The following is an 81,833-nucleotide window of genomic DNA, read 5'->3' on the forward strand; positions in this document are numbered from 1 at the left end:
CTCGGCGAGGACGGGCAGGGCGCGTTGCCCGTCCCGGCGCAGCAGGGCGGCCAGCACGGTGGCCTTGGACTCGCGCAGCGGAATCTGCGCGGGGAGCCGCTCGGCCAGGTCGTCGGGAGCGTTGGCGAGCAGGGCTGCGAGGTCGTCGCGGTCCTGCGGGGAGAGCGGGGTGCGGCGCGCCAGCAGCCGGTCGAACTCGGCCGTGGCCGCGGTGAGACCGTCGTCCTCGATCAGTCGCAGCGGGCGCAGGACCTGCTCGCCGCCGAAGTCCTCGGCGGCCTTGCGGCCCGCCCGGTTGTCCTCGCCGAGGAAGGGCTCGGCGCCCAGCGGCGTGCCGCAGACCGGGCACTGGCCGCCGCGCCCGTCGGCGGCCAGGCCTTCGTGGCAGGCGGCGCAGAGCAGGTGGGCGCAGGGGGCGAGGGCGCCGATGCCCGCCTCCTCGGCGGCCTTTCCGCAGTGCGCGCACGGCTGGCGGGGCTGGTTGAGCAGGAACGCCCGGATCTGGCGGGAGTAGGCGAGGTGCGCGTGGTCGGGCACCGCGTCGGGGAACCGGCGGAACAGGGCGAGGTGGCGGCGGTCCGCACCGAGCAGGTGGTCGATCCGGGCGAGCAGCCCGTCACCCACCTCGGCGAGCCGGACGGGCGCGAGCCGTGCCAGCGCGGAACGCAGCCGGGCGGTCAGCAGGTAGCCGCGCCCGGCGAGGTCGGCGTCCAGGGCCACCAGACCCTGGACGCTCCACGGATCCGCGGCGGGGAGCTGGTCGCCGGGCGGTACGCAGACCGAGCCGCGCCGGCGGAGGAGGAAGCAGTCGAGGTCGACGTCGACGATGGCCGAGGCGACTCGGGGCATACGAAAAGGTCCCCCTGGGAGATGGAAGAAGAGGAGGGGCGGAAAGGGGACGCGCTGACATTGTCAGGGTGTGGTGGAGAAGGAAGCACGTCGCGGAGCCGCCCGCTGCGCCACCATAGCCGAGCGGATCCGTGGTGCCCACCGATTAATGCGCGGCTCTCGCGGCGGCGCAACCGCCGTACCTCCGGGGCCCGTTCACGGGCCTGGCGGCACGTCGGATCAGGCGGCGACCCGCTCGGGCCCGCGGCTGGACCGGCGGCCCAGGCCGCCCAGGCGGCGATCCGGTCGGGCCACGGCGGGTCAGGGCACGTCGGCCCGGGCGGCGGCGTGCTCGGGCCACGGCGGGTCAGGGCAGATCGGCCCGGGCGGCGGCGTGCTCAACCGCGTTGGATCAGCCGGCCAGGACCACCGTGGTCGTGGTGGGGGCCGGTGCGGCGGGCGGCGCCTCCTCGGCGAGGCGGCGGTGCTCCTGGGGGGTGAGGCCGCGGACCCGTTTGAAGGCGGCGCTGAGGGCGAAGGCGTTGCTGTAGCCGACCCGGCGGGCCACCGAGGCGACGGTGTGCCCCGGGTCGCGGAGCAGGTCGGCGGCCAGGGCCAGCCGCCAGGTGGCCAGGTAGGCCATGGGTGGTTCGCCGACCAGCGAGGTGAAGCGGCGGGCCAGTCCGGCACGGGAGACGCCGACCTCGGCGGCCAGCGCGGCCACCGTCCACGGGCGGGCCGGGTCGTCGTGCATCAGCCGCAGGACGGAGCCGACGACCGGGTCGTGCTGGGCCCGGTACCAGGCAGGTGCGCCGCTGTCCGGGGCGGCGAGCCAGCTGCGCAGCACGCCGACGACGAGGAGGTCGAGGAGGCGGTCCAGGACCAGCTCCTGGCCGGGCTCGTCGCGGGTCAGTTCGGTGGTCAGAAGGCGGACCAGGGTGTCCTCGGTGGAGGCGGCGTCCTCCCCGGCCGGGCGGATCAGCAGGGTGGGCAGGTGGTCCAACAGCCGCCGGCCGATCTCGTGTTCGGCCTGGTAGGTGCCGGAGAGCAGGACGGAGTGGTTCTCGTCGCCGGGCCGGACCTCTCCCCAGGTGCGGACGCCGAGGGCCATCGAGGCGGAGACGTCCGCGCCGTCGCGCGAGCAGGCCTGGCCCGGGCCGATCACCACCTGCACCGGGGTCTCCGGGGTGTCGGCGACGGTGTAGGGCTCCGGTCCGCGCACGATCGCCACGTCGCCGGGACGCAGCAGCACCGGGGCGCCGCCCTCCGGCAGGATCCAGGCGTCCCCGCGGACCGCGGTGACCACCGCCAGCGGCGCGCCGTCCTCGATCCGCAGGGACCACGGCGGGCTGAGGATCGAGCGGAGCAGGAACGCGCCCCGGGCCTTGGGGCCGTCGAGCAGGCCGGTGAGCGTGTCCATGGGGTAATCCTAGACGCGTGGACATGGATTGACGCCGCGTCATTTGAGAGAGTCTTGAGAAGTCGGGCGGGCAGCGCCCGGCCGTCCGGTGGATGATCGGCAGAGCAACTGCCGTCGGTGACGACGCGGGTGCGCGGCAGGACCGCCGGCAGCGACGCCGCGGCCGCAACGCCGCCGGCCGGAAAGAGGGATGAGCCCGATGGAACTGTCGCGTGTGATCGCGCTCGTGGCCGCCACGATCACCACCGGACTGAGCGCGGGGCTGTTCTACGCCTACGCGTGCTCGGTGATGCCGGGCCTGCGGGGGACGGAGGACCGGACGTTCATCGACGTGATGCAGCGCATCAACGTGGCCATTCTCAACGGCTGGTTCCTGCTGGGCTTCGTCGGGGCTCTGGTGACCACGGCGGTGGCGGTGGCGCTGCACCTGCCGGCCGACGGGCACCGGATTCTGCCGGCGGTGGTGGCGGCGCTGGTCTTCTATGCGGCCTCGCTGGTGGTGACGCGGGTGATCAACATTCCGCTGAACGACGCGCTGGCCGCCGCCGGGGAGCCGGGGCGGATCGCGGACCCGGCGGCGGTGCGCGGCCGCTTCGAGGCGCGGTGGGTGCGGTGGAACGTGGCCCGGGCGCTGCTCTGCACGGCGGCGCTCGGGTGCCTGTGCTGGGCGCTGGTGCTGCACGGCAACGCGACGGGCTGAGCCCGCCCGGGCCAGTTCTCGCCGAATTGGTCCAGACCTATTGACGTTGTGTCAGGGGCGCTCCTACGCTTCCCTGCGATCGCGGTACGCGCCCCGGGCACCCCACGCCTGTCAGGGCCGTGACATCCGCGGTCGGGCTTCCCGCCGACCACCCCCACAGTCACTCGCCATGGCCCTCCCCGCACCGGCCCCCGCACGGGCCCACCGGGCCATGGCCGGAAAGGGAGCACACGTCATGACCCGACGGACCGTACGGCTGCTGGGCGCCGCCCTGGCCCTCGCACTCGCGGCGCCGGTGAGCGCCGCCACCGCCGCACCCACCGCACCCGGCACCACCTCACCCGGCGCCACCACCCCCGGCACCACCACCCCCGCAGCGGCCGCCGGGCCCGCCGCCGCCGGCAACACCGCCGCGGGTAGCACCTGCGCGGTGAAGTCCCGCCCCACCGGCAAGGTGCTGCAGGGCTACTGGGAGAACTGGGACGGCTCGGCCAACGGCGTCCACCCGCCGCTCGGCTGGATCCCGATCACCGACAGCCGGATTCCCGCGCACGGGTACAACGTCGTCACCGCGGCCTTCCCGGTGATCCTCTCCGACGGCACCGCACTCTGGCAGGACGGCATGGACAGCACCGTCAAGGTGCCCACCCCCGCCGAGGTGTGCCAGGCCAAGGCCGCCGGGCTCACCGTCCTGATGTCCATCGGCGGCGCCGCGGCCGGCATCGACCTCGGCTCCAGCGCGGTCGCCGACCGCTTCGTGGCCACCATCGTGCCGATCCTCAAGGCCAACAACTTCGACGGAATCGACATCGACATCGAGACCGGCCTGGTCGGCAGCGGCAGCATCACCAGCCTCTCCCCCTCCCAGGCCAACCTGATCCGGATCATCGACGGCATCCTCGCCCGGATGCCGGCCGGCTTCGGCCTCACCATGGCCCCCGAGACCGCCTACGTCACCGGCGCCAGCATCGTCTACGGCTCCATCTGGGGCGCCTACCTGCCGGTCATCAAGAAGTACGCCGACAACGGCCGGCTCTGGTGGCTGAACATGCAGTACTACAACGGCAGCATGTACGGCTGCGCCGGCGACTCGTACTCCGCCGGCACCGTCCAGGGCTTCACCGCCCAGACCGACTGCCTCGACAAGGGCCTGACCGTCCAGGGCACCACCGTGAAGGTCCCGTACGACAAGCAGGTCCCGGGCCTGCCCGCCCAGCCCGGCGCCGGTGGCGGCTACATGACGACCGGTCAGGTGGCCCAGGCCTGGAACACGTACGGCAGCGGGGCCTCCGGCAAGCTCAAGGGCCTGATGACCTGGTCGCTGAACTGGGACGGCTCCAAGAACTGGACCTTCGGCAACAACGTCAAGTCGCTCCAGGGGCGTTGATCCGGCCGCACACCCCGGAGCGCGACCGGCCCGCGACCCGACCGCAGCCGGACCGCAGCCGGCGCAACACCCGGAAGAACGGCCCGAAGCCCCCGGCGGCGCTCAGCGCGTCGTCGGGGGCTTCGGGCCCTTCGGGAGCACCGCCGGAACCGGTGACTTCGGGAGCCTCGGGGGCCTCGGGGGCCTCGGGGGCTTCGGGGGCTTCGGGAGCATCGGGGGCTTGTCGCGCAGGGGGGCCAGTTCGCGGGCGAGGGTGGCCACGTCCAGCGCGATCCGCCGGGCGATCTCGCGCGACCCCGCCTCCGCGGGCAGCCCGCGGCTCCAGGAGCGAGCGTGCGCCGGACCGTCGTGCGCCATGTGGAAGTTGAGCCGCAGCGCCCCGCCCAGGTCGACCAGGCTGATCAGGAAGTGCGTGTCGGACAGGTCGATCGTCACCTCGTTGCCGATGCACGAACAGCCGACGAGATCGCCTATCTCCTCCTCCGCAAGGTACTTGGCGAGCGGGATCGCCCTGCCCTCCACTCGGAACGGTCGCAGTGCGGGATTCACGGTGGCTGCCGCCCCTTCGCCGGGTCGTCGCTGTGCCCGCCATGATTCTAGAACCCACCCCGCCCGGCCAAGTCACCGGCACCCCACCGGACTTGGGCGACAGCACGAGGGGGCGCAGAGGGAGCACGGCGACGCGCAGGGGCGCGACCCAACCCCGCCCCCGGGCGCCGGTTCAGCGCGAGGCGCGGGCGTGCAGGAGCAGGGCACGGATCAGCGCGGCCAGACCCGCCGTGCAGAGTGCGGTGCGCAGCATGTTGGTGGCCACCCAAGTGGACTCGAACCGGGCGCGCACCGCGGCGAAGTCCGCGATCTGCGACGGGTCCCCGGCCTGCGCCAGTTCGTTGTTGAGCGGGATGTTGACGGCCATCGTGACGATCAGCGCCGCAAGGTAGAGCAGGGTCGCGGCGCCGGCCCAGATCGCGGCGGTGCGGCGCCCGGCGCGGTACTGGAGGTAGGCGGCGGCTCCGGTGACCGCGAACGCACCGACGAAGACCAGGCCGAAGAGGCCGTTCTCGATCGCCTTGTTGATGTTCTGCATCGCCGTGACGTACGTCCGGTCGTCGCCCTTCGCCAGGCCCGGCATGACGGACACGTCGAAGGCGAAGAAGAGGCCGGCCATCAGGCCCATCGCCACCGTGGCGGTCGCGAGCAGCGGTCCGGCGGCCCGGGCACGGCCGTCGGCCGCCGACGGGGCGGCGGGGGTGGCGGCGGAGAAGGCGGGGGCGGTGGTCTGGTCGTGGCGCATCGGAGTTCCTTCGATCGGACGGCGGTGGGGCAGGCGGGCGGGACGGCGGGCGGGGCCGACCCGGGCGGCGGCCCGGGACGGCGGGCGGGGCCGACCCGGGCGGCGGCCCGGGACGGCGGCCCCGGGCATCGGTGAGCAGCGGTGCGGCGCCGGCGCCGGGGACCTCGTACGGTCCCCGGGCCGGGGGCAGGGGGTGGGTCAGGCGTCCCAGACGCCGGTGGCGGCCGCAGCACGGGCGAACTCGGCGAAATCCCTGGGCTCGCGACCCAGCGCCCGCCGGACACCGTCCGACAGATGGGCGTTGCGGCCGTCGAGGATCAGCGTGAACAGGTCAGCGAACTCGCCCGGTAGCCCGGCCACGGCCAGCACCGCGCGGTACTCCTCCACGGTGACGGCGGTGAACCGGATCTCCCGCCCGGTGGCAGCCGACAGCTCGGCCGCGACGTCGGCGAAGGAGAGCAGACGCGGCCCGGTCAGCTCGTACACCCGGCCGTCGTGGCCGTCCTCGGTCAGCGCCGCCACCGCGACGTCCGCGATGTCGTCCGCGTCCACGAACGGCTCGACCGCGGCTCCAGTGGGCAGGGCCAACTCCCCCGCCAGGACCGGCTCCAGGAAGAAACTCTCGTCGAAGTTCTGGTTGAACCAGGCGCACCGCACCACGGTCCAGCCCGTGCCGGCCCCGCGGACCGCCTCCTCGGCGGCGCGGGCCGCCTCCTCGCCGCGGCCCGACAGCAGGACGAGCCGCTCCACGCCGGTCTTCGCCGCCAGCCGGGAGAAGGCCCCGACCGCCTCGACCGCCCCCGGGAACGCGAGGTCCGGATAGTACGAGAGGTACACGGCCCGGACCCTCTCCAGGGCCGGCGACCAGGTGCTCTCGTCGTTCCAGTCGAACGGGACAGGGGCCGTGCGCGAGCCGATGCGCACGTCCCGCCCGCGGGCGGCCAGACGCTCGGCCACCCGTCGGCCGGTCTTCCCCGTCCCGCCCGTCACCAGGACGAGGGGGCCGGCGGGGCCCCCGGGACGGGCGGCGGGGCGCTGCTGCGCGTCCTGCGTGGTCTCCGTCGTCTGCATGGTCTGCCTGGTCTGCGCGTCATCCGTCATGGCAACCAGTCAATTCCACCGCGGGCCGGCGGACCATAGCCGCCGAGCTCAGCTCCATACGCACGCGTCTACGCGGCTCCGGCTCAACGCCGCTCCGACTCAGCACCGCTCCGACTCAACCTGGCTCCGGCTCAGCGCCGCTCCGGCGAGCCGCCCACACGCGGTGGCACCGGCCGAGCGCCGTCGAACAGGCCCTGAGCGACCTTCGACCGGCCGTTCCCCGACAGCACGCGCCCCCGGTCGGCCGCCCGGTCAGACCTGGTACTGGTAAGGGGTCATGGTGGTCAGGACGGCGAAGCCCAGGCGTTCGAGGATCGGGCGGCTCTGGTCGGAGGCGTCGACGCGGAGGTACTCGTAGCCGAGGTCGGCGGCGATCCGGGCACGGTGGGCGACCAGCGCCCGGTAGACGCCGCGCCCCCGCCAGTCGGCCAGCGTCCCGCCGCCCCAGAGGCCGGCGAATCCGGTACCGGGGTGCAGCTCCATCCTGGCCGAGCACACCGGGATCTCGCGGCCGTCCTGGTGGGCGACGGCGAGGTGGACGCGGAAGGTGTCCGGACTCTCCGCGAGCTGGGCCAGGATCCGTCGGCCCAGCCGGGTGCCGTCGGTGCCGAAGGCCTGCTCGTGGACGGCGACCACCTGCGCCACACCGGCCTCGTCGGTGACCTCGCGCAGCTCGATCCCGGCCGGCGCGTCCATGGCCGCGGTGCGGCGGAGGAGGTCGGCGATGTCGGCGACCAGCAGGGTCTCGCTCTCCTCCGGGGTGAAGCCGGCGGCCGACAGCCGGTCGGCGAGGTCGCCCGGCCGGTCGTGGGCATACAGCGTCCACTCGAAGTCCTGGCCGAGCCCGGTGTAGTGGCGCACCTGCTCGGCGATCGCGGCGTCGGCCCTCCCGGCGTCGAGGTCCGACCAGACGATGCCGTTCCAGACGCTGTCGGGCCCGGTCTGGCGCACCACGTCCGGGGTCCGCTCGATCCGGGCAGCGGGGGTCTCGGGCTGGGCGCCGCGACGCATCCGGGCGTCGAGGAGGGCGAGCAGCTTGTCATGATCCGTATTCATGCGTGCACCTCACCACCCCCGGGACCTTCGGGACAAGCGAATTCCGCAGGTAGCGGCCCGGTTGGGCCCGCCGCCCCGCCCGGGCCTCGACGGGCCGCAGGGCGGGGCGGCCGGGCGGGCGGGTCCGGTCACCGGTACAGCCTCGACGACCTCAGCGACTCCGGCCGGTTTCAGCGGCCTGCTCAGCTTCGGCAACGTCGGCGGCTCCAGCGGCCACGGCGGCCTCGGCGGCTTCAGCGGAGGGTGGCGGTCACCACGGTCGCGTCGAGGTCCTCGCACCAGGAGAGCGCCGCGTCCAGCCCTGCCGAACCGGCGACGGCGAGCGCCTCGGGGGCCTGGCGTTCGCTGGTCTCGAAGAGCAGCGACCCGCCGAGTGCCAGCCACTGCGGCGCCTCCCCGGCCACCCGGCGCAGCACGTCCAGGCCGTCCGCGCCGCCGTCCAGTGCCGGGCGCGCCTCGTGCACGCGGGCCTCCGCGGGCAGCAGCTCGATGTCGGCGGTGGGTACGTAGGGGACGTTCGCCAGCAGCACGTCCACCCGGCCGTGCAGGGAGGTGGGCAGCGGCTCGAACAGGTCGCCCTGGAACACCCGACCGCCGACGCCGGCCAGGTTCCGGCGGGCACACCCGACGGCGGCCTCGTCGACGTCCGCCGCGTACACCTCGACCGGCGTGCCGACCCCGGCCGCGAGCGCGGCGGCCAGGGCCCCGCTGCCGCAGCAGAGGTCGACCACGAGCGCGCCCTCGGGCGTCAGCCCGGCGGCCGTCCGGACCAGGAACTCGCTGCGGCGCCGGGGCACGAAGACACCCGGGTCCACCGCCACTCGCAGACCGGCGAACTCCGCCCAGCCGACCACGTGCTCCAGCGGGCGCCCCTGCGCGCGGGAGCGGACCATCACCGCCAGCTCCGCCGGCGTCGCCGCGGCGTCGAGCATAATGCGCGCCTCGTCCTCGGCGAACACGCACCCGGCCGCTCGCAGGCGGGCGGCCACGGACGAACGCAACAGCGAAGAGGAAAAAACAGACAAAGGAGAAACCCCTCAAAGACCAGGCAGAAGAAACCATCCGCCAGGGCTCCCCGAGGGACTGTCACCGAACCGGCACGGCACCGTCAGAGGTGCGGCACCACGCCGTCACGGCCGTTCCCGGGGAGCACCCGCTCCGACACACCGGTAATGGGTCTCACCTCCCCGAGTCCGCAGTCACATTCGGCGCGGCAACCCTACCGCACCCCCGGGCAGCCTCACTTCCCGGCGGCGGGCCCGGCCGGGGTGGTATCCAGGGGTGATGACGACCTCCATCGATTCCGGCAAGCCTCCCTTCGACGCCGTTCTGTGCGACATCGACGGCGTGATCCGCTTCTTCGACCACCGCGAGACCGCCCGCCTCGAACACTCGGCGGGGTTGTCCGAGGGCGACACCGCGCGTGCCGCCTTCGGCCCCGGGGTCGTGGAGCCGTTGGTCAGCGGTTCGTTCACCCGCGAGCAGTGGGCGCAGGCCGTCGCCGAGCGGCTTGCCGCAGACGGCGTGCCGGCGGGTGCGGCCACCGAACTGGCCGCCGCCTTCACACGGCCGACGGTCCGAGTGGACTCCGCCGTGGTCGACCTGCTCCGCCGGGTCCGGGAGCGCTGCACCGTCCTGCTCGTCACCAACGCCACGCTGTGGCTCGACGAGGACCTCGCCGCGCTCGGGCTCGCCGACCTCGCCGACGGGGTGGTCAACAGCGCCCGCGTGGGCGCGGCCAAGCCCGACCCGCAGATCTACCGGATCGCCGCGGACCGGGCCCGGACGACCCCCGGTCGCTGTCTCTTCATCGACGACCGGCCGGAGAACGTCGAGGCCGCCCGCCGCCTCGGCATGACCGGGCTGCTCTACCGCGAGCCCGCCGACCTTCGACGGGCGCTCACACCCCTCCTCGGGCTGGCACCCGAGGCCGACCCGCGCTGAGACCACCCCGCGCCCCTGTTCCGCGCAGCGCCGGGCGGCTCCCGTCGCAATCGCCTCGGGTCGGGGCAGCCGAGTCGGCTGCCCCGGCTGCCCCGGCTGCCCCGGCATCACGATCGTGGCGGATTCCGCGACGGTCCGGGAAAGGCGGCCATACCGGTGGGGACGGCCGTCATCGCCGCCGCGGTGGCGCGGCCGGCGCCCCGTCGTCCGGCCCGGCCGGGCCGTCGGGCCGACGCCGTTGTGGGGCGAAGCCGTCGGCGGAGCCCTCAGGCCAGGTAGTCGGCGACCAGCTCGGCGAACTCCTCCGGGGTGACGATCCGGATCCCGAGCTCCTCGGCCTTGGCCCGCTTGGATCCGGCCTTCTCACCCGCGACCAGCAGCGTGGTCCGCTTGGACACCGAGGAGGAGGCCTTGCCACCCGCCCGCTCGATCAGCTCGTTCACCGCGTTGCGGGACAACTCGGCCAGTGGCCCGGTCATCGTGCCGGTGACGACGACGCTCTGGCCGGCCAGCGGTGCCGACGCCCCGGTCTCCTCCTCCGCGCCGGACCCGTCGGCAGTGCCGACGGCGATGACGGCGGCGGCGGGCGCGGTGACGGCGGTGCCGACGCCCTGGGCCGCCAGCCGGTCCAAGAGGCCTGCCACGTCGGCCAGTTCGGCGACGATGACGGCCGCCTTCTCCACCCCGATGCCGTCCACTCCGGCCAGCGCCTCGGCGTCGGCGGCCCGGATGGCCGTCATACTGCCGAAGTGCGCCGCGAGTCGGCGGGACATCGTCCGTCCGGTGCCTCGGATCCCGAGGGCGCAGAAGACCCGGTTCAGCGGCTGGGAGCGGGCTGTCTCGATGGCGGCGATCAGGTTGTCGGCGCTGGTGTCGCCCATCCGCTCCAGGGTGAGCAGCTGCTCACGGGTGAGGGTGAACAGGTCCGCGAGGTCGGCGACCAGACCGGCCTCCACCAGCTGGACGGCACGGGTGCCGCCGAGCCCCTCGATGTCCAGCTGGTCCCGCCCGGCGGCGTAGATGATCGAGGCGACGGCCTGGCAGCCGCGGCCGCGCACGCAGCGCCACCGCTGCTCGGAGGTGTCGATGGCGTCGCCGCAGCGCGGGCAGGCCGCCGGGAAGGCGATCGGCTGCTCGGCGCCGGTCCGCTCGTCCACCAGCGGCGCCTCGACCCGCGGGATGACGTCGCCCGCGCGGTAGACGAACACCTGGTCGCCGATCATCAGGCCGCGGCGCTCGATGTCGGCCGGGTTGTGCAGGGTGGCGTAGGTGACGGTGACACCGTCGATCACCACCGGCTCCAGGACGGCCCGCGGCGCGATGATGCCCGTCCGGCCGACGTTCCACTCGACACCGAGCAGCCGGGTGACCTTGTGCTGCGCCTGGAGCTTGCGGGCGACCGCCCAGCGCGGGGCACGGGAGCCGGAACCGGCCTCCTCCTGATCGGCGACCGCGTCGGCCTTCACCACCACGCCGTCGATGCCGAACGGCAGTGCGGCGCGCAGGGCGGCGATCTCGTCGATCCGCTGGCGCACCTCGTCCAGTGTGGTGCAGCGGCGCGGGCCGGCGGCGGTGCTCGCCGCGGTGTTGGCGCCCAGCCCGGCGAGGTGGGCCAGCAGCTCGCCGTGGTCGAGCCCGGGCAGGCCGACCGCCCCGTACGCGAAGAAGGTGAGCTCGACCCGGTAGGGCCGGTCCTTGGCGCGCAGGGTACCGGCGGCCCCGCTGCGGGGGTGGGCGAACGGGGTGGCGCCGTGCTCGGTGCGGACGGCGTTGGCGTGCTCGAACTGCTCCTGGGTGAGCAGCACCTCGCCGCGCAGCTCGAGGTCGATCGGTTCGGCGAGCCGGGCGGGCAGGCCGAGGACGGAGTCGGCGGCGTGGGTGATGTCCTCCCCGGCGAGCCCGTCGCCTCGGGTCAGCACCTGGGCCAGTCGGCCGGCCCGGTAACGGGCGGCGACCGCGAGGCCGTCCAGCTTGGGCTCCACGCACCAGGCCGCGACCGGCCGGCCCAGCCGCCGCTCCAGCCCGGCCGCCCAGGACTCCAGCTCCTCGGCGGAGAAGACGTTGTCGAGCGAGAGCATCGGCACCGAGTGCGGGACGTCGCCGGCCGCCGCGCCGCCCGCGACCTTGCCGGTCGGCGACGCCGGCAGTACCTCCTGCGGGTGCTCGGCCTCGTACGCCTCGATGGCGCGCACCAGGGCGTCGTACTCGTCGTCGCCGAGCGGGGTGGAGCCGTCGGCGTAGTACGCGGCGGCGGCGCGCACGGCGGTGGCGACGGCGTCGGCGTAGGCGTCCGGAGACGCCAGGGCAGCGGGAGAGGCCATGGTGGCTGCGTCCTTCATACCGACCATCATCGCGCCGGCCACTGACAATCGAGCTGGAGTGCGAGCCCCGGACACCGGCCGGGGGGTGGACGGACCGCGCGGCCCGGACGGGCCCGGGATCGGCACCGGTCGGACGGTGGACGGGGCCGGTCGCGGCAGGAGCCCGCGCCCCGGGCACCGGGGAGGGCAGCAGCCGCCCCTCCCCCAGAAAACGGGACGAGCGGTTTGCCAGTGGAAAACCGGATGCGCTGCATGGTCCTGCGGCTCGCCGGCTGCCCCCGGACACCCTGCCCCCGATACCCGCCCCCCAACGCCCACCCCTCAGCGCTCGGCTCCGACGCCTTCCCACTCAGCGCCCGACCCCTCGGCGCCCGACCCCTCGCGCGCGCCGACGGCGGCGCGCGCGGCGGACACCTCGGCGGCCACGCGTGCACCCCGACCGGCATCCATCTCCAACGCGGCCAGCACACCCGGCACCGCCACGGTCGGCATCACGTGCTGGAACAGCCCGGCGACCCGCCGCTCCAGGTCCGCCCGGCCGGAGAGTTTCTGCGACTGGATCTGCACCCCCGTCCAGGCCGCCGTCACCAGCCAGGCGGTGTCGGCCGGGACCACCTGCGGTAGCAGCTCGCCCCGCTCCCGCGCGGCGATCAGCGCCTGTTCCAGCCGATCGATCCACCCCGGGATCGCTCCCCCGCCCAGGTCGCCGTGGTTGTCCTGCCCCAACGACAGCCGCGCACCCGCGCTCAGCAGCGGATCGCGCGGCATCAGGTACGCGACCACCATCCCGGTATCCACGAACTCCTGGAGCTTGCAAGCCCGTTCGGGAATGACATCCTGGACGAACTGCTCCTCCACCACGCCCTGCGCCAGCTCCCGCTTGGACGCGAAGTGGAAGTAGACCGCTCCCCTGGTCACGCCGGCCCGGGCCACCACCTCGCCGATGGTCGCCGCCTCGTAGCCGAACTCGTCGAAGACCGAAGCCGCTGCCTCCAGAATCAGCCGACGCGTCCGCACCGCCCGCTCCTGCCGCACCACACGACCACCCACCCGCCACAGCGATTGAACAAAACCAGACAGCCCGTATCTTAACTGCGGCGATATCCCGGACCGCGTCCGCTGTTTCGGCCCCGGCCCGTCATGACGACCTCTCCAGAAAACCAACTGTGCGGTATTGATTCACGCTTCCAGCGGGACGGTGGCCGCACGCGGGGCGGTGGCCTAGGATCCGGCGCCACATATTGGTCTGAACCACTTCGAGTGGACGCGGACGGGGGGACATCCCGATGGATGACGGTGGACGGCCGGCGGACGGGCGACTGGAGGTCCGCTTCGACGGACTCGCGCACGGCATCACCGCGGCGACCTGGGGACAGCGGACGATCTGGGCGCCGATCACCTGGTACGCGCCCGACGACCACTACTTCAACATCGCGCTGCCTTTGGAGCTGCGCCACCCGGTCGAACCGGCGGCGTTCGGCACGGCGGTGCGGGCGCTGCTGGAGCGGCACGAGTCGCTCCGCACCCTCTACCGCTCGGGCCCCGACGGCGCCCTGGAGCAGGTGCTGCGCGGGGCGGGCACGCTGCCCGTCCAGCTGGTCACGGCCCAGGACGGCGTGCCGCTGCCCGCCGCGCTGGAGCGGGTCACCGCACAGGACAAGGCCCGCCGCTTCGAGCTCCTCGCGGGTGCGCCACCTCAGGACGTGGCGCACCCGGACGCGGACGGCCCAGCGGCATGTGGAAGCCGGTGCGGGCGGCGCAGAGGCGCTCGGTGAGCCAGACACCCTGCTGCGCGGGAGACGCGGGCACGGCGGGTACGACGGATGCGGCGCGGTCGGCGCGATCGGCCACGGCCACGGCCGCGGTCGCCTTCGGTTCCAGAGTGCGGTGGGTGCGGTCAGGCATCGACGACTCGCTTCAGGGGTCGGGAGTGCCACGGAGTGGGGGACGCGAGCGGACCGCCCCGGCAGGCGGGGGCGGGCGGACGACGGCGGAGGTCGGGACGCCGGCGGCGTCCGGCCGCGCGGCGGGCGGCTCAGGCCGGAGCGGCGAGCAGCTCGCGCACGGCGCCCTTCAGCGGCTTGCCGCCCTCGTTGCGCGGCAGTGCCTCCAGGACGGTGATGCGGGTGGGGATCTCGTGGGCCGCCAGCCGGCCGGCGAGGAACGAGCGGAGGACGGCCGGGACGACGGCCGCGCCCACGCTCCTCCCGAGCACCGGGTGCGGAAGACCGACCACCGCCACCTCGGCGACCGATCGGGCGAACCAGCGGGTGCGGCACCGGCCGTCGGCGCCTAGCGTGACCCGGGGCGCCCCGCGCGCGGCACAGACCACCGGCAGCTCCGCCGACGGGCACCGGCACCGCAGACGCACCGACGCCCGTCACGGCACCCGGCGGCCCCACCCGCGCCACGGGCGCCGGACCCCAGCACCGCACCCGTCAGGAGACCCCGCAACCATGACGACCCCCCTGGCCGAGCTCACCGGCGACTACGTCCTGGACCCCGCGCACACCCGGATCGGCTTCGTGGCGCGGCACGCCATGGTGACGAAGGTGCGCGGTTCCTTCCACACCTTCAACGGCACCGCCCACCTGGACGGCACCGACCCGTCCCGCTCCACCGCCCAGGTCTCCATCGAAGCCGCGAGCATCGACACCGGCAACGAGCAACGGGACGGCCACCTGCGCACCAATGACTTCCTCGACGCACCCAACCACCCGAAGCTCACCTTCACCTCGACGGCGGTCGAGCGGCTGAGCGACACCGAGTACCGGGTGACCGGCGATCTCACCATCAAGGAGACCACCCGCGCGGTCACCATCGACTTCGAGTACACGGGCAACGCCCGGGACCCGCAGGGCAGCCTCCGGGTCGGCCTCGAGGGCTCGGTCGCCATCAGCCGCAAGGACTACGGGATCACCTGGAACGCCGCGCTGGAGGGCGGCGGCGTCCTGGTCGGCGACAAGGTGGTGCTGGAGTTCGACCTCTCCGCCGTCAAGCAGGAGTGACCAGGCCCGCACCGGGCGACGATGGGCGCACACCGCACGAAAGCCCACGCGGTGCGCGCCCCGCACCCTGCCACCGGACGACTGCGGCCCGGCCGTGGCCCCGTGCACGATCCGGCGAGCGTCTTCCTCCACCGGACGCCCCGCCCGCGCGCGTCTTCCGCGCCCGGACCGACCCCGATCTGGTCGCGCGGTGGCTCGGACCCAAGGACCTCGCCATGAAGGACGACCTCCACGCCGCCGGCTGACCGGGCTCGCCCCCGGGGGCGGGCCCGTCCTCAGGGATCAGGAGAGCACGGCGACCGCCTCGACCTCGACCAGCTGGTCGTCGTACCCGAGCACCGAGACGCCCAGCAACGTGCTCGGGACGTCATGGCTCCCCAGGTACGAGCGGTAGACCTCCCAGACCTTTACCAGGTCGCTCTGACTGGAGGAGACCACGTACACCGTCGTCCGGACCAGGTCGGTGAGCGCGGCGCCCTCGCCCTCCAGGACGGATATCAGATTCCGCATGACCTGATGGGCCTGGCCCTCGTAGTCGCCGACTGCCACCGTCCGCCCCTCGGCGTCGAGCGGGCAGGAGCCCGCCAGCCAGAGCGAGCGCACCGGGGCGTCGACGGCCGCACCGTAGGCGTAGTCGACGGCCTGCGTCAGCCGGTGGTTGCGGATCAGCCGGACGGCACTGCCCATGACGCGCTCCGATGGTAGAACGGGGGATTCCGCCTCATCGTCGATCGCTGATGACCGACCGTCAAACCATTTACCGGCGCCAGCCGTACACCTCCTGGACGGGCGGCCGCCCGGTTCACCGTTGCGGGTGATGGCGGGCCCCGCCGCCGGGCCGGGATCCTGGTACTCCACCACTACCAGGGGGTTTGCCATGGTGTTCCCACCCTCGGGCCGAAGTGTCGGCCGCCGCCGGATGCTGGGGCTGGCGCTGGGCGCGGGCGTCGCCCCGGCCCTGGCCGCCGCCGCTCCCGCCACGGCCACGCCCGGCCAGACCAACCCGACCGACCCGACCGACCCGACCAGCCGGTCCCGCCATACCGCGCCGCCCAACGACCCCACCGAGCCCGCGGACTGGGGCCGGCTGGCCGCCGCGGTGGCCGCCGCACAGCTCGGGGTGCCCTACGCCTGGGGCGGCGGCGACCGGCTGGGCGCGGGCATCGGCTTCTGCGACGAGGAGAACGGCTACCTGAACGGCCAGTGCCTCGGCGAGAGCACCGTCGGCTTCGACTGCAGCGGGCTCTCGCTGTACTGCTGGTACCGGGCCAGCGGCGGCGCGGTGGACCTCGCCCACTACACCGCCGCCCAGTACAACCGCTCCGCCCCGGTGGCGCGCACCGACCTGCTCCCCGGCGACCTGCTCTTCTTCTCCCGCCCGGACGCCCCGCTGCACCACGTCGGCGTCTACGTGGGCGGCGGCGCGATGATCCACGCCGAGCACACCGGCACCCTCGTCGCCCGTCTCCCGGGCGTGTTCGAAGACCCGCACTGGTCGGGCGAGTTCGCGGGCGCCCGCCGCCCACTCCCACTCGGCGGGCAGGCCTGACCCGGCCAGGCCGACCAAGCCGACCGGCTCGCCGGAGGCACCGGCCCTGCGGACCCGGCCCGGCCCGGCCGTCAGGGCGTACCGGGCAGCCCCTCGTGGACGCGACGCAGCAGGTCGTGCAGGACGTGACGCTCCGCCGGTTCGAGCGGCGCCAGGATCTCGTCCTGCACGGCGCGTGCCTCGGCGTCCAGTTCGGCCAGGGCGGTCCGCCCGGCCTCGGTGATGCTGACCGAGACCCGCCGGCGGTCCGCCGTGTCGCGGATCCGCTCGACGTAGCCGGCGCCGGCCAGCTGGTCGGCAACCTTGGCCATGTCGCTGGCGTCCACGCCGAGCCGGCGGACCAGGTCGCGCTGGGCGTGCGGCCCGAAGTCGGCCAGTGCGGCGAGCACCGCCATGTCCCAGAGTCGCAGGCCGCGCTGCGACAGCCGCTCGGCGAGCCGGCCGCGGGCGGTCTTGCCGGTCCGGGAGAGCAGGTAGGTGGTGAGGTCCACCAGCGTGGGCGGGGTGGACCGCTCGGTGGTCCCGGCAGTGGACCGCGCGGCCCCGTCGGTGGGCCCGGCGGTCCCGGTCCCGGCGGTCCCGGCGATCCGGGCGGTCCGGGCGGTCCGGGCGGTCCGGGCGGTCTCGGTGCTCGCGGCGCTCTCGGAGGTCATGGCAGAAGTCTAGGTGCAGCCCTATAGTGGGTGCCAACCCATCAATTCCCCCGTCATCGTGAGCTGAGCCCACCACCCCCGGAGCCCGTCGTGGACGCCCTGTACAACCGCCTGCTCGTCTCCCGCTTCGCCGAGTGCTTCGCGTTCTACGACGCGATCCTGCCGCCGCTCACCGGTGCCACCCTGGTCAAGGGCTCGCCGGAGGGCCCGTACGCCAACTGGGACGTCGCGGACCAGGCCGTACTGGCCCTGTACGACCGCGCACTGATGGCCATCACGCTCGGCACCGCCGGGCTCCCCGCCGAGCCGCCGTCCGTCCAGGACGCCGCCATGCTGGTCCTCCGGGTGGACGACGTGGACCAGGCGCTCGCCCTCTGCCTGCGCAGCGGCGGCATGCTCGCCGCCGTCGCCACGAACCGCCCCGCGTGGGGACCCAACCTGCGCAGCGCCCACCTCCGCGACCCCGAAGGCCGCCTGATCGAGCTGCAGTCCTACTGACCGCGTCCTCGGCTCCCCCGGACCGGCGGTCGAACGGGCTCCGGGGCCACGGCGGCCTGGCCATCGAAGTCCTGGCGGGCTGCCAGGATCTGCCGGGCGTGCTCCACGGACCATGCGGCGATGGCGCTGGTCAGCCGTCCGGCCTCGACCCCCAGCTCGGTGAGTCCGTATTCCACGCGAGGCGGAACGGTGGGGTAGACCGTGCGGGTCACGAGGCCGTCCCGTTCCAATGCGCGCAGGGTCTGGGTCAGCATCTTCTGTGTGATCCCGTCCAGGAGGCGCAGCAGTTCGCTGAAGCGCATCGGCCCGTCGTGCCGGCGGAGCGCCCTCAGGACGTACAGCACCCACTTGTTGGCCAACACCTCGACAACGGTGCGCGAGGGGCAATCGCGGCGGTAGGTGGCGTCCCAGTCCTCGGAGGTCTCACTCGTCATGGTTTCCATGAGGTACCTAGATATCAATCAGGTACCTTCTTCACAAGAGATACCGATGCCGTTGAGGATGGTGATCGCAGCCGGCCGGGCCGGCCAACTACCCCAGGAGAGTGTCAGTATGACCACCCGTATGCGCGCGGTCAGCCAGCGCGGCTACGGCGGCCCAGACGTTCTGGAGCTCGTCGAGACCGGACTGCCGACGCCGGGTCCGGGCGAGGCGCTGGTGCGCGTCCACGCGGCCGGAGTGAATCCGGCCGACTGGAAGATCCGTTCCGGAACGGTGCGCAGGTTCGGTGCCCCGCCGTTCACTCTGGGACTCGACCTGTGCGGAGTGGTGGAGGCAGTCGGCGAGCAGGTGACGCGGTTCCGGACCGGCGACGAGGTGTACGGCTGCGCCTTTCCGCCCCACGGCGCCTATGCCGAGTACGTCGTCGCACCGGTCGAAGCGCTCGCCGCCGTACCGGCGGGTATCGACCATGTGCACGCTGCGGCACTTCCGGTCGCGGCTCTCACCGCCTGGCAGTCGCTCGTGCGGGTGGCCGCCGTCGGCACCGGGCAGCGGGTACTCGTCCACGCGGCGGCCGGCGGGATCGGCCATCTCGCCGTCCAGATCGCCAAGGCGCACGGCGCATACGTCATCGGCACCGCCCGGGAGAGCAAGCACGCGTTCCTGCGCGACCTGGGCGCCGACGAACTCGTCGACTACACCACCACCGACTTCGCAGCGGTCGCACGCGACATCGACGTGGCCCTGGACCCCATCAGCGGCGACTACGGACCCCGGTCGCTGAACACGCTCGCGCCGGGCGGGATCCTCATCGACGTGCGCGGCTCCGGTCCCGACCGAGTCGCCGTCCGGGAGCTGGCCGGGGCACGCGGTCTGCGGTTCGTCGAGTTCGGATTCACCCCGTCCGGCGCCGATCTGGAGAGCATCACCGACCTTGTGGAACGCGGCAGCCTCCGAGTCGCCGTCGACCGGGTCCTGCGGCTGGAAGACGCGGCCGAAGCGCATGAACTCAGCGAGACTAACCGCGTGAAAGGCAAGATCGTTCTCACTCCCTAGTCCTGTGAACGCCCAGGCCCGCAGGGTTGGCCGGGCAGCGGCCACGGGCTCCCCGGAGAGTCCTCGGAGCACCCCCGGCCGAGCAGCGGGGAGCGCCCGTCGGCACCGGGGACGTGGCCGACGACCGCCGCACAGTAACGGGTCTCCGGGACGGGCAGCGGGCGCAGCGGGGGCCGCGGCGGCGGCGCCGGCCAGGGCGAGGCAGGCGGGGAGGGCGATTCGGCAGGTGAAGCGGCGGGTGAAGCGCGTGGGGTGACGTGCACGGGGGTGCCTCCGGCAGGGGTCCGAGGTGGGGACGCGGCGACCGTGGGCCGGGCCGCCGGGCCCATTCGAACGGCGGGTGTGTCGGCCCGCGGGCCGACACACCGCGCACCCCCGCTAGTCGTATGTGTACGACCTGGTTGCCCGGGCCCGTTCAGGCACGGGCGTCGGCCGCCTCCCACAGCTCGGCGCTGCACGCGTCCACCAGGGCGCCGATCCGGGCCAGCGCCTCGCCCGCGGGCATCGGGTCGAGCCGGCGCCCGTCGCGCAGCCGCAGCGCCACCCGCTCGTCCACCGCCTCCCTGGCGCCGATCACCGCCTGGTACGGGACCAGCCGGGCCTCGCGGATCCTGGCACCGAGACTGCCGTGCTCGGGCCCGGCGACCTCCGCCCGCAAGCCCCGGTCGAGGCAGCGCTGCCGGAGCCGGTCGGCCTGCGGCAGCTCGTCCTCGGAGACCGGCAGCAGGACGAGCTGGGTGGGCGCGAGCCAGGCCGGGAACGCTCCGCCGTACAGCTCGATCAGGTGGGCGACGACCCGCTCGACGCTGCCGATCACGCTGCGATGGACCATCACCGGCCGGTGCTTGGCGCCGTCCGCGCCGATGTAGTGCAGGCCGAACCGCTCCGGCTGGTGGAAGTCGATCTGTACGGTGGAGAGGGTGGACTCGCGTCCGGCGCCGTCGGCGATCTGGATGTCGATCTTCGGCCCGTAGAACGCCGCCTCGCCCTCCGCCGCCTCGAACGGCACCCCGGACCGCTCCAGGACGTCGCTCAGCAGCGCGGTGGCCCGCTCCCAGAGCGCAGGGTCGGCCACGTACTTGCCGCCTTCGCCGGGCAGCGAGAGGCGGTAGCGGACCGGGTGGATGCCGAGTGCGCGGTGCGCCTCGCGGATCAGCTCCAGCGCGGCGACCGCCTCGTCGGCGGCCTGCTCGGGGGTGCAGAAGATGTGCGCGTCGTTCAGCTGGATCGCCCGCACCCGGGTGAGGCCGCCGAGCACCCCGGACAGCTCGGCGCGGTACATGCCACCCAACTCGGCCATCCTCAGCGGGAGTTCCCGGTAGCTGCGGGCACGGGAGCGGTAGATCAGGGCATGGTGCGGACAGAGGCTGGGCCGCAGGACGACCTGCTCGGAGCCGAGGTCCATCGGCGGGAACATGTCCTCGCGGTAGTGCGACCAGTGGCCGGAGATCTCGTACAGCTCACGTTTGCCCAGCGCCGGGGAGTACACGTGGCGGTAGCCGGCGCGCTGTTCGCGCCCCCGGATGAACTCCTCCAGGGTGTGCCGGACGGCGGCGCCGTCCGGCAGCCAGTACGGCAGGCCGGCGCCCATCAGCGGGTCGGTGTCGAACAGGTCGAGTTCACGGCCGAGTCGGCGGTGGTCGTACATGGTGGCGGTCTCCACTCGGGGCGTCAGCGGAACGGCGGTTCCGCGGATCGGCGGGCGAGTGGACCGGGTACGACGAAGCCCCGGGGCACTCGCCCCGGGGCTTCGTACTGGCTCAACGGTCAGCGCGCCGGGACTCTCTCCGGCGTCGTCGTCTGGACGGCTGCAGCGCGCTTCATGTCCCCCACGGTAACAGGCCGCCGGCACGCCCGGCGATCATTTTCCGCGCCCGGGCTCTCCGTACGCCGCCGTCCCCGGGCTCTCGGTACCACGCTCCCCGGCCTCTCGTCGGGCCGCTGTTCCCGACCTCTCAGTACAGGACGACGCAGCCGCGCGCGCCCAGGGCGTCGAGCAGCCGGGGCGGCGGCGTGACGTCGTTCCAGCGCAGGTCGAGCTTCTCCAGGGCGGGCAGCGCGGCCGGCTCGGCGAGCCACTCCGGCAGGGCGGTGAGCCGGTTGCCGCGCAGGTCGAGCCGGCGCAGCTGCGGCAACCCGGCGAGCACCGCCGGGACTTCGGCGAAGGCGTTCTCGCGCAGTTCGAGTTCGCGCAGCCCGCTCAGCCGGGCGACGGATGCCGGCAGCGCGGTCAACGCGTTGCCGCGCAGCCAGAGTTCGCGCAGTGCACCCAGCCGGCCGAGCGTGTCCGGCAGGGCGGTCAGCCGGTTCTGCTGCGCCCGCAGCTCGACCAGGCCGCTCATCTCGCCGAGGGCGTCGGGGAGTTCGCTGAGCCTGTTCTCGCCGACGTTGAGATAGCGCAGTGCGGTGAGCCGGCCGAGCGTGCCCGGCAGGCGGGTCAGGGCATTGTCGTGCAGGTACAGGAAGTCGGCCAGACCGGTGAGTTCGCCGAGCTCGTCCGGGACGGCGGCGAGCGCGTTGTGCCCCAGGTCGAGCGTGCGCAGCCGGCGCAGGCGGCCGATGGCGGGCGGCAGTTCGGTCAGGCCGGTCTCGGCGAGGATGAGCACCGTCAGGTCGGTCCGGCCCCAGACGGTCTCGGGCACCACGTCGAGGCGCTGCTTCCAGAGGTTGAGGGTCACATCGGTCATCCGGACATTCTCCTGCCTGATCGACGGGTACCTCCCGCGAGAAGCAGGCGGACGAACTGGAGCAGGGCCGGGGCCTGCCGTCAACGCGCGCCGGCTGACGAGCGGGCATGCACGACGGGTTCAGGCGCCGAGCAGGTCGTGCTGGGCCCGGGTCACGGAGTTGACCGCGACGAGGAGGCAGAGCATGCCGAGCACGGTGGCGGCCAGACCGGGCAGGCCCAGATAGCGGATCAGCGGTGTGCCACCGGAGTTGGGGACGGCAGCGCCGGTGGCGAGCGCCATCACACCCGGGCCGGTCAGCAGCAGCCACAGGGCGACGAGCAGCCCGGCGGGCGCGCGGCCGGAACGGCCGGTGTACGTCGCACGCGAGATGTCGGCGACCACCAGCGGGCCGAGGACGTAGCTGCCGAGCGGGATGAATCAGGCCCCGACCGCCCAGCCGTGGGACCACTGCGGGTCGGCACCGGGCAGGATGTCGAGGTTGGCCCGGGCGCGGTGCACCCAGACCAGGAAGGTGATGGCGGACACGGGCTGGACGATCAGCAGGACGGCGATCGCGATCAGGGCACCGACGGTGGGGGGTGCACCGAGCCCGCCGTGGCCTCCCGCGAAGAGGCTCCAGATCAGAAACGCCGCCGCCGCGAGGACGAGGGCGAGTGACAGCACGATGGCCACGGATATGCCACGTGCCAGGCCGCTGACCCTGCGCGGTGTCAGGGGGCGGGCGCCGAGACCGACCGGAGCACCGCGGCGGCCGGCTGTGGGGCCCCGCAGTGGCCGCAGAACGCCGAGTGGGTAGGCGCAGGCCGGCCACAGGTCACGCAGATCATCTGATTCGTCCCCCGGTGCGCTGTCGCCCAGCGCGACGGTTGCGGAGCATACACGGTGGGCACGGCCCCGTCGGAGATCAGTGCCGCCACCGCCCGCTGGGCGGCGGCCCGGGAACGGGCCCGCCGGGCCCGTGTCCAGCGGGGTGGCCCGGCGGCGAGCGCGGCGCCGGCGGCAGTTCGGTGGGGGCTCGCCGGAAGAGGCGTGACGGCCGGCCCCGGGAGCGACCCCCGCCGAGGCGGACGGCACGACGCCGGGGCCCGCCCGCCGGACTCGGCGGCCGGGCCCCGGCATCGGCCGGAGCAGGGGAACGGTGGAGCAGCGGAACGGCGTCACATGTTGATCATGTGCCCGGCCAGGCCGTGGATCGCCTCCTTGACCGCCTCGCCCAGGGTCGGGTGGGCGTGGACGTTGCGGGCGACCTCGTGCACGGTGAGGTCCCACTGCTGGGCCAGGGTCAGCTCGGGCAGCAGCTCGGTGACCTCGGGGCCGATCAGGTGGGCGCCGAGCAGCTCGCCGTACTTGCCGTCGCTGATCACCTTGACGAAGCCGATGGGGTGGCCGAGGCCGTGCGCCTTGCCGTTGGCGGTGAACGGGAACTTGGAGACCTTGACGTCGTAGCCCAGGTCACGGGCCTGCGCCTCGGTGTAGCCGAAGCTGGCGATCTGCGGCTGGCAGTAGGTGGCGCGCGGGATCATCGCGAAGTCGAGCTCCATGGTCTCCGCCCCGCCGATGGTCTCGGCGGCGATGACGCCCATCGACTCGGCCGCGTGGGCCAGCATCAGCTTGGCCGTGACGTCGCCGATCGCGAAGATGTGCTCGACGTTGGTGCGGCCCCGGCCGTCGACCGCGATCGCGCCGCGCTCGGTGAGCTTCACGCCGGTGTTCTCCAGGCCGTAGCCGTTGACGCGCGGCGCGAAGCCGATCGCCTGGAGCACCTTGTCGGCCTCCAGCACCTCCTGCCGGCCGTTGCGGGTGACGGTGACCTGCACCTTGGCGGCCGGGTCCTTGTCGTCGATGGCGTCGACCCGGGTGGAGGTGAGCACCTCGATGCCGAGCTTGCGGTACTGCTTGGCCAGCTCGGCCGAGACCTCGGCGTCCTCCAGCGGCACCATCCGGTCGAGGAACTCGACGATGGTGACCTTCACGCCGTAGTTGTGCAGCACGTACGCGAACTCGACGCCGATCGCGCCGGCGCCCGCGATGATGATGCTCCCGGGCAGGTCCTCGGTGAGGATCTGCTCCTCGTAGGTGACCACGCGGTCGCTGAGGCCGGTGCCGGGCAGCAGCCGGGTGGTGGCACCGGCGGCGATGATGCAGTGGTCGAAGGTGACGAGCTCGAAGCCGCCGCCGGTCAGCGCGACCTGGAGGGTGCGGTCGTCGACGAAGGTGCCCCGGCCGTCGTACTCGGTGATGCCGTTCTTCTTCATCAGGTAGTGGACGCCCTTGACCCGGCCGTCGGCGACGGTGCGGCTGCGCTTGAACGCCGCGCCGAAGTCGAAACGGACCTGGCCCTCGACCTCGATGCCGAAGGTCTTGGCCTCCTTGGTGAAGATGTGCGCCAGCTCGGCGTTGCGCAGCAGCGCCTTCGACGGGATGCAGCCGACGTTCAGGCAGACCCCGCCCCAGTACTTGGCCTCGATGACGGCCGTGCGCAGGCCCAGCTGGGAAGCGCGGACGGCGGCCGTGTAGCCGCCGGGGCCCGCGCCGAGGACGACGACGTCGTAGTGCGTGCTGCTCATGGTGCTGACTCCTCCGAGGGTGTCACGGTGACGTGATCTCGGTGCCATGGTGTCAGGACCCCGCCCGGCGCACCCATCGGACCCCGGCCGAACGCCGCCGGGCCGGGTACCGGCGGCCCCGCCCCTGGGTCCGCCGGCCCGCTTGACCCCGGTTCGTCAGGCTTCGACCTCGTGTGCGTGGCCCTCCTGGAGGCCGCCGCCGCTGCCGGCCTGGCCGTCGGTGTGCTGCGGCGGCACCGGGGCGTGCAGGGAGGAGAGGTCCCAGGCGTAGGTGCCCACGGAGTCGGCGATCACGTCGATGTTGGCGTCGAAGGCCGTCATGTCCAGGTTGCCCAGGTTGTCGCAGGCCTGGTGGTAGCACTTGTCGAAGGCCACCCCGGCGGTGCCGCCGTACCGTGCCGCCTGGGCCGCGGACTTGATGCCCTCGGCACCGGTGTCGGTGCCGCCGGCCGGGATCCCGGCGTCGATGAACGGGCCGTAGTCGGAGCGGCCGGTGAAGTCGGTGCCCTCGTGCGGGAGTCCGCGCCGGTCGAGGTAGTCGGTGATGTGCCGCTCCAGCTGCGCCGAGCCGTCCGGGCCGGGGCCGGAGCCGACGTGGTCGGAGTCGTCGCCGTCGTAGACGAACTGGGCGGAGTTGGGCGAGGCGATCATGTCGAAGTTCAGGTAGAGCCTGATCTTCTTCTTCTCGGCCTCGGGCAGCGCGGTCACGTAGGCCTCGGAGCCCTTGAGGCCGAACTCCTCGGCGGACCACCAGGCGAACCGGACCTTGTTCTTGACCTGCCGCCCGGCGAGGTTCTTCGCGACCTCCAGGATGCCCGCCGAGCCGGAGCCGTTGTCGTTGATGCCCGGGCCGGCCACCACGGAGTCGAGGTGGGCGCCGACGACGACGGTGTTGTTCTCGTCGCCGTCGCGGGTCTCGGCGAGGACGTTCCAGGTCTTCCGCTTCTCCATGAAGGTGCGGATGTCCAGGCCGACGGTGACCGGTCCGGCGGCGGCCTCGGCGGCCAGGGCCTCGCCGGCGGCCTTGCCGATGCCGCCGGTCGGGACCCTGCCGGCCGCCGGGTCGCCGAGGGTGCCGTTGAGGTCGCCCTCGGTGTTGTTGTAGACGATCGCCCCGACGGCGCCGGCGTCGGCCGCCGCCGCCTGCTTGACGGCGAAGCTGCAGCCGCCGCGCCTGATCAGCGCGATCCTGCCGGTGTACGCGCCGGCCGCGTAGTCACCCGCCTCGCAGCCGGTGGTGTCGTCCACCGGGACGACGGCGAGCTGGGCGGTCAGCCCGGCGGCCGGGCCGCCGGCCGAGTACGTCATGGCCTTCACCGGCACGTCCTCGGCCTGCGGTGACACCACGGACAGCCGCTCCGACAGGGCCTGGAAGAACGTGTACTCGAACTCCTGCTTCGACACCTTCAGCCCGGCCCGGCGGGCCTGGTCGTAGACGTAGCGGGCCGACTCCTCGTGGCCGCGCGCGCCGGCCACCCGATTGCCACCGTTGCGGTCGGCGATCCGCTGGAGCGCCCGGAGGGTGTCGTAGGCGTCGTCGGCGCTGCTGTCCTCGACGAGCTTCGCGGCCAGCTTCGCGCCCTTGCGCGCCGGGTCCGGGTCGGCCGCCGCGCTCCCGGCGCCGACCAGGAGCAGCGGCGTCACCAGGCCAGCGACCGCCAGTGCGGCGCCGGCCGCCCGCCGGGCGGCGGCGGGCGTGGGGAGGGAGGAGGCGGTCAGGCGACGGGTCCGAGCGTTCAAGGCAGGTCCTTCCGACAGTCCGTGGGACTCTCGATTTGACATGCTCGGGGCCACCTTGCCAACCCCGCCGCGCAAGCTGACCGGATGCGGACATCCGGTGGCGCGGTGATGCTGGAGGGGTGGGGCCGTCTCATCCAGGAGTGTGACCGTATGTCCATGATGGAGAAGCTCAAGCACATGCTGAAGGGCCACGAGGACCAGGCCGACAAGGCCGTCGACAAGGCGGGCGACGCCGTCGACGAACGGACTCAGGACAAGTACAGCGGCCAGGTCGACGCGGGGCAGGAGAAGCTCAAGGACCAGTTCCGCGACCAGCCTCCCCAGTAGGCCCGCCGGCCCGGACCTGCCACCCCCCGCGAGCCCGCGGAGGGCCGGCACTGCTCCCCCTCGGTACCCCGGTGCCGTACGTGCGATCGCGCGTACGGCACCGGGGTACCGCACGTTCGGGAGCGCTCCGGCGCCTTCACGGGAGGGCCCGACAGGCCTCGGAGCAGCGGGACTCTACACAGTCATTACCATTGACACGCCCGCGGAAAGCCCTGACGAGAGGGCAGCCGCCGTGTCGATCCCCCGTGTCCGGACCACTCCTCCGCCCGGCGTCGGCGTCCGGTACGACCTGACCACCCGAGAACAACGGCACCTGTCGGTCATCGCCCACCGGGACGGCTCACGGAGTCTCAGCGTCTACCGTTCGGACGACCCGGACGCCTGCTCCCAGGCGTTCCGGCTGACGACCGGGAGTCCGCGGCCCTGGTGGACGCCCTGACGCCCGCCCACCGGACGGCCGGTCAGCAGCCGGCCTGACGCCGCTCGCGCCCGCGCACCTGGAGGACGGGGCGCTCGACGGGCTGCGTCGCTGAGCCCTGCCCGGGACTGATCAGCCCGCCCGGTCCGTCCCGGGGGGCTCCCTCCCGGGCTCCGTGGCCGGCTCCGCCGGGGCCCCGCAGTTCTCGCAGGGCTCCCGCCCCGGCCGCTCACGCAGCCGCCCGCACTCCTCGCACACCCGGTCCAGCCAGCAGGCCGGTTCGCCGCCTTCGTCCATACCGCCGATTCTGCCCCGCGTCGCCGTGCACCGGCGAGCACGGGGGGCAGGTCCGGGGCGGGCAGATTCGGGGCGGGCGGGCCGGGAGCTGGTGGGCCCGGGAGCTGGTGGGTCCGGACGGAGGGGCCGAAAGTAGACACTGTCTACGCGAGCCTGGTAGACAGTGTCCATGAACGATCAGGACACGGGCCTGCGCGCCCGGCTGGTGGCCGCCGGCGTCGAACTCGTCACCAGGGAGGGCGTCCACGCGCTCACCCTGCGCGAGATCGCCCGCCAGGCCGGCGTCTCGCACGGCGCGCCCCGCCGCCACTTCGCGACCCACGTCGAGCTGCTGTCGGCCATCGCCCGGCACGGGTTCGAGGAACTGGGCTCCGCGCTCGCCACCGCCGACGCCGCCGCGGGGGACGCCCCCCGCGCCCGGCTCGCCGCGCTCTCCCGCGGCTACCTCGACTACGCCGCCTCCAACCCCGGCATGTTCGACCTGATGTTCCGTCACGACCTCTTGGAGGGCAGCGGAGCAGGCCTGCGGAAGACCACACTGCCGCTGTTCGAGACCTTCACCCGGCTGGTCGCCGAGGTGCAGCCGCCCTCCGGCGCCCGGCCCGCGGCCGTCGCCGCCGCGCTCTGGGCCAACCTGCACGGCCTCGCCCAGCTGCGGGCCTGGGGCAGCCTTCAACTCGCCACCGGCTCCGACGACCTCGGCCCGCTGCTGACCACGGCCCTGGCCGCCCACCTCGGGCCCGAGCCGCGGTGAACCCCGGCACACAGCAACGCCTGACCCTCGCCGGGAGCATCACCGGCGCCGCGATCGTCGCCCTCGACGGCACGGTGCTCACCGTCGCCCAGCCGAGCATGCAGCGCGACCTGCACGCCTCTTTCGCCGCGGTGCAGTGGACCAGCACCGCCTACCTCATCGCCGTGGCGAGCCTGCTGGTCTTCGCCGGGCGGCTCGGCGACCGCTACGGGCACCAACGGGTCTTCGCCGTCGGCGTGCTGGGCTTCGCCGCCGCCTCGGCCGGAATCGCCGTGGCACCCGGCATCGGCTGGATCATCGGCCTGCGCGCCGCCCAGGGAGCGGCCGGAGCGCTACTGCAACCGGCCACCCTGGGCATGCTGCGCGCCGCCTACCCCGCCGACCGGCTCGCCATGCCGATTGCCCTGCGCACCAGCGCGATCGGGCTGGCGGCCGCCGCCGGCCCACTGGTCGGCGGCGCCCTCACCGCCCAACTCGGCTGGCGCGCCGTCTTCTTCCTCACCGTCGCTCCCGCCGCAGCGGCCGGCCTGTCGGCCCTGCTCGTGCGGCTGCCGCAACCGGCCGGCGACCGCGCCACCGGCCTCGACCTACCCGGCGCGGCACTGCTCGCGGCGGCGCTGGTCTGCCTGGTGCACACCCTGGCCGGCATCCCCGAGCACGGGTGGACGGTGACCACGGCACTCGCCCTGCCCGCCTCCGTCCTGCTCGCCGCCGCCTTCGTCCGGCACGAGCGGCGCACGCCACGCCCGTTGCTGCCGCCGCACGTCCTGGGGTCGGCCACGGCCGGCGCGGCACTCGGGGTGCTGCTGACGGCATCGGCGGCGATCTTCGGCACCCTGTTCCTCGGGACGTACTTCCTGCAGGACGTCCTCGCCCTGGACCCGTTCCGGAGCGGGCTCCGGGCGCTGCCGCTCGCCGTGACGATGGTGCTCGCCGCCCCCGCCTCCGCCGTCCTGCTGCGCCGCCACGGCGCGCGGCGCACGGTCGCGTCGGGCATGGTCCTCATCGCGGCCGGCGTGCTGCTGGCCTCCCGCTTCGACGAGTCCTCCGGCGCGGTCGCGATCGGCGGCGCCTTCCTGTTGCTGGGCACCGGATTCGGGACGGTGATGGTCACCGCGACGGCCGTCGTCGTCCGCGACGCCTCGGTGGCCGACGCGGGTGTGGCGGGAGGCCTCCAGCAGACCGCGATGAACATCGGGCCGGCCCTGGGCGTGGCCGCCGCAACCACCCTGACGGCGGGCCGGCCGCTGGCGGAGGCCATGGGCCCCGCGCTGCTGGCCCTCGCCGGTGTCGCGGCGGTCGGCGTCGTGCTGGCCGGCAGGCTGCCGGGCCCGGCGGCGCCGGCGGGAGCACCGGTGGCGGAGGCCTAGGGTCGCTGGTCCACCGGATTCCGCCCGTCCTGGTCCGGCGCACCGACGTCTACCCCTACCGGGCTCCCACCCGGCCGAAAGGCTGCGCCGCGTCCACCGCCGCCGCCTCCGGGCCCCGCCGCCTCCGGCCGGTCAGCAGCCGCATCAGCCCCAGCTGTGCGAGGGCGCCCACCGTCATGCCGGCCCAGAGGCCGTGCACGCCGAGCGGGCCGGAGAGGGCGCTGCCGGCGGCGAGCTGGAGGCTGAGGCCGAGCAGGGCGGCGACGACCAGGCGGCGCCCGGCACCGGTGGCCTGGTGGACGCCGCCGAGGGCCACCACCAGGGCGTACGGGAGCAGGTAGAGGCCCGCCATCCGCAGGAATCCGACGGACTGGGCGGCCACCGCCGGGTCGTCGGTGAACAGTGTGGTGACCGGGCTGGCGAGCGTCGCACAGAGGACGGCCGCGCCCGCGCCGAGGCCGCCGGCCAGGCGCGCGGTGTCCCGGCCGAGGGTGCGCAGCGCGGCGGTGTCGCCCGCGCCGGTGAGCCGGGCGGCCTCGATGGCGGCGGCCTGCCGGACGGCGTAGAAGGCCATGGTGACGATCAGCAGAACGCGGTACCCGACCCCGTAGCCCGCGACCGCCGGGACGCCGAAGGAGGCGACCAGGCCGAGCTGCGCGGTGCCGACGCCCATCCGGGCGGTGAAGTCGAGCCCGATCGGGGCCCCGGCCGCGAGGATCCGGCGGGCGCTCGGCCCCGTCCCGCCGTGCGGGGCCGACAGCCGGCGCCGGCTCCGGAGCAGCAGCGTCACGGCAAGGCCGACGGCGCGCGAGATGGTCAGGGCGACGGCGCCGCCGGTCACGCCGAGCGCCGGAAAGGGGCCGGGGCCGAGGATCAGCAGCGGGTCGAGGACGAGCAGCAGGGCGTTGGAGAGCAGCGCGATCCGCATCGGCGTGCGGGTGTCCCCACTGCCCTTGAAGAGCTCGTCGGCGACCCGCTGGGCGAAGAAGAGCCCGAACGCCGGGAAGGCCACCGCGAACCAGTCCGCGGCGAGCCCGGCGGCCGGACCCTCCAGGAAGGCGCCCGCGATCTCCTTCCGGAGCAGGAAGCCGGGCACCGCGAGGGCGAGGCTGCCGGCGGCGCAGAGCCGCCAGGCGGCCCGCGCGGTGTGGCCGGCGGCCACCGGGTCGTCGGCACCGAGGGCGTGCGAGAGACGGATGGTGGTGCCCGAGGAGACCACCAGGACGAGGCCGAGCAGGAGGTTCTCCACGGTGCCCGCGAGGGTGACGGCGGCGACGGCGGCTCCGCCGAGGCCGGCCACCCAGACGGCGCCGATGACCGAGGCGATCACCCCGGAGAGCAGTTCGCCGTAGACCGGCCCGGCCAACGCGATCAGCTTCGGCAGATGTCCTCGCATGGTGTCCCCCGTCGTCCCGGCCTGCCCACGGCCCGTTGCCTGATGCCTGTTGCCCGTTGCCTCGATTCGAGGCGCGATGCATCGAATAGAGATACATCGAATCGATACGCATCGGCAAGAGGTAACATGGCGCACGGACAGAGCGCGCGGCGACAGAAGGGCATCAACTGTGCTGACCCTCGCGATCCTCGGCTTCCTGCACGATGAGCCGCTGCACGGCTACGAGTTGAAGTCCCGGATCACCGCGCTGACCGGCCACGTCCGACCGGTCAGCGACGGCGCGCTCTACCCCGCCATCACCCGGCTGGAGAAGGCCGGACTGCTGGTGCGCCGCACCGAGCCGGGCAGCGGCGCCGTACCGCGCCAGGTGCTGGAGCTGACTGACGAGGGCCGCGCCGAGCTGGAGCGCCGGCTGGCCGACCCGGCCGAGGCCGAGATCTCCGACCAGATCCGCTTCTTCACCGTCGCGGCCTTCCTCGACCGCCTCACCGATCCGGCCCGGCAGGCCGCGGTGCTGCGGCGCCGGCTGGCGTTCCTGGAGGCGCCGAGCAGCTTCTTCTACGACGCCGACGGCCGGCCGGTCGCCGCCGAGCAGGAGCCGAGCCCGTTCCGGCGCGGCATGCTGCTGGTCGCGCGCGCCTCCGGGGCGGCCGAGCGGGCCTGGCTGGCCGGGACCATCGCGGAACTGGAGGCCGGCCGGGCCTTCTGAGCCCGGCCAAGCCGCTCCGGACCGTCCGCGGGATCGGCCTCCTGAGCCGGGGCAGGCCGCCCCGGAGCGCCCGCGGAAGGGGCGTCCTGAGCCATGCCGGGCATGGCCTTTCGAGCCGCGCCGGGCCGGTCGTACACCAGCGCGAATCTCCCTCTCCGGGCAGGGCGCAACAGCGGCGCACCGTGGCTATGATGATCCGCCTCACACCACGGCGCACCGCCGCGGGGTGGACCGTACGCGCCGGGCTCTGCCCGCACCCCTGGAGGCCGCCGTGCCCGTTGCCGACACCGAAACCGCCCGCCCGCCGCGTCTGACCCGGGACGGCATCCCCGGCTGGTTCTTCAAGGTCGACCAGGAGGCCTTCAGGCACTTCCTCACCGCCCAGAGCGAGGCGGGCCGCACCGGCGACCTCCTCGAACTGGGCACCTACCTCGGCCGCAGCGCCGTCCTGCTCGGCGACCACCTCCGGCCGGGCGAGCAGCTGACCGTCTGCGACCTGTTCGACTCCGAGGCCGGCGACGCCGACAACGCCGCCGAGATGGTGATGTCCTACCGCAAGACCCTCACCCGGACCGCCTTCGAGGCCAACTACCTGGCGTTCCACAGCCGACTGCCGGTGATCGTGCAGGCACCGACCTCGGTGCTGGCCGACGGGCGGATCCCGGACGGCAGCTGCCGCTTCGTCCACATCGACGCCTCCCACCTCTACGAGCACGTGGCCGGGGACATCGCGGTGGCCCGGGCGGCGCTGGCCGAGGACGGGCTGGTCGCGCTCGACGACTACCGCTCGGAGCACACCCCGGGCGTCTCGGCGGCGGTCTGGCAGGCGGTCTTCACCGGCGGGCTGCGGCCGGTCCTGCTCACCCCGATGAAGTTCTACGGGACGTGGGGGGACGCCGAGGCCGCGCAGCAGGTACTGCTCGCCCGGGACTGGCGGGCCGAGGGCTACACGGTGGACGAGGACACCATCGCGGGCGCGCGGGTGGTGCGGCTCAACTACGCGGTGAAGCCGGCCTCGTCGCCGGCGCGCCGCTCGGCCCCGCGGCGGCTCGCCCTCGACCTGCTGCCTCCGGTCGCCACCCGCGCGGCCCGGCAGGTACTGCGGGCGGTGCGCAACCGGCGGACGGAGCGGTAGGTCCCGGGGCGGTCGGCGCTGGGCGGTAGGTCCCGGGGGCGGGCTGAGCACCGCCCGTGCGCCGGGCGCCCCGACCGTCGGGCGCGGACCGGGCTCGGGTGCGGGCCCGGTCCGGATCCGGGGCCGGGGCGTGCGGTCCGGGGCCGGGGCGTGGGGGTGCGGGCGGGTCGGATGCGGGCGTGGACGGGTCGGTACGCTGGCACGATGCGCCGAACGATCTCCACTCCGCCTGCCCGGCCCGCCCGCGGCCAGGGGCGCGGGTGAGCACCTTCGTCCCGCCCGAGCCGCCGGCCTTCGCCTCCGCCTCGCCGCGTGAGCGGGTGGCGCGGCTGGTCACCGAGGTGCTGGCGCCCGCCAATCTGGTCATCGGCCTGCTGCTGCTCGTCGGTGCGCACAGCACCGCCGGCTGGTCGGGCGCGGGCTGGGGTCTGGTGGCGGCACTGTTCTGCGGGGTGGTGCCGATCGGCCTGATCGCCCTCGGGGTACGGCGCGGTGCGCTGACGGACAAGCACATCCGGATCCGCCGTCAGCGGGTGGTGCCGATGGCCGCGAACCTGCTGTCGGTCGTGGCGGGGCTGGCGCTGCTCCACGTCCTGCACGCCCCGGCGGACGTCGGCGCGCTGGTCGTCGCGATGCTGGCCGGGCTGGTGTCGGCGCTGGCGGTGACGGTCTGGTGGCAGATCTCGCTGCACAACGCGGTGGCCGGGGGCACGGCGATGATCCTGTCGCTGGTCTTCGGCCCGGCCGTGCTGCCCGTGGCGGCGGCCCTGCCGGTGGCGGTGGGCTGGTCGCGCCTGGTGCTGAAGGCCCACACGCCGGCGCAGGTGCTCGCCGGAACGGCCCTCGGCGGCGTCTGCGCGCTGGTCTTCACACTGTTGCGCTTAGCCGTGCGCCCCTTCGGGCCGCTCTGGTCGGGAGCGGGCGTGGGTAGGGGCACCGCGTCGGGGCCGGTCCGGGCGTGGAGGTGAGGCGTTGGAGCCAGGGGCGTTGGATGCGTCGTCGTTCGAGCCGCCATCGGTCGAGCCGTCGGCGTCCGAGCCGCCGTCGGTCGAGCCGTCGGCGTCCGCGCCATCGGCGTTGCCGGACGCGGATCAGCTGCTGGAGGCGCTGCTCGGTCTAGCGGTGCCGTTCGAGGACGTGAACGGACTGCTCGCCGCGCGCCGGCGGCTGGCCCGGGACCAGGGGATGCGCGCCGACTTCGACGCCGCCCTGCGCACCCAGGTGGCGGCGATCGGCACGGTCGGGCAGACCTCCGGGCTCTGGGGCGGCTGGCCGGCGGGCTCCGACGGCACCGACTACCTCGCGACGCTCCTGCTCGTGGCGCTGGCGCCGTACACGCGGGCGTACCACCAGGCTCTCGGGATCGGGCCGGAGGTGACCCGGGCAACCCTCGCCGACCTCGGCCGGCACCTCGCACTGAACCGCGGGCGGGGCCGGTCCGGCGGCCTGGCCAACCCCTCCTGGCTGACGCTGCACTTCCGGGGCGAGCTGTACCAGCTCGGCCGGCTCCAGTTCCAGCGCAAGCGGCTCACCGGGCCGGCCGCCGCGGCGGCCGCGACCGAGGGCTTCGGCCCCTGGTGCCTCGAACTGCACATCCCCGCCCACTGCGGTCCGCTCACCCCCGGGGCCTGCGACCGCTCGCTCGCCCGGGCCCGCGGCTTCTTCGCCCGGCACTTCCCCACCGAGCCGTACCCGGTGGCGTGCGTCTTCTCCTGGCTGCTGGACCCTCAGCTCGGCCGCTACCTGCCCGCCGACTCCAACATCCTCCGGTTCCAACGGAGGTTCGCGCCGCTGTGCCCGTCCGGCGAACCCGAGGACGACAACCCGCTCCGCCACGTGTTCGGCGACGCCGGCCGCCCGCTGGACTCGCTGCCGCGAGACACCCTTCTCCAACGGGTCCTCGTCGACCATCTGCGCACGGGCGGCCACTGGTATGTGGCGGGCGGGTGGCTGACCCTCTGAGGCGGCCACCGCAGGCCCGACGGATCGTCACCACGGTGCGTACCTCTGGAGATCCCCGACAGTACGGCCGGCGGTACCTGCCGTCAGCCGTACGGTGATACCGGAAGGAATCACCGCGATCTGCGGCCGCAACCGGCCCTGGACCGACAGGGGGCCGGTGCACTGCTGCTCGCCGTTCCGCTGCCGGCCCCGGCGGGCGGAGCGGTCGGCCCGGACGCCACAGCCGTGCGGGTGCTCGCCCCGGCAGGCACGGCCTACTGCTCGCCGTCGCCGCCCGGGGCCGCCGCACGCAGGCTCCGCCCCGGGGCGGCACGCGGCTGAACCGCGCCCTGCGGGGCGTGCCTCCGACGGCGGGGCGGACGGCGCCCCACCACCGCCTTTTCGTATGCCATTCGCATCAATAGACGGAGCGTCACTCACACGAGGGAACTTCCTTTAAAGATTTGCCCACGGAACATTAAAGGTCGCATAGTGATAGCGCCTCAGTTGGCCCTAGAAATGGCCAAGTCCAGGCAAAGTCACACCCTTGCACGTGAGGAGAAGACCTTGCTTCACGGAAACCCGGCACCGGGCTACGGACAGCGGCTCCGCGAGGAGATCGCGACCCCGGGGGCGACCCCGCTCATCGGCGTCTACGACATGTACTCGGCCTCCATCGCGGCCGAGCACTACCACGGCATGTTCGTCTCGGGCTTCGGATTCGCCGCCTCCTACTACGGCCTGCCCGACATCGGATTCATCGCCTGGCCGGACATGGTGGCCTTCGTCGAGCGGCTGCGCGGCGCCTTTCCGCTGCACCACCTGCTCGTCGACATCGACGACGGCTACGTCGATCCCGAGGTGGCCTGCCACGTGGTGCGCCGGCTGGAGCGGATCGGCGCCTCCGGCGTCATCCTGGAGGACCAGAAGCGCCCGCGCCGCTGCGGCCACGCCGACGGCAAACAGGTGCTGCCGCTGGAGGAGTACCTGGAGAAGCTGAACCAGGTGCTCGCCAACCGCACCGACCTCGTGGTCGTGGCGCGCACGGACGCCACCGAGGAGGCTGACATCCTGCGGCGCGCCGAGGCGCTCGCCGAGACCGAGGCGGACGTCGTTCTGGTCGACGGGGTGCGCAGTGAGGAATGGATCCGGCGGATCCGCAAGGTCGTCGGCGACAAGCCCCTGCTCTTCAACCAGATCGCCGGCGGCAAGTCGCCGCGGCTGTCGCTTTCGGAGCTGGCCGGCCTCGGGGTGGACGTCGCGATCTACAGCACGCCCTGCCTGTTCGCGGCGCACCGGGCGATGGACGAGGCGCTGGCAGGGCTCAAGGTGGCCGACGGCCGGCTGCCCGCCCCGGCCGGGGAGAGCCGCCAGATCGGCGTCCGCGAGTCCACCGAGCTGCTGGAGCGGAACATCGCCCACCCGCGCGTACGTGAGACGGTGCGGGCGTGACGTCCGCCCGGCGCGGTGCGGTGCACCACGGCCCGGCCGTGCGCGACGCCGGGCCGTCGCGCACGGCGGCCCGGCGGTGGGTGGCCGTCGCCGGGCTGGCCGGGGCGTGGGCGGTGTTCGGTGGCCTCGCCTCACCGGCGGCGGCGGCGGCGGAGGGAAGTCTGATCACGGTGGTCGACAACTCGCACGGGGACTCGCTGGTCCGGACGGATTCACTGGTGGAGATCGACCGGACGGCCAACCTCCAGACCGGCAAGGGCACCGCGGGCAGCGACCACGACGGCGCCGGCGCGATGGTGGGCGATCTACTGGGGGCCCCGCCGCCCCGCCCGGCCCCGGGGAGCGGCTGATGAGCGGTGGGCTTCGGCGCCAGGCTCCCCCGCCCTCTCTGTCCGGGGCAGCGCAGCCGGTGGAGGCCGAGCGGGCACGGTCATGCCGGTGGCCGCGCGGGCTGGACCCGTACATGGCGGCGTTGGCGGGCAGCGTCCTGTTCGCCGCACTGCTGCCGGCCACCGGCCGGGCCGCCCGGGTGGCGGAGCAGGCCTGCGACCTCGCGGTCGCGCTGCTCTTCTTCCTCTACGGCGCCCGGCTCTCCGCCCGCGAGACGCTGGCCGGGCTGCGCCACGGCCGGCTGCACGGCCTGGTGCTCGCCTGCACCTTCGTCCTCTTCCCCCTGCTCGGGCTGGCCACCGCCGCGCTGACGCCCGCTCCGCTCACCGAGCAGCTGCGGACCGGGGTGCTGTTCCTCTGCTTCGTCCCGTCGACGGTGCAGTCCTCGGTGGCGCTCACCGGCGTCGCCCGGGGCAATGTGCCGGCCGCGATCTGTGCGGGCACCTACTCCAGTCTGGCCGGCCTGATCCTGACGCCGCTGCTGGCCGCCTGGCTGCTGGGCGCGCGCACCGCCCTCTCCCCCGACGGCCTGGCCCGGATCGGCCTGCAACTTCTGGCGCCCTTTCTCGCGGGCCAGTTGCTGCGGCCGCGTCTCGGTGGCTTCCTGGCGCGGCACAGACGACTGCTGACGCCGGTGGACCGGGGTTCGATCCTGCTCGTCGTCTACACCGCCTTCAGCGCGGCAGTGGCCGAGGGCATCTGGAGCAGGACGACGCCCGCCGCACTGATCGGCCTGCTGGCCGTACTGCTCGGCCTGCTCGCCGCCGCCCTCGCCGCCGCCCACCTCGGGGCCCGGCTCCTGGGCCTCGACCGTGAGTCCGGCATCGCCGCCGTCCTCTGCAGCTCGCAGAAGAGCCTCGCGAACGGCCTGCCGATGGCCACCGTGCTGTTCGGGTCGGAGGCCGGACTGCTGGTGCTGCCGCTGATGGCCTATCACCAACTCCAGCTGGTCGCCGGGACGTTCCTGGCCGGCCGCTGGTCCCGAGCCCCGGACGACTCCCCGGGGGACTCCCAGACTGACGCCCGGGGTGCGGCCCTCGACGGTCGGCGCCGAGGCCCGCTCAGCCCGGCGGAGGTGCAGCGAGCGCCACGATCGGGAGGGGGTGAAGATCGCTGCGTGCCCTGATGGGCGCTACCGACGGACTGCGCGGGACAGCTCCGGCAGCGAGGAACGCTGGTTGCCCCTCCGGCCCGAGCACGACAACAGCCCGTGGCCGAGGACGGGACCGGGGCGTGGTCCGGCCGGCCCGGTGGTATCAGCAGCGAGGTGAGAGGCGTTGCGAGCCGGGAGGCATCGGCGTCCGGCGTGCGGAGCGGCGGCATGAAGGAGAGCTGGGCAAGGTCCGAGCGGCCCGTCCGCAGGGCACGCACCGGCGCGGTTCAGCCGCTGCCCGGCCGTGCTCCGGGATCGCCGTGATCCGCGCCACCGGTGAGGTCGAGCACGTGCCCGGTCCAGGTGCGGAAGGTCCGCGCGCCGACGCGTTCGTAGAAGCCCCCGGCCGCCATGCGGTTGGTGGAGTCGACGTCCAGGACGGCCCACCGGTAACCCTGATCCTTTGCGCGGGCGAGCGTATGGGCGAACACGGCCCGGTACAGGCCCTGTCCGTGCAGGTCCGTGCAGGTCCGGACGGGTGCCGGCGTTGGCGAGGTACAACTCGCGTTCACCGACCGCGTCGCCGACTTCGGAGAAGAGCAGATAGCAGAGGACCTCCCGGCCGTCGGCGGTCGGCAATTGCCCGTCGTAGCGGTCGTCGTACGGCGCCATCGCGGTACCGTGCGGCGTCGTCGGCGCCGTGGCGGGTACGTGCTCCGCCAGTCGATCCGCATGCCCAGGTAACTGCGCACCCGCCGGTAGCCCGCGGCTTGAAGTGCCTCGGCGAGCCACCGCTGGTGGCCCTGCGTACGGGCATGGAGTTCCAGCGGGGAGTCACCGAGCCCCTCTCGGTGCCGGTGGGCAGCGGTGCGGCGGCACCAGGCAAGGAGGTGCGCGATGGCGCTCGGCGTCCGGTGGGCGGGATGCACCGCGATGTCCACGGTCATCTCGTGGACGGGGTCGGCGAGTTCGCGCGTTCGCGTGACCGCGTACGCGACCGGTTCCGTTCCGGCCCAGGCCGACGTCGTGCCGGCGGCCAGGTCGATGCCCGAAGCCGCCCAGCCGTCGACGAGGTCGCGTTCACCGCGCCGGCCACCGGTACGGTCGGCCCGTTCGCAGGCGGCAAGCAACTGCGCTGCCCGAGGCGCGTCGGAGGAGGCGAGCGGCCGCGACACCGGCTCACTCACCACGGGCCACCGCGAGTCCGCGCGCGCCGGGCACCACGACCTGGCCGTCGGTGACCAGCATGAACCGCTCCAGGCCGGGCACCAGCACGTTGACCACCGCGAGGTCCGGCGTGACGTGGTGGTCGCGCTGGCAGACGGAGAAGCCGCGGTCCTCAACGAGGCGCAGGAGCCGGTCGAGGTGCCCGCCCGGGGTGTCGGGCACCGTGGTCGGTTCGAAGGGCCTGGTCCCGGCGGTGGCCAGGGCGGCGGGGAAGTCGGAGAGGTAGCCCCCGCCGGGAACGGTGCGTGAACGCCCGCCCGTCCGGGCAACCCGCGCGAACGTCCGACCCGCTGTGGGCCTCGTTCGTGGCCACCCCGGCGGAGCAGGAGCGCGGCTCATGACCTGGTGGCCAGGTTCATGATGGGGTCGATGCCGGCGGGTAGTTCGGTGCAGCCGAACGCCTTCGTCCGGTGGACGACGCAGGCACGGCTGACTCCCGGCCCCGTCGACCACGCACCTCCGGCCTCAGTGAGCTTCGGACCAGAGGGGCGGGCCTCGGCCCGGCCCTCAGCGTGGCCCGCGCGGCCTGCCAAGCGGGATTCCCGGGGGTGGAGCTCGGTACGGAGGTAGGCCCGGGCGACCGCGGTGTCGCGTACGGCCATCTCGGCGGCGATCCAGCCGCCGAGCGAGGAGCCGATGACGAGGACGTCGTCCAGCCGGCGGTCCCGCAGGTGGTGGAGGTAGGCGAGGGCGAGGCCGTCGATGCCGGTGAGCCATTCGGGGCGGTGGGCGCCGTCCCAGCCGGGGTGCACGGGCGTGATGGCGTGTGCGGTGCGGGAGATGTGCCCGGCGAGGCCGGCGACGGTGGCCGGGCCCCCGCCGCCGTGCAGGATCAGGACCGGCCGCCCGGCTTCGGACAGGGTCAGGGACAGGTCCGCTGCTTGGTGTTCTGCGGTCATGCCTCCAAAATACTAAACATCTTTATATAAGCTAGCTTGGTTATGTCGTAGACTCGGTCCATGAGTGATGAGCTGCAAGAACTCGGCAGAGCGGTCAAGCAGGCCCAGTACCGGCAGCACCGGGCGCTCGACAGTGCGCTCTCCACCGTGGGCACCACGCTGGCCCAGTGGGATGCCCTGCGTGCGATCAGCCGCTCGCCCGGGGCATCGGCCCGCGAGCTGGCCGCGGCGACGTTCCAGACCGAGCAGGCCTTCGGAACGCTCGTCGGCCGCCTGACGACCCAAGGCACGGTCGAGCGCCGACCGGGACACGGCCGGCGCATCGAGCACCACCTCACCCCCGTCGGCGAGCAGGTCCTGGCAGCCGGCCACAGGATCGCCGACGAGGTCCTCGCCACCTGCTTCGCCGCCCTGCCCGCAACAGACCGCGCAACCCTGTTCGACCTGCTCCAGCGCCTCACGGCCGAGGAGACCGCGTAGGCGACCCGGAGAACCGACTCCGGCGGCTGTCGCACATGGTGAAGCGACTGGAGAGCCGAGGGTACGTGCGGCGGGAGCCGGATCCGAGCGACGGACGGTTCACCAACGCCGTCCTCACGCAGGCCGGCATGGGGACGCTGGAGGCGGCCGCCCCCGCCCATGTGGCCCATGTCCGTCGCCTCGTCGTCGACAACCTGTCCGGCGAGCGCCTGCGCAGGCTCGGACAGGATACGGAACGCATCCTGCAGCGCATCGACTCGCCCGCACGCTGACACCTGTGACTTGACGGCACACGTCACAGGCGCGGACCACAAGGCCCTCAGCCTCGCACAGAAGCAATGACTTGAAGGTTAAAGTATCGCCGAACGCGCTCGGCCGGCGAGCCGGGAAGACCAGGACCACTGAAAGGGATGCGCCGTGACGCGACGTCGACCAGGCTCGCGCCGCTGTCGGCTCCGCCCACCCGTGAGTTCAGACGCGAAGGCGGCTCACCCGGGTACGGCAGCGGCCGGCCTGGGCGTGAGCTCCGACTCGGCGACAGTGGTCATGGCAACTCCTGCGGAGTGGCGGACTCTACGGGGTTGATCGGGAGGCGGACCTGGAAGCGGGTGTCGCCCGGGGCCGACTCGAGTCTCAGGTCGCCGCCGTGCCGGTTCACGATGATGCGCCAGGAGATGTCCAGGCCGAGACCGGTACCTTCGCCGGCAGGTTTGGTGCTGAAGAACGGGTCGAAGACCCGACTCCGTACGTCGGCGGGCACACCGGGACCGGTGTCGCGGACCTCGACCAGCACCTGGTTCCCGTCCTGTGCGGTGCGAACGGTGAGGGTGCCGCCGGCGCCGGTGCTGCGGATGGCCCAGGCGGCGTTGTCGATCAGGTTCGTCCAGACCTGGTTCAGCTCGGCGGGGTAGCCGGGGATGCTGGGCAACGTGCGGTCGTAGTCGCGCACGACGGTGATGCTCGGGCCGATCTTCGCAGAGAGCAGCAGCAGCGTACTGTCCAGCAGCTCGTTCACATCAGCATTCTGGTACGGGGCCCGGTCGAGCTGCGTGTACTGCTTCGCCGCACCGACGAGTGCGGAGACGCGGTGCGCGGCGTCCTCGATCTCGTCGAGCAGGAGCTCGGCCTCCACCGTGCAGCTCAGCCAGCTCAGCGCTCTTCCGAGCAGGTCTTCGGGCAGAGCTCCGGCGATCCGGTCCAGCCAGTCGATGCCCAGACCCGCCTCGACGAGGACCGGCGCCAGCTCCCAACCGTCGGCGACGCCGTGCGCCTCCAGCCAGTCGCCGATCTCGTCCTCGCGGTCCGAGGCCTCCAGCGGGTCGAGCGCTGAGGCCTGCCCCATCTGGCCGATCGTCATGTCCTGCAGTTCCCTCAGGTGCGCGAGGTCCCCGCCTCGGCGTGGGTCGGCCGCGAGCTCCGCGAATTCGCGGCGTACCCGGGCGATGCGCTCCCGCAGGGCCGAGGTGGCGCGTACGGCGGCAGCCGCGGGGTTGTTGAGCTCGTGAGTGAGCCCGGCTGTCACCGACCCGAGGGCGAGCAACCTCTCCCTCTGGCCGACCGCCTCCTGGGTGCTTTTGAATCCGAAGAACAGACCCTCCAGCAGGTGGACGGCCATCGGGAACCAGCTGCGCATGATCTCCGCGAAAGCTTCCGCGGGCAGCACGAAGAACCTGGACCGCTCGGTCGCCCGGAGCGAGTTGTTGTACACCTGCGGCACCTGGTCGCCGAGGTAGGCCTGGAATGCCCCGGCGTACACGCCGGGCGCGGATGTCCGGCTGACGTCCACCTCCTGACCGCCGACGCTGCGCGAGAGGACCACGGTCCCCTGGAACAGCACGAACAGGCCCGCCGCGGGATCGCCCTCCCGGTACACCGGGCCCGGGTCGAACCATTCGACGTGGCCGTCCCGGCACAGCCGGGTGAGTTGCTCGGGGGCCAGCTTCTCGAACAGGAACAGCGTCCGAAGCTCCTGCTCGTCGCACTTCTCCTGCGCGGAGGTCATGACTGCTCCAGGTACCGGTGCACGAGCATGACGGCCATGGCGCCCTCGCCGACCGCGGAGGCGACCCGCTTGGCGGACTCCGCGCGCACATCTCCGGCTGCGAAGACCCCTGGCACGTTGGTCTCGAGGTGGTAGGGGGGCCGATCCAGCGGCCAGCCGGCAGGGGCGCGCCCGTCGGTGGTCAGATCGGGGCCGGTCAGCACGAAGCCTCGCGAGTCCCTGAGTACCGTGCCGTCCAGCCAGTCGGTCAGCGGTGCCGCGCCGATGAAGACGTACATCCACTGCGCGTCAACGGTCTCGGACTTACCGGTCACACGGTTGCGCAGGGTCAGCCCTTCCAGGTGTTCCTCGCCCTCGGCCGCCTCGACGACCGTGTCCGTGAGCACCGTGATGGTGGAGGCGTCCTCGACCCGCTGGAGCAGGTAGTAGGACATCGACGAGGCCAGCTCCGGTGCCCGCACCAGCAGGGTGACCTTCCGGGCGCTGCGGGAGAGGAACATCGCGGCCTGGCCGGCGGAGTTCGCACCGCCGACGATGTACACCTCCTGCCCTTGGCAGGCGGCCGCCTCGGTCAGGGCCGAGCCGTAGTAGACCCCGCGCCCGGTCAGTCCGGCCGCCCCCGGCACGTCCAGTTGCCGGTAGGACACACCGGTCGCGAGGATCACGGTGTGTGCTGAGACGGCGGAGCCGTCGGAGAAACGCAGCGTGCGTGCCGCCCCCTTCACTTCCAGGCCGGTGACCGTGCACGCCGTGAGCAGCTCCGCGCCGAACTTCGTGGCTTGGCGGCGTGCCCGGTCGGTGAGCTGCGCTCCGGAGACGCCGTCGGGGAAGCCCAGGTAGTTCTCGATGCGGGAGCTCTGGCCCGCCTGTCCACCGGTTGCCTCGCGTTCCACGAGGACGGTGCGCAGACCCTCCGAGGCCCCGTAGACGGCCGCGGCGAGGCCGGCGGGGCCGCCGCCGACGATGACCAGGTCGTAGAAGTCGGCTGCGGGGGTGGTCGACAGCCCTACGTGGGCGGCCAGGTCCCGCTCGGCAGGCTCAACGAGGGCAGTGCCGTCCGGGGTCACGACCAAGGGCAGCCGCAGACCGTCCTGCCCTGCGGCGACCAACAGACGTCCGCCCTCTGGTTCCTCGCTGGAGTACCAGCGGTACGGCACCTGGTTGCGGGCGAGGAACTCCCGGATCTGGGAGGAACGGGCCGACCAGCGGTGGCCGACGACCTTGGTGACGTCCACGGCGCGACCGTCGCCGGCCCGCCACGTCTCCAGCAGGTCGTCCACCACTGGGTACAGCTTCTCCTCGGGCGGCTCCCACGGCTTGAGCAGGTAGTGGTCGAGGTCGACGACGTTGATGGCGTCGATCGCAGCGTTGGTGTCGGCGTAGGCGGTGAGCAGTACCCGTCGGGCTGCCGGGAACAGATCGAGCGCCGCTTCGAGGAATTCGATGCCGTCCATCTGCGGCATCCGGTAATCGGCCAGGATCACCGCGACCGGCACGCCCCGCAGCTTCAGACCACGCAGCGCCTCGAGCGCCGAAGCGCCGGACTCGGCGCGGACCACCCGGTAATCCTCCCCGTAGTGGCGGCGCAGGTCACGGGCGACGGCCCGGGATACCGCAGGATCGTCGTCCACGGTCAAAATCACGGTCCGCACCTCATCGGTGGCCTCTGCCATGGTTCACCACCCAGGACTGTCGCAGGGCCGGAGGGGGAGCACCCCTTCCAGTCTGATCGCTGGTACGCGGTGCGGCCCGCCGTCGCGGCACTCACGGTGCGGAGCGGATTCGACTCGGGCAATTTGACGGGCCGCGTGCGTTCAGCCGAACGGTGACCACGTTCATCCTCTTGCATGCGCGGCATCGCTCACATCACGTGGGGCCGATCGGGAGCAGGTCGGCCCCGATGGCAGCCCTGGTCATCGAGTTGGCGACCGTGAGGAGCAGGAGTGTGGCCAGGACGACGCCCACCGGGCCGAAGCGGCCAAGCAGCTTCGCGGCGAACGCCGCGGCACCCACCAGCAGGGTCAGCGCAAGTGCCAGGGGCAGCAAGGGGGCGGGCACCCCCCCACGACTGGCCCGGCCAGCGTTGCGGCCACCGTGCCGGCAGCGACGGCGAAGCCCGGCTGTCAGGGCGAAGCGGTGCCGCAGGGCAGAAGCTGGGCTGTTGCCGACCGAGGGCCACGGGGGCCTGGGGGCTTGCCCGAGCTGTCCAGCGGGCCTGCGCGGAGAGACGATGAAGGGCAGCGAGACGGAAGGCGAGGTCGAGCGGCGGGGCTGGATCGGACGAGGCCGCCGGTATCGGTGGCGGGCGGAAGGAAGGCCTGGAATGAGCGCCTCCGATGCGGGCCGGCCCCTGGCGGGCAGGGTGCGGGCTGCCGCGTCCGAGCCCGGTGGCCTGCTGGACCTGTTGGGTGTGGCCGCAGCGGTGTTGGACGCGGATGGGCGGGTTGCCCTGTGGAGCCCGCAGGCTCAGGATCTCTTCGGCTGGAGCGCCGAGGAGGCGCTTGGCCGGTACGCGGCCGAGCTGCTGGTCGCCGAGGAGAACCGGGGTCTGATCCTCGAGCTGTTCGCCGAGGTGATGGGTGGCGGCGGGCACTGGGCGGGAGTGTTCCCGGTGCGGCACAAGGACGGCAGCACCCGGCTGGTGGAGTTCCGCAACATGCGGTTGCAGGACGAGCGCGGCCGCCTCTATGCCTTGGGGATCGCCACCGACGAGGCCACGCTACGTGGCGTCGAGCGCGATCTGGCCCTGTCGGCGCGGATGGTGGCCCAGTCCCCGATCGGGCTGGCGGTGCTGGACACCGACCTGAGGTACGTCCTGGTCAACCCGACGCTGGAGCGCATCAACGGCCTGCCGGCCGAGCAGCACCTCGGTCGCGATGTCCGCGACGCACTGCCGTTCCTCGACACCGGGGTCGTCGAGTCCGCCATGCGCCAGGTGCTGGCGAGCGGCAAGCCGCTGGTGGATCAGTTCACGGTCGGCCGCACGCGCGCCGATCCGGACAGCGACCACGCCTGGCGAGCGTCGTACTTCCGGCTGGAGGACTCAGCCGGGCGGGTGCTCGGCCTGGCCATCTCGGTGGTGGACGTCACCGAGCAGCACCGCGCGGCCGCCGAGGCCGCCCGCGCCCGACAGAGACTGGCACTGGTCGCCCAGGCGTCCATGAGGATCGGCACCACCCTCGACCTCGGCCGGACCGCCCAGGAACTGGCCGACTTCGTCGTCCCCGACCTCGCCGACGTCGCCGCGGTCGACGTTCTCGACTCGGTCCTGAGCGGACGCCCGCCCACACACGGGCCGGTCGCGGGGCCGGTGACCCTGCGGGCCCTGGCCGTGGCGGCGGCCTACCCCGCCGACGCCTTGCGCGCCGCCGACCCGGTCGGGGAGATCGCCAAGTACGACGCCGACCGCCTGGTCACCCGGTGCGTGACCACCGGCCGTCCGGTGCTCGTGGCCCACGTGACGGGCGAGGACCTGCCTGGCATTGCCCGAGACGGCGAGGCCGCAACCGTGCTGGCCCGAGCAGGCCTGCGCTCCTACTTGGCGGTGCCGCTGATCGCCCGCGGCGAGGTGCTCGGCGCCTTGGACCTCAAGCGCGTACGCGATCCGCTGCCGTTCGGCGAGGACGACATCGTGCTGGCCGAGGAGCTTGCCGCCCGCGCCGCCGTGTGCATCGACAACGCCCGCTGGTACCAGAGTCAACGCAATGCGGCCCTGACCCTGCAGCGCCACCTGCTGCCGCACGTGCCCATGCGGCCCGTCGGTCTCCAGGTCGCCTCCCGGTACCAGCCCGCGGGACGCGCCGCGCTGGCCGGCGGTGACTGGTTCGACGCCATCACGCTGGCCGGCGACAAGACCGCTCTGGTCGTCGGCGACGTCATGGGCCATGACATCAACGCCGCCGCCAGGATGGGCCAGCTGCGCACCGCCACCCGCACCCTGGCCGATCTCGACCTCGACCCCGCTCAGGTGCTGCACCACCTCGACCGCATCACCGCCGAACTCGACGAGACCATCGCCACCTGCGTCTATGTCGTCTACGACCCGCACGGCAGGCGGTGCCGCATCGCGCTGGCCGGCCATCCGCCCCCCGTACTGGACCGCCCCGGTCGGGCCCCGGTGCTGCTGGAGCTGCCCCCGGGCGCGCCGCTGGGCGTCGGAGGCGTCCCTTTCGAGTCCGCCTGCGTGGAGCTGGCGCCCGGTGACCGGCTGCTCCTGTACACCGATGGCCTGGTGGAGACCCGTGACCAGGCCATCGACACCCGCCTTGATGCCCTCATGAGCCTGCTCCGCGGGCCCAGGCTCCCGCTGGAAGCAACCTGCGACCGTCTGCTGACCGCCCTGCGGCGGGCAGATGACGATGACGACGACGTGGCCCTGCTCATCGCCGAGGTCCACTCGGCGCCGGGTCCGGTCGGACACTCGGCGTGAGGAATACGAACGCTGCGCCCAGGTGGCGATCGCCTCGATCGCCTATCCGCAATCACGTTGCGGATGCAGCACCGGCCCGACAGCGCTGACGGCTCACACGGACCGGCTCCTCGGGTGTCGACCCGGTGGCCATCTGTTGCCCTTCGTGGTTTCAGTGACGCACGCGGCAACGGCCCCGACAACCCTGCAGGCACGCAAGCCGCACCGTGGAGATCGGGGTCTGCCGCTCCGGGGTCGCACCGAAGGCGTTCGGCGTGTGATTCGGCGTGTGAGCGGTGGGGAACGCGCCGGGTACGGGAGCCGGGCGCCACTGTGGGAGAGCATGCCGTCATGGACATCGAATCGCTTGTACGCACCCGCCGCGCCTTGCACGCGGTCGCGGAGCTGGTCCTCGCCGGACCACAGTTCCGAACCAGTGGCACGATCAGGCTGCGCGCCTCCCTCGGAGGCTTCGCCACCCGGGCCGAGCCGAACGTGCAGGTCGTCGGCGCGGATCTGGTGGCGTCCGGGCAGCGCCTCTTCCTGGAGCGGACCACTTGCGCCGCGCTGGCGGCTGCGATCGGGGTCACGGTCGGTGCGCCCGCGGGGCTCTACCAGGGCGGATCCGGTGTCGGCCCCGAGGACGTGATCGAAGCCGATCCGCAGCCGGCGCACTGGATCGCGCATGGTTTCGCGGTCGGCGATGCCGCACTTCGCCGGATGTTTCCCGGGGCGGATCCGGTGATCTGGCCCGAGCAGTTCGACATCGGCGTGACCGTGGCCGCGGTCGACTACGGGGTCTCCCCGGGCGATGGCCTCCAGGCTGAGCCGTACGCCTACGTCGGCCCGCACACCCGGCAGCAGGGGAAGTACTGGAACGCGCCGTTCGGCGCGGTGGCCACGGTCCGCGAGCTCGGCGGCATGGACGGCGTGCTGGCCTTCTTCGAGCAGGGCCGTCAGTCGGTCGCTTGATCACCACTGACTGCCGCCGTGCCGATCGCTCCTGGAAATCTCGGCGGCCGGCCAGCAGCTCGATGATCGGAGCGAAGGCTGCCGTGCCGCGCTCCCGAACACAGGCATGGGAGATGCCGTAGCGCTCCCGGCGTGCCAGCACGATGCGTCGGCGCATAGCCCGCATGGCAAGGTCCTGTGGAGCTTTCGGCACATGCGCGCAGCCGTGAACGGCCGAACCGGTGCGTCCACAGCCCGCTGCCCGCCGTGCGCGATCGAGCCGAAGCTGATGTGCTGGGCGCGGGAATGCCTTCTGCGGGGGATGCGGTAGCAGTACCTGGTCGTGCCAGTGCTTGGGAGAGATCCGGATGAGTACCTATCGAGTCGCACAAGTCCCGGCCGCCGGCGGTCGCTTCGAGATCGTCGAGCGTGACGTACCCCGGCCGGGCCCGGGCCACGTGCGGGTGGCGGTGGAGGCGTGCGGGATCTGCCACAGCGACACCGCCTTCGTGGACGCCCTCCTGCCGGGCGTTCGGTTCCCGCTGGTGCCGGGCCACGAGATCGCGGGGCGCATCGAGGCGGTGGGCGAGAGCGTCCACTCCGGTTGGCAGGTGGGCGACCGGGTCGCGGTCGGCTGGTACGGCGGCAGCTGCGGCCACTGCCGGCGCTGTCGACAGGGCGACTTCATCGTCTGCGAGGCCCTGAAGGTGCCCGGCTGGGCCTACGACGGGGGGTACGCCGACGCGGTGATCGCACCGGTGGACGCCCTGGCCCGGATTCCCGACGGGCTGTCGCCGGCCGAGGCGGCCCCGCTGGGCTGCGCGGGCGTCACGACGTTCAACGGACTGCGGCGCAGCTCCGCCAAGCCGGGCGATCTGGTCGCGGTGCTGGGCATCGGCGGTCTCGGCCACCTGGCGGTGCAGTACGCGGTCGCCATGGGCTTCGAGACCGTGGCCATCGCCCGCGGGGCCGCCAAGGCGGACTTCGCCAAGGAGCTCGGCGCGCACCACTACGTCGACAGCACGGCGGGCGCCGGCGTCGGGGAGGCGCTGCAGTCGCTCGGCGGAGCACAGGTGGTCCTGGGAACGGCGGCGAATTCCGAGGCCATCACGGCGACCGTGGACGGTCTGGCCACCCGGGGCGAGCTGGTGGTGATCGGCGCGGACGCCGCACCACTGGGCATCAGCCCGAACCAGCTGCTCATGAGCGGGAAGATCATCCGCGGCCACCCCTCGGGAACCGCGCAGGACGTGCAGGACACCATGGAGTTCAGCCTGCTCCACGGCATCCGCCCGATGGTCGAGACGGTACCGCTCGACGGGATCACCGCGGCCTACGACCGGATGCTCGCCGGCGCCGCCCGCTTCCGGATGGTCGTCACCACCGGCTGACCCGCGCACCCGCGTGCCACGGCCCCACCGGGTTCGCCCGGTGGGGCCGTGGCACGCGGCAGGAGGCCCGGTCAGCGCTTCTCCTCCGGGCGGTCCGCCTCCTCCCAGCGGGTGTGGAAGACCCCGTCGCGGTCGACCCGCCGGTAGGTGTGCGCGCCGAAGAAGTCCCGCTGCCCCTGGATCAGGGCGGCCGGCAGCCGCTCCGCCCGCAGGCTGTCGTAGTACGCGAGCGCGGTCGCGAAGCCCGGTGCCGGCACTCCCAGCTGCGCCGCCGTCGAGACCACCCGCCGCCAGGCCGACTGCGCGGACCCGAGCGCTTCCCTGAAGTGGGCGTCGGTGAGCAGGGTGGGCAGCTCCCGGTCCTCGTCGTACGCGGCCTTGATCCGGTTGAGGAACCGGGCCCTGATGATGCACCCGCCGCGCCAGATGGCGGCCATCGCGCCGGGGTCGATCTGCCAGGAGTACTCGGCGCTGCCCGCCTGGATCTGGTTGAAGCCCTGGGCGTACGCGACCATCTTGGAGGCGTACAGGGCCTGCTCGACGTCCTCGGCGAAGCGGTCGGAGGCCGCGCTGTCGAGCCAGGTCTCGGTCGGTCCCGGCAGGCCGCGGCCCGCCTCGCGCAGGGGCACGCTGCCGGACAGCGAGCGGGCGAAGACCGCCTCCGCGATGCCGCCGACGGGGACACCGAGCTCCAGCGCGGTCTGGACCGTCCAGCGTCCGGTGCCCTTCTGCTCGGCCCGGTCCAGCACGGCGTCGACGAAGGGCCGCCCGGTCTCCGGGTCGCTGTGGGCGAGGATGTCCGCGGTGATCTCGATCAGGTAGGACTCCAGCCGCCCGCCGTTCCAGGTGCGGAACACCTCGGCGATCTGGGCCGGCTGCATGCCCGCGGCGTGGCGCAGCAGGTCGTACGCCTCGGCGATCAGCTGCATGTCCGCGTACTCGATGCCGTTGTGGACCATCTTGACGAAGTGGCCGGCACCGTCCGGTCCGACGTGCGTGCAGCAGGGCCTGCCGTCGACCTGGGCCGCGATGTTCTCCAACAGCGGCCCCAGCAACCGGTACGCCTCCGCCGTGCCGCCCGGCATGATGCTGGGCCCCTCCAGCGCGCCCTGCTCACCGCCGGAGATGCCGCTGCCGACGAAGTGCAGCCCGCGCTCGCGCAGGGCGGACTCCCGCCGCCGGGTGTCGAGGAAATGGGCGTTCCCACCGTCCACCAGCACGTCGCCCTCGTCGAGCAGCGGGACGAGCTCGTCGATGACGGCGTCGGTCGGATCACCCGCTTTGACCATGATGACGATCATGCGTGGGCGTTCGATCGCCGCGACGAAGGCCTCCGGCGACGCGGCCGGGACGAACTCGCCTTCGTGGCCGAACTCCTCCAGCAGGGCGTCGGTCCTGGCCTGCGTGCGGTTGTGCACGGCGACGCGGTAGCCGTGGCGGGCGAAGTTCCTGGCCAGGTTGCGGCCCATCACGGCCAGTCCGGTGACGCCGATCCGGGCCTTCGGCTGCTCGGTCATGAGGCTCTCCTACTCGGCGGACAGCGAGAGGACCTCGTCCTCGGGGACCTCCAGGTACGTCTCCCCCTCGACCTCGATCTCCGAGCCGGAGAACGTGGCGAAGACGATCCGGTCGCCGACCTTGACGTCCACCGGGTGCGGCTTGCCGCTCTCCAGGGGCCGGCCGGGTCCCACCGCCACCACCTCGCCCTGACGGGTGTCGGCGTCCGCGGCGGGTTCCCCGATCGGCCTGACGACCAGACGATCGTGCTCCGGGTGGAAGTCGGGCATGGGGTGCTCCTCTGAACTGGGCGGTACGGATGCAAGCAGGAGGACCGGCGGTACCGGGGCGACGGAGGCGCGGACGAAGCGGTCCACATTCGATTCTGCCGGGGTTCCCGGATCCTGCACGGTATGACCACAGGCCTTCGGCCTCATGGAGTCGGGGCCACCCGGCTGCCCGACGCGCCTCGCCCGCCGAAGTGCGGCGCGCGGGACCGTGCGGTGGCGCGCGCCCGGGCCCGACGCTCCACCGCCCCCGGCCTCACCCGGACAGCGGAGCGACTCGGCGCCGGGGGAGCTGCTGCTCCGAGGGGCTGGAGGCCGGGTGCGCAGGATGAAGAACTCGTTGGCTTCCGGGCCGGCCGGTGCGTAGCACCGCTGCAACACCGGAACGGCCAGGAACGCGGCCCGGTTCTCCTCGGCCCGGATCTCATCGGTCCGGTCGGCGAGGAAGACATCGACGGCGGCGAGACGACGACGGCGTCCCGGCGCGGGCTCACCGGTCGCCGCCGAGCTGCGGGGCCTCGGCTCAGCTGCCGTAGCCGGGCGCGGTGGCGCCCGGCGGGGTGCCGTGGAAGGTGCGCCACATCAGCCCCTGGTCGTGGGCGCGGGCCGAGGAGGGCGGTTCGCCGGGCCAGGCTCCCACGTACCAGAGGTGGATGAGCCCGTGTTCGTCCCGGGCGCGGCGGGCCAGCACGGTGCGGTGATGTTCGTGGGCCATGCCGGTGGCGCGCAGCTCGGTCTCGTCGAAGCCGGTCAGCTCGGCGGAGATCCGCAGGAAGGCTGCGAAGTCGGCGAGGTCGTCGTGGTCCGCCTCGTAGCCGGCGCAGTCACCGTCGAGGTGGTCCTGGTGGGCGTCGTACACGTCGTCGTGGTTGTTGCGGCCGCCATGACGGCGGCCGTCGTGGCTGCGGCCGTCGTGGTCAGGGCCGTCGTCGTGGTGGTCGTTGTCGTGGTGGTCGTCGTGGTCGTTCGCTGGCAACCGGGCACCCCCGCACGTGAGCGCTGTATGGCCGAGGCATGACACATCGGCGGCACGGTCGGCCACCTCCGGGTGATCCTGCCTCCCGGGGTCCCGCCGGAAGCGGCAATGCCCGAAACTGCTCTCCCCTGGGCGCTCTCCGAGCGTCCGATGACCTTGTGTGATCACTCCGGAGGCCGGACCTGCCCGCCTCGGTCGCGTCCTCCGCTCCCCCGGTCGGCGCAGCGCAACGCGCGGGGACCGCGGTCGGCTGCGATCTTCGGAGCACACGGCGGGTTCACCGTCGTCCGCCTGGCGTCGAGACCTGGAGGCCCGGATGTGGCAGGCTCCCCCCGCCCCCGCACCGTCCACGAACGAGTGGCTGCCGGTGCTGGACATGCCCGCGCCGGGGCCTCAGAACCGGCTCACCGTGCTGGTGCGCCTCATCCTGCTGATCCCCCAGTTCGTGGTGGTCTGGGTGCTGTCGGTGGTGGCGTTCTTCGTCGCGGTGATCGGCTGGTTCGGCGCGCTTGTGCTGGGCCGGCTGCCGGTCTTCGCCGCCGACTACCTGTCCGGCTACGTGCCGTACGAGACACGGGTCAACGCCTACCTGCTGCTGACCCACGACCGCTATCCGCCGTTCGCGTTCCGCACCCCCGACCACCCCGTCCAGGTCGAGTTGCGGCCCGGTGAGCTCAACCGGCTCGCGGTGTTCTTCCGGATCGTGCTGGCCATCCCCGCGATGATCATCCAGAGCGTGATCTATGCCGGGTGGTGGACGGTCGCGCTCATCAGCTGGGTGGTGGTGCTGGTCCTCGGCCGGATGCCCCAGGCTCTGTTCGAGGCGACGGCGGCGATCCTGCGCTACCGGATGCGGTACATGGCATACCTTCTGATGCTCACGTCCGCCTACCCGAAGTACCTGTTCGGCGACGAGCCGGGCTCGGTGCCCGGCGGCCCGGTCTCGGCGACCCGCCCTCTGGTGCTGGGCGGCGGCGGGCGAGGGCTGCTGATCGCGTTCATCGTGCTCGGGGTGCTCTCCTGGGGCGCCGGCTCGATCACCACGACGTTCACCTCCGACGACGACGACACCAAGCACGTCACCGGGCCCCTGCTGCCCGGCCCGCTCGCCCGCTGACGCGAGCGCCCACGCGCCCCCGGGACCGGGTCCCGGGGGCTTCCTCATGCGCCGGGGCACCAACGCCGGCCCGGGGCACGAACGGCCGCGCCGACTCCGGATCTTCCCGCTCGGCACCGAGGAGCGCGGGGGCCTACGGTCCCGCGACCCAGGTCGGCAGGGTCGGCAGGACCTGCTCGGCGATCCGGAACAGGGCCGTCTCGTCCGGGGGCGTGCTGTCCTGGCGCCAGATGGCGAGTTCGAAGGACCCACCCCCGGACGTGGGGGCCTTGGCGACGACGAGGTGCCGGGCGATGCCGCCGGGCCCGGTGCTGGACTTGCCGTTGAAGTTGAGGATGATCGCCATCGTGTGCCGATGGGCGGCTTGCCGGGCGTGGCGTGGCCACCCCTGCGCAGCGACCCGCTCGGCCGACCCGCTCAGCCGACCGTGCCGAGGTAGGCCGAGGTCAGCTCGGGGGTGGCGAGCCAGGCGGCGTAGTCGCTCGGCTCGGCGTAGGTGTTGGCGAGGCGGCGGGCGACGGTCTCGTGCTGGGCGGCGGCGGCGAAGACGGTCTGCAGGTGATCCGGCACGGCGAGCATCGTGGTGGTGAAGTCGACGGTGTGGCGGGCGTGTTGCTGCCAGAACCGCTCGAAGGTGTCACTCATCCAGGCGGGTGTGAACGGGGCCTCGCCGTGTACCGTGATCGCCCGCAGGTAGGCGTCGGCGGCCCGGGCGGCGCTGTTCGCGCCCTGGCCGGTGATCGGGTCGTTCACCACCAGCGCGTCGCCGATGCCGAGGACGTGGACCTCCTCGGCGTCGCCGCCGAGCCGGGCAACGGGCCGGCGGACGGTCGGTGTCACCGCGCCGAAGAGCCCGGCACCCGCGTCGGTCGGCTCGGCGCCGGTCCACAGCTCCGCCTCCCACGGGAGGTGGGCGCGCAGGAGGCCGCGGATGCGCTCCAGTTGCTCGGCGGGGCCGGGGCGATCGGTGAAGCCGTCCAGCGGGCCGCCGGGCAGCGCCTCCCAGAGCAGGATCTCGCACCGGCCCGAGAGGGTCAGCGCCGGCTGCAGGTACAGCTCGCCCGCGCCGGGGAGTGCGTGCATCCGCGCCCGCGGTTCGGCCGCCGGGTCGGGCGAGCCGACACCGTGCACGTACAGGCAGGACAGCGACCGCTGCGGTGCGTCGTGGCGCGAGCGGGCGGCGTCCCGCTCGAAGAGGGCGGCGAGCGGGCCCCGCCCGGCCGCCACCACCGTCAACTCGTGCCGCTCGGCGAGTTGTTGCAGGCCGGCGACGTCCAGCGAGCGGTATTCCACCCGGCCGCCGCGCTCCGTGAACAGTTCCAGCCAGTGCGCCAGCTTCAGCCGCTGGTCCACCGACTGGGCCGGCTCGTCCAGCGTCATCGTGAAGTCGAGGGCCCGGACTCCGGGCGGCACCGCGAGCACCGAGGCGACCGACCTGACCGCCGGCGCCTCCCCGGCCCAGTGGTCCAGCCCGGCCGACCGTTCGATCCGCAGCGCCGGGCCGAACATCGCCTGCGTCGACAGCACCGGGCCGCCGCGCAGCTGGTCCGGCGTCCGCTCGGCCACCAGCGTCACCCGGTACCCGGCGGCGAGCAGTCCGAGCCCGAGCTGCAGACCCGCCTGGCCCGCTCCCACAACGGCGATGCGACGCATGGCTTCCTCCCCGACGCGCGAGATCTGATGGTAGGTCGGCCCGGCCCGGCGGCAAAGGCGGCCGGTCCGGCAGCAACGGTGGCAAGGTCCGCCGCGGGACATCGGCTCAGCGCCGTCCCGTGCGGATCGCTCCCGCGCTCGCCGTGACCACCAGGGCGATCGCGGCGCACTGCGGCAACGACATCCCCTGGTCCAGCACCAGGTAGCCGGACAGCGCGGCCAGGGCCGGCGACAGGCTGGTCAGCACGGCGAACGTTGCCGCCGGCAGCCGTCGCAGGGCGAGCAGCTCCAGGGTGTAGGGCACGCCCGAGCTCATCACCGCGATCACCAGGCCGAGGCCGAGCAGCTGCGGCTCCAGCAGCGTGCGGCCCGCTGCCCCGATCCCGAGCGGCAGGCTGACCAGCGCGGCGACGGCCATCGCGATCGCCAGCCCGTCCAGCCGCGGGAAGCGGGCACCCGCACGGGCGTTGAGCACGATGTACGCGGCCCACATCGCCCCGGCGCCCAGGGCGAAGGCCGGGCCCGCGAGGTCCAGCCCGCCGAAGCCGCCGCGGCCCAGCAGGCAGACCCCGGCCAACGCGAGGCCGGCCCAGAGCAGGCCGGCGGCGCTGCGCGAGACGGCCACCGAGAGCAGCAGCGGGCCGAGCACCTCGAAGCTGACCGCCGCGCCCAGCGGGATCCGGTCGATCGCCTGGTAGAAGAGGATGTTCATGCCGCCGAGCGCCAGGCCGAACCCGCCCGCCACCGCCCAGTCGGCGCGCGCATGGCCGCGCAGCCGGGGCCGGGCGACGACCAGCAGCAGCAGGGCGGCGAAGGTCACCCGCAGCGCGACCGCGCCCAGCGCCCCGGCCCGGGGGAACAGCAGCGCGGCGAAGGCCGACCCGAACTGGACGGACACCGCCCCGGCCAGCATCAGACCGACGCCGCCGAGACTGCCGCGCCCTGCGGCGTGCCGAAGGACGGCAACGGGCGCGGCCGTCGACGCGGGGGAGGATTGCGGTATGGGGGAGGTCCGCGGCGCGGGGGAGGATCGCAGGGTGGAGGAGGTCCGCAGTGTGGAGGAGGTCATGCCCTTCACGCTAGGAATCCCGCCACGCCGTGTGAAATGCCGAATCCGCCGCGGTTATGCTCCTGACGCATGACCATCGAGCTGCGGCACCTGCGCGCCTTCCTGGCCATCGCCGAGGAGGGCAACGTCACCCGCGCCGCCGCCCGCCTCCACCTGAGCCAGCCCGCACTCTCCCGCACGCTGCGCCAGCTCGAGGAGCACCTGGGCGCCCGCCTCGTCGACCGCTCCACCCACCACCTGGGGCTGACCGCCGAGGGCCACACCTTCCGCGACAAGGCCCGTGCCGCCGTCGCCGCCGTCGAGACCGCCCTCGACCCCGGCGGCCTGAGGAGTTGGCCGCTGCGCCTGGGCCACACCTGGGCGGCGCTCGGCGTCCACACCGTCCCGTTGCTGCGTCGCTGGGACGAGACGCACCCCGCCGTACCGCTGGAGCTGCTCCGCATCGACGACCGCACGGCCGGCCTCACCCAGGGCAGGGTCGACGCGGCCCTGCTGCGCGGGGCCGTCACCTCGGCCGGGCTCCGCACCGAACTGCTGCTGACGGAGGAGCGCGTGGTGGTCATGCCGGCCGACAGCCCGCTGGCCGCTCTCCCCCGGATCACCCTGGCGGACCTCGCGGCCCACCCCGTCGCCCTCAACACCGTCTCCGGCACCACGACGACGGACCTCTGGCCGCCGACGGCCCGGCCCGTCGCGACCATCGAGGTGGCCAACACCGACGAGTGGCTCATCGCCATCGCCGCGGCCCGCGCCGTGGGGGTCTCCACCTCGGCCACCCCGGGCAGCCACACACACCCGTCGCTGGTCTACCGCCCGCTCGCGGACGCACCGGCCGTTCCCGTCGTCCTCGCCTGGCGCGAGGGACCGGGACACCCGGCCGTCGCGGACCTGGTGGCACTCGCCCACCGCGTCGTCGCAGCCGCCCAGGCGCCGTCCGGCACAGCGTGAACTACCGCTCCGGCGCGAGGCGGGCGGGTGCCGGGATCGGTGGGCCGGCGGGGGCCGGGCCCAGGGTGGTGGTGCCCGGGGCCGCACGGTGGCCGAGGCCGGTCCGGTAGACGTCCAGGGCCTGTTCGATCCGGCCGGTGCGGCGCAGCAGGTCGCCGAGGAGGCGGCAGAGGTCCGCGAGGTCGCCCGCCGCTCCGGCGCGTTCGAGGACGGCGAGGGCGGTGACGTAGTGCTCCTCCGCGGCATCCGGTTCGTCCCGGTCCTCGGCGATGAGTCCGAGCAGGCGGTGCGCGCCGGCGGTGTGGACGGCCCCGCGTTCCGGGCCGATCCGGTCGAGGAGGCTGCGGAGCAGTTCCCCGGCCTGCTCGTGCCGGCCGCTACGGCGCAGGACGTCCGCGAGTTCGACGTCCACCTGGTGGATGAACAGCTCCGCGTGGCGGGCGGCCAGCATGGTGCGGGCGGCGCGCAGTTCGCGTTCCGCCGCCGGGAGGTCGCCGGCCTGGGCGTGGACGTAGCCGCGCATCCAGTGGCACTTGGCGAGGTCGGAGGTGAGGCGCAGCCGCTGGTAGAGCTCCTGGGCCTTGGCGAGGGAGGCTTCGGCCTCGGCGGCGCGGCCGTCGGCGATCAGGGTGCGGGCCACGTTGCGGTGCAGCCCGGCGACCAGTGCGGGGTCGGTGGCGCCGGGGGCGAGGGCGAGGGCGAGTTCGGCGGCCTGGGCGGCGCGGGCGTGCGCGCCCATGTCCATGTACGGCCCGATGGCGGCGGAGTACAGCAGGAGCAGCGCGTCGGGGTCGTGCAGTCCGCTCCGGTTGAGCTGGTCGATGGCCGTCTCCAGCAGGTAGCAGGCGTACCGCAGTTCGCCGGCCAGCAGGTGGGCCACGGCCCGGCCGCGGATCGCGGCGGCGCGGCGGGGCAGCGGTTCGCCGGCCAGGAGGCGCTCCGCCTCCTCGAAGTGGTCCCGGGCCTCGTCGAGGCGTCCGGTCTCCAGCGCGCAGTCGCCGAGGCCGAGCAGGGCGGCGGGCCGGACGGCGCCGATGTCGTGCCGGGCGGCGCGGTCCAGGACGGCGGTGAAGCGCCGGGCCGCCTCGGTGGTGTCGCCGTCCGCCAGAGTGCTCTGGGCTTCCGTGAGCGCGAGTTTCAGTTCGGGCACCAGGCGGGCGGGCCGGCCGGTGGCGAGCTCGTCGAAGGTGACGCCGAGGCGTTCGGCGAGGTGGCGCAGGGCCGCCTCGGAGGGCTGGACCCGGCCGGCTTCGACGGTGGAGACGTAGGCGGCGGTGTAGGCCGGCTCGGCGAGCGCGCGCTGGGTCAGCCGCCGTTCGCGACGCAGCCGTTGGATGCGCGGCCCGAGTCCGTCCGGTTCGCTCCCCGCGGTCATGGCCGCTCCCTTCCGTCGGATGCCCGCTGTTCCCGCCCGGCCCATTGTGGTGGACGCGAGGGTGTCCTAGATTAACTCATCAATTAAGTCTGATTAACCATCGACTTACGTTCCCTGCCCGCACCTTACGCCCCATCACCCCTGGAGGTCCCCCCGTGCGTCCCGGCAGACTCACCAGCACCGCCCTCGCCAGTGTCATGACCCTGGCAGCCGTCTGCTGCTGGTCCCTCCCCGCCCTGGCCGCAACGGCCGACGAGGCGTCCCCCACCCGCCCCGTCGCCGCCGGCACGGCACACCCGGGCGCCGGCCACCAGGTCGAGGTCTTCGCCGAGGACGGCCGCATCAGCCGCGCCCAGGTACCGGCCGCCTCCCCGTACACCGCCCCGCAGTCACTCGCCGGACCGGCCGCGGGCGACGGCACCGTCAGCCAGATCGTCCGCAACGGAGACACCGACACCAAGCTCGACGTGGTGGTGGTCGGCGACGGCTACACGGCCGCCGAACAGGAGAAGTTCCTCGCGGACGCCGCCGAGAAGTGGCGGGAGATCACCGCCGTCGAGCCCTACACGACCTACCGCGCGCTCTTCAACGTCTGGGCCGTGCAGGCGGTCTCCGCCGAATCGGGCGTCACCGGCGACCCGGACCGCGCCACCGTCCGGCAGACGGCCCTCGGCTCCTACTTCTGGTGCGACGGCGTCGAGCGGCTGCTCTGCGTCGACACCGATGCCGTCGACCGCTACGCCGCCAAGGCCCCGCAGGCGGACCTCGTCCTCGTCGTCGCCAACAGTGCCAAGTACGGCGGCGCCGGCTACAACGACGTCGTCTCCCCGCTCGGCTACTCCGGCATCGCCACCGTCGCCGGCGGAAACGAACGCTCCGGGCAGGTCGCCGTGCACGAGACCGGCCACTCCCTGGGCAAGCTGGCCGACGAGTACTCCTACGACGGCCAGGGCACCTACCAGGGCGAGGAGCCCGCCGAGTCCAACATCACCACGCTGACCGCCGATCAGCTGCGCCGCGACCGCGCCAAGTGGTACCGCTGGCTCGGCCAGGCCTCGCCCGACGGCGGCACCGTCGGCGCGTACGAGGGCGGCGGCTACTACCCCGCCGGCCTCTACCGGCCCACCGAGAACTCGATCATGCGATCGCTCGGCCGCGAGTTCAACCTCCCCGGCCGCGAAGCCATGATCGCCGGCTTCTACCGCTACGCCACGACCCTCTCCAGCCCCACCCCGGCCACCACCGTCCTCACCCCGGCCGACCGGCTCACCGTCGACCTCCCCGCCCCCGGCACCCGCCTGCGCTGGTACCTCGACGGCCGCGAGGTCACGGCCTTGCGCGACCGCGCGGCGATCGACGTCTCGGACCTCCGCCTCACCGGCCCCAAGCGCCTGCACCACCGGCTCACCGCCGTCGCGACGGACCCGACCTCAGCCGTCGCCGACCCGCAGCTGCGGCGCTCGCTCACCGACGCGCTCTCCTGGGACGTCACGCGCTGACGCACCCCCGGGCCGCGTGGCTCCTCCGCCCCCCGGTGCCGCGGCAACCGTCCCGGGAGGGCGGGGTGCCGGTGGCCGTCCGGCTGCAACCCCGTCCGCCAGGCCGTGGCAGAGTAGGTCCGGCCCGGGGCGGGGCGGCTCGTGGCAGAACGGGCGCGCCGGGCCAGGGGCGGTCCGAGGCGGCATCACGGGGGCGGACATGGCGGTCTGGTGGTCGAACGACGGGGCCGCGAGCTGGCGTGCCGCACAGGCGGTGACGCTGCTCGGATGGATGGCGTCCCTGATGCCGCCCCACCTGCGCGGCCCCGCGCTCGCGGAGCTCGGTGGCGCCGAGCGCATCGCCGCCGCGGCCGAGGAGCTGGCGGGCCCGTACGCCCGCCCGGCCCGTCGGTCGGCCGGGCCGCCCGCCGCCGACGCCGGCGATCCCGTCGACCGGCTGCGCGCGGCCCGCACGGTGCTCGCCTGCGACGCGGTGCTCGCCGCCGCACCGCCCGACTGGCCCGCCCTGGCCGCCGCGCACGACCGCCGGCCGTTCGGACGCGACCAGCGGCGGGCGCTGATCGCGCGTCCGGACTGCCCCGACCGGTTCACCGCAGCCCTGCTCACCCCCTGGGACTCACGGGTGGCCAACCGGCTGGTGGCCCGTCAGCAAGAGCTGCCCGACTGGGCCTGGCGGCCCGGGCTGGCCCGGATCGGCGAACTGCGGCCGTCCCTGCTGCGCCACGTACTGACCGGGACCACCGCGGCCGAACTGCTCCACGGCACCCCGCGCCTCGACCTGCTGGTCCGGGTCGTCGACGGCTACGACCACAACCACCACCGGCAGGTGCACGGCTTCTGGGACGCCGTCGGCACCGCGCTGCGGGCCGGGATCGGCGCCGACCCGCAGGTCTGGCGCACCGCCGCGACCCGCCTGCCCGGCTACCGCGGCAGCCTGCGCGGCCTGCTCGCGAGCCTCGCCAGCCGGCAGGCACGGGCCGACGACTCCGGACTCCCCGACCTGCGGGTGCTGGTGCTGGCCCCGCCGGATACCCTGGCCGCGCTGGTCGCGGAGCTCTCCGACGCCGAGCTGGCCCGGGCGGCCGAATACCCGCTGCGGCGGCTCCGGGCCCGGGAGCACTTCGCCCGCACCGTCGTCGACCGGCTCCGGGAGGCGGGCGTCCCACCGCGGGCGCTGTTCGCCCGCTGGGCCTACGGCGCCCGCGGGCGCGCCCGCGGGACGCAGGCCTGGCTGCACGGGCTGGACGGGCTGCTCGACCGGTACCTCGACGGCGTGGCCCTGACCGACCTCGAACTACGGCGTCTGCTGGCGGACCGCCGGCCGCCGCGGCCGCCCGCCGCGGACCTGGTGACCGAGCTGCGGCGGTGCGACGGGCCCGTCGAGGCACAGGCGGTGGTGGACAGCACGTGCGGCCCCACCGGCAGCCCGCAGTGGACCGAACTGGTCCGCGCCCACGAGGCGGCGCCCCTGCCCGAGCCGGTCCTGTGCGTGCTCGCGACCCGCGCCGGCTTCCCCGACCCCCTGGCCCACGCGCTGCCGCCCGGCCGGCTGTTCGACCTGATCGCCCACGGACCGGCAACCGCCCGGGCGGCACTGGCGAGCCTGGCGGGCACCTCGCTCGCGCTCGACCGGATCGACACCGTCCGCAGGCTGCGCGTGCTCGACGACCGGGCGGCACTCGACGCTGTCCGGCCCGCCCGGGAGGCCCTGCACTACGGCTACCGCAGACGCCACTCGGCCCCACAAGCCAACGACCCCTGGGTGGCGCTCTGCACCGCGCTTCTGGAGCAGGCCGCCACCGGAGCGGGCCCGGGATTCTGGCGCGAACTGGCCGATCGCCTGGCCGACTTCGACGGCTCCCTTCCCGAACTCCTCACCGAAACGCGCCGCCGGGCACCGTCCCGCAGGTCGCGGTCGGAGGTGGACCACCACCAGGACGGCGGGTGACCGGCCCCGGGGAACATCGGGTACAGCGGTCATCGGTGAGATTGATCATGGTCCGGCCGGTACGAGCGTGGTGACGCGGTTCTCGTACTCGCGGCGGGCCTCGCGCTGAGCCGGGACCGCCGGGGCGCCCTGGCTGCCGTCGAGCGGCCGGCAGAGGGTGAGGAGCCGGTGGTGCCGATAGCCATGGATCTTGCGCGGGCGATGGTTGAGCTCGTGGGCGACGGCGCCCGCTCTTCGCCCCGAGGCAGTGCCGTCCGTGAGCGTGAACAACGGCGGCCAATGGCCAGGCCTCGGCTCTGCCAGTCGTTGCGGACCATGTACGGGATCTTGAGACCACGAGCAGCCCGTGGCAGGCTCATGCCGCATGATCGATGAATTCGCGAAAGACAACCTGCACGGGAGACTGCGGCGCGACCGCAAGGCGCTGCTCTGGAAACTCGACGGCTTGTCCGAATGCGACGCCCGCCGACCTTTGACAGCGACCGGGACCAACCTCCTCGGCCTGGTCAAACACGTGGCCAGCGTCGAGGCCAGGTACTTCGGCGAGGTCTTCGACCGCCCTTCCCCGGAACCGCTGCCCCGGTGGCAGGACTCCAACGGCAGCGATCTGTGGGCGACCGAGGACGAGACCCGCGATCAGATCATCGGGTTCTACCGGCGCACGTGGGAACACTCGGACGCGACGATCAACGAGCTCCCCCTCGACGCCCCCGGCCACGTGCCGTGGTGGCCGGAGCCTCACGCCGACACGAACCTGTTCGCCATCATGGTCCATGTCCTCGGCGAGTCCATCCGGCATGCCGGGCACGCCGATATTCTGCGCGAGGGCCTCGACGGCCGGACCGGGTTGCGCGCCGAACTCGAGAAGCAGATCGACGAGGAAGCCCGTGCAGCCTACTGCGCGAAGATCGAGCAGGCCGCCAGGGCTGCCGCATCAATCAAGGCCTAGTGGTCGGCTCTGGAAGTACTTCGGGGGTTGACGTGGTGGTGCGGCTGGGCCGTTTCGTTCGGATCAAGTTTGGCAGCGGATCTATACTCCCTCTGCTCAGCCCGCACGGGGAGGCACAGGGGGACGCATGGCGGAATCTGTGGGGAATTTGCTGGAGCCGAGCGTCCTAGCCGTGGCTGGGCCGGTGCTGGTGGTGCGGTTGTCGTCACTGCCGCTGCTGTTGCGCGTTCAGGAACGGGTGCGTCAGCGGGGGTCAGCTGCCCGGGGCGGGACCACGCCGCCACAGGGGATACCCGCGGCGCTCATCGGGGAGCTGGCGGTAGGACTCGTGGGCGCCGCCGCCCTGGTGTCGTTCCTGATGGCTTCCCAGCTCATCCCCGGCTTCGGCCTCAGAGTGGCGCCCATTGGGTCCTTGATCATTCTGCTGGACGGCCCGGACGGGCGCGCCCAGGCCGACGGGGTCTGGTTCTTCGCCGAGGTGTTCGCGATGCTGGTGGCCTGGCTGCTGCTGTGGCTCTGCACGCAGCGCAACCTAATGGCCTCGGGGGAGCCTGCGGGGGCTTGGACCACCCCGTCGGAGGGCCGTCGGCTGGCCGCCCTGTTCGCCCTCCGCGCCGTGCTCGGCCTGTTTGCTCCTGCCGGTCTGATCCTGGCCGCACTACTGTTCCAGGCCGTCGCCTTCGTGACGAGCCGCAGGGCCCGGTCCGGCGACAGTTCCGCCGCACGACCACTGCCACCCGCGCCCCAGCCCGCGCAGCTGGCCCCGTATATGCCGACGCAGGCCGATCGGGGGGCCAGCGCCGGTGCAGCGCCGCAGGTCGCGTACCAGGAGCTTCGGCCGCACGAGCCGCGGACGATCGGCGGGTACCACCTGCTCGGGCGCATCGGATCCGGCGGGATGGGGACGGTGTACCTCGCCCGGAGGGAGGGGGCAGCGACGCAGGTGGCGCTGAAGACCATAAAACCCGAACTGCTGGACCATGACGAGCTGTTGCGCCGTTTCGCGCGCGAGGCGGAGGTGCTGGCCATGGTGTCCGGTGCCTACACCGCCCGGGTTCTCGACTCCGGAGTGGACGCCGGACGCCCCTACCTGGTCATGGAGTTGCTGGACGGGCGGCCCCTCGACGTCCATCTGCGGGAGCAGGGGCCGATCCGTTCCCCCGAGGCGCTGCGGGCTCTGGCGCTGGCACTGGCCGTGGCCCTCTCCGGGGTGCATCGGCTCGGCCTGGTCCACAGGGACCTCAAGCCGGCCAACATCATGCTGACCACCGCCGGGCCGCGCCTGCTCGATTTCGGCATCGCGTCGATCGTGGACGGCACCAGGCTCACCCGCACCGGCGGCGGACCGGGGACCCTGACGTACATGGCGCCGGAGCAGTTCGGCGACGAGCGCGTCAGCGCGGCCGCCGACGTCTGGGCGTGGGCGTGCTGTGTGGTGTGCGCGGCGCACGGCACCAGCCCGTTCACAGCGACCAGCGCGGGCGCCGTGATCCGTCGGATCGTCGACGCCGGACCCGAACCGGCTGCGCTGGCGGCGGTACAGGCACTCGACCCAGCTCTCGCGGCCGCCGTCGCCCGTGCGCTGACCGTCGACCCAACGGGCCGCCCGACGGACGGTACGGAGTTGATAGAGCTACTGACGGCCCACCATGGCCCGAACCACACCCCGACGGACGCGGCGGCAGCCCTCCGCAACCAGATCACCCAGGGCTGGCGCACGCTGGCGCTCTGAACGAGGAGGTAGCGTGCGCTCCGGCCGCCCGAGAGCGAGAGGAAGACCGAGTCGGCGACCGCCACGCGGAGGAGGGGACGGACGGAGGCCTCAGCCTCCGGCTTCGGCCGCAATCCAGTTCTGCCAGACGTGGATCGTGTTGGGCACCTCGGGACGATCGAGGAGCCAGAGAACGTAGCCGGCATGTCGTCGTGCCCATGGAGTGTCAGACCGAGCGGCAGCTTCCAGCCTGCCGCGCAGATCCTCACTGTCGACGGCTCGAGCAACGCGTAGGTACTCGCGGTCCTTGCAGCGGTAGGCCCTCTGAACGACGATCTCGACCAGGTCGGTGAGCTTCGCCCTGGCCGTCTCGCCGTGGTCAGCGACCGACACGTCCCGTATGAGGCTCTGTTTCGTGCCCCACTTCTTGGCATGCCGGGTCCACTCGTGCGGATACCTTGCCTCCCACTCCAGGAAGAGGAGCGCATAGGGCAGGCCCTGCCAGGTCCTGATGTCCCCGGCCGGGCGGTTCCACAACGCGTTGGGCAGCGAGGACCTCCCGGCTTCGACGTACATCTCGTGTGCCTGCAGGAAGGCCGGATCCTGCCACTGCTCCTGTCCGCCAAACGGCAGTGTCGAGCGCCACAAGTCGTTGAACCGACCAAGGGCATCCCGCACGTTCCCCTGAGCATCAGCAAGACGGACCAGCGCCGCAGCCCGCTCGGCCGGATCGTCGGCTACGAGCCCGAACGCCCAGCCCAACCGCGCGTCCCATGCATGGGCTTCATCAACCCCCACACCCGCATCCGCTTCCTTCGTCACACAGGAGATCATCCCCCAGCCACTACACCGAGGTGCATCTCCCCTCGCATTCATCCAGAGCACAGATCGGTCGGACAGGGCGAGAGACATTCGGGAATCCCGAAGTTACGTCAGTGGGCGTCGGGCCCCCGACGAAGGAAGAACCCCCTGGCCGCAGGGTCAAGTACTCCGCGGAGGTTCTGGGAACTCGCGGGATGCCGCACGGACCGGCCCCCTCAGCCCAGGCCGCCGATGAGCTCGTGCGTCTCCCGGGTGTGCGGGTGGTCCGCTCCGAAGAGGCGCACCTGCCGGCGGTAGACGCTGTCGAGCATGGCCCCGGCCTCCCCGGGGCGGCCGCGCCGGGCGATGACCTGGGCGAGCAGGACGGTGGCGTTCAAGGTCCCGAGGTAGTCCGGGCCGAGGAGCCGCGTCCTGGCGCTGACGACGGCGCCGAGCTCCTCCTCGGCCTCCGCCAGCCGCCCGCACAGGGCGACGACCCAGCCCAGCCGTTCACGCGTGGCGAGGGTGTCGTGGTGCTCGTCCCCGAACAGGCCGCGACGGATGCCGAGGACCCTCCGCAGTTCGGTCTCCGCCTCGTCGACCCGGCCCAGTTGCCCGACCGTCCAGGCCAGGCGGTTGCGGCTAGCCAGGGTGGCCGGGTGGTCGATGCCGAACACGCCGGCCCGTCCGTCGCAGGCGGTGCGGAACATCGACTCGGCCTCGTCCCAGCGCTTCTCGCGCGCGGCCACCCGGCCGAGGGCGTGGTAGGTGTCCAGCGTGTCCGGGTGCCGGGCTCCGAGGGCGCTCTCCTGGGCGGCCAGGACGGAGCGCAGGGCGGCCTCGGCCTCCTCGTAGCGCCCCAGCTCGGCCACGATGCGGGCGACTTCGCCCTCGGTCCGCAGCGTTTCCCGTGCCTCGGCGCCGAGGTGCTCCACCTGGGCGGCGTGCAGCAGGCGCAGTCCGGTGTCGGCCTCCCGCCAGCGGCCTTGGAGGGCGAGGCTCCGGCCCAGCCAGTAGCGGACCCCGAGAACCTCGCGGTCGCCGGCCGGGAGCCGGCTCAGGGCGGCGAGGGCGGCGACGCTGACCTCTTCGCCCAGGGCGGCCGGTCCGGTCCATTCGTAGTAGTCGGCCAGGGTGCTCGCGGACCGGGCGATCCTGGTGAGGTCGCGCGGGTCGAGGCCGGCCGCCGTGGTGTTCAGCAGTGCCCGGAAGTGCGGCGCGAGCAGGCGGAAGGCCGGCCAGTCCGACGGCCGGTCCGGCTCCAGCTTCGCCAGCCCCTCGGTGATCAGGCCGGCGGCGGTGGAGCCGATCATCCCGGCCACCTGGCGGCCGGCCCGGTGGTCGGCCGCCAGGTGCGCGCGGCTGACGTCGGCGACCACGGGGTGCAGGATCAGGGCGCGGTCGTCGCCGTCCTCCGGCGACGCGGGCAGGCGGCTCACCAGGCCGAGGCGGATGAGCCCGCGCATTCCCTGCTCCAGCCAGACGACCTGCTCGGTCGGCGTTGCCGCCTCCTCCGGGATCAGCCGGGCGAGGAGCCCCACCTGCAGCAGGTCGTCGGGGATCGGTGTCGCCGCCCCGAAACAGGAGAGCAGCCGGAGAAGCGTGCGGGCCTGGGGCACGCCGTAGCGGCCGAGGGCGTCGAGGGACGTCTCCCAGGTGTACATGACGGTGGATCTGGCATCACCGCTGAGGTCCGGGTCCGGCGTGAGCAGGTCCATGGACTGCGGCGAACTGTCCAGCGCCCGCTGGTAGTCGGCGAACCGCCTGGTCAGGGCGAAGTCGGAGCCGAGGTAACTGCCGGCGAGGTGCAGGGCGAGCGGAAGTCCGCCGAGCCGTTCGCCCAGCCTCCCCGCGTCCTCCTCCGTCCCGCCCTGCGGGGCGAGGTCGCGCAGGATCCGCCCCGAGTCGGCGGGGCCGAGCCGTCCGACCGTGCGGAACAGGACGTCCCTGCCCCAGGTCGCGGCGTCCGCCTGACGCGTGGTCACGACGACCAGGCCGGAGCGCGGCACCCGCAGCCAGCCCGTTCCGTCGGCGACGCTCGTCGAGCCGGCCGGAGCACCCGGCACGGCGAGCGCCTGCGGAGCGTCGGCGTTGTCGATGACGAGCAGCCAGCGGTGCTTCTCCCGCTCCAGGACGGCCCACAGGGCGTCCGGCGCCTGGGGTGTGCCGGAGGCGATGGCCTCCTGCTCGGTCACCGAGGCGCCCAGGATCCTGGCGACGGCCAGCATCCCGGCGAGCAGGCTCCCCGGCTCGGCCGCGGACACCCACCACACATGGCGGCGGATCCCCGCCTGGACCCGCTCGGCCAGGGCCGCCGCGATCGTGGACTTGCCGATCCCGCCGAGGCCCGCGAGGACGACGACCCGGCCGGTCGGCTTCCCGGCCAGGGCGAGGAGTTCCCGGAGGTGCTCCTGCCGGCCACGGATCTCCGCCGGCAGGCTCCGCACCGGTGCCAGTACGGGCATGGCCGCCGGCCCGGAGAGGGCCGGACGGCCGTGCTCCTCCGATGTCCGGTCCGGCTGGTGCTGGCGGATCTGGAGTCGCAACTGCCAAGTGGTGAGCCCCAACGCGACGCATCCGGCGAGCGTTCCCCCGGCCGTCCAGAGCAATCCGGCGTCCATGACCGCACACGCTACTCCGACTCCCGGCGGCCGGGGAGGGAACGCATCCGGCCACCCCGACGCCCCTGTTCGCCCCGTCCCGCGCTGCCCGGGACGGCGGGAAGCCCGGGGTCCGCACCGGCCGCGACACGGTGTCCCGGCCGAAATGGCCCGCCACGGCGGCCGGACGGTGGCAGAGTTGCGGGTATGTGCGGCCGATTCGTCTCCACCTCGACCCCCCAGGACCTCGTCGAACTGTTCGGGGTCACCCGATGGACACCGGTCGAATCCCTGGCGCCGAGTTGGAACGTGGCGCCCACGGACACGGTGTGGACGGTGCTGGAGCGGGTGGACCGCGAGACGGGTGAACTCGCCCGCGGGCTCCGCCCGCTACGCTGGGGGCTCGTCCCCTCCTGGGCGAAGGACCCGGGCGGCGGGGCGCGGATGATCAACGCCAGGGCCGAGACGGTGCACGAGAAGCCGGCGTTCCGGTCCGCGTTCGCCAAGCGCCGCTGCGTGCTCCCGGCCGACGGCTACTACGAGTGGGTCCCGGTGCCCGCCGGGGGCGGCCGCAAGGCGTTCAAGCAGCCGTACTTCCTCCACCCCCGCGAGGGCGGGCCGCTGGTGATGGCGGGGCTCTACGAGTTCTGGCGCGACCGCGAGCGCCCCGAGGGCGACCCGGCGGCCTGGCTCACCACCGCGACCATCATCACCACCGACGCCACCGACGCCGCGGGCCGCGTCCACGACCGGATGCCGCTCACCATCGCGCCGGCCGACCTGGACGCCTGGCTCGACCCGGAGCACACCGACCCGGCCGGGCTGCGGCAGCTGCTGCACACCCCGGCCGGCGACGAACTCGCGGTGCGGGCGGTCTCCACCGCGGTCAACAGCGTCCGCAACAACGGGGCGGCGCTGCTGGACGCGGTGGCGGACCCGGTGGGGCACGGCGACGAGGACGCCGGGTGACCGGGTGGCCCGGGCGCGTCCCGGCGGCCAGGATGAAGGGGACGCCGCCGTTCCGGTAGCGTCGGCGGCCCGCCCTTCCGGGTCCCGGTCCGGGTCCCGGTCGCGTGCCGGACGGCCGCCCGGCACGCGGAGGCCCGGCACGCGGAGGAAGGACGATGGACATGGCGTGGGACCAGCTCGTCTCGGGCCCGGCCGACGCGGCGCAGACCGCACTGCTCCTCCCCGGCGGGCTGAACACCGCCCGGTCGTACGCCGAACTGATGGCCGAACCCGCGCTCGCCCGGACCCGGCTGGTCGCCGTGACCATGCCGGGGCACAGCGGGACGGCGCCTCCCGAGGACTTCGGCATCGGTACCCTGGCCCGGCTCGCCGGCCGGCTGGCCGAGGAGCAGGCCTGCGACGTGGTCGTGGGGTTCAGCATGGGGGCGAGCGTCGCGCTGGAGATGCTGGCGACCGGCGCGTTCACCGGCCCCGCGGTGCTGCTCGGCATCAGCCTGTCGCCCCGGGACGAGCCCCTGTTCTTCCGGGCCGTCTGCCGCCTCGGCGGCGTCCTCGGCCCGCTCCCCTCCGCTGCGCTGCTGAAGCTCATGGGCCCGGCCTCCAGGGGCATGCGCGTGCCGCCCGAGCGCCGCGCCGAGCTGCTCGCCGACCTTCGCCGCAACGATCCGCACGTGATGCGCGGGATCCTCCGCGGCTACCTCGACCATCTCGGCGCGCACGGGGATCCGGCCGCGCGCCTCTGCGGTGCGGGGGTACCGGTGTGGGTCGTGCACGCCGAGAAGGGCGACGGCGGGCTCACCGCCGACGAGCGGCGCACGCTGGAGGCCTGCCCGCACGCCACCGTGGTCACGATCCCCGGCACCAGCTTCTTCCTCCCCAACGAGGAGCCGAGGCGGATCGCGGAGATCGTCACCGCGGCGCTGGCGGCCGCCGCTCCCGGCCGGCGTTGAGCACGGCCCGCCCTCGCCGGGCGCCGTCACCGCCGGCCCTCGCCGGGCGCCGTCACCGCCGGCCCTCGCCGGGCGCCGTCACCGCCGGCCGTCACCGCGTCGGCCGTCACCGGGCACCGACGGCCGTGGTCCCGGAGCCGTCCCGGGAGGCGCCCGGGGACGTGTCCGGGGACGCCCCCGCGGACGCGCCCGGGGAGCCGTCGCCGCGGATGGCCGCGGTGATCTCGGCGGCCCAGTCGGCGGGGTGGTGGTCGCCGAGCAGGTCGGCGAGGCGTTCCGCCCGGAGGCGGCGCTCCTCGGGCCCGAGGGTCAGGGCCCGGTGGAGGGTGTCGACCAGGTCGGCGGGTGAGCGGGGGTCGGTGAGCAGGGCCGCGCTGCCGAGCTGGGCGGCGGCGCCGGCGTGGCGGGAGAGCACCAGGACGCCGGACCGGCCGACGGCCCGCTGCGCGGCGATGAACTCCTTCGCGGTGAGGTTCATCCCGTCCTGGAGGGAGGTCACCCAGAACACGTCCGCCTCCAGGTAGTGGTCGATCACCTCGGTGAAGGGCAGGCTCTGCGGCAGGTACTCGACGGGCTGCCAACCGACCGTGCCCCACCTGTCGTTGACCTCGGCGATCCGGCGCTCCAACGTCCGCCGGGTCACGTCGTAGGAGGTGATGCCGGGCTCCGGGGGCGGACAGACCAGCCGGAACCGCAACCGTCCGCGCAACTCGGGGCGACGCGCGAGCACGGCCGCCACCGCCTCGACCTTCTCCACGGGGGCCTTGGCGTAGTCGAGGCGTTCGACGGAGAGCACCAGCGGACCACCGCCCGCTCCGCCCCACGGCGGCCGCGCACGCCCACCGAGACGGGACCGGGCCGCCGAGGCGATGGCCTCGCGGTCGATGCCGAGCGGATGCACGCCGACCCGGGGCGTACCCGGCGCTCCGGCGAGGGCCCGGCGGAACTGCTCGGCGAAGGTCTCGGTGTGGAACCCGGCCCAGTCCAGGCAGCTCAGCGAGGTACGGATCTCGGCGGCGGTGGGCAGGGCCGCGAAGACCTCCGGTGCCGGAAAGGGGGTGTGGTGGAAGAGGCCGATCCGCAGGTCGGGGCGGAGCGGGCGGAGCCGGCCGGGGACGAGCCAGAGGTTGTAGTCGTGCAGCCAGACGGTGCCGCCCGGCGCGGCGCGTGCGGCGATGTGGTCGGCGAAGCGCGCGTTCACCGCGCGGTAACGGGCCCAGGCGTCCGGGTCGAACCGCAGCCGCCGGGGCTGCGACATCAGGACCGGCCAGAGCGTCTCCTTGCAGGCCCGGTGGAAGTAGGCAGCCCAGTCGTCGGCGCTCAGCGGCACGAAGGAGAGCGGCAGCCCGGTGTCGTGCCCATCCAGCCGGCCGGGGCGGGCATGCGGACCGAGAACGGCGGCGGTGGCCCAGACGGCCTGCGGGTTGGCCTCGAACAGGCGGCACAGGGTGGGCAGGATGCCGTTGGGGCTGGCGGGCGGCCGCCAGCCACCGGGGGTCGGGTGGACCGGCGGGCGGTGGTAGCCGACCACGAGCGGGTAGTCGCGTTCCACCCAGCCGAGTTCCTGGAGGGCCGCCAGGATGCCGGCGGCGCCCGGCCGCTCGGGCCGGTGGACGGCGCCGCCCTCGGGGACGGCCGCGCGCAGGGCGGGTTCGGCGTTGCCGACGATCACGCCGTGCGCGCCGAGCCCGTACAGCGACAGGTCGTTGAGCGAGTCACCGGCCACGAGGACGGAGTCCATCGGCCAGCGCTGGTCGGCGGCCAGCGCCGCCAGGGCGCCGCCCTTGCTCGCACCGGGTGGGAGCACGTCGAAGTAGCGGTCCGCCGAGTACAGCCAGGTGCAGCCCAACGCCCGGACGGCGTCGATGAGTTCTTGCGTCAGATGCTCGGGGCGCAGATGGAACGAACAGCGGCCGTCCTGGACCACCCCGTGCTGGTAGACCAGCCCCGGGAAGCGGCGTAACGCGGTGCGCACGCGTGCGGCCCCGGGCCAGCCGCCGCGCAGGCGACGTTGCAGGTCCGTGACCGGGGTCTGGTCGGTGCCGTCGATGACGCTCGCCCCCACGTCGGCGATGATCCAGCGCGGTCTGGGCACCAGCGGATCCCGTAGAGCCTCGCGCACCGAGGAGATCCCCCGACCGGTCGCGAAGACCACGGTCACCTCCGGGTGCCGGGCCAGCGCGGCGTGCAGGCGGCGGCGGTCGGCCCGGTCGCCGCCGAGCAGGGTGCCGTCCAGGTCGGTGACCAGGATCCTTGCAGGGTGCCTGACTTGGCGCAGTGTGGCGGTCACCCGCCCGTCCGTGTGCCCGGTCGTATGCGCGCCCCCGTGCTCGGCCGCCTCCGGTGCTGCCATGGTGGTCCCCCTCGCCGATCGCCACGTGGAGCTGCACCCCGGCCGGTGGGCCGGGGCGCTGCTCAGATCAGGATCATCGGACGCTAACACGAACCCGTCACCGAGTGAATCGGGCATGACACGGTGGGCGACACGCCTGATCACGAGCCGGTGGTGCGTTGTCGGGCGAGCTGCGCGCCAGGGCGTACGGCGGCGGCGCGGCCGGCGGCGGCGCAAGTCGCAGATGGGGGCGGGTCGGTGGTGACGACGGGTCAGTGGTGACGACGGGTCAGTGCCGAGGAACGCGGGCGAGCCACTCCCGCAGACCGGCGGTGTCGGGGGCACGGCTGGAGCCCGGGCCGGTGGTCGCCGCGGCGCCGCAGGCCACGGCGGCGACCAGGCAGTCGGGGAGTTCCCGGCCCTCGAGGTGGGCGTGCACGAAGCCGGCGTCGAAGCAGTCGCCCGCCCCGGTGGTGTCCACGACGTCGACCGGGACGGCGACGACGTCGTACCGCTTCCCGTCGCGGACGGCGCACGCCCCTTCGCCCCCGCGCTTGACGACCACGGTGCGGACCAGCCCGGAGAGCATGCTCAGGGCGTCGTCGACCGTGCCGGTGCCGGTCAGGCGCAGCGCCTCGTCGGCGTTGGGGGCGAACACGTCCACTTCGGCGAGCACCTCGCGCACGAGGGGTGTTTCGAGAGTGCCGGGCATGTCCTGGCAGTCCATGAACACCTCCGTCCCGAGCTGACGGGCGACTCGCAGTGCGGCCAACACCTCTTCGCCGTACTGGAGTTGCGGCAGGATCAGCACCGCGGGGCGGTGCTCGCGCAGCAGCGCGGCGAGCGGCCGGGCGTCGACCTGGTCCTGATAGCTGACCATGGCACGGTCGCCGGGGGGCGACAGGGCCACCGTGACACTGCGCAGTGGGCCCGGGTGGTGGCGGAAGCCGGTCTCGTCCAGCCCCTCGGCGCGGACGGCGGCCAGCACCTGCGCGCTGAACAGGTCGGTTCCGAAGTCGGTTGCCCAGACCACGTCATGGCCCAGCCGGTGCATCGCCATCGCCGGGGTGAACGCCCCGCCGGGCAGCAGGTCGACCGCCTCGGCGAAGACCTCCGTCCCGGGCCTGACCGGCCCGGCCAGCCCCCGGAAGACCAGATCGGCGAAGTAGGCGCCGACGACCAGCACCTCCCGCCCGCCCCGTAACGCGTCCGCTCCGTCCCACCGTGACCGGCTCCTGCCCTGCGCCATGTGCTACGTCACCTTCCCGCCATCGACTGTCAACCGCCGATCCACATCTCCCCGGATTCGCGGTCTGCGAAGCACCGGGGTGCGGCCGGGCCGGGCCGGCGCCGCATCTCCCGCGACCGGGCCCGGGCCCGGCGCCGGCGCCGCGTCTCCCGCGGCCCGGCGCCTACCGGCCGCGAAGGCCGTGTCCGTCCGCCCAGGCCGCGACGGCGCCGGCGATCAGCAGCGGATGGTCCTCCGGCGTGTGGTGCCCGGCGACGGCGTCGAAGTGCCGGACCGTCAGGCCGGCGATGTTGGCCTCGCACCACGCGATGGTGTCCTCGTGCACCATCGTCCCCGGCCCGGGGACGAAGGTGATCAGGAGCTTGGGCACGCCGGGACTGGCTCCGAGCCACCGGTCGTACGCCTCGATCCGGGCGACGACCTCGGTGGGCTCGCCGCCCAGCGGCATGGAGCGCGGCCACTGCAGGAGCGGGAGGCGGCTCTCGCGCGTGGGGTAGGGCTTGAGGTAGACGTCGAGGTCGCCCGGGGCGAGGGCGGTGGCGACGGTGCCGGGCAGGCCCTCTTCGAGGAAGACGTTGTCGTCGAGGACCATGGCCTCGCCGATGCCGTCCGTCTTGATCGCCCGGAAGAGTTCCCGGCCGCCTTCGGGGAACTCCTCCCAGGTCATCGGCTTGACGATGGTCTCGGTGAACGCGATGCCGCGCGCCCGGCCGGGGTGGCGGGCGGCCCAGTCGAAGGCCAGGGCGCCGCCCCAGTCGTGGCCGACCAGGATCACGTCATCGAGGCCGAGCGCGTCGAACCAGGCATCCAGGTACCGGGCGTGGTCGGCGAAGGTGTAGTCGATGGCGGGCTTGCCGGACTCGCCCATGCCGATCAGGTCGGGGGCCAGCAGCCGGCCGCTCCCCACCGCGGGCATGACGTGCCGCCACAGGTGGGACGAGGTCGGGTTGCCGTGCAGGAAGACGATCGGGGTCCCGGTGCCGGACTCCCGGTGGTGCATGGTCGAGCCGAGGATGTGCTGAACGGGCATGGCGCTGTCCTTCGACGAAAGTGATGGCGGGTAAGGGCACAGGCACAGGCACAGGCGCGGGCGCGGGCGCGCTCAGCGGAAGGCGGCGGCGTTGCGGGCGGCCCAGGCGGCGAAGGTCGCGGCCGGGCGGCCCAGCACGCGTTCGACGTCGGGGCCGACCCGCTGCTCCTCCTCGGTCGGTTCGCCGAGGATGGCCAGGGTGCCGGCGACGACGGGCAGCGGCATGAACCGCGCCATGAGTGCGTGGGCCTGCTCGCGGGTCTGCTCGGTGAAGTGCACCGGTTCGCCCAGCGCGGCCGCGATCGCCGCGGCCCGCTCGCGCGGGGTGGTCGGTGCCGGGCCGGTCAGGGTGTAGGTGGCGCCCAGGTGCGCGTTCACACGCAGCGCGGCGGCGGCCACGGCGGCCACGTCCTCGGGATCGACGAACGGCAGGCCGACGTCGCCGAACGGCGCCTCGACCGCCCGCCGGGTGCGGACCGACTCGGCCCAGGCGAAGGCGTTGGTGGCCATCCCGCCCGACCGCAGGATCGTCCAGCCGAGCCCGGACTCACGGACGGCGGCCTCGAACCGGACCGGGTGCCGGTACACCTCCGGGCGGGTCCCCGCTCCCTGCGAGGAGAGCAGTACCACCCTGCGGATCCCGGCGTTCTTCGCGAGGTCCACGATGCCGTCCGGGTCCTCCCCCGCCACCAGCAGGAACAGCGCCTCCGCCCCGTCGAACGCGGCCCGCAGGCCGGCCGGGTCGGCGAGGTCGCCGACCACCGCCCGCACGCCCGGCGGCACGTCGGCGTCGGTGATGTTCCGGGCGACGGCGGTCACCGGCACCTCCGCCTCGGTCAGCAGCCGTACCAGTGCCCGCCCCACGTTCCCGGTCGCACCTGTCACCACGATCATGTCGATCTCCCCGATCGATAAGTGAGTTAGTTGCCTGACTAACTCCGTCGAGCCGAAACCGTAGCAGCCCCGACGGGCGTCGGTCTACAGTTAGTCGGGTGACTGACTCAATGGATTCCCGCCACGCCTCGGCGGAGGCTCCCCACGCGAAGGCCGACGGCGAGACGGCCGGGGACAGGAAGACCCCCGGCGCCGCCACCCGGAAGACCGCCGTCGGAAAGGCCGCCGCCCCGAGGAACGCCGGCAAGCGGCAGCGGCTGACGGCCGCCGCGGCGCGGGTCCTGCACGAGCAGGGCGTCGAGCGCACCACCATCGCCGACATCGCCCACGCCGCCGACGTGCCGACCGGCAACGTGTACTACTACTTCAAGACCAAGGACGAGCTGGTCAGAGCCGCCCTCTCCGAGCACACCGGCCACCTGGAGACCCTCACCGCCGAGCTCGACCGGCTGCCCGACCCGCGCGAACGCCTCAAGGGCCTGGTGACCGCATGGGTCGGCCGGCGCGACACCGCCGCCCGCTACGGCTGCCCCACCGGCACCCTCGCCGTCGAACTCGACAAGCGCGACGACGGCGGCCTCGACACCGCGGTGGGCCAGGTCATCCGCCTGCTGCTGCGGTGGGTCGAGGAGCAGTTCCGGCAGCTGGGCGCAGCCGGCCCGGAGGGCCTCGCCGTCACCCTCGTCGCCGGCTACCAGGGCATGTCCCTGCTCTCCAACGCGCTGCGCGACCCGGAGATCATGACGCGCGAGGGGGCCCGCCTGATGGACTGGATCGACGCCGTGGTCTGACACCCGGCCGACGCCGACGCCCGGCCGACGCCAACGCCAACGCCCGGCCGGACCTCGCCGCCCGGCCGGGCCTTGGCAGCCGGCCGGGCCACGGAGCGGTGACTGGGCCGGGCCCGGCGGGGCGCCGCCCCGGGCGGTGCCGCCGTCCGTCCTTCACGCGCCCGCGCGGTCAGTCCCCCGCGGGGGCCAGGAGGGCGTCGGCAAGGGCCGTGCGGGCGTAGAGGACGAACCGCCCGGTGCGGTGGGCCGTGACCAGGCCGGCGTTCCGCAGGGCCGTCAGGTGCTGGGAGACCCCGGCCGCGGACAGGCCGGAGTGCTCGGCCAGCCGGGTGGTCGAGGACGGCGTGTCCAGTTCGGTCAGCAGCAGCGCGCGGGAGCGGCCCAGGACGGCGGCGACCGCATCCGGCGAGGCGGTCGCCCGGCGCTCCCACAGGTTCCCGATTCCCCGAGCCGGATACGCCAGTTGGGGCGGATCCGGCGGCACCGAGCGGGTCAGTACCCGCGGCCAGGCGAACGCCGAGGGCACCAGGAGCAGGCCGGAGCCGGCCTGGTCCCGGGTCAGCGCGCAGTGGCGGCGGACCAGTCGCAGCGTGCCGTCGTCCCACCGCACGGTCTCGTGCAGCTCGTTGAGGACGTGGGCGGAGCCGTGCTCGGCGACCTGCCGGGCCCGGTGGAACACGTCCGCTTCGAGGAGCCGCCGGATCCTGGCCCAGTAGGGCGCGAGGGCGAGCTCCCAGTACGCCTCGATCTCCGCGGTGATCTTCTCCAGCGCCACCTCGGGGGCCTCGTGCAGAAGCCTGAGCCGGGCGGACGGGCCGGTGCCGCGCTCGACGCCGAGCATCTCCAGTTCGGTCCGCACCCGCGCGGGCGCGCTGCGCCGGATCGCGTCCAGTTCGGCGCCGAGGACGGGGAACGGGGTGGCGGGGGTGGGGTTGAGGAAGTCCGCGAGGTAGCCGTCGGCGGGGACGAGGTCGGCCAGCCAGCCGCGGTCGAGCCCGGCGTGGGCCAGCCGGGGCCGCACCTGCTCGGCCCAGCGCCGGTGCAGCGACGGCTCGGCGTCGCCCCGGAGCAGTCGGAAGCTGGTGACGACCTCCCACATCGGGGAGACGGCGAACCGGGTCTGCGCGAGGTCCGCCGCGGAGAAACTCAGTCCCGACTGCATGCGCCGCCGCCTCCCGGCCGTCGTCCGCTGGATTCGGCCCGAGCCTAATCGATGGCACGTCTGCGGGGCGGCCCCGCAGACGGCGGCGGCCCTGGGGCTCCGTCAGCGCCGGGCCCCGGGGCCGCACGTCCCCCGCTTCGGTGGGCCCCGCCTCAGCGTGCGACGGCCGCCGGCGCGGTCAGGACGCCGAGCAGGCGTGCCACCTCCCCGGCGACCGCGGCCCGGCCGTCGCCGAGGTAGGCCCGGGTGTCGACCAGGGCGGAGTCGGCGGCCAGGCGGCGGCGGACGGCGGCGGTGAAGGCCTTGTTGAGGTGGGTGGCGATATTGATCTTCGTCATGCCGTGGGCGACGGCCGCGGCGAGGTCCTCGTCCGCGACCCCGGAGGAGCCGTGCAGCACCAGCGGCACGGGGACGGCGGCCCGCAGGGCGGCTATCAGCTCCAGGTCCAGCACGGCGTCCCGGGTGAGCATGGCGTGCGAGGTGCCGACGGCGACGGCCAGCGCGTCGATGCCGGTCCGCTCGGTGAACGCCGCGCCCTCACCCGGGTCGGTCCGGGCGCCGGGCGCGTGGACACCGTCCTTGCCGCCGACCTCGCCCAGCTCGGCCTCCACCCAGACGCCCGCGTCGTGGCAGAAGGCCGCCACCTCGGCGGTGGCCCGGACGTTCTGCTCGTAGTCGAGCACGGAGGCGTCGAACATCACCGAGGTGAAACCGAGTTCGACCGCCTCGCGGACCAGTGACCGGTCGGTGGCGTGGTCGAGGTGGACGGCCACCGGCACGCCCGCGGCCCGGGCCACGGCCAGCGTGGCGGTGCCGATCGGGGTCAGGCCTCCGTGGTAGCGCACGGCGTTCTCGCTGATCTGCAGGATCACCGGGGCGCCGACGCTCTCCGCGCCGGCGACGATGGCCTCGGCGTGCTCCAGCTGGATGACGTTGAACGCGCCGACGCCGTGGGCGCCGTGGCGGGCGGGGGCGGTGATCTCGCCGGTTCCGGTCAGGGGCATGGCTCTCCTTGAGGGTGCGCCGGTTCGATCTCCTCGACCCGGACGAGGCTGAGCAGGCGGTGGTAGGCGCCGGCGTCGAATCGGCCGGCCTGCGGCGCCAGGACGGTGGCGGCGGAAAGTGCCACCGCGTGCCGGAGCCGGTCGGGCCAGGCGGCGCCGGCGGCCAGGCCGAGCGCGAGAGCGGCCACCGCCGAATCGCCCGCGCCGGTCGGATTGCCGAGGAACCTGCCGGGCGGACGGGCCTGCCAGCGGCCCCCCGCGGTGCAGGCCAGCAGCCCGTCAGGCCCGAGCGAGGCGACCACCGCCCCCGCGCCGGCCGCGCGGAGCGACTCGGCGCCCTCCAGCGGGTCCCGGGCGCCGGTGGCCTCGGCCAGCTCGTGCAGGTTCGGCTTGACCACGGCGGGGCCGGCCTGGATCCCGTGCACCAGTGCGGAACCGTCGGCGTCCAGCAGCGCCGGGATGCCGTCCACTCCGGCCCGCTCGACGAGTTGCCGGTAGGCGTCCGCCGGAACCCCGCGCGGCAGGCTTCCCGAGAGCACCACGACGGCCGCGCCGGGCAGCAGGCGCCCGTAGTGTGCCAGGAAGCCCTGCCACTCCTCCGGGGAGACCACCGGACCGGGCTCCAGGTAGATGGTGGTGTCACCGTCCCGCTCCTCGGCGACGGCGACGGTGCGGCGGGTCTCCCCCGCCACCTCGACCAGTTCGTCGTGCAGGCCCGCCGCGGCGAGGTCCTCGCGAACCGCCCGGCCGACCGCTCCGCCGGTGAGGCCGGTGACGACCGGGGCATGGCCCAGCGCGGCCAGGACGCGGGCGACGTTGACGCCCTTGCCGCCGGCCTGCTGGGTGACCTCGCGCACGCGGTTGCTGCCGTGCCGGCGGACTTCGGGGAGCCGGTAGGTGACGTCGAGAGCGGTGTTGAGGGTGACGGTGAGGATCACCGGCCGCCCCCGTCCAGCAGGTCCTGCGCGAGCAGCGCCGCCCCCAGGCTCCCCGCACGGTGGCCCAGTTCGGCCGCGACGAGCCGGGGCGGGCCGCGGAAGGTGAGCCGCTCGGCGAGGGCGTCCCGCAGCGGGCCGAGGAACGGCTCGCCGGCCTTGGCGAGGCCACCGCCGATGACGATCCGCTCGAAGTCGAGCACGACGGTCAGCGCCGCCAGACCGTCGGCCAGCGCCTCCACCGCCTCCGCCCAGATCCGCGCCGCGGCACCGTTCCCGGACTCGGCCAGCCGCCTGACGTCCTTGGCGCTGACGCCGGCCTCGCCGGTGGCCCGGGCGTAGCGGCGGGCGATGGCTGAGGCGGAGGCCAGGGTCTCCACGCAGCCCCGGTTGCCGCAGGCGCACCGGTCCCCGCCGGGGCGGACGACCAGGTGGCCGAACTCCCCGGCGAAGCCGTGGTCGCCGCCGAAGGGGCGGCCGTCGATCATCAGCGCGGCGGCGATGCCGGTGCCGACCGGGACGAAGGCGAAGTTCGGGCAGGAGCGGCCGGCGCCGAGGCGGCCTTCCGCGACCCCGCCGGCCCGGACGTCGTGCCCGAACGCGACCGGGAGGCCGAGGTGTTCGGCGAGCCGGCGGCGCACCGGGGTGCCGCGCCAGCCGAGGTTGGCGGCGAGGACGGCGGTGCCCGTCTCCTCGTCCACCAGGCCGGGCACGACGATCCCGGCGGCCTCCGGCCTGCCGCCGTGCCGGAGGGCACTGGTCATCAGCTCGTCGGCGCAGGCGAGGACCGTCCCGGTCAGGGCTTCCGGTCCGTGGTCGGCGCGGGTGTGCCACTGCGCCGAGCCGAGGAGCCGGCCGTCCTCGACGATCGCACCCTTGATGTGGGTGCCGCCGACGTCCAGCGCGATGACGCTCACGGGCCGACCGCCTTCCGGCCCCGCCCCGGACGGTGGACCACCGTCACGGCTGGTCCAGCACGATGGAGCGGGTGAGGTTGCGCGGGCGGTCCGGGTCCAGCCCACGGGCCTTGGCCAGCTCGACGGCGAGGCGCTGCACGCGGACCAGCTCCGCCAGCGGGTCCCGCGTCGCGACCACGGCCGGGGCGCCGGTCAGCGCGATCTGGCCGAGCAGGCCGGCCGGCGGCTCGCCGAAGAACCAGACGGTGCTCTCGGAGCTGCTGACGCTGATCGGGCCGTGCCGGTACTCCATGGCGGGGTAGGACTCGGTCCAGGAGGACGAGGCCTCGCGGACCTTGAGCGCCGCCTCGTGGGCGATGCCGCTGGTCCAGCCGGTGCCCAGGAAGGTGAACTGCTTGGAGGAGAGGGCCCGTTCGGGCAGCGCGGCCTCCAGGGCCTGCTGCGCCTGTGCGGGCAGGTCGGCCGGAGCGGCCCCGAGGTGCGCCCGGAGCAGGACGAGGGCGGTGGTGGCGAACCGGGTCTGCACGACGGACTGCTCGTCGGCGAACTCCAGGGCGACGACGTTCTGTGCGGCGTCGACGACCGGCGTCGACAGGTCCCCGGTGATCGCGACGGTCGCGCCGTTGCGGGTGCGGGCCAGCGCGTCCAGCACCTCGGTGGTGGTGCCGGAGCGGGTGAGGGCGACGACCCGGTCGTACCGGCGGTGGGCCGGGAACTCCGAGGCCGCGAACGCGTCGGTCTCCCCCAGCCCCAGCGACTCGCGCAGCGCCGCATAGGCCTGCGCGATGTAGAGCGAGGTGCCGCAGCCGACGATCGCGACCCGCTCTCCGGGTTCGGGAAGTCCCTTGGGGGTCAGCTCAAGGGCGCGCTGCCAGCACTCCGGCTGGCTGGCAATCTCGGCGTCGACGTAGGCCATGACGTCCTCCTGCGCAAGGTTGAGCCTTGATGCTCAAATCTGAGTGATTTATAGCTCGTTCTTCCAGACATGCGCAACCATGATCACCAAAATCTCAGTTTCGAGCAGGCGGCGGCCGCCCCGGTTCCGGGCAGCGGAAAGCCCTGGGGCGGCCCGCGTCGGCAGGCCGCCCCAGGGCCGGAACGGGTCGTTCAGCGGCTCACCCCGCGCGGTGCACCCGGACGCCGCCGGACGCGATCTCCTTCTCCTGCACCGCGGTGAGCCCGTCGTCGGTCACCACGTCGTGCACCTCCGCCAGCGGGCAGATCTCCGCGAAGGTGACCCGCCCGATCTTGGTGCTGTCCGCAAGGACGACGGACCGGGCGCTGCTGCGCAGGAACGCCCGGTCGGTCTGGGCCTCCATCTCGTCGTGCGTGGTGCAGCCCTCCTCCGCGGTCAGGCCGTCCACCCCGATGAAGGCGACGTCCAGGTGGTACTGCGACAGCATCCGGTCGGCCGCCGGGCCCACCAGCTCGTAGCTGGTGGTGCGGGCGATCCCGCCGATGACGACCAGCCGGGCCTCCGGCCGCACCACGAGGTCGGCCGCGATGTTCACGGCGTTGGTCACGATGGTGACGTCCCCTCGGCCGGCCAGGACGCGGGCCAGCTCCCCGGTCGTGGTGCCGCCGGTCAGCCCGACCACCGCGCCGTCCGGCACCAGCTGGGCGGCCTGCGCGGCGATCCGCCGCTTCTCCTCCGGGTACTTCCCCCTGCGGTGGCGCAGGGGGAGTTCGAGGTTGACCGCCCCGGTGACCGCGCCGCCGCGGGTCCGGTGGAGCAGGCCCTGCTCGTGGAGCTCCTGGAGGTCCCGGCGGACCGTCGCGCCCGAGACGCCAAGCAGGCCGGCGAGGGCGTGCACGTCGGCGCTTCCCTGGTGGGTGATGTGGGAGAGGATCCGGGCTGCGCGATCAGCTTTGAGCATGCCGGGGAGTGTAGCCGCGCAGGACCGGGGCGGTCAGTGCCTCGACGGGCTGCCGTCCCGCTGCCGGAAGGGTTGACTGAATCTGATTGCATTGACCAGTATCGAGCGATTCTGAGCAGATGCTCGCCGGCTGCCGCCCCCACCGATGGCCGCCGGCCGGCACACTTTCCGGAGGTGACCGCGTGACCGCGCGGATTCAATCAGCGGCACTGTCGCGGGGCACCGCCCTGTCCGGCGCCCGCCTCGTCCTGCCCGGCGGTGCCGTGGACGGGGACCGCCTCGCGATCGAGGGCACCCGCATCGCCGGCCTCGGCGGCGCCACCGAACCCGGCGACCTCGACCTCACCGGGTACACCGTCCTCCCCGGCTTCGTCGACCTGCACGTCCACGGCGGCGGCGG

77 protein-coding genes and 3 pseudogenes (1 of these 80 running past the window's edge) are annotated in these 81,833 nt (G+C 73.7%); 34 read left to right on the plus strand and 46 right to left on the minus strand.

The features are described 5' to 3' along the window. On the minus strand, window positions 1-849 hold the beginning of the coding sequence (locus tag ACZ5WK_RS23365) for an MXAN_6230/SCO0854 family RING domain-containing protein (RefSeq protein ID WP_465549664.1). 1,905 nt of this gene lie to the left of the window's left edge; only the first 849 of its 2,754 coding nucleotides appear in the window; it begins with the start codon at window positions 847-849; the stop codon falls past the left edge of the window. A 391-nt stretch (window positions 850-1,240) separates the two neighbouring features. Beyond that, window positions 1,241-2,248, minus strand: a complete 1,008-nt coding sequence (locus ACZ5WK_RS23370) for an AraC family transcriptional regulator (RefSeq protein ID WP_465549666.1) — start codon at window positions 2,246-2,248, stop codon at window positions 1,241-1,243. A gap of 199 nt (window positions 2,249-2,447) precedes the next feature. Here ACZ5WK_RS23370 and ACZ5WK_RS23375 point away from each other — a divergent pair, with 199 nt between their 5' ends. After that, window positions 2,448-2,948 (plus strand): anthrone oxygenase family protein, encoded by a 501-nt coding sequence (locus tag ACZ5WK_RS23375; RefSeq protein ID WP_465549668.1) that lies wholly within the window; start codon window positions 2,448-2,450, stop codon window positions 2,946-2,948. Window positions 2,949-3,183: 235 nt separating this feature from the next. Next, window positions 3,184-4,335 carry a chitinase gene (locus ACZ5WK_RS23380; RefSeq protein WP_465549670.1) on the plus strand — a complete coding sequence of 384 codons (1,152 nt, stop codon included), beginning with the start codon at window positions 3,184-3,186 and terminating at the stop codon, window positions 4,333-4,335. Window positions 4,336-4,437: 102 nt separating this feature from the next. Here the strand turns inward: ACZ5WK_RS23380 and ACZ5WK_RS23385 are convergent, their stop codons facing one another. From ACZ5WK_RS23385 to ACZ5WK_RS23405, 5 genes are all read right to left on the minus strand, one after another. Then, entirely contained in the window at window positions 4,438-4,884 is a 447-nt protein-coding gene (locus ACZ5WK_RS23385) for a hypothetical protein (protein WP_465549672.1), read from the minus strand. Window positions 4,885-5,056: 172 nt separating this feature from the next. Continuing rightward, window positions 5,057-5,629 (minus strand): anthrone oxygenase family protein, encoded by a 573-nt coding sequence (locus tag ACZ5WK_RS23390; RefSeq protein ID WP_465549674.1) that lies wholly within the window; start codon window positions 5,627-5,629, stop codon window positions 5,057-5,059. Window positions 5,630-5,827: 198 nt separating this feature from the next. Continuing rightward, window positions 5,828-6,730, minus strand: a complete 903-nt coding sequence (locus tag ACZ5WK_RS23395) for an NAD(P)H-binding protein (protein ID WP_465549676.1) — start codon at window positions 6,728-6,730, stop codon at window positions 5,828-5,830. A 252-nt stretch (window positions 6,731-6,982) separates the two neighbouring features. Then, entirely contained in the window at window positions 6,983-7,786 is an 804-nt protein-coding gene (locus ACZ5WK_RS23400; RefSeq protein WP_465549678.1) for a GNAT family N-acetyltransferase, read from the minus strand. Between the two features lie 233 nt (window positions 7,787-8,019). After that, window positions 8,020-8,787 (minus strand): putative protein N(5)-glutamine methyltransferase, encoded by a 768-nt coding sequence (locus tag ACZ5WK_RS23405; protein ID WP_465549680.1) that lies wholly within the window; start codon window positions 8,785-8,787, stop codon window positions 8,020-8,022. Window positions 8,788-9,070: 283 nt separating this feature from the next. On the opposite strand from ACZ5WK_RS23405, the gene ACZ5WK_RS23410 reads away from it, so the two are divergent. Continuing rightward, complete coding sequence (locus tag ACZ5WK_RS23410; RefSeq protein ID WP_465549682.1) at window positions 9,071-9,730, plus strand: HAD-IA family hydrolase; 660 nt, start codon at window positions 9,071-9,073, stop codon at window positions 9,728-9,730. A gap of 266 nt (window positions 9,731-9,996) precedes the next feature. Here the strand turns inward: ACZ5WK_RS23410 and ligA are convergent, their stop codons facing one another. Then, window positions 9,997-12,078, minus strand: coding sequence for an NAD-dependent DNA ligase LigA (gene ligA / locus ACZ5WK_RS23415; protein ID WP_465549819.1), 2,082 nt, complete (start codon window positions 12,076-12,078; stop codon window positions 9,997-9,999). 294 nt (window positions 12,079-12,372) lie between these two features. After that, the gene (locus ACZ5WK_RS23420; protein WP_465549684.1) at window positions 12,373-13,068 is read right to left on the minus strand and encodes a ScbR family autoregulator-binding transcription factor; all 696 of its coding nucleotides are present in this window, start codon (window positions 13,066-13,068) and stop codon (window positions 12,373-12,375) included. A gap of 269 nt (window positions 13,069-13,337) precedes the next feature. On the opposite strand from ACZ5WK_RS23420, the gene ACZ5WK_RS23425 reads away from it, so the two are divergent. Beyond that, the gene (locus tag ACZ5WK_RS23425; RefSeq protein ID WP_465549686.1) at window positions 13,338-13,826 is read left to right on the plus strand and encodes a hypothetical protein; all 489 of its coding nucleotides are present in this window, start codon (window positions 13,338-13,340) and stop codon (window positions 13,824-13,826) included. A 260-nt stretch (window positions 13,827-14,086) separates the two neighbouring features. On the opposite strand, the gene ACZ5WK_RS23430 is transcribed toward ACZ5WK_RS23425, so the two are convergent. Continuing rightward, window positions 14,087-14,383 (minus strand): AMP-binding enzyme, encoded by a 297-nt coding sequence (locus ACZ5WK_RS23430; RefSeq protein WP_465549688.1) that lies wholly within the window; start codon window positions 14,381-14,383, stop codon window positions 14,087-14,089. A gap of 124 nt (window positions 14,384-14,507) precedes the next feature. On the opposite strand from ACZ5WK_RS23430, the gene ACZ5WK_RS23435 reads away from it, so the two are divergent. Continuing rightward, entirely contained in the window at window positions 14,508-15,059 is a 552-nt protein-coding gene (locus ACZ5WK_RS23435) for a YceI family protein (RefSeq protein WP_331741813.1), read from the plus strand. A 282-nt stretch (window positions 15,060-15,341) separates the two neighbouring features. On the opposite strand, the gene ACZ5WK_RS23440 is transcribed toward ACZ5WK_RS23435, so the two are convergent. After that, window positions 15,342-15,746 carry a RidA family protein gene (locus ACZ5WK_RS23440; RefSeq protein WP_465549690.1) on the minus strand — a complete coding sequence of 135 codons (405 nt, stop codon included), beginning with the start codon at window positions 15,744-15,746 and terminating at the stop codon, window positions 15,342-15,344. A 190-nt stretch (window positions 15,747-15,936) separates the two neighbouring features. Between ACZ5WK_RS23440 and ACZ5WK_RS23445 the strand changes: the two genes are divergently transcribed. Beyond that, window positions 15,937-16,608, plus strand: coding sequence for a C40 family peptidase (locus ACZ5WK_RS23445; protein WP_465549692.1), 672 nt, complete (start codon window positions 15,937-15,939; stop codon window positions 16,606-16,608). Between the two features lie 71 nt (window positions 16,609-16,679). Here ACZ5WK_RS23445 and ACZ5WK_RS23450 read toward each other — a convergent pair whose 3' ends face one another. Then, on the minus strand, window positions 16,680-17,261 hold the full coding sequence (locus tag ACZ5WK_RS23450; RefSeq protein WP_465549694.1) for a MarR family winged helix-turn-helix transcriptional regulator: 582 nt from the start codon (window positions 17,259-17,261) through the stop codon (window positions 16,680-16,682). Window positions 17,262-17,351: 90 nt separating this feature from the next. Between ACZ5WK_RS23450 and ACZ5WK_RS23455 the strand changes: the two genes are divergently transcribed. Beyond that, a complete protein-coding gene (locus ACZ5WK_RS23455) occupies window positions 17,352-17,759 on the plus strand; it encodes a VOC family protein (protein WP_465549696.1) in 408 nt (135 codons plus the stop codon). Here ACZ5WK_RS23455 and ACZ5WK_RS23460 read toward each other — a convergent pair. Further along, a complete protein-coding gene (locus tag ACZ5WK_RS23460; protein ID WP_465549698.1) occupies window positions 17,753-18,193 on the minus strand; it encodes a winged helix-turn-helix transcriptional regulator in 441 nt (146 codons plus the stop codon). The two genes, ACZ5WK_RS23455 and ACZ5WK_RS23460, sit on opposite strands and share 7 nt — an antisense overlap. A gap of 118 nt (window positions 18,194-18,311) precedes the next feature. Between ACZ5WK_RS23460 and ACZ5WK_RS23465 the strand changes: the two genes are divergently transcribed. Continuing rightward, entirely contained in the window at window positions 18,312-19,256 is a 945-nt protein-coding gene (locus tag ACZ5WK_RS23465; RefSeq protein WP_465549700.1) for an NADP-dependent oxidoreductase, read from the plus strand. Window positions 19,257-19,671: 415 nt separating this feature from the next. Here ACZ5WK_RS23465 and thrS read toward each other — a convergent pair whose 3' ends face one another. From thrS to ACZ5WK_RS23495, 6 genes are all read right to left on the minus strand, one after another. Further along, complete coding sequence (gene thrS / locus ACZ5WK_RS23470) at window positions 19,672-20,919, minus strand: threonine--tRNA ligase (protein WP_465549702.1); 1,248 nt, start codon at window positions 20,917-20,919, stop codon at window positions 19,672-19,674. 292 nt (window positions 20,920-21,211) lie between these two features. After that, window positions 21,212-21,943 carry a leucine-rich repeat domain-containing protein gene (locus tag ACZ5WK_RS23475; RefSeq protein ID WP_465549704.1) on the minus strand — a complete coding sequence of 244 codons (732 nt, stop codon included), beginning with the start codon at window positions 21,941-21,943 and terminating at the stop codon, window positions 21,212-21,214. A 120-nt stretch (window positions 21,944-22,063) separates the two neighbouring features. Then, window positions 22,064-22,327, minus strand: a complete 264-nt coding sequence (locus ACZ5WK_RS23480) for a hypothetical protein (RefSeq protein WP_465549706.1) — start codon at window positions 22,325-22,327, stop codon at window positions 22,064-22,066. Between the two features lie 36 nt (window positions 22,328-22,363). After that, window positions 22,364-22,609: a hypothetical protein gene (locus ACZ5WK_RS23485; RefSeq protein WP_465549708.1), complete on the minus strand. Its 246-nt coding sequence runs from the start codon at window positions 22,607-22,609 to the stop codon at window positions 22,364-22,366. A 494-nt stretch (window positions 22,610-23,103) separates the two neighbouring features. Further along, window positions 23,104-24,513, minus strand: a complete 1,410-nt coding sequence (lpdA, locus tag ACZ5WK_RS23490; RefSeq protein WP_465549710.1) for a dihydrolipoyl dehydrogenase — start codon at window positions 24,511-24,513, stop codon at window positions 23,104-23,106. 156 nt (window positions 24,514-24,669) lie between these two features. Further along, entirely contained in the window at window positions 24,670-26,175 is a 1,506-nt protein-coding gene (locus ACZ5WK_RS23495; RefSeq protein ID WP_465549821.1) for a M28 family metallopeptidase, read from the minus strand. A 228-nt stretch (window positions 26,176-26,403) separates the two neighbouring features. On the opposite strand from ACZ5WK_RS23495, the gene ACZ5WK_RS23500 reads away from it, so the two are divergent. The 4 genes and pseudogenes from ACZ5WK_RS23500 to ACZ5WK_RS23515 all read left to right on the plus strand — a co-directional run bounded on the left by ACZ5WK_RS23500 (window position 26,404) and on the right by ACZ5WK_RS23515 (window position 29,419). Then, window positions 26,404-26,580, plus strand: coding sequence for an antitoxin (locus tag ACZ5WK_RS23500; RefSeq protein WP_465549712.1), 177 nt, complete (start codon window positions 26,404-26,406; stop codon window positions 26,578-26,580). A 232-nt stretch (window positions 26,581-26,812) separates the two neighbouring features. Beyond that, window positions 26,813-27,036 (plus strand): annotated as a pseudogene (locus tag ACZ5WK_RS23505) (cation:proton antiporter regulatory subunit); the annotation flags it as partial. Between the two features lie 428 nt (window positions 27,037-27,464). Next, the gene (locus ACZ5WK_RS23510) at window positions 27,465-28,049 is read left to right on the plus strand and encodes a TetR/AcrR family transcriptional regulator (RefSeq protein WP_465549714.1); all 585 of its coding nucleotides are present in this window, start codon (window positions 27,465-27,467) and stop codon (window positions 28,047-28,049) included. Then, the gene (locus tag ACZ5WK_RS23515) at window positions 28,046-29,419 is read left to right on the plus strand and encodes an MFS transporter (RefSeq protein WP_465549716.1); all 1,374 of its coding nucleotides are present in this window, start codon (window positions 28,046-28,048) and stop codon (window positions 29,417-29,419) included. The genes ACZ5WK_RS23510 and ACZ5WK_RS23515 overlap by 4 nt, the downstream gene beginning before the upstream one ends. 55 nt (window positions 29,420-29,474) lie before the next feature. Here ACZ5WK_RS23515 and ACZ5WK_RS23520 read toward each other — a convergent pair whose 3' ends face one another. Further along, window positions 29,475-30,815: an MATE family efflux transporter gene (locus ACZ5WK_RS23520; RefSeq protein WP_465549718.1), complete on the minus strand. Its 1,341-nt coding sequence runs from the start codon at window positions 30,813-30,815 to the stop codon at window positions 29,475-29,477. 169 nt (window positions 30,816-30,984) lie between these two features. Here ACZ5WK_RS23520 and ACZ5WK_RS23525 point away from each other — a divergent pair, with 169 nt between their 5' ends. From ACZ5WK_RS23525 to ACZ5WK_RS23555, 7 genes are all read left to right on the plus strand, one after another. Beyond that, window positions 30,985-31,524: a PadR family transcriptional regulator gene (locus ACZ5WK_RS23525; protein WP_465549720.1), complete on the plus strand. Its 540-nt coding sequence runs from the start codon at window positions 30,985-30,987 to the stop codon at window positions 31,522-31,524. 271 nt (window positions 31,525-31,795) lie between these two features. Beyond that, window positions 31,796-32,659, plus strand: a complete 864-nt coding sequence (locus ACZ5WK_RS23530; protein WP_465549722.1) for a class I SAM-dependent methyltransferase — start codon at window positions 31,796-31,798, stop codon at window positions 32,657-32,659. Window positions 32,660-32,919: 260 nt separating this feature from the next. Then, window positions 32,920-33,627 carry a phosphatase PAP2 family protein gene (locus ACZ5WK_RS23535; protein WP_465549724.1) on the plus strand — a complete coding sequence of 236 codons (708 nt, stop codon included), beginning with the start codon at window positions 32,920-32,922 and terminating at the stop codon, window positions 33,625-33,627. A 19-nt stretch (window positions 33,628-33,646) separates the two neighbouring features. Next, window positions 33,647-34,621 (plus strand): acyltransferase domain-containing protein, encoded by a 975-nt coding sequence (locus tag ACZ5WK_RS23540; RefSeq protein WP_465549726.1) that lies wholly within the window; start codon window positions 33,647-33,649, stop codon window positions 34,619-34,621. A gap of 546 nt (window positions 34,622-35,167) precedes the next feature. Then, entirely contained in the window at window positions 35,168-36,052 is an 885-nt protein-coding gene (locus ACZ5WK_RS23545; RefSeq protein WP_465549728.1) for an isocitrate lyase/PEP mutase family protein, read from the plus strand. After that, on the plus strand, window positions 36,049-36,402 hold the full coding sequence (locus ACZ5WK_RS23550; protein WP_465549730.1) for a hypothetical protein: 354 nt from the start codon (window positions 36,049-36,051) through the stop codon (window positions 36,400-36,402). The genes ACZ5WK_RS23545 and ACZ5WK_RS23550 overlap by 4 nt, the downstream gene beginning before the upstream one ends. A 113-nt stretch (window positions 36,403-36,515) precedes the next feature. Continuing rightward, entirely contained in the window at window positions 36,516-37,568 is a 1,053-nt protein-coding gene (locus ACZ5WK_RS23555) for a bile acid:sodium symporter family protein (RefSeq protein ID WP_465549732.1), read from the plus strand. A gap of 254 nt (window positions 37,569-37,822) precedes the next feature. On the opposite strand, the gene ACZ5WK_RS23560 is transcribed toward ACZ5WK_RS23555, so the two are convergent. The 3 genes and pseudogenes from ACZ5WK_RS23560 to ACZ5WK_RS23570 all read right to left on the minus strand — a co-directional run. Beyond that, a complete protein-coding gene (locus tag ACZ5WK_RS23560) occupies window positions 37,823-38,722 on the minus strand; it encodes a GNAT family N-acetyltransferase (protein WP_465549734.1) in 900 nt (299 codons plus the stop codon). Beyond that, on the minus strand, window positions 38,715-38,924 hold the full coding sequence (locus ACZ5WK_RS23565; protein ID WP_465549736.1) for a hypothetical protein: 210 nt from the start codon (window positions 38,922-38,924) through the stop codon (window positions 38,715-38,717). The genes ACZ5WK_RS23560 and ACZ5WK_RS23565 overlap by 8 nt, the downstream gene beginning before the upstream one ends. A gap of 419 nt (window positions 38,925-39,343) precedes the next feature. Beyond that, window positions 39,344-39,661, minus strand: a pseudogene (locus ACZ5WK_RS23570) (alpha/beta fold hydrolase); the annotation flags it as partial. A gap of 60 nt (window positions 39,662-39,721) precedes the next feature. Here ACZ5WK_RS23570 and ACZ5WK_RS23575 point away from each other — a divergent pair. Together ACZ5WK_RS23575 and ACZ5WK_RS23580 are read left to right on the plus strand one after the other, a co-directional pair. Continuing rightward, complete coding sequence (locus ACZ5WK_RS23575) at window positions 39,722-40,141, plus strand: MarR family winged helix-turn-helix transcriptional regulator (RefSeq protein WP_465549738.1); 420 nt, start codon at window positions 39,722-39,724, stop codon at window positions 40,139-40,141. A 35-nt stretch (window positions 40,142-40,176) separates the two neighbouring features. Beyond that, window positions 40,177-40,413: a hypothetical protein gene (locus ACZ5WK_RS23580; protein WP_465549740.1), complete on the plus strand. Its 237-nt coding sequence runs from the start codon at window positions 40,177-40,179 to the stop codon at window positions 40,411-40,413. 272 nt (window positions 40,414-40,685) lie between these two features. On the opposite strand, the gene ACZ5WK_RS23585 is transcribed toward ACZ5WK_RS23580, so the two are convergent. From ACZ5WK_RS23585 to ACZ5WK_RS23595, 3 genes are all read right to left on the minus strand, one after another. Beyond that, window positions 40,686-42,143, minus strand: coding sequence for an ATP-binding protein (locus tag ACZ5WK_RS23585; RefSeq protein WP_465549742.1), 1,458 nt, complete (start codon window positions 42,141-42,143; stop codon window positions 40,686-40,688). Next, window positions 42,140-43,816 carry an NAD(P)/FAD-dependent oxidoreductase gene (locus tag ACZ5WK_RS23590; protein WP_465549744.1) on the minus strand — a complete coding sequence of 559 codons (1,677 nt, stop codon included), beginning with the start codon at window positions 43,814-43,816 and terminating at the stop codon, window positions 42,140-42,142. The genes ACZ5WK_RS23585 and ACZ5WK_RS23590 overlap by 4 nt, the downstream gene beginning before the upstream one ends. Window positions 43,817-44,009: 193 nt before the next feature. Continuing rightward, entirely contained in the window at window positions 44,010-44,189 is a 180-nt protein-coding gene (locus tag ACZ5WK_RS23595) for a hypothetical protein (RefSeq protein ID WP_465549746.1), read from the minus strand. A 277-nt stretch (window positions 44,190-44,466) separates the two neighbouring features. On the opposite strand from ACZ5WK_RS23595, the gene ACZ5WK_RS23600 reads away from it, so the two are divergent. From ACZ5WK_RS23600 to ACZ5WK_RS23610, 3 genes are all read left to right on the plus strand, one after another. Beyond that, window positions 44,467-46,572 (plus strand): SpoIIE family protein phosphatase, encoded by a 2,106-nt coding sequence (locus tag ACZ5WK_RS23600; RefSeq protein ID WP_465549748.1) that lies wholly within the window; start codon window positions 44,467-44,469, stop codon window positions 46,570-46,572. A gap of 330 nt (window positions 46,573-46,902) precedes the next feature. Next, window positions 46,903-47,523 (plus strand): hypothetical protein, encoded by a 621-nt coding sequence (locus ACZ5WK_RS23605; protein ID WP_465549750.1) that lies wholly within the window; start codon window positions 46,903-46,905, stop codon window positions 47,521-47,523. A 347-nt stretch (window positions 47,524-47,870) separates the two neighbouring features. Continuing rightward, window positions 47,871-48,893 (plus strand): alcohol dehydrogenase, encoded by a 1,023-nt coding sequence (locus ACZ5WK_RS23610; RefSeq protein WP_465549752.1) that lies wholly within the window; start codon window positions 47,871-47,873, stop codon window positions 48,891-48,893. Window positions 48,894-48,964: 71 nt separating this feature from the next. Here the strand turns inward: ACZ5WK_RS23610 and gndA are convergent, their stop codons facing one another. The 3 genes from gndA to ACZ5WK_RS23625 all read right to left on the minus strand — a co-directional run bounded on the left by gndA (window position 48,965) and on the right by ACZ5WK_RS23625 (window position 51,653). After that, entirely contained in the window at window positions 48,965-50,410 is a 1,446-nt protein-coding gene (gene gndA / locus ACZ5WK_RS23615; protein WP_465549754.1) for an NADP-dependent phosphogluconate dehydrogenase, read from the minus strand. Between the two features lie 9 nt (window positions 50,411-50,419). After that, the gene (locus ACZ5WK_RS23620) at window positions 50,420-50,680 is read right to left on the minus strand and encodes a co-chaperone GroES (RefSeq protein WP_396325870.1); all 261 of its coding nucleotides are present in this window, start codon (window positions 50,678-50,680) and stop codon (window positions 50,420-50,422) included. Between the two features lie 520 nt (window positions 50,681-51,200). Next, window positions 51,201-51,653, minus strand: a complete 453-nt coding sequence (locus ACZ5WK_RS23625; RefSeq protein ID WP_465549757.1) for a hypothetical protein — start codon at window positions 51,651-51,653, stop codon at window positions 51,201-51,203. 316 nt (window positions 51,654-51,969) lie between these two features. Between ACZ5WK_RS23625 and ACZ5WK_RS23630 the strand changes: the two genes are divergently transcribed. Beyond that, window positions 51,970-52,770, plus strand: coding sequence for a DUF4389 domain-containing protein (locus ACZ5WK_RS23630; protein ID WP_465549759.1), 801 nt, complete (start codon window positions 51,970-51,972; stop codon window positions 52,768-52,770). Between the two features lie 133 nt (window positions 52,771-52,903). On the opposite strand, the gene ACZ5WK_RS23635 is transcribed toward ACZ5WK_RS23630, so the two are convergent. The 3 genes from ACZ5WK_RS23635 to ACZ5WK_RS23645 all read right to left on the minus strand — a co-directional run bounded on the left by ACZ5WK_RS23635 (window position 52,904) and on the right by ACZ5WK_RS23645 (window position 55,492). After that, complete coding sequence (locus tag ACZ5WK_RS23635; RefSeq protein WP_465549761.1) at window positions 52,904-53,116, minus strand: hypothetical protein; 213 nt, start codon at window positions 53,114-53,116, stop codon at window positions 52,904-52,906. Between the two features lie 71 nt (window positions 53,117-53,187). Further along, on the minus strand, window positions 53,188-54,423 hold the full coding sequence (locus tag ACZ5WK_RS23640; protein ID WP_465549763.1) for a styrene monooxygenase/indole monooxygenase family protein: 1,236 nt from the start codon (window positions 54,421-54,423) through the stop codon (window positions 53,188-53,190). Window positions 54,424-54,529: 106 nt separating this feature from the next. Beyond that, entirely contained in the window at window positions 54,530-55,492 is a 963-nt protein-coding gene (locus ACZ5WK_RS23645; protein ID WP_465549765.1) for an EamA family transporter, read from the minus strand. 69 nt (window positions 55,493-55,561) lie between these two features. Here ACZ5WK_RS23645 and ACZ5WK_RS23650 point away from each other — a divergent pair, with 69 nt between their 5' ends. Beyond that, the gene (locus tag ACZ5WK_RS23650; protein WP_465549767.1) at window positions 55,562-56,440 is read left to right on the plus strand and encodes a LysR family transcriptional regulator; all 879 of its coding nucleotides are present in this window, start codon (window positions 55,562-55,564) and stop codon (window positions 56,438-56,440) included. A gap of 1 nt (window position 56,441) precedes the next feature. Here ACZ5WK_RS23650 and ACZ5WK_RS23655 read toward each other — a convergent pair whose 3' ends face one another. Beyond that, on the minus strand, window positions 56,442-57,815 hold the full coding sequence (locus ACZ5WK_RS23655; RefSeq protein WP_465549768.1) for a tetratricopeptide repeat protein: 1,374 nt from the start codon (window positions 57,813-57,815) through the stop codon (window positions 56,442-56,444). Between the two features lie 155 nt (window positions 57,816-57,970). Here ACZ5WK_RS23655 and ACZ5WK_RS23660 point away from each other — a divergent pair, with 155 nt between their 5' ends. Together ACZ5WK_RS23660 and ACZ5WK_RS23665 are read left to right on the plus strand one after the other, a co-directional pair. Then, a complete protein-coding gene (locus ACZ5WK_RS23660; protein ID WP_465549770.1) occupies window positions 57,971-59,314 on the plus strand; it encodes a M64 family metallopeptidase in 1,344 nt (447 codons plus the stop codon). Window positions 59,315-59,513: 199 nt separating this feature from the next. Further along, window positions 59,514-61,262, plus strand: a complete 1,749-nt coding sequence (locus tag ACZ5WK_RS23665) for a hypothetical protein (protein WP_465549772.1) — start codon at window positions 59,514-59,516, stop codon at window positions 61,260-61,262. Between the two features lie 45 nt (window positions 61,263-61,307). Here ACZ5WK_RS23665 and ACZ5WK_RS23670 read toward each other — a convergent pair whose 3' ends face one another. Further along, a complete protein-coding gene (locus ACZ5WK_RS23670) occupies window positions 61,308-61,532 on the minus strand; it encodes a hypothetical protein (protein WP_465549774.1) in 225 nt (74 codons plus the stop codon). 94 nt (window positions 61,533-61,626) lie between these two features. On the opposite strand from ACZ5WK_RS23670, the gene ACZ5WK_RS23675 reads away from it, so the two are divergent. Both ACZ5WK_RS23675 and ACZ5WK_RS23680 read left to right on the plus strand, forming a co-directional pair. After that, a complete protein-coding gene (locus tag ACZ5WK_RS23675; protein WP_465549776.1) occupies window positions 61,627-62,211 on the plus strand; it encodes a DinB family protein in 585 nt (194 codons plus the stop codon). Window positions 62,212-62,395: 184 nt separating this feature from the next. Next, on the plus strand, window positions 62,396-63,943 hold the full coding sequence (locus ACZ5WK_RS23680; protein ID WP_465549778.1) for a serine/threonine-protein kinase: 1,548 nt from the start codon (window positions 62,396-62,398) through the stop codon (window positions 63,941-63,943). Window positions 63,944-64,033: 90 nt separating this feature from the next. On the opposite strand, the gene ACZ5WK_RS23685 is transcribed toward ACZ5WK_RS23680, so the two are convergent. Continuing rightward, on the minus strand, window positions 64,034-64,744 hold the full coding sequence (locus ACZ5WK_RS23685; protein WP_465549780.1) for a hypothetical protein: 711 nt from the start codon (window positions 64,742-64,744) through the stop codon (window positions 64,034-64,036). Between the two features lie 215 nt (window positions 64,745-64,959). Further along, the gene (locus ACZ5WK_RS23690) at window positions 64,960-67,344 is read right to left on the minus strand and encodes a tetratricopeptide repeat protein (RefSeq protein WP_465549782.1); all 2,385 of its coding nucleotides are present in this window, start codon (window positions 67,342-67,344) and stop codon (window positions 64,960-64,962) included. Window positions 67,345-67,530: 186 nt separating this feature from the next. Here ACZ5WK_RS23690 and ACZ5WK_RS23695 point away from each other — a divergent pair, with 186 nt between their 5' ends. Both ACZ5WK_RS23695 and ACZ5WK_RS23700 read left to right on the plus strand, forming a co-directional pair. Further along, window positions 67,531-68,292 carry an SOS response-associated peptidase gene (locus ACZ5WK_RS23695; RefSeq protein WP_465549784.1) on the plus strand — a complete coding sequence of 254 codons (762 nt, stop codon included), beginning with the start codon at window positions 67,531-67,533 and terminating at the stop codon, window positions 68,290-68,292. 161 nt (window positions 68,293-68,453) lie between these two features. Then, window positions 68,454-69,242, plus strand: a complete 789-nt coding sequence (locus ACZ5WK_RS23700) for an alpha/beta fold hydrolase (RefSeq protein ID WP_465549786.1) — start codon at window positions 68,454-68,456, stop codon at window positions 69,240-69,242. A 106-nt stretch (window positions 69,243-69,348) separates the two neighbouring features. On the opposite strand, the gene ACZ5WK_RS23705 is transcribed toward ACZ5WK_RS23700, so the two are convergent. From ACZ5WK_RS23705 to ACZ5WK_RS23720, 4 genes are all read right to left on the minus strand, one after another. Beyond that, window positions 69,349-71,595, minus strand: coding sequence for a trehalose-6-phosphate synthase (locus ACZ5WK_RS23705; protein WP_465549788.1), 2,247 nt, complete (start codon window positions 71,593-71,595; stop codon window positions 69,349-69,351). A 268-nt stretch (window positions 71,596-71,863) separates the two neighbouring features. Next, a complete protein-coding gene (locus ACZ5WK_RS23710; RefSeq protein ID WP_465549790.1) occupies window positions 71,864-72,823 on the minus strand; it encodes a carbohydrate kinase family protein in 960 nt (319 codons plus the stop codon). A gap of 163 nt (window positions 72,824-72,986) precedes the next feature. After that, window positions 72,987-73,853, minus strand: a complete 867-nt coding sequence (locus ACZ5WK_RS23715) for a haloalkane dehalogenase (RefSeq protein WP_465549792.1) — start codon at window positions 73,851-73,853, stop codon at window positions 72,987-72,989. A 72-nt stretch (window positions 73,854-73,925) separates the two neighbouring features. Beyond that, entirely contained in the window at window positions 73,926-74,747 is an 822-nt protein-coding gene (locus ACZ5WK_RS23720; protein WP_465549794.1) for an SDR family oxidoreductase, read from the minus strand. 98 nt (window positions 74,748-74,845) lie between these two features. Between ACZ5WK_RS23720 and ACZ5WK_RS23725 the strand changes: the two genes are divergently transcribed. Further along, window positions 74,846-75,538 (plus strand): TetR/AcrR family transcriptional regulator, encoded by a 693-nt coding sequence (locus tag ACZ5WK_RS23725; protein ID WP_465549796.1) that lies wholly within the window; start codon window positions 74,846-74,848, stop codon window positions 75,536-75,538. Between the two features lie 169 nt (window positions 75,539-75,707). Here ACZ5WK_RS23725 and ACZ5WK_RS23730 read toward each other — a convergent pair whose 3' ends face one another. The 6 genes from ACZ5WK_RS23730 to ACZ5WK_RS23755 all read right to left on the minus strand — a co-directional run bounded on the left by ACZ5WK_RS23730 (window position 75,708) and on the right by ACZ5WK_RS23755 (window position 81,433). Continuing rightward, entirely contained in the window at window positions 75,708-76,700 is a 993-nt protein-coding gene (locus ACZ5WK_RS23730; RefSeq protein ID WP_465549798.1) for an ArsR/SmtB family transcription factor, read from the minus strand. Between the two features lie 152 nt (window positions 76,701-76,852). Further along, window positions 76,853-77,704, minus strand: coding sequence for a class II fructose-bisphosphate aldolase (locus ACZ5WK_RS23735; RefSeq protein WP_465549800.1), 852 nt, complete (start codon window positions 77,702-77,704; stop codon window positions 76,853-76,855). Beyond that, the gene (locus ACZ5WK_RS23740; protein WP_465549802.1) at window positions 77,695-78,642 is read right to left on the minus strand and encodes a 1-phosphofructokinase family hexose kinase; all 948 of its coding nucleotides are present in this window, start codon (window positions 78,640-78,642) and stop codon (window positions 77,695-77,697) included. The genes ACZ5WK_RS23735 and ACZ5WK_RS23740 overlap by 10 nt, the downstream gene beginning before the upstream one ends. Then, the gene (locus tag ACZ5WK_RS23745; protein WP_465549804.1) at window positions 78,639-79,556 is read right to left on the minus strand and encodes an ROK family protein; all 918 of its coding nucleotides are present in this window, start codon (window positions 79,554-79,556) and stop codon (window positions 78,639-78,641) included. Before ACZ5WK_RS23745 ends, ACZ5WK_RS23740 begins: the two co-directional genes overlap by 4 nt. Window positions 79,557-79,599: 43 nt before the next feature. Next, the gene (locus tag ACZ5WK_RS23750; protein WP_465549806.1) at window positions 79,600-80,472 is read right to left on the minus strand and encodes an SIS domain-containing protein; all 873 of its coding nucleotides are present in this window, start codon (window positions 80,470-80,472) and stop codon (window positions 79,600-79,602) included. Between the two features lie 199 nt (window positions 80,473-80,671). Beyond that, window positions 80,672-81,433 carry a DeoR/GlpR family DNA-binding transcription regulator gene (locus ACZ5WK_RS23755; protein WP_465549808.1) on the minus strand — a complete coding sequence of 254 codons (762 nt, stop codon included), beginning with the start codon at window positions 81,431-81,433 and terminating at the stop codon, window positions 80,672-80,674. A 182-nt stretch (window positions 81,434-81,615) separates the two neighbouring features. Here ACZ5WK_RS23755 and ACZ5WK_RS23760 point away from each other — a divergent pair. Then, window positions 81,616-81,833 (plus strand): annotated as a pseudogene (locus tag ACZ5WK_RS23760) (N-acetylglucosamine-6-phosphate deacetylase); the annotation flags it as partial.

It is taken from the genome of Kitasatospora sp. NPDC032757 (genome assembly GCF_055579305.1).

What these genes read in the sequence shown, in the direction of transcription:
- ACZ5WK_RS23370 (WP_465549666.1), bottom strand. Translation starts at nt 2,248, where the DNA reads ATGGACACGCTCACCGGCCTGCTCGACGGCCCCAAGGCCCGGGGCGCG.
- ACZ5WK_RS23375 (WP_465549668.1), top strand. Translation starts at nt 2,448, where the DNA reads ATGGAACTGTCGCGTGTGATCGCGCTCGTGGCCGCCACGATCACCACC.
- ACZ5WK_RS23380 (WP_465549670.1), top strand. Translation starts at nt 3,184, where the DNA reads ATGACCCGACGGACCGTACGGCTGCTGGGCGCCGCCCTGGCCCTCGCA.
- ACZ5WK_RS23390 (WP_465549674.1), bottom strand. Translation starts at nt 5,629, where the DNA reads ATGCGCCACGACCAGACCACCGCCCCCGCCTTCTCCGCCGCCACCCCC.
- ACZ5WK_RS23395 (WP_465549676.1), bottom strand. Translation starts at nt 6,730, where the DNA reads ATGACGGATGACGCGCAGACCAGGCAGACCATGCAGACGACGGAGACC.
- ACZ5WK_RS23400 (WP_465549678.1), bottom strand. Translation starts at nt 7,786, where the DNA reads ATGAATACGGATCATGACAAGCTGCTCGCCCTCCTCGACGCCCGGATG.
- ACZ5WK_RS23410 (WP_465549682.1), top strand. Translation starts at nt 9,071, where the DNA reads ATGACGACCTCCATCGATTCCGGCAAGCCTCCCTTCGACGCCGTTCTG.
- ligA (WP_465549819.1), bottom strand. Translation starts at nt 12,078, where the DNA reads ATGGTCGGTATGAAGGACGCAGCCACCATGGCCTCTCCCGCTGCCCTG.
- ACZ5WK_RS23425 (WP_465549686.1), top strand. Translation starts at nt 13,338, where the DNA reads ATGGATGACGGTGGACGGCCGGCGGACGGGCGACTGGAGGTCCGCTTC.
- ACZ5WK_RS23435 (WP_331741813.1), top strand. Translation starts at nt 14,508, where the DNA reads ATGACGACCCCCCTGGCCGAGCTCACCGGCGACTACGTCCTGGACCCC.
- ACZ5WK_RS23440 (WP_465549690.1), bottom strand. Translation starts at nt 15,746, where the DNA reads ATGGGCAGTGCCGTCCGGCTGATCCGCAACCACCGGCTGACGCAGGCC.
- ACZ5WK_RS23445 (WP_465549692.1), top strand. Translation starts at nt 15,937, where the DNA reads ATGGTGTTCCCACCCTCGGGCCGAAGTGTCGGCCGCCGCCGGATGCTG.
- ACZ5WK_RS23450 (WP_465549694.1), bottom strand. Translation starts at nt 17,261, where the DNA reads ATGACCTCCGAGAGCGCCGCGAGCACCGAGACCGCCCGGACCGCCCGG.
- ACZ5WK_RS23460 (WP_465549698.1), bottom strand. Translation starts at nt 18,193, where the DNA reads ATGACGAGTGAGACCTCCGAGGACTGGGACGCCACCTACCGCCGCGAT.
- ACZ5WK_RS23465 (WP_465549700.1), top strand. Translation starts at nt 18,312, where the DNA reads ATGACCACCCGTATGCGCGCGGTCAGCCAGCGCGGCTACGGCGGCCCA.
- ACZ5WK_RS23475 (WP_465549704.1), bottom strand. Translation starts at nt 21,943, where the DNA reads ATGACCGATGTGACCCTCAACCTCTGGAAGCAGCGCCTCGACGTGGTG.
- lpdA (WP_465549710.1), bottom strand. Translation starts at nt 24,513, where the DNA reads ATGAGCAGCACGCACTACGACGTCGTCGTCCTCGGCGCGGGCCCCGGC.
- ACZ5WK_RS23500 (WP_465549712.1), top strand. Translation starts at nt 26,404, where the DNA reads ATGTCCATGATGGAGAAGCTCAAGCACATGCTGAAGGGCCACGAGGAC.
- ACZ5WK_RS23510 (WP_465549714.1), top strand. Translation starts at nt 27,465, where the DNA reads ATGAACGATCAGGACACGGGCCTGCGCGCCCGGCTGGTGGCCGCCGGC.
- ACZ5WK_RS23520 (WP_465549718.1), bottom strand. Translation starts at nt 30,815, where the DNA reads ATGCGAGGACATCTGCCGAAGCTGATCGCGTTGGCCGGGCCGGTCTAC.
- ACZ5WK_RS23555 (WP_465549732.1), top strand. Translation starts at nt 36,516, where the DNA reads ATGGCGGCGTTGGCGGGCAGCGTCCTGTTCGCCGCACTGCTGCCGGCC.
- ACZ5WK_RS23575 (WP_465549738.1), top strand. Translation starts at nt 39,722, where the DNA reads ATGAGTGATGAGCTGCAAGAACTCGGCAGAGCGGTCAAGCAGGCCCAG.
- ACZ5WK_RS23580 (WP_465549740.1), top strand. Translation starts at nt 40,177, where the DNA reads ATGGTGAAGCGACTGGAGAGCCGAGGGTACGTGCGGCGGGAGCCGGAT.
- ACZ5WK_RS23585 (WP_465549742.1), bottom strand. Translation starts at nt 42,143, where the DNA reads ATGACCTCCGCGCAGGAGAAGTGCGACGAGCAGGAGCTTCGGACGCTG.
- ACZ5WK_RS23590 (WP_465549744.1), bottom strand. Translation starts at nt 43,816, where the DNA reads ATGGCAGAGGCCACCGATGAGGTGCGGACCGTGATTTTGACCGTGGAC.
- ACZ5WK_RS23600 (WP_465549748.1), top strand. Translation starts at nt 44,467, where the DNA reads ATGAGCGCCTCCGATGCGGGCCGGCCCCTGGCGGGCAGGGTGCGGGCT.
- ACZ5WK_RS23605 (WP_465549750.1), top strand. Translation starts at nt 46,903, where the DNA reads ATGGACATCGAATCGCTTGTACGCACCCGCCGCGCCTTGCACGCGGTC.
- ACZ5WK_RS23610 (WP_465549752.1), top strand. Translation starts at nt 47,871, where the DNA reads ATGAGTACCTATCGAGTCGCACAAGTCCCGGCCGCCGGCGGTCGCTTC.
- gndA (WP_465549754.1), bottom strand. Translation starts at nt 50,410, where the DNA reads ATGACCGAGCAGCCGAAGGCCCGGATCGGCGTCACCGGACTGGCCGTG.
- ACZ5WK_RS23620 (WP_396325870.1), bottom strand. Translation starts at nt 50,680, where the DNA reads ATGCCCGACTTCCACCCGGAGCACGATCGTCTGGTCGTCAGGCCGATC.
- ACZ5WK_RS23630 (WP_465549759.1), top strand. Translation starts at nt 51,970, where the DNA reads ATGTGGCAGGCTCCCCCCGCCCCCGCACCGTCCACGAACGAGTGGCTG.
- ACZ5WK_RS23635 (WP_465549761.1), bottom strand. Translation starts at nt 53,116, where the DNA reads ATGGCGATCATCCTCAACTTCAACGGCAAGTCCAGCACCGGGCCCGGC.
- ACZ5WK_RS23640 (WP_465549763.1), bottom strand. Translation starts at nt 54,423, where the DNA reads ATGCGTCGCATCGCCGTTGTGGGAGCGGGCCAGGCGGGTCTGCAGCTC.
- ACZ5WK_RS23645 (WP_465549765.1), bottom strand. Translation starts at nt 55,492, where the DNA reads ATGACCTCCTCCACACTGCGGACCTCCTCCACCCTGCGATCCTCCCCC.
- ACZ5WK_RS23650 (WP_465549767.1), top strand. Translation starts at nt 55,562, where the DNA reads ATGACCATCGAGCTGCGGCACCTGCGCGCCTTCCTGGCCATCGCCGAG.
- ACZ5WK_RS23655 (WP_465549768.1), bottom strand. Translation starts at nt 57,815, where the DNA reads ATGACCGCGGGGAGCGAACCGGACGGACTCGGGCCGCGCATCCAACGG.
- ACZ5WK_RS23665 (WP_465549772.1), top strand. Translation starts at nt 59,514, where the DNA reads ATGGCGGTCTGGTGGTCGAACGACGGGGCCGCGAGCTGGCGTGCCGCA.
- ACZ5WK_RS23675 (WP_465549776.1), top strand. Translation starts at nt 61,627, where the DNA reads ATGATCGATGAATTCGCGAAAGACAACCTGCACGGGAGACTGCGGCGC.
- ACZ5WK_RS23690 (WP_465549782.1), bottom strand. Translation starts at nt 67,344, where the DNA reads ATGGACGCCGGATTGCTCTGGACGGCCGGGGGAACGCTCGCCGGATGC.
- ACZ5WK_RS23695 (WP_465549784.1), top strand. Translation starts at nt 67,531, where the DNA reads ATGTGCGGCCGATTCGTCTCCACCTCGACCCCCCAGGACCTCGTCGAA.
- ACZ5WK_RS23700 (WP_465549786.1), top strand. Translation starts at nt 68,454, where the DNA reads ATGGCGTGGGACCAGCTCGTCTCGGGCCCGGCCGACGCGGCGCAGACC.
- ACZ5WK_RS23705 (WP_465549788.1), bottom strand. Translation starts at nt 71,595, where the DNA reads ATGGCAGCACCGGAGGCGGCCGAGCACGGGGGCGCGCATACGACCGGG.
- ACZ5WK_RS23710 (WP_465549790.1), bottom strand. Translation starts at nt 72,823, where the DNA reads ATGGCGCAGGGCAGGAGCCGGTCACGGTGGGACGGAGCGGACGCGTTA.
- ACZ5WK_RS23715 (WP_465549792.1), bottom strand. Translation starts at nt 73,853, where the DNA reads ATGCCCGTTCAGCACATCCTCGGCTCGACCATGCACCACCGGGAGTCC.
- ACZ5WK_RS23720 (WP_465549794.1), bottom strand. Translation starts at nt 74,747, where the DNA reads ATGATCGTGGTGACAGGTGCGACCGGGAACGTGGGGCGGGCACTGGTA.
- ACZ5WK_RS23730 (WP_465549798.1), bottom strand. Translation starts at nt 76,700, where the DNA reads ATGCAGTCGGGACTGAGTTTCTCCGCGGCGGACCTCGCGCAGACCCGG.
- ACZ5WK_RS23735 (WP_465549800.1), bottom strand. Translation starts at nt 77,704, where the DNA reads ATGCCCCTGACCGGAACCGGCGAGATCACCGCCCCCGCCCGCCACGGC.
- ACZ5WK_RS23750 (WP_465549806.1), bottom strand. Translation starts at nt 80,472, where the DNA reads ATGGCCTACGTCGACGCCGAGATTGCCAGCCAGCCGGAGTGCTGGCAG.
- ACZ5WK_RS23755 (WP_465549808.1), bottom strand. Translation starts at nt 81,433, where the DNA reads ATGCTCAAAGCTGATCGCGCAGCCCGGATCCTCTCCCACATCACCCAC.